Origin of the sequence: Tissierella simiarum (genome assembly GCF_018917865.1) — a bacterium.
Classification (GTDB): domain Bacteria; phylum Bacillota; class Clostridia; order Tissierellales; family Tissierellaceae; genus Tissierella_C; species Tissierella_C simiarum.
The window spans coordinates 57,672-173,014 of the sequence record NZ_JAHLPM010000010.1; the positions used below are offsets into that span (position 1 = coordinate 57,672).

The following is a 115,343-nucleotide window of genomic DNA, read 5'->3' on the forward strand; positions in this document are numbered from 1 at the left end:
ACAATTCTTTTATGAATGGTTTACTGTATATGAGCCACCATATAGACCAATTCATGATAAATATCCGGGCAAAACAACTGCGGAAAAAGAGCTTAATCGTATAATTGATAATTTACAGAATGCAAACAAAAAAGGTATTAGAATTACCGTTGGTTCCGACTCTTTTTGCAGTAGCTTGACTCCATATGGTAAATATGCTATCACAGAAATGTATACACTCCATAAATCAGGACTGACAGAAATGGAAGTAATAATGGCAGCTACTAAAAATGGTGCTGAAATGCTTAGAATAGATGATATCACAGGGACTCTTGAAAAAGGTAAGTTTGCAGACTTATTAGTGCTTAACGGCAATCCCCTTGAGGATATTCATAATATAGCTGTTGAAAATATGGAAGTTATCATGAAAGAAGGAGAGTTTGTAAAAAGGAAATAGTCAAATTTTTATCTGGTGGTGATTAGACATGAGTCTTATTTCCAATTTTAATAATAAGGAAGTAATTTTTCTAATATACCTAATTATAATAAACTTAGCTTCTTTCTTAGTCTTTGGTCTAGATAAAAAGAAGGCACAAGTCGGACATTGGAGAATAAGTGAAAGAGCCTTACTAATTTTAGGATTTTTAGGTGGATCTATAGGAATATTAATAGGGATGGTAGTCTTTAAACATAAGCTTAGTAAAGAAAAATTCTATATAGGTATACCGTTGATCTATATATTGAATAAAATTTTAGGAGTATTTATATTAAACCGTATTAGATGAAAAGTCAAAACCACTCATTAAACGAGTGGTTTTGATGTATTAATATATAAAAATTATATTAAATCCTGTTATCTCATTTAACTAATTAAAAAGGAATTTTTTATTTTGTGTAGAAATACTTTATATAGATGTATTATTAGAGAGGAGGATTTAATATGGTAAAAATAAACAAAGACAAATTAGTTATTCAATCTGTTCATGGAAAGATTCACAGTCCTATGATGGGAAATAGTCCTTATAGAATAAATACTGAAGGAATAGGTGAAATTTTACCTGGTACAGGTGGAATTACCTATAATGTTAAGGTAGGAGATTCTTGTATAGGCTGGGCAGGAGATCATGTAGAGCCAGGAGTAAGCATTAGAAATGAAGATACTGCTGAAAATAAAGCTTTAATGGTTTTATCCTGTGTTGGTAATGAAGCTAGAGTAACATCTGGAGATGCTAAAGGAGCAAAGGGATATGTTACTGGAATGCATGGAGGTATAGAACACGTTTTAATCTACTTTAAAGAAGAAGATTTAGAAAAAATGGCTGTAAACGACAATATCCTTATTAAAGCTTGGGGTCAGGGTATGAAAATTGAAGGACATGAAGATATAGTCTGTATGAATATAGACCCAAACCTATTTGAAAAGCTTGGAATCAAAGAAAACAATAAGGGAGAACTAGAAATCCCAGTAGTTACGGAAATACCTGCTTATTTAATGGGTTCAGGTATTGGTAGTGCTACAGGTTTTTCTGGAGACTATGATATCATGACTGGAGATAAGGATGCTGTTAAAGAGTTTGGTATTGATAAGCTTAGATTTGGGGATATAGTACTTCTTAGAGATTGTGATAATACTTACGGTCGTCAATATCTAAAAGGTTCTGTTACTATTGGTGTAATAGTGCATAGTGATTGTATATTAGCTGGTCACGGTCCAGGAGTCACTACTCTTCTTAGCTGCAAAACTTCAAAAATTAAAGGTATTATTTCAGAAAATGCAAATATAGCTGATTATCTAGAAATATAATAATCCTATTAGATAAAAATAAATGACAGGGAAATATCCCTGTCATAGTTATTATCTTCTAAATCCTCTGTTGTTGTTATTTCTTTGTTGTTTTCTCTTCTTTCTACAATCAGCACATCTTTGTGGTTCGTTATCGAAACCTTTTTCTTTGTAAAATTCTTGCTCTCTCTCTGTGAAAACGAATTCTGATCCACAGTCTTTACAAGTTATAGTTTTATCTGCCATACAACATTCCTCCTTTATATGAGATTAATAAGATTTAAATTTAATACAAGAAATCTTTCTAAAAGAGGCATGTTGTTTACTCTATTAATTAAATTTCAGTGACAGATTTAAATCTTATTCAATAATAATAGTATAAATCTAATGGCAGAATTTTGCAATAGAAAATCACCTTAATTTCAATATTATTATTTTTACTCACGTAGGATGAGCTTAACGTACGTACTTCTCATCTAATAAAATTTTAATTTAGTACTTCCATTATAATAGAATTTTTTTAATAATTTGAATCTTTTTAGTATTTTTTTAATCTATACATAACTTATTTGTTATAGATAGTTTTTATTTCCAATTCATTAAAAATCATGTTACTTTATACTTTGATATAGAAGTTTACTAAATCTTATATAAAGTATAGGAATTGAGGGATTTTATGAAAATTATACTAGAAAATTTGAATAAAGATTTTAATGAGGTTAAGGCTGTTAACAACCTAAATATAGAAATAAAAGATGGAGAACTTGTATCTCTTTTAGGTCCTAGCGGTTGTGGTAAAAGTACCACCTTATTTTTGATTGCAGGTCTCCATAAACCTACTTCAGGAAATATTTATTTTGATGACGAACTTATGAATAATATAGAACCAGAAGATAGAGGTATTGGTATGGTTTTTCAAAATTATGCCCTATACCCTCATATGTCGGTTCTAAAAAACATAATGTTTCCTCTTAAAATGCAAAAGATCAATAAAAAAGAATCAGAGAAATTAGCTATAGAAATGGCAGAATTAACTAAAATTGAAGATCTACTAGATAGAAAACCTTCTCAATTGTCTGGAGGTCAACAACAAAGAGTAGCTATAGCTAGAGCTTTAGTTAAGAAACCAAAACTTCTTTTATTGGACGAGCCTTTATCTAATTTAGATGCTAGATTACGGATAGAGATGAGAGAAGAAATAAAAAGGATTCAAAAAGAAGTAAAGATAACTACTGTGTTTGTAACTCATGATCAAGAAGAAGCTATGAGCATTTCTGATAAGATTCTCTTAATGAAGGATGGCATCTATCAGCAGTATGATACTCCGAAGAATATGTATACAAACCCTAAAAATAAATTTGTTGCAGAATTTTTAGGTAATCCACCAATTAATTTTATTGAAGGAAGATTTAATAAAGATACCAAAGTTATAAGATTAGGTAATACAGGACTTACAATAGATGGAAAGGATGAAGAAATAGATAAAGAGATTTTATCCATTGGAATAAGACCAGAGGACTTAATAATAACTGATAAAGAAAAAGCTAACTTTGAAATTACTATAAAAAGTCTTCAAACCATGGGAAAGGAGATTTATGTAATGGGAGATATTGGTGAAAATAAAGATATTGTTCTAGTAACATCTTGGGATCATAATTTAGTCGTTGGGGAAAAGGTTCCTATACATATTAGAAAATTTCATGTTTTTTAGGTGAAAAAGATGAAGAAATTATCTAAAAATAAAGAGCTAAAGGCATTCTTCTATTTACTGCCTGCTCTTTTAATAATAGTCACTTTTAAAATATATCCTATAATTAAATCTTTTACCATGGCTTTTTACACAGACTTTGATTATTTATCAGGAACTGTTTATGAAAGAGGTTTAAGTAACTTCCAATATGTTCTTACGGATTCAGATTTTTATTTAGCCCTTAAAAATACTTTTTTCTTTGTATTGGGAGTAGTTCCTTTATCAATAATAATATCTTTAGGATTTGCACTATTACTAAATTCTAATATTAAATGCAAAAACTTTTTTAGAAGTATATATTTTCTACCTTTTATCACATCAACAGTAGCTTTATCAACTATATGGAGATGGATATTTAATGGAGAATATGGACTAGCCAACTATCTAATAGGACTTTTTGGTATAGATAAAATCAATTGGTTAACTAATCCTAATTTGACTATTCCTATATTAGTTTTATTTACTGTTTGGAAATACATGGGTTATAAAATAATAATATTTTTAGCTGGACTTCAAAATATTGATGAGAAATACTATCTTTCAGCAAAGATTGATGGAGCTAATAAATGGGAGATATTTAAAAACATTACTTTTCCCTTATTATCTCCTACCCTATCCTTTATTTCTATTACTTCTATAATTGATGCCTTTAAAATATTCGATCAAGTCTTTGTTCTATATAGCGGTAGTACAGGACCTTTAAAAAGTGGATTAACTATTGTTTATTACATTTTTAATAAGTTTTATAGACATTGGCAATTTTCTATTGCAGCAACAGCAGCTTTTATCTTATTTATAATAATCCTTATTTTTACTGTTATACAATTAAAAATAAGTAAGAGAAAAACTAATTATTAAAGGATGTTGTTATGATGAAGAGAATTATTTCAAAGTTTACTACATATACGATCTTAATTATTGGAGCTTTGTTTATACTAGTCCCTTTTATATGGATGTTGTCAACTTCATTAAAACCCTATAATGAAGTTCTAATAATGCCACCAAAGTTTATTCCCTCTAAATTCATGTGGGAAAACTACAGAATTGCTTTAGAAGCTGCTCCCTTTAAAAGATACTTCTTAAATAGTTTATTTGTTACAACTATGATTACTATGGGAGAAATATTAACGGCTATACTAGCAGCCTTTGCTTTTTCAAATCTAAACTTTAAAGGAAAAGATATTCTATTTACAGTTCTTATGGGAACCATGATGGTGCCTAGTGAGGTTTTAACTATACCTAACTTTGTTACTTTAAGTAAATTAAAGTGGATAGATACTTATAAAGCTTTAATTATACCTTGGTGTGCAAGCATTTATTCCATATTTTTATTGAAACAGCATTTTCAATCTATTCCTAAGGAATTATATTATGCTTCAAAAGTGGATGGTTGCAAAGATTTCAAATTTCTATGGACCATGATAGTACCTCTATCTAAACCTGCCATAGTTACTTTAACTTTACTTAAGGTAATAGGTAGTTGGAATTCCTTTATGTGGCCCTTAATTGTTACAAATTCAGATAAGCTTAGAACATTGCCTGTTGCACTATCTGCATTTTCTAATGAAGTTGGAACAGATTATAACATACTTATGGCTGCAACAAATTTAATCATTATTCCAATAATGATACTTTACATTTTCTTACAAAAACACATTATTGTTGGAATATCAAAATCTGGTATAAAAGGTTAATAGTTTTACACATTATTTTATTTTTTGTGTAAACTTTACAATAAAATTATAATAATAGGAGGAATATTTCATGAAACAAAAACTATTAGCATTATTACTTATGGTAGTAATGATTTTTGGATTAGTTGGATGTAACCAAAAACCAGTTACTAAAGAAGAAACAGAAGAAACTAAAGGTAAAGAATTAGCTGAAATAGCCACAGAAATTACTGAACCTACAGAAGTTAATTTTTGGCATTCAATGCAAGGCGATAATGAAGAAGCATTAATAGCCTTAGCTGATAAATTTATGACAGAAAATCCAAAGATTAAGATCAATTTAGTATTCCAAGGAGGATATAGAGAATTATTTGAGAAATTAATGGCATCAGCAAAAGCTAACCAACTACCAACTATGACTCAAATTTATTCCAATAGATTATCTTGGTATGTTAGTAAAGATTTAGTTGAAAACTTAAATCCCTATATAGAAAATGAAGCTATTGGATTAACGGACGAAGAAATAGCTGATTATCCAGCTCTTTTCTTAGATGATGGTATCTGGGATGGAAAGCAGTATGCTATGCCTTTTAACAAAAGTCAGATGGTACTTTATTATAATGTAGATATGTTTAAAAAAGCTGGATTAGAAGTTCCTAAAACATGGGAAGAATGGAAGTCAACAGCTGCTGCATTGACTAAAGGAGACGTTATTGGACTAGTATTTGCCAATAACCTTTCAACAGATATTGCACCGTGGGTAAAACAAAGTGGTGGAGCCACTATGAGTGAAAAAGATAATGTATTGCTATTTGATACTCCTGAAATGAAAGAAGCTGTAGGATTTTTAAATAGTTTAATACAAGATGGCTCTGCTCGTTTAGCTGGAGAAGATAAGAATCCAAACGTTCCTTTCTCCCAAGGTAAAGCTGCTATGTGCGTTGCATCTACATCAGCTATATCAAGAATAGAGAAAGATGCTGTAGAAGGATTAAACTGGTTTGCAGCACCACTTCCAGGAAATAAGACTAACGATCAGCTGTATTATGGTACAAATATAGCAGTATTTAATACTGGAACTCCAGAAGAAAAATTAGGAGCTTGGCTATTTTCTAAATTCTTAACCTCACCAGAAAATACTGCTTATTTCGCTGAAAATACAGGCTATGTTCCAGTAAGAAAATCTGCTAAAGAAACTGAAGATTATAAGAAACACTTAGAAGAAAATCCTGTTAAAGCTGTGGCTTTAGAAAGCTTTGATATTGGATTCCAAGGAACAAGAAATATCGGCGGAATTAATGCCTTAGATATATTAGGAGAAGAATTAGATTTAGTATTTGCTAATGAAAAATCTGTAGATGAAGCTTTAAAAGATGCTCAAGAAAGAGGTACTAGGGCTTTAGAAGAAGCAAAGAAGAACTGATTATAAGGGGACTACTAAAGTAGTCCCCTTTCTTATATTAATTCTTTTATCTTCTCTATAGTTTCATTCATATCTTCTTTATTAAAATCTATCATCTTCAATTCTATATTATTTTCTTCTAATATTTTTTGTATTTCTTCCATGAAAACTCCTGATTCTTCTATTCCAGTTACAGTACTTATGGTACTTTTAATATCTGGATTGCTTCCCAATTCTCCACCCCATTTTCCCGAACATGTTCTGTATATTCCACAAGTAGGACTTCCATATATTCCTACCAAAGCTACAACTTCATAATTATTAGCACTATACTCTATAATCTGATCTAATATAGGAAGAAAAAGTTTCCTACACATTTTTCTATAATGAGGGTGATCATACTGTTCTTTCACATGACCCCACCTATTTAAACCATAGCAAATTAACTCTGGACAAGGCATTTGAACTATTCCAATATCATTTTCTATCAATAATTGTATAAACGATAATACATCTGGATTTGGATCTTTCTCTATTTTCTTTACCTTAGACTTATCATTTAATATGCAGTGAGATAATATTATTATCTTCTCTTTATTCATTGCATTCACCTCTATCTTCATATTCAAGTGTATATAGATAAATATTTATAGTCAAATCATTAGTTTCTATAGTAAGAAGACCCTATATGAGAATCACATAAGATCTTCTTGATTTATTTAAATATTCCGAAAGGTTTTCCTACTGGCAAAAACTCTTTTCCAAAATGTTCATTTAATACGGAGGCAGCTGATCCATAAAATGAAAATATAGAAATCAATAATTCAGAATAAGCTGCTAACTTATGAGAAAATCCACTCATAATATTAAAAGAATCTAATGTTAATCCAAGAAATAAAAAGTTAATTAGAAAAAATATAATAAACAATACTTTATGAGTTTCCATAGCTCCTATTGTCATGTAAATAGTAAATATTAGGTATCCTAAAAAAGCAAAACCTAGTTGTTTTGGATCAATACTTGCCGCCATTGTTTCTCCAAATACACTCATCTTAATCATCCAGGACATAGCAACTCCAAGCCAAAAGAAAGCATATCCACCAAAAGCAGTAGTACCAAATGTATTATTCCTTTTTGAATCATTAATACAAGCAAACAATTGAGCGAAAGCTCCTAGAAAAATAGCCCATGGTATTACAAAGGATACATCTTGAGTAATACCTAACTTTTGTGAAGATGCTACTAAAGTTACCATAGCCAATCCAAATAACCCTAAAGCTGACGGATCTGCATTAGTAATTTTAACATTTTGAGCATGATTTGTGTTCATAAAACCCTCCTATAAAAATATTTTAGCCTTCTTAATGATACCATGTTCTATAAGTTTTACAAGATGTTTTATGGACAAGTTAAATGTGATTTATTTTCTTTTATCATTACATTTTGTAATGAAATATTTAAATAAATTTATAAATTCCATATGCCGAGGAATTAATGCTTCAGGATGAAATTGAACTGCCATAATAAATTTATCATTAGTAGATTCAAAAGCTTCTACTATACCGTCTGTTGAATATGCTGAAATCTTTAAATCTTTGCCCAAGTCTTTTACAGATTGATGGTGAAAAGAATTAATATCTACCATTTCACGTTGAAATACCTCGTATAATTTACTATCCTTTTCAACTTTCATAGAATGGTACAATTCATCTCCTGCCATGTCTACTGAATGACCTAAAGAATCTTTTATCTGACTATTTATATCCTGATAAAGAGTTCCTCCTAAGGCTACATTTATTAATTGTAGTCCTCTACAGACACCAAAAATGGGAATACCTTTTTCATAAGCTCTTTTGAATAAATTTAATTCCATATTATCTCTATCAGAGCATATGAAAGTAACTTCCTTAATAGGATTTTCCCCATATAATAGTGGTGCCACATCTTCGCCACCTGTAAAAATCAAGCCGTCCACTATATCTAAATATCTATCTATATCTTCATTATCTTTTAGTATTGGAATCATTATAGGAATTCCCCCTGCTAGCAATACTGAATTTACATAATTATAACTTACATTATTATAGATCCAAGTATCTTTTACCTCCTTAAATGTTGTAAGTCCAATAATTGGTTTCATAGCCAATCCCCCTTCATATATTAGTGATTTAATTATAACAAGAAAACAGAAAAACCAATAGACAATAGTGTCTATTGGTTTCAATTTATCATAATGTGACTACTTCTTTTAAACTTTCATCCATTAACACAGCACTTTTTGTATCCAATATCAATATTATTATATATATGGTAACTTTCAGTATTTTCTTTAAAGTTAGCATTTCTATTACCTCCTGTAAGCTTGCTATGTAGTCATATTTTACAGGAAAGTAATTTTAAAAATCATTTGATAAAATTGTATTCCAGATAATTATATTATAATTTTGTAATCAATTAAGATTTATTCTTTTATCTGTCCAACCATAGATTCTGCTATCTTTATTAGTTCTTCTATATTTATATTTTCTTTTTTATAAGGTGAATAATCTATGTTAATTATCATTCCCTTATCAGTCATATCTACTTCCAAGTATAATCTATCTACTCCATTATATGAATCAGAGCTCTTAAATATATACCCTTTATATCCTAGTATATTTATTTTCTTTTGTAGCTCAGCTTCTCTACCTTCAGCTGGAATTATAACATTTTCTCTTTCCATTGATATTGTAAGAATATCTTTGTTTTTATTTTCTAGTTGTAGCATATATCTTTTATCAATATATTTTGCTCTTCTATAAGAGTAACCTTTAGGAAAATAAGTAGGCAATACTAATCCATCTTCTTTCAGCGGCTTACTAGAAATCAAGTCCTCCATATTATCAAAGGCTATTAATTTATTATTTTCTTCTATTATTGGCCTCTTCTTCCCACTTTTTTGAATATTGTCAATAATTTTGGCAGCCACCTCTTTCATCTCTTTCAAATCTAGTATACCTTCTTTTTCTCCTGTAGACATAATACTAATAACAGTGGCATAGTCCTCTAACACTACGCATATAGTTTTACTCTCTTTTTCCTCTATTTTTTCAGTTTTATATATTCTCAAAAGATTATTAGAAAGTTTCTCTCTCCTTTCTACTTCTCCAAAAGGAAGCGTAGCAAAATCTGAATCCATTCCTGTATAATCATGATAATTAATTATGATATCTAATCTTGAGTCTTCTTTTTCATAAACAGTTCCAAAAATAGAACTTAATTCTGAAAGTTCTGGTGGTGCATTAGTATTATCTATAAATGTACCCTTTATAAATTCAAAACCTCCTGGTATAAAATCCATTTTTACAATTCTATCATCTAAGTCTATAATTTTATTGTAAAAATCTTCTTCATTTTCACTTTCAGTTACTTCACTAACATTTTTTATCTCTTGGGGTTTAATAGGAGCTTTCGTTTTAATTTCTTCTACTAATGCTATCCCTATGTTTTTTATTTCTTTTTCAATGAAATTATCATCTTCATAACCTTTATACCATATTCTAATATCTGCTGATAAATCTTTTCCTATAACGTTTAATATATAATACTTTAAACCATTTTTCTCTTCAACTACTCTTAAAACCCCATTTTCCCCTTTTAAATCTAACACCTTAGCTTTTTCATCATTAAAAACTAAATAATTATATGTAGCTGAATATACTCCATCTTTCCTATACGTTATCTCTATAGACATATTGTTCTCTTTATTACCCTTAGTTATTTTATTATAGTAAGTTGTAAAGGAAAAATCTGAGGTTTCATCGTTAATATACTCTTTTAAAATTCCTTTTTCAAAATTATATCCTTTTGCCACATAAACAGGAAGAATCGGTTTATTCTTCAACTTTTCTAGATTAATTATTTCTTCTAAGCTATTATAATCTTTAGATTCATATTCTACTGTTTCTCCTTCTATATCTTCTTCTTTAACAAAGGCTTTTTCTCCTCCTTCTTTTATGCTTATTCTAAATCCAGCTTCCCTTATAACTATATCGTTTATCCATTCACCTACATATGCTATAACGTCATTATTAATTAATATAATTAGTAGAAGTCCTGCTGCTAAGCCATGCCAAAATTTAAACTTCCTGTTTTCTCTTTTATTTTTCTTTTCCTCTGTTGTAATTGAATTCATTACTTTTTCTATAAATTCTTCTTTTTCATATTCTACTTCCTTAAAAAGTTCTCTAGTTTTAGAATCAATATCTAGAAATTGATTGAATTCTTTTTTACATTCTTCACAACCCTCTATATGTTCAAATAAAAGTTCTTCTTCTTTCTGATTAATTTCTCTGTCTACATAGCTATTAATTAGATATTTTATTTGGCTGCAATCCAATATTATCCCTCCTCTCTATAGGTTTATTTTTTCCCAATTCTCTTATACACAGCTTTCTAGCTTCATACAATCTCCACTTTACCTTATCAATGGAAATATCTAATTTTAGAGATATATCCTTATATGATAAATCTTCAAAATACTTTAATAATATCAGATCCTTGTACTTATTTGGGAGCTGATGTATTATTTTTTCTAACTCTTCTACTTCTTCTTTTTTTATTAATATTTCTGAAGGATTCATTAAAGTTGTATCCTTTGTATTAGAGTCTAAATTCTCGCTTAATTCATAATGTATGTATTTCTTCTTCATATGATCTAAAGCTGTATTTCTTCCTATTCTCAAAAGCCAAACGCTAAAGCTTTTCTCTTTATCGAACTTATCTAAGTTTTTATAAGCTTTAATAAATACTTCTTGTCCAAAATCTTGTGATAGATGAATATCCCTTGTTATATTGAAAATATATCCAGTCAATTTTGTGCTATACTTTTCTACCAATTTTCTATATAGATTTATATTTCCTTTTAAAACTTCTTCTATTATTTCTAAATCCTCCTTATCCACCATGTTTCACCTCCTCACTTTACATCCTCTATAAGATATACGATTTTAAAAAGTAAATGTTGATTTTTTCTTAGATTTTTTATTATGGCATATAAAATTTCCACTTATACCTATAGACTAGAGACTATAGACATAAAAAAAGAGTAAGATATTTTCATACTTCTTATATTACTCTTTTTAAAATTATATGTTTAGATACTTCTGTAACCAAATAACACCTTCCTCCAACATACCAACACTTATATAATGATTCATATTTGGATACTCTATAAGTTTTATTTCTTCTTTATTTTTATCATACAAAGGAAGTATTTTATTATAAAAAATTCTTTGACTTTCAATAGGTACCAAGGAGTCACTATCTCCATGAAGCATTAGTATTGGTCTATCCTTAAGTAACTCCATATTATTAATAGGATCTAGAGAAGAAATCTTGTCCATATCTATATAATCATAGGAATTCATTTTAAGTTTTTCCTTAAATACTTCATTTGAATGTTCCCAGGCACAGGAACCATTAAACACTACTAAAGCATTAATTAACGGATTATGGGTGAAAACTCCAGCAGCTGTAAAGCCACCCATAGAATGTCCCATTACTGCTATCCTATTTGGATCTGCATTATAGTTTTCTATGGCATGAGATATTATATGCTTTGATTCTTCTATGTTATTTAAAATTACTTTCCAAAAATACTTTTCTGCCACTTGAATTCCATCATAATTAATAGGGTTTCTCTCACCATGATATATAGAATCCGGAATAATTACTTGATAACCTAAAGAACTTAAAATAAATCCTTTAAATCTTTGATTGTCTTTGTTTAAACTCCATCCATGATAATAAATTATCGTTGGCAATAATTCTTCTTTATCCTTAGGTTTAAATATTAAAGAAGGTATTCCATTAAAATCAACTTTTTTTTCTACAATGTTTTTATTGTAAAGAAAATCTGCCACTTATAACACCTACCCCTTATTTAATACGTTATTTAGTACATTATTTTATATATTTTCAATTTGCCAGTCTATAGGTGTCTTCCCTATGGACTTTAAAAAATTATTAGTTTTTGAGAAAGGCTTAGATCCGAAAAATCCTCTGCTAGCTGATAAAGGACTGGGATGAACAGATTTTATTATATAATGCTTTGGATTAGTTATTAAACTTTCTTTACTAATAGCATTATTTCCCCATAATATAAACACTATAGGATCTTCTCTTTGGTTCAAAAGCTTTATTATATTATCCGTGAAAATTTCCCACCCTATTCGTTTATGAGAATTAGCTTCTCCTCTCCTCACAGTTAGGGAAGTATTTAATAAAAGTACTCCTTGATCTGCCCACTTTTTCAAGTATCCATTATTAGGTATGTAGCAACCTAAATCATCTTTTAATTCCTTATATATATTAACTAAAGATGGTGGTGCTTGAACCCCCGGTTGTACAGAAAAACTGAGACCATGAGCTTGGTTAGGACCATGATAAGGGTCTTGACCTAATATAACCACCTTTACATCTTCATAAGAAGTATAATGTAATGCATTAAATATATCGTACATATCTGGATATATAGCTCTTGTCCTGTACTCTTCTACTAAAAATGCCCTTAACTTTTTATAATAGTCCTTTTCAAATTCACTTTTTAATAGTTCTTCCCAATCATTTTTGAATACTACCGCCATTTTCATCACCTCATAAATATTATACCATGATGAGAATATATTATTTATAATAAAACTATTTTTCTATTAAGTATTTCCAATACTTCATAGGCATATTTCTTTTTTGTAGTTTTGGATTAGTTCTTTCTTTTATAGATATATGATTAAAATATTCTTTCCAAAGACATTGATAAGACTTTTCACCTTCTGCTAAATTTAGTATTTCTTTTAATTCTATATCTTTTATTATCCATTCTTCTCTATTATACATAGCTGCAATGTTTCTTCTTATATCATGAATTACCCAATTTTCATTAGACATTCTCCTAGTAAAATAAGGTGCTATTAAGCCAACTATATTATGTTCTGGCTCTATAGGTCCATAAAATACGCCATTATCCAACTGTCTAAATCTTACTAAGCCTAGCATCCAATGTCTTTCTCTAGATACTTTTTGATATATATTATCCATTTCTAATACAAAATTATTGGCTAAATTTAAGTCTACATTTTTACCAATTTTAAATCCTAATCTTAAATAATTGAATATGATTACGCCATGATTCTCAACTTCTGATAAATAAACATAAAATACTTTCCTAAGAGCCTCAGATGAAATCTTACTTTCTATGGCTTTATATACTTTCTCTGCCTTTTCTTTATTGGTATCAATATAAATTTTCTCTATTAAAAAATTTTCTTGAATCAGATCCTCTGATAATATTTTTTCTGGATTTTCCCTTCTATAATAGGCTTCATATATAGAAGTCAATAATCCATCAAAAGTCCCATCATAAATATAGATAACCATTAAAATTGACCTCCTATTTTAATGATATTATCCTCCATAGTTAAGCTAGGATAAAGAGAAAACATAGACAATTGCTCTATATCTGTATTAGGTTCATTTTTATATTTATCTATTACCAATTTATTTCTTATGTACTCACTATTCATGTTCTTCAATCCATAATGCTTTCCTTTACAAGTTATAAAATATCTAGCTCTTTTTAAAACAATACCAAGTTTTTTTAAATCATAAAAATCTAAAGAAGAAAATTTTCTTGAAGAAATTATCCTCATAGCTGACTTTACTCCTATTCCTGGAACTCTTAACAGCATGTCATAATCAGCTCTGTTAATCTCTACTGGAAATAGATGAATATTTCTTAAAGCCCAATCACATTTAGGGTCCAATTCTAAATCAAAATTTGGTTTAGAATTATCTAAAAGTTCATCTGCATTATAACCATAAAATCTTAAAAGCCAGTCAGCTTGATACAATCTATTTTCCCTTACAAGAGGTGGAGATTTCAATACTGGTAATTTAGGGTTTGCAGATACAGGCACATAGGCAGAATAATATACTCTTTTCAAATTATATCCTTTATACAATCCTTCCGATAATTTTAATATTTTTAAGTCATTATCTCCTGTAGCTCCAACAATAAGTTGAGTTGTCTGCCCTGCTGGTACAAATTTGGGACTAGCTCTAAACTTTTTTCTCTCCTCTACTGATTGAATCATTTTAGTTTTTATAAGCCCCATAGGCTTTATAATGCTTTCCTTATTTTTTTGAGGTGCTAATAACTTTAACCCTTCATTACTTGGTAGTTCTATATTGACACTCATTCTATCTACATAAGTTCCTGCTTTTTCAATGATTTCTTTATCTGCACCAGGAATAGCCTTTAAATGAATATATCCATTAAAATTTTCTTCCTCTCTAAGCTTTTTTACAATCTGAAGGAGTTGTTCCATAGTATAGTTAGGGTTTCTATACACAGCAGAACTCAAGAATAAACCCTCAATATAGTTTCTTTTATAAAAATTTATAGTTAAATCTACTACTTCTTCTGGTGTAAACATAGCTCTAGATAAATCGTTAGAATACCTATTAACACAATAAGCACAATCATATATACAATAGTTAGTAAATAGTATTTTAAATAAAGATATACATCTTCCGTCATCAGACCAGCTATGACATATACCACTAACACTGGCTTCACCTAAGCCTCCCTTTTTATTTCTTCTATTACTTCCACTTGAAGAACAAGAAACATCATACTTAGCTGCATCAGACAATATTTTTAACTTTTCTAAAACGTTCATAATATCACTCCATAATTTTCATATATCTTTACTTTATTCTACTATAATTATACCCATTTTTCAAACATATGTTCTCTTTTTCCAAAAAATATATTATATTCTTTATAATTAATTTCTTAAATAAAACTACTGATAAAATAGACTTTATGATAAGATTTATATTAAAAGAATGTATATTATGAATGTATATTATTTAATATATATAATAACTTGGAGTTGATGAAATGAATATAAATAGTTGGGTAAAGATTATTTTAGATTCTCTTTATGATGGAGTTCTCATAGCAGATAGTGACTATATAGTAAGATATATTAATCCTGCTTATACTAGAATAACACAGGTTGAAGCTGAACACATCTTGGAAAAACCTTTAACTGATACTAGACCAGGAGCTAGATTGCCCTACGTTATAAAAAGTGGCAAACAGCTATTAGGTGTTCCAAGAAAGGTTGGAAATGTGGAATACATTGTAAACATGGTTCCTATTATGGAAAACGGAGAAATAATAGGAGGAATCTCTATATTAAATGAAGTAAATGACATATATAAACTTACTGAACAACTAAAGCAGTCTACTATGACTATTAAAAAACTAGAAACTCGTATGAAAAGTATTGAAAAAGCTAAGTATGTTTTTGGTGACATTATATCTGTAGATAAAAAGTCATTAGACACTAAAAACTTAGCTATAAAAATAGCAGAAAAAGGAACCAACGTTCTAATTACAGGAGAAAGTGGAACAGGAAAAGAACTCTATGCCCATTCTATTCATAATGGAAGTAAACGACAAGATGGACCTTTTATTGCAGTTAACTGTGCTACCTTTGATAGCAGTTTACTAGAAAGTGAACTATTTGGCTATGAAGAAGGGGCATTTACAGGAGCTAAGAAGGGAGGAAAAATTGGATTATTTGAATTGGCTAATGGGGGTACTTTATTTTTAGATGAAATTTCTGAAATGAACTATGGACTTCAAGCTAAGTTATTAAGGGTTCTTCAAGAAAACACCATAAGGCGTATTGGAGGTCTTAGCGAAATATCTATAGATGTAAGAATTATTGCAGCTACTAATAGAAATCTAGAGAAAATGATAGAAGAAAACAAATTTAGAAGAGATTTATTTTATAGGATAGCTATTTTCCCTATAAATATTCCTCCACTAAGAGAAAGAAAAGAAGACATTAAGCCTCTTATAGATTATTTTATGAATCAAATTGCAAATGAGTTAAAAAGAAGTATAAATATATCTGAAGATGTATTAAAAATACTTTATAATTATGAATGGCCAGGAAATATTAGAGAACTTAAAAATACTATAGAATTTGCTGCAAATATGACAGACGACTACAATATTAGAGTAGACCACTTACCTAAAATAATTCAGGCAGAAGGAATAAAGAAAAATCTTATAAAGTTAAAGCCTTTAGAAGAAGTAGCTAAAGAAGCTGAAATAGCTGAAATAAAAAAAGCCATATATACTTATGGAGATACTGTAGAAGGCAAGAAAAAAGTTGCAAAGGCTTTAGGTATTTCTCTAGCCACTCTTTATAATAAACTTAAATAAAAGCTTTTTCTAAAATTTTAGAAAAAGCTTTTATTTTTTATAATATTTTAGAAAAATATCTTTATATAGATCTAATCTCAGTATTGATATTTTTTTATCAATATTCTTTTATATCTTTCTAATATTCTAGAAATAATAGATTATATCTTTTATTGTAATTTTAACAATTTATAATTTTATAATGTATTCGTTATCATAGATACTGTGATTTTTACTATGTAGTACTTATGTTAGAAAAATTTTATTTATATAAAATCAATTTTGGCATAACCTTTGCAAAAGTAATCTGTTAAATAAATTATATATTTTTCAGGAGGGATTTTTTAATGTTAGCATTACTGGGTTTTTTAACAATCATTATTTTATTAATTCTTATAATGACAAAAAAAGCTTCCCCCGTTGTAGCACTAATTGCTGTTCCTACTGTGGCTGCAATTATAGGAGGTTTTGGAAATCAATTAAATGATTTTATTATTGATGGAATAAAATCTATTGCACCAACGGGAACCATGTTCATTTTTGCAATTCTATTTTTCGGTATTTTAACAGATGCAGGAACTTTTGAACCTATTATCAATAAAATACTTAAAATTGTAGGAAAAGATCCTATTAAAATTGCTATAGGTACTGCAATCTTAGCTATGCTTGTTCATTTAGACGGTTCAGGCGCTGTAACGTTTTTAGTAACTATTCCAGCCATGCTTCCTTTATATGATGCTCTTGGTATGCAAAGAACTACTTTAGCAACTATTGTAGCTTTATCTGCTGGAACTATGAACGTTTTACCATGGGGAGGTCCTACCATAAGAGCTGCTTCTTCTTTAGAAGTACCTGTAACAGAACTATTTAATCCGCTACTAATACCAGTATTAGTTGGTCTACTATTCGTATTATTTATATCTTACAGATTAGGTAAAAAAGAAAAAACAAGACTTGGCAATCTAGAAATAAGCAATATAAAAATGGATAGAGAAGTGGACAAAGAAAAACAAAAATTAGCTAGGCCTCATTTATTTTGGATAAACATCTTAACTATTATTGTAGCCATAATCGTCCTTATCATGGGAAAATATTCTCCTACAGTAATATTTATGTTAGCTTTTGCTATCTCTTTAGTAATTAATTATCCAAGTGTTGACGATCAAAGAGAAAGAATAGATGCTCATGCAAAAGCAGCACTTATGATGGCAAGTATATTATTCGCTGCTGGTTCCTTTACAGGAATATTGAAAGGTGCAGGAATGTTAGCTGCTATGGCAGATGTTACAGTATCCATTATACCTGCTTCTTTAGGAAAATTTATTCCAATTATTACAGGTATTATAGCTATGCCAGCCAGCTTGTTGTTCGACCCAGACTCCTTTTATTTTGGAGTTCTTCCAGTACTTTCAGAAGCTGCTAGTGCCTTTGGTATCAGTGCTATTAGTGTAGGTAGAGCAGCTATACTAGGTCAAATGACAACAGGTTTCCCTATTAGTCCTCTTACTGGTGCTACTTTCCTATTAGTAGGTCTTACAGGTGTAGACTTAGGAGAGCATCAGAAGAAAACTATACCTTATGCTTTTGCAACTACTATTGTTATGTTAATAGTTTCGATAATTATTGGGGTAATTGCAATATAAGTTAATTATATTTAGAATTTAGATTGGTTAATTAGAGGAGGTTTTACTATGAAAAAGATACGTATTGGTTCTGGTGCTGGATATGGAGGAGATAGACTAGAACCAGCCCTAGAAGTTATGGAAAAAGGTAATATAGATTATATTATATTTGAATGTTTAGCTGAAAGAACTATTGCTATAGCTCAAGAGCAAAAGTTAAAGAATCCAGATAAAGGATATAACAGCCTTTTAGAATATAGAATGGATAAGGTTCTGCCTTTATGTGCTGAAAAAGGAATAAAAGTAATTACTAATATGGGTGCTGCAAATCCTACGGCAGCAGTAAAAGTCATAAAGGAAATGGCAAAATCCAAAGGCATTAAAGGATTAAAAATTGCAGCTGTATTAGGTGATGACATCTATGATTCTATAGATAAATATATGGATTATAATGTGCTAGAACTAGGTACAAAACTAGAATCCATAAAAGAAAAGATTGTTTCTGCCAATGTCTATCTCGGAGTAGATGGTATATTAGAAGCATTAAAAAACGGTGCAGATATTATTGTTACAGGTCGCTGTGCAGATCCTTCCTTAGTTCTTGCACCAGTTATATATGAATTTGGTTGGGATATAGACAATTATGACTTAATAGGAAAAGGTATTATGGCAGGTCATTTATTAGAGTGTGGTGGACAAGTTACAGGAGGCTATTTTTCTGATCCTGGATATAAAGATATTCCAAATCTTTGGAAATTAGGGTTTCCAATAGCTGAAATAAGTGAAAATGGAGATGTTCTCATTACTAAAGTTGATGGTTCTGGTGGAATGGTTACTACGGCAACTTGTAAAGAACAACTACTTTATGAAATCCACGATCCATCAACTTATATTACTCCAGATGGAATAGCTGATTATACCAATGTAACCATGAAAGAAATTGAAAAAGATAAAGTCCTCGTAACAGGAGGTACTGGAAGGAAAAAAACTGATACTCTAAAGGTTAGTATAGGTTATAGGGATAGTTTTATAGGTGAAGGAGAAATAAGCTATGGTGGTACTGGTGCTTATGAAAGAGCTAAGTTAGCTGGTGAAATTGTAGAAAAAAGACTAGAACTTATTGGATGTAAAGTTGAAGAACTTAGAATTGATTATATCGGAGTTAACTCATTATATAAAGATAGTATTAGTAAATATATGTTTAATGATAATTCTTTATGTAAAGAAGTAAGACTTAGAGTATCCGGCAGAACCCTTGATAAAAAAGAAGCAGAAAAAATAGCCAATGAAGTTGAGTCCCTATATACCAATGGACCTTCAGCTGGTGGTGGAGCAACAAAATCTGTAAAAGAAGTAGTAGCTATTGCTTCCATCTTTGTTCCTCGAGATGATATTACTATAAATACTATTTATGAGGAGGTATAGTATAATGAAGTTAAAAGAAATTGCTCATTCAAGAACTGGTGATAAAGGTAATATTTCTAATATATCCTTAATTGTATATAAAGAAGAAGATTATGAAATAATTAAAGAAAAAGTTACAGAAGAAAAGGTTAAGGAATGGTTTAAGGATATTGTCCATGGAGAAGTTATAAGATACGAACTTCCCAAATTAGGGGCTTTAAACTTTGTTATGGATCAAGCTTTAGGTGGAGGAGTTACAAGATCTTTATCTATAGATAAACATGGTAAAAGCCTTAGTTCAGCTTTATTAGAAATGGATATATAAAGTAAAAAGATAGGGTGAAATTACCCTATCTTTTTATTATTTAAAGAATATATTCTTGACCTAAGGAATAATCTTATTTACTCCCTCATTCCTCCAATTTTTTGGTGCAAGTAAAGCAATTATAGTAAATAGTTCTAATCTACCTAATAACATAAATAAAGATAATAAGGCTTTACTCATACCACTAAAATCTCCAAAAGTTCTTGCAGGTCCTACAAATCCAAATCCAGGTCCAATATTACCTAAAGTTGCGGCTACAGAACTAGCAGCACTTTCTAAATCTATTCCTTCTAGGGATATAATGATTGTCCCTAGAACAAAGATAACTACATATAAAGCTAAAAAACTATTTATCCCTGCTATTGTTTCATTGGGTATGACTTTCTCCCCATTTTTTATTGGTATAATTGCTCTAGGATGAAATATCTTAGAGATTTCTCTTTTAATTAATTTAAACAGTACTAATATTCTAATAACCTTCATTCCACCTGCTGTTGAGCCAGCACATCCTCCTATAAACATGAGTAAAAATAGGATAGCTTTACTAAAGGTTGGCCATAAATCAAAATTGGCTGTAGAATAACCTGTAGTAGTAATAATTGAACTTACTTGAAAAAAAGCATCTCTTAGGGATATTCCTAAGTTATCATATAACGTCATATATAAATTAATTGTAATTAGTATAACTGCTGTAAACACTATCCCTAAATATAACTTTAGCTCCTGATCTTTTACTACTTCTCTCCATTTTCCTTTAAATAAGGAATAATATATAGAAAAGTTTACACCTGACAAAACCATAAAAGTACCAATTATAATGTGTATATAAGAACTATTATAAGCACCTACACTTGCATTCATAGTTGAAAATCCACCAGTTCCTACTGTTCCAAAAGTATAAACAGCAGATTCAAACAAAGACATACCGCCAATTTTAAGCAATATTATCTGTAAAACTGTTATAGTAAAATAAGTTGTATATAAAATCTTTGCAGTATCTTTAATCCTAGGTGCTATTTTTCCCGCTATTGGTCCTGGGCTTTCTGCTTTAAATATTTGAAATCCGCCTATACCTAAGGCAGGTAGTAGAGCAATAGTAAAAACTAATATTCCCATTCCTCCGATCCAGTGAGTAAAAGACCTCCAAAACAAAATGCCCTTAGGAAGGATTTCTACATCAGCTATTACTGTTGCTCCTGTAGTAGTCAATCCAGATACAGTTTCAAAAAACGCATCTATAAAAGATGGGGCACTACCAGATAAAAAAAGAGGTAATGCTCCAAACAATGACGCTAAGAACCATCCAAGAGAAACTATAGCTAATCCTTCTTTTGTACTTATATGATTTTTATCGCCTATTTTTCTTAACATTGCTAATCCAATTACACCAGTTATGAATATACTAATTAAAAAAGCTAATTTATCGCCTTGATTATAAAACAACGACACCACTAAAGACGGTACCATAAGCAAGGATTCAAATATTAGTATATTACCTAGTACATTTATTACGATTCCATAGTTCACTAAATATTCCTCCCTTACGTGGCTTAATGAACATTTTTAAAGATGGTAAGTCTGAAGCTAAACTAAATATAATTATTCTGTCATTAGCATGGATAATAGACTTTCCATTTGGTATTATTACTTGCCCTTTATGAACTATTGCTCCAATAATTATGCCCTCTGGTAAATTTAATTCAGCTAAGGGCTTTCCGATATAAGGTAAATCCTCTCCTGCTATTATTTCTGTAACTTCTCCTTCTCCCCCTAACAATAAGGAAACTGACACAACCTTTCCACCACGTATATACTTCAATATATTGCTTGCTGTAATATAAACAGGATTTAAAGCTACATCTATACCTAATTTATCAATAATTTTAATATAATTTGGTCTGCTAATCTTTGCAATAGTCTTTGGAACTCCTGCTTGTTTAGCCATTAAAGCCATTAGAAGGTTCTGCTCATCATAACCTGTTGCTCCAACAAAGGCATCCATAGAAGCCAAATCTTCTTCTTCTAGAAGATGAATATCTGTTCCATCTCCATGAATCACTAAAACATTGTTTAGTTTTTGTGATAACTCTTGGCAGCGATTTTTATCTTGTTCTACAATGGTTACAGTTATATTTGATGCCATTAAACCTTTAGCCAAATAATAGCCTATTTTCCCGCCACCAAATATCATTACCTTTTCAATTTGTCTTCTTATATGACCTTCTTCAAACCTATGGCTTAATCTCTTAATGTCATTGCTTTTTCCTATAACATGAATAACATCATTTTCTATTAATTCTGTTGACCCATTGGGAATAATAATATTCCCATCTCTAGATATAGCTGTTATAAGTAAGCCTTCAAAGCCCTTGAGATCCATAAGTTTTTTTCCAACAAATTCTTCCATATAACCTATATTAAAATCTACCATTGTAACCTTGCCACTAGCAAAGTCATCTGAGTGAAAACTATAACTCTTTAATAGGAATTTTTCAATTGCTTGAGATGTTGCCAATTCTGGATTTATAATATGATCTATTCCCATTTCTGTTTTAACAAAATCCAACTGCTCCATATATTCTGGGTTTCTAATACGAGCTACAGTCTTTTTACAACCAACTTTTTTTGCTAAAGAACAAATAACCGTATTAGTTTCATCACTATTAGTGGCTGCTACAAGTAAATCATAAGTTTTTATATCTAGTTCCTTAAGAACACTTATATCAATACCATTAGCAGTAACCGTTAATACATCTAGGTGTTCATTTATTCTTTCTAGTATTTTTGAATTTGAATCTATCAAGGTTACATCTATATCCTCATAAACCATGGCTTCTGCTAATTTATGACCTAATTTCCCAGCTCCTACTATCATTACTTTCATTTAATTTCACCTCTTCTCCATATTATCAGATCATTTGATATAACATATAAATAAAGTATAAAAACACCTACACATAGTAAGCATTTATTATAATCATAAGACCAATTTCATTAAAAATCAACAATAGCTTATTATATTATTATAATATTTTATGTATATATAATTCTTTAAAACATATAAACTGTAAATAAATACTTTATCTTAAATAAAAGATAGCATATAAGGACAGATCCATTAATGGATCTGTCCTTATATATTAAAGATTCTAATTTTTACTACTTTTCATATCAACTTTTCTAATAATCAGCCATCCTAAGACATAAGTCATTAAGGAAATAATTAAAGCCTTCATAGCATAGGAAGGAAAATTATTAGATAGAAGTAGGGTTTTTCCACCTTCCCAAATTATATTCTTTAAGCCTGCAATATTGAGTATTATAGTTGCTAATATACCAAAAGCTATCCAAAATTTATAACCGAACTTATAAACTAAAGTTCCTAGTAAATTAAAAACTCCACAACAAGTTAAAAAAGCTAGAAACAACGATAATATTATAAATAATATATTATCATTTACTATATGAAAATAGTTAAAGTCTAATAATGGCTCACGTCCTATAGAAGTTATTATAAGTCTATCAGCTTTTAATAGTACAGCTTCTATTACAGCCATAGCCATAGAAAAAATTACATTGCTAAATATTACAGACTTATAAAAATTTCTTCTTGTACTACTAAAACCAATAGCTAAGGGAAAAGACTCCTGATACATCTCTATGCAATAAGCTATAATAAATATTAGTATGGGAATTAAATTTGCACCTGCTACACTTACGCCATTAGATCCCTTGCTCATCATACCAATACGCATATCCACATATCTTCTTCCAAAAGAACTGTTTAAAATGTATCCCCCAATGTTAACACATATTATAACAGCCCAAAAACTTAAAAAATCTTTTTTAAAATCATAATTTTGGTACTTCATTAATCGCTTAACAGCATCCATTTACTTTCCCCTCCTTAATATCTACATTTTCCGTAAGATAGATAAATAATTTTTGAAGGGGCATAGAGCTAACCTCTACATTGTTATCCTTTAACATTTTAACTTCTTCTCTAGTTAAAGAATCAAATATACCTAAAATCGTTGTAGCACCAAATCCTTCTTTATGAATAACTTTCTTTCCTTCTATAACCTTCTTCATATTATCTTCTCTTCCATTTAAGAAATATGCTTTTTCCATTAGAGAATGAACATCTTCTTTTAACATTAGCTTTCCTTCCGTCAATAGAATAATCTCTTCAAACAAGTTGCTTACTTCATCTATTAAATGAGTAGAAAGTATAATAGTTCTAGGGTTTTTCTCATAATCTTCTAACAAAATATTATAAAACTTATATCTTGCTGCTGCATCTAATCCTAAAGAGGGTTCATCAAATATGGTCAATTTTGCCCTTGAAGCAAGACCAATAATAGCTCCTACAATAGATTTATTTCCTCTAGATAAATTCTCATATTTTTTATTTACATCTAAATTAAACTCTTTAATTAGGTAGTCTTTATATTCTTCGTCCCAATTTTTATAAAGAATACTAGCTATTTTAAATATCTTTTTAATTTTATAACCCTCTACAGGCAGATCTTTTTCTTTTATAAAACATATATTTTCCATAGCTTTAGAGTTTTCAAATATCTCCTCATCAAATAGCTTAATTTCTCCGCTATCTCTTGTAACTTGATTACATATTAAATTTAATAAAGTGGTTTTCCCTACTCCATTTCTCCCTAAAAGACCGTATATTTTATTTTCTTCTAAAATAAAACTAATGTCTTTTAGAACATTTGTTTTTCCAAAAGTTTTATTTAGGTTCTTACATTCTAAAATATTAATCATTATTATCCCCCCCTTTATGCTCTTCAATAAACTTTATTATTTTCTCAGTAGGTATTTCTAATCTTTCTACTTCCTTAATTATTTCTGGTAATATCTCCTTAAAGAAAGATTCTTGTCTTTTTTCTAGTATGTTTTTTCTAGCTCCTTCAGATACAAACATTCCCAACCCCCTCTTTTTAAAAAGAATACCGTCTTCTACCAATAAATTTAATCCTTTGCCTGCTGTAGCTGGATTTATTTGATAGACCTTAGCAAATTGATTGGTCGAAGGAGCTTGATCTCCTTCTTTCAAATTTCCTAAAAGTATTTCATTTTCTATAACTTCTGCAATTTGTATATAAATAGACTTATCAGAGTTTAAATCTAGCATAATTTCACCTCCAAAACAAATACTTCTCGGTTAATTGGTTCATTACTTATATAATTAACTATATACTTAATTAATGTTTCTGTAAAGGAATTTTTAAAATTTTATTTAAGCACAAAATATGTAACTTATATGTAACCATTTATTAACTCCTTTGTAACTTCTTACAGGAATAATAGGTGTATTATATATATTAAAGAAGGTTTGTTAAGGGGGACTCTGTATGAGGGGAGGCAAAAGATTTAAAAATCTGTTTATTCTAATTACCATTTTTTTATTAACTTTCAGCTCTATAACCTGTACTGCCCAACCTAAGTCTTTTTCAAATGCTCCAAAAGAAATAAAGACTCCAGATACTATTATAAAATCCTACTTCGACACTTTATATTATGCAAGTAATCTAAATGAAGAAGAAATGGGATACGCTGGTGGTACTGTTGGAATGTCCTTAGATCCTTATGATGATGCATATAAATATTGGAGTGAAGAATGGAGAAATAAAAATTCCTATGAAGATTTTATAAATTCTTGGAAAGGTACTGCAAATGTAGAATTGATCAAATCATTTTCTGTTTCTGAGAAGAATGGTAGCTACAAATTCTTTGTTGAAATAAAGACTGTAGAATCTGTACAAGAAAAGAAAGGCTTTGGAATATTCTACTATTGTGGATACCTAACAGTAGAAAATACAAAAGAAGGATATAAAATAACAAAAGGAAATCTTGAATTAGAAAATATGGCTTGGGCATATGGAGGTCATCAATCTTGGAAAGCTGATCCAGAGTATGTTGCTCAAATGGTTTTAGATAAAAATATAAATGACAAAATAGAAAAAACAGAAATAGAAGAAAAGGACAACGGGATTTCAATAGTTAAATTTATGGATAAAAAAAGTAAAATTATAGCTCAGGTAGGAATAACACAACGTATGGATAGTTTATGTGAAGTATTATGGAAAAAGATTTAAAATGAAAGTGTCCTCTTTAGGTAGGACACTTTCATTCTTCTGATATTATATTTTCATCGATTAACCGTTTTTTATCTAAGTTGGTATTGTATAGCATTCCAAGTATAATTAATACTCCTCCTATTACTTTACCTTTTGAAACATGACTAATCCTGAAATAGTCTATAACTATTCCCATAAAAATTTGTCCTATAAAAATTAACAAAGTAGAGTATATAGTTGGTATCTTAGGAATTATAACGTTTGAAGCAGCTACAACTAAAACTCCAATAGTTCCTCCTAAGTATGCATAAAAAGGTATATTGGCTAAATTATTAATATACGAATAATCTTGTATAAATAATACTATAAGAAAAATAATGAATGATCCTACTACATAATTTATAAATGTTCCCTGAAATACTCCTACCTTTTTTGCTAGATTAGCATTTACAACCATTGATAATATGGTAAGAAATCCTCCCAAAATAGCTAATATTATATATAACATAAAATTCCCCCTTTAATATATTGTCATTACAATAATCCCTGCTAATATTATTGTAAATCCTATAAGTTTCTTTTTTTCAAACTTATAAACGTCCATTCCGATTATCCCAAAATGATCAATAACGCAAGATAACATCAATTGACCAAAAACTCCTAGAGATGATGTTAATGCTACTCCTAAGGAAGAAAAACAAATATTATTAACCAATACTAGTAAAACCCCTATGGCACCTCCACTGTATAAGTAAAAAGGAACTTGTCTGTTAAGTACAATCTTTTGTCTTTTGGATATTAAAATAATAGTTACTGTAATAAGACCGCATAAATGAATTAATAGCACAGATAAATAATTTCCAAGATACCCATCTAATACTCCATTAAATGTTAACATTATAGAAATCAGAATCCCTATAAATACCGCATAAACTCTATACATCTAACCCCTCCATTCCTATTCTTACTCTACTTTATCATAAAAAATTTTTCTTATGTATGCCATATGTCATATAGAAAAAATTTTTAATATAAATTTATAAATAAGAACTATAATATAGTTATGGAGGGGAAATTAATATGAGAAAGATTAACGATCATCAGAAATTAAAATATTATATAGAAAAATATGATATTGATAGTATTTTTGAATCTAATATGAAAGACTATATGGAATTACACCTTTTCAGTAAAGATGAGTATATATGTAAGTCTAATGAAAAGATAACTTATTTTTATTTCTTAGTTGAGGGAAGAGCTAAAGCCTATACACTCTTATCTAATGGTAAATCTCTTCTACTACGATTTTATAATCCTCTACAAGTAATTGGAGATGTTGAGTTTCTTGAATCGAATACTGCTGCTGACTGTAATATGGCAGCTGTAAAGGAATGTCTATGCATTGGGATTTCTTTAGATAATATAAGAAAATACGCTTTAGATGATCCTACATTTTTAAAATATATATGCAAAAGTCTAGGGAAAAAACTTTCTAATCACTCTACATCTAGTTCCATTAACCTTTTATATCCCTTAGAAAATAGATTAGCTAGTTACATTCTAGCTATTACTCCAGAACAAGATGGTTGTCCTTTAGATGGGATAATAACAGATAATCTAATAGAAATTGCTGAATTGTTAGGTACAAGCTATAGACATTTAATTAGAGTTTTAAATAAATTTTATGAAAATAAATTAATAAAAAAAGATAATAATTTGTTAATAATTTTAGACAGAAAATCTCTCCAAGAGCTGGCTGGAGATCTATATGAATAGAAATTGTTTAATTTAAAAATGCTCATTTCTAGATTTGTTTTAATTTTTATAGAAAAGAGCATTTTTTATTTTTTTATAAAATTCTTGTAATCCCTTGTTAGATTATGCCTATGAAGAATTCTGAAAATATCAAAATTACTAAAAGCTAAAAAAAGCAAACTTTAAACTTTTTGATTGAAATTTTACTTTTAATTATTAGTATTTTTTATACTTAATTGGGTAAGTATAGATTATTATAATAGAAGGAGTGGTTTTATGAAAAAAATAATTAGTATTGAGTATTGTACTTCTTGAGGATATTTAGGAAAAGCAGTTGCTTTAGCAAATAGTTTATTAGATGAACATAAGAATTCTTTAGAAATGGTTAATATAATTCCATCTTCTGGAGGAGTTTTTGAAGTGACCTATGATCAGGAATTAATATTTTCTAAGAAAAAATTAGATCGTTTTCCAAATGATAATGAAGTTGAAGAAATCATCCGAACAAAATTAGCTTAATCTTAAAAGCTGCTGAATAATTTACAGCAGCTTTTAAGATTTCTATCTCGTTAGCTTTTAGCCTTGAAGTTATAAGAATATATAATAGTTTCAGATATATTTCATTTTCTCTATATTTTTACTTTGTCACATCTATTCTCTTAAATATTTTATAAATTAAGTGTAGCTCTATTCTTTCCTTTTTTCTTGGATTCATAAAGAGCCATGTCTGCTCGTTTAATTGCAGCCTCAAAATTTTTATCCTCTTTATTAAAGCAAGAGGCACCTATTGAAATGGTAATATGATATTTATCACCTTGAACTTCATGCTCAAATTTTTCTACATTTTTTAATATCTTATTTACAAAGGAGTGCATATTTTCAGCCTTTAATCCTTCACAAATAAGTAGGAATTCTTCCCCTCCCCATCTATAGGTAAAGTCAGTATTTCTAATGCATTTATTTATCATTTCAACCATATTTTTTAGAACTAAATCTCCTACATCATGACCGTAATCATCATTTACTTTTTTAAAATCATCTATATCAAACATAATAATAGCATAACTTTTATTATGTTTTTTAAATGAATTAAATATTTCTTCTAATTTTTTTATGGCAGCACGCCTATTGAACGCCTTTGTTAATACATCTATATTCAATTCTTCTTTTAATTCTCTATTAGAACTGCTGTAATACCAATGTTCTAAAAATAAAATTATTAAAACACCCACGACAATTAGTGTAAATGATACCATACTAACTAACAAAATCATCCTAGAAATAGCTTTATCTCCGTCTTTAGATAGTTCATCTATATATGGCTCAATATCATCAAAATAAATACCCATTGCAATAACCCAATTGTACTTTTCATATAGTTTTGCATATGTTAACTTTTCAGAAATCTCTTCACTGCTTTTTTTCTTAAAAAAATAATTAAAATATATTTCTCCATTTTCATTGATTCCATTAAGTTCTGCTAAATAAGGATAATTGCCTTTAATATCTTGCATTTTTGTAGATAGATATATTCCTTCTGTATCTTCTAGATTTGGATGTATAAGTCGAATAGCATAATTATCTCCACCATTATAATCTAATATCTCATTAACCCAGATATAAGCATCATTTGAAAAATCTTCACCATATATTCTTTTTCTTAGATCTTCTTTGGTAATATATTGAATATAATCCTCCATTACTCCATAAAAAAGATAATAACCTCCAAAGATATTTTCTTTAAATATAAAGGCTCCATCTTTTAAATCTTTAATATATTCATCATAATTCATTGTTTTATCTACATAAGTTGATTTATTTTCATATAAGACTTTATTTGTACCCTGATTTAATATAAATACAGTAAAGACTTCCTTTGTTCCGTCTAGTTCAAAATAATCAATTGCTTTTTCTACAAAATTGTTTTGATTTGATTTATAATATTCTGTTAAAACTTTAGAAGCTCTCTAAACGATTTGTGCATAATGTTTTTGTTTCAGTTTGAGTTTGCTCAATACCATTTATAATATTATTAATAGAATCTTTGAGAAAAGATTTTTTTATATCTATAATTCGATCTTTAGTATATTGAGCATATAATACCTCTACATCTCTTAGAGTAGATATATAAAAATAATTCATCGCGACTAATAAAAAAGCTAAAGAACAAACAAGTAAAATAATATATAATTTTCTTATCCTCTCTAGGCTATCAATCTTATCTCTTATTCTAAAAAATTTTTTTATCAATGAATTCATCCTTCCAATTCAGCAATTGAATTATCCATCTACTGTTTAATTTTATCATAATTACTATAATGTAACTAAGTAATTATAAATTCTTATCATATATTCTAACATAGATATATACTAATAAAATGAGGATGATAATAATTAAAATTTGTTTGTTTAATTATAGTATAATAAATAACCCCCACAACTTTTTTAGTTGTGAGGGTTTATCACTTAATTCTAATATAATCTACATATTTATAAAATAAATCATCTTGACTATATACTTCAGATTCATTCACTATTTTCCAGTCATCGTCTAAATCTAAATTTGGAATTAAAGTATCAGCTACTTCAAAGGTTTTAAATACTTTGGTTATATAAGCTTTATGACAGTAAGAAATAAGCTGCTGAGCAATATTGCCTCCTCCTATTACAAAATTATTCATTTCATTATCATGATTTAGTTTTTCTAGCAAAGGAAATAGCTCTTCTAGAGAATTAATTACAATAACATCACTTGCACTATATTCTTTATCCCTAGTTATTACTATATTTATCCTATTAGGCAATGCCCTTTTATCTGGTAAAGATTCAAAGGTCTTTCTACCCATTATAATTATGTTACCTTCTGTAAGCCTTCTAAATCTTTTTAAGTCTTCAGATATTTTAAATAACATATCTCCATCATATCCAATATTCCAATTATTATCTACTGCAAAAATTAAAATCATATTTCCTCCTAGTTAATTTTTAGCTTTAAAATTATAAATTGGCTTTATTACATCAATAATTTCAACTGTTTCACCAATGTTATTAATTATATCCTCCATTGGCTTATAAGCAAAAGGACTTTCGTCTAGAGTGTATTTATTAATTGAAGTAGAATAAATGCCTTCCATACTCTTTTTAAATTCATCTAAAGTACATACTTCCTTTGCAGTATTTCGACTCATAAGCCTTCCTGCGCCATGAGGAGCAGAGTAATTCCAATCAGGATTTCCCTTTCCAATAGCGACTATGGAACCATCTCTCATATTTATAGGTATTAAAACCTTTTCATCTTTATATGCCGAAATTGCACCTTTTCTAATAATATTATCCTTAAAGTTTATATAGTTGTGAATAGTTTGGAAGTTGTTAAATTCATTTAAATTTCTAGCGAGCAGATTACAAAGTATTATATCTGCCATGACTTCACGATTTAGGCTGGCGTATTCTTGGCAAAGCCTCATATCATGTAGATATTTCTCTCTATATTCTCCAGTTAGATAACATAGTGCCTTAGGGTACTGAGGTTGAAGTTCTGCATATTCCTTCTTTAATTCTTCTAATACTTTCTTAATTTCTTTTCTTCTACCTTCTGCCTTATATTTTGTAATTATCTCTTCCCGTTTTATATAATAATCGCCTTTACCACTACATAAATCTACTGCAAGTCTTTGATAGATATCTGCTACTTGCTTTCCTAGATTTCTACTGCCTGAATGTATTACCAGGTATTTACTACCCCTGCTATCAATATTTAATTCTATGAAGTGATTTCCTCCACCAAGAGTACCAATACTTCTTTCAATCCTCTTTGTATCTTTTAGCTCTCTAAAACAATATAAATCCATAAGTTTATCAAATTTATATCTTCTTTCATTATGGACTGCATAGCCTGAAGGAATCTTTTGATTTATTATTTCATCTAGCTTTGGCAAATCTATATCTATGTTTCCAAGTTCAGCCGTTAGCATGCCACATCCTAAGTCTACACCTACAATATTAGGAATTACTTTATCTCCCATATCTGCTGTGAATCCAATTACACATCCCATTCCCTGATGAACATCAGGCATTATTCGCACTTTAGAATCCTTTATAAAATCTTGATTTAATAGTTGAATTATTTGTTCTTTAGCTCCATCTTCAATATTATGTGTAAAAACCTTAGCTATATTATATTTTCCTATTAGTTCCACCCATTACACCTCTCTTTATATCTAAAAAATTACTTTTAAATTATATATTATCATTACATTAATAGCATTACAATTTAATATGTTTAATCCCTCAGGCATAATAGCTGAGGGATATTATTTACTACTTAATTATTATTTTTAATTTGCTTCTGTCCTGATTTTAATTTTTCTGGAGTAACATCATTACCTTCTTCGTCTACAACCTTTACGTTTAATAAGGTATTTTTCATATTACCCCTAAATATAGAAAGGTATTCTTGACGTAGTTTATTTTGTTCTTCCTTTTCTTCCTCTGTTAATCCAACGGTTTTGGACTTATGGGCAAGCTCATTTATTCTTTTAATTAAATCCTTCAAGTTGATCTCTCCAATCTTTTATCAAGTTGCTTATTAAATTCTAACATTTAATCTATAATTATTCAATTTAGTAAAAACTTTTAGTCGTTAAATTATTTCATAATATTGTTAATAATCTTCATATTTTAAAATAGATATGTTATATAAATTAAATTATATCAAATATAAAAGGAGGTTTTGCATTTGAAAAAATCACTATCTAAAATTTTGATTTTTCTATTAGCTGGTATGCTTATTCTTAGTTCTACGGGTTGTGGTAAAAAGAAGTTTACCATAACAGCAGAGGAGAAAGAACAAGGGTATAGAGCATACAAAGATATGGGATTAAAATTTAAAATGTCAGATGTATGGAAGGAATACGATGATAACCTAGTTGTTGATAGATTAGGAGATGAAGAAGACGAAAGTAATCCAATATATACTGGCCGAAACTATGGGTTTATATCTAATGAATTAATTGAAAAGTACTATGACGTAATCGATAATGTTGAAAATAAAGAAGAAAGAAATAAAAAAATAGATGAAATCTTCTCACAAGTTAAAAATATATTTTCTATCGCCGTATTTAGAAAAGATAAACTACCTGCTGAAGATAAAATAGCTGAATTGACAAAAATGGATCATAATGAAAAAATCTCAACCATTTCAGAATATGTATTTTACTTCTGTAGAAATGATTATGATGACACAGGATTATCAGAAGAAGCTAAAAAGGGATATAAAGCTATGTTTGATGATGTAGAAAATATTAAATCAAGCCTTACAGTTTACAAACCTATGACCCCTCAAGAATCTATAACTGGCATGAAAAAACTCGAGTTTAGTCTTAAAGACCTTGAAGGTAATGATGTAACCGATGCAATATTTAAGGATAATAAATTGACTATGATAAACATTTGGGGCACATTCTGTGGACCTTGTAAGAGAGAAATGCCCGATCTACAAGCCTTATATGAAGAATTAAAGGATGAACAAATAAGCATTATTGGTATCATATCCGATACGCCAAATCCAGAAAATGAAGATGCAGCTAGACAAATAATCGAGAGTTCTGGTGTTAAATTTATAAATCTTATCCCTGACGATAATATAAAAAATAATCTACTAACTAGTATCTCTGGAGTACCTACATCTTTCTTTGTTGATAGTAATGGAAAAATAGTAGGTGAAGTAATAACTGGTTCAATAAGTAAAGAAGAGTACCAAGAAAAAATGCTAGAAGCTCTTCAATTATTGAAATAAAAAATCTTCTTTTAGAAAATAAAATGGGGGAAACCAAATGAAAAATAATTTTATTCGCAATCTTATATTCGTTAGTAGCATTGGATTAATCCTTATAGGCTTTTTCAGAGGAGAGGTAGACACTGTTTTCACCAAAGCTATTAATATATGTCTGGAGTGCATAGGAATTGGCTAATAACAATAAACCAAGACATATAATTCAATTATTTAGTACTATTGCTACCAATGGACATCTAAAGGGATTTTTCAATGGAAAATTGTATAAAGGAAATATTAAAAGATTTTGTGTTCCTGGATTAAATTGTTATTCTTGTCCTGGAGCACTGGGTGCCTGCCCAATAGGATCTATGCAGGCTGTCATTGGAAGTATGAAGTATAACTTTTCATATTATGTACTAGGTATTATATCATTGTTTGGAGTAATATTAGGAAGATTCATATGTGGATGGCTCTGTCCCTTTGGATTTGTACAGGATTTACTACATAAAATACCATCTCCAAAGCTTAAGGTTCCACCTAAAGTTCATAGTATGTTAAAATATCTTAAGTATGTAATTCTCCTTTTATTTGTTATTATACTACCATTCGTTTTTCAAGATGAACTTGGCATTAGTGATCCATATTTTTGTAAATATATTTGTCCATCCGGAACTCTTTTCGGTGGCATACCTCTTTTATCATTAAATCCAAGTCTTAGAAGTGGATTAGGCTTTTTATTTAATCTTAAATTGTCTATACTAATAGCTATTATCCTTTTATCAGTCTTTATCTATAGAGTTTTTTGTAAGTATTTATGTCCTTTAGGAGCATTTTATGCTGTATTTAATCCTATAAGCTTATATAAAATTAATATAGACGAAAAAAAATGCATAAGCTGCGATATATGTACCAAAACTTGCAAAATGAATGTTGAAGTGTATAAAAAACCTAATGATAGAGAGTGTATTAGATGTGGTGATTGTGTTAAAGCATGTCCAAAAAACGCTATAAAAAGTGGTATAAAATAGGCTGTCATATATAATGGCAGCCTTATCCTTTAACCTTTATTTCCTTTTATATATTCCATCTTTTCTTTCCATAAGATTAAACCCTATTAAGTCTCTTCTTATTGTACAAAAATCATCATGGAAATCTGCAATTATTAGATTTACTTCTTTCTCTGTATAATCTTTATCTCTTTCAAAACTTTCTACTATTTTCTCTAGTATAATTTGTTTTTTCTTTTTTTGTACTGGTATTTCCTTTAGTTTATCATATTTAAAGAAGGAATCTATGACCTTTTCTTTATACTGCTCTTCTCTTTGTTTTAATATTTCTTCTTCTTTTCTATTATCTTTTACTAGATCTTTAAGATTCATTGAAAATATTTCTTCATTTAAACTATAAACTGTATAGTACTGCTCTTTTTTAGAAGATACTATATTAGCATCCATCAGTTTTTTAAGATGAAAAGATACAGTTGAAGTGGATAGTCCTAATCTTTCAGCTAGTAATTCCACATACATAGGTTCTATCATTAAACTATTGATAATCTTTAACCTTGAGTTGTCAGATAAACATTTAAAAATCTCTAATGAATTCAATTTCATCCCCCCTAACCAATATCCATCTGGCTATAATAATTTTCAAATTTATTTTTTAACTCTTCTACTTCTTTTATTTTTATATCTTCTATTATCGCTTCTTTTCCTTTTCCAAATTTTAAAGCTTTTTCTCTGCTTATATACCAAGGATTTGCTATTTTATCAAAAAAATTTAAGTATTTTTCCTTTAAAACCATAGGATTATCATTAAGACTAATATTAAACATTTTAGAAAATATTTCAACTATATTTAATCTTACTTTTTCTAAATTAGCTTCATCTATACGTTCTTCCTTTTGTAAATCTTTGATAAGATCCTTTAAATTTTCCTGTTTCTCATCTAAAAATAATAAATAATTTTCTTTTATCCAATTTACATCTTTCATATTGTCTCCCCCTTATATTTTATATAGCTATTTTATACTATCTCGTTTTTTATTTCAATACATATCTAAATATATCATAAAATTTAATTTTATATTTATAAAAACAGATTGCTTTTTTAGAAACTTTGTATTAGAATATGATTTGATGTACATCGAAATAAAATTGATTAGGAGAGATTAATATGGAGTTTATAAGCCTTATTCCAAATATTTGCGAAGGATTTCCTTTCGAAAAAGGAGATTTTGTCTTATTAAACTTTTGGGGTGATAATGAAGATTTAGAGATTTTAGACCTAATTTCAGAGAATTTAAGTAAAAAAGGAATTATTCCTTTTACACATCATTGTTCAAAGAAACATTTTGAAAAAGTAGTCCTTAATCTGCTTAATAATGATGTAGGGTTGCCTCAAAAATACGCTGACTATCTATCTTCTTTTGAATCTGTAATAGACATATTTATGTATAAGCCAAGTTTTCCTAAGGACATTTCCGAAAATAATATACCTAAGTTTAAGAAATATTTATTGGACTTATTTAATTCTTTAACTAATGAAAAAAAATATTATATACAACTCACTGTTCCTACAGAAGAAAATGCTGTTGGTACTGGAATAGAATATGATGTCTATAGTGATTCTTTATGTAATGCTTTATCTGTAGACTTTCAAGATTTAAAAAAATCATGTAAAGATAAAATAGACGAACTTAAAAATAAAAATAGTATAGAAATACTGACTGGTAAAAAACATTCCCTAAAGTTGGATATCAATAATAGACAATGGTATTCAGATGATGGATGTGGAGATTTTCCACCAGGAGAAGTTTATATAGCACCTATAGAAAATAACAGTAATGGAAATTTACTCATTCCTTTAATCAACTTAAACGGACAAAAATACAAAGATGTTCTTATGACTTTTGAAAATGGAAATCTTATAAAATGTTCATCAGAAGACCTTGAAAAGTTTTTCAATTCTCTTCCTGAAAATTTTAGGATTCTATGTGAGTTTGGGATTGGACTCAACCCTAAAGTTAAAGAACTAATAGGATTCGCACCTATTGATGAGAAAGCCTTAGGAACTTATCATATAGCATTAGGAATGAATAACTTATTCGGAGGAGAAAATGATTGTCCATTCCATATGGACTTTGTATTTACTTGTGATAACATAATTTTTAATTAAGTAGAACCCCTCTATTCATAAATGGAGGGGTTTCTTTTAACTTATTTCAACTATAAAAACCAGTTCATCTATTCTGGTGACATCTTATAGGTTGTTGGATAAACCTTAGTCTCAGGCTCAAGTCAAGGGATAACAAAGTAGGGAAGAGAGACTTTGCATAAGTTAAGTTCAACTTAAATTTACTCTACTTCATTTTCTCTTTGTTTTCAAGCATAGTAATAACCTTTGCCACTCTTGCATCTGCTGTTTCTTTTTTCTTAGCTGAAGCAATAAAATTAATAAATTTATTCTTTTGACTAGCAGTAAGATTATCAAAGAATCCTGTCACCTGCTTATTTTCTTTTAAAGCTATGGCAAAACTTTCTGGCATATCATTGACTTTGTTTTCAATATCTCTTTTAATAGTAACTGTTATCTCATCACCTGGCTGTTTACCAATCTTTTTTCTTATAGCCTTTGTTATTCCGATAATATGGCATAGCGTACTCATTTTAACCAATGCACCACGATATTCTACACCATCAAAAGTAGCAATTACTTTAACTATTCCATTGGTACCAAATTCCTCTTTAACATTGTATGGAAATTCTACATATGCCCCATCAAGCCCTTCATGAGCTTTTATAGTCTCTTTAAATTCATATATTTTTAGCATATTTTATTTCCTCCTTCCCCTTTTAATCCTTAAAAGTCTTATCTATATACTCATATATTTCTTACTGAATCTTCAATATTAACTTATGCCTTGCTATGGAGTCAACCTAGTTCTATCTCTAGGAATTAATGAAGCCTCTCTTACATTTTCTAATCCAAGAATCTGCATAGTTATTCTCTCAAGTCCAATAGCAAGACCTCCATGTTTAGGCATTCCATATTTAAATATAGAAGTATAACTATGATATTTTTCTGGGTTTAATCCCTTATATTTTATATTTTCTATTAACATATCATATTCATGGATTCTTTGACCACCGGTAGTTATTTCAATACCTCTAAATAACAAGTCAAAGCTATGAGTTTCATTTTCACCACAAGGCATTGTATACATAGGTCTTTTCTTCCTTGGATAATGAGTTAAAAATATAAATTCACATCCCAATTTTTCTTTTGCATACTTACAAATTAATTTTTCTCCTTCAGGATCTAAATCTCCATCTATGTCAGTTTTATTATATTCTTTTCTTAGAATTTCTAAAGCTTCACTCAACTTAATCCTAGGAATAGTATTTTGCATATTAGGTATAACTGTATCCAATATTTCTAAATACTTTTTCCCTTCTTTTTCTACCTTATTTAATACATATTTTAGAAGACTTTCCTCCATGTCCATTATATCTTCTTCACTTTCAATAAACCCCATCTCAAAATCCATGCTTATATATTCATTTAAATGCCTATTAGTGTTATGCTGTTCTGCTCTATATACATGAGCTATTTCAAAGACCCTTTCATATCCAGCTCCAACCATCATTTGTTTATAAAATTGGGGGCTTTGGGCAAGATACGCTTTATTTTCAAAATACTTTATTTCAAATATTTCCGTACCTCCCTCAGCACCTTCAGCTACAATCTTAGGTGTAAAAATCTCTGTAAATCCTTCTTTTGTCAAAAATTCTCTAAATCCTTGTACTATAAGATTTTGTATTTTAAATATGGAATTTATTTTTTCATGACGTAAACTTAGAACTCTATTATTCAGCATAGTTTCTAAGTTGACTTCCAATTCCTTTTTATTAATCTCAATAGGCAGTTCTTCTTTTACTTCATTTAGTATTTCAAAGTTCTCCACAAGAACTTCAAAAGGATTTAGTGCATTATTACTTTCTTTCACTTCTCCTAAAATTGATACTACAGATTCTAATTTTATATTGCCCACATCTATTGCTTTGTTATCTATAACACATTGTACCAATCCAGTTCTATCCCTCAAAATTATAAAGGTGATTTCTTTAAGCTTTCTTATACGATGAATCCATCCTTGAATTTTGACTTTTTCGTTTATATAGCTATTTAATTCATTTATCATAACTCTTTTCATTATCAACCTCTCCTTTCAAATTTAATAAACAAAAATCCCCTTGAGTATAAAACTCAAGGGGCGAAAATTCGCGGTGCCACCCTAATTAACCTTATATTATTAGTCTAGGAAACAATATAATAGCACTATATTAATTAGAAACCCTGTTCTAATTATAAAAAAGGCTCCTATTGGAGCATTAATATATTAAGGAAGCCTTTTTTTGAAACCCATTACAGAAAGTTTAAATTAAGGAAAATAGGACTTTCCTATGGGTTATAAAAAAAGCTTTCACTACCATATAGGAGTGAAAGCTATAGCTCACGGTGCCATCCTGTTTCGACAAAGCTAATAAATAACTAAGTCATCTCTAATCCCTTTAACGGCGGAATCCGATTTGTCTTACTTTAAATTTCAGACAAACTCCTCTAGGATGTCTTTCAATACTACCTTTCTCATGGAGCTTCCACCAACCTCCACTCGCTTTAGATACTCAGCTAATATTTACTCTTCCCTTCAAAGAATTTAATATATTTTAACAACTATAATATGATTTAATAATCATTTTGTCAAGGGTATATTTAAAAATATATAGCTATAATTTTTACCAATAAAATCCTAATAATTATTTTAACTCAATAATTATATCATCTAGAATCATCTCTTTAGGCATTATTCCTTTTTCTTTTAAGTAATCCAATACTTCTTTCTCTGGGTTATCACTTTTAAGGATTGATGGACCAATCATTCTGTGACCATCTTCTCCTAATACACTAAATTCCACTTTAGGAGTTATTATAAGCTTAGTAGCATTTTTATCTATTTTTTCATAGGTAGACGTCCAATTCATAAGAGCTTTAGTACCAGATCCTCCATTACCTTCACCTACGTAAACATTTCCTAGATCATCCTTAACTTCCACTAATTCTGTATATACACTATGGTATTCTCCTAATGCTTCATCTGAAGCTTGTTGACTATAATGTATAATAGTAGACATTGGAGTAAAAGTTATCTTTTCTATATTTAAGTTTATACCTTCTTTCTCTACACTTTTGTTAGCTATCATAATATCAGTATCTGTCTTTTTAAGGTTAAATTTAAATTTCCAATCACCTTTTATATCTAAATCTTCAAAGTCCTTTACGCTATCAACAGTTAACTCAACATCAAGTTCGTCTTTAACCTGATCTATAGACATTCTAGTGAAACCTATATAGGTGTTGTCTCTTACCTTATAAACTCCACTACTTCCCGCCATTCCGCCTTTATACCCTTTAATACTAAGATAGTCTCTAACAGTTATTTGCTCACCTAAGTCTTCCTTACTTTCCATGGTGTATGTAACCATGACTGTTGTTCCATCATATATGGCATCATTCAAAGTGAATTTAATATCATTACTTTCTTGTACCATGCCTAAGGTTTTAGAATAATCCTTATATCCTGTATAGCTTCCATTTTTATTTTCACTTAAATATTCAAATATGTTCCCAATAATAGGGATATCCTTAGCATAGGTTGGAAATGCTACTCCAAATGCTGTTGTTCCAATTATAATTGTTGCTGCTACTGCTACTCCTCGTTTTTTCCACTTATTTTTCATTTCTGATCTATTCCTCCTTTTATATCCTTCTTCAATAGCATTCTCAATTACATCATCTAAACTTGATGAAATTTTAATTTTATCTATATCCTTCTGTTTCATTCCTATACCTCCTCCATATAAACTCTTAACTTCTTTAATGTCCTGCTAAGCCTACTTTTAATAGTTCCCATCGGAACATCAGTTACTTGAGAAATATCCTTTATACTCATATCACTCATATATCTCATAGCTATTAATTCTTTATCTTCTTCTTTTAAATTATCCAAAGCTTTATATAGATCTATACTTTCTTCTATATTGCCGTCGCTTTGGATAAACTTATTTTCGAAAATGTTTTCAAAAGTAGTTGCATCATATATTTCTACTCTTTTATTTTTTCTTAAGTTATCTTTACAGGTATTTATAAGAATACGAGTAATCCAAGTATTAAAGTATTGTGGTTCCTTTATATTATCTATGGATTGTATAGCCTTTATAATAGAATCTTGCACACAATCTAATGCATTATCTTCATTTTTCATGTAAATAAGAGCTACCCTATATAGTTTATCTTTTATGGGGTCCAACAGTTTACGAAAGCTTTCTCTATCCCCATTTTTAGCTTTATGAAAATTTATTTCATCAGTCAAAGGTCTTCACTCCTTTCCTATTTATTTCATTAGTTGATCCCTCCACCCCTTTCATATATTAGACGTATCATCTATTAAAAACGTTCCATTAATTTATAAAGTAAAAAAACAAACCTTAGCTTATGGCTAAGGTTACAATTATTTAAAAATAATAAAATTAAATATCTAGTTTATTTAAAATCTTCTCTACTGTTTCCCTATTCTCAAAAAGTGCACAACCGCCCTTATGCTCTTTCAGTAATCCATGAATACTTCTTATTTCTCTTAATATAGGGGAGCTTAAAGCCTCTTTAAGAGTCATATCTTTTAAATTAACATCAGAATAAGGTGCAAAAGGACATGCTTCTATTGATCCCATAGAATTAATATGGACAAATCCTCTTCCTGATGCTAAACATCCCCCAAATTTTTCTTCATCCCCAGGAAATGCTATAAATATTCCTTTGTATTTTTTTCTCAATTTATTCAATCTGTTAACAAGCTCTTCTCTTTGAGTCGTAGATATTACAAGGTCTTTTGTAGAACTATCAAATGGAATATATTCAATAAAGAAAAACACTCTACATCCTTTATCAATATAAGCAGTAATAAACTCATCATTTAAAACACTTTCAAAATTCTCTATTGTAATAGTTATGGATACTCCGTAAAATATATTTTTTTCTTGAAGTAGATTAAGACTTAAAGAAGCTCTTTCAAATACACCTCTACCCCTTCTTTTATCTGTTTGATATCTATCTCCTTCAATGCTTATAACTGGTATTATATTTCTAGATGAAGAAAAAAATTCTACCCATTCTTTATTAATTAACATTCCATTTGTAAATATAGGAAAAATAATTTCTGGAAACTTTATACACTCTTTAATGACTTTCTCTTTAGTGAGAGGTTCTCCTCCTGCTAATAATATAAATGATATACCTAGATCTCTTACTTGGGTAAAAATATCTGACCATTGGTTCTCATTAAGCTCTAATGAACAATTATGAATTTTTACTTTATCATAACAGCCTTTACATTTTAGATTACATACACTTGTAATAGAAGCTATCATAAAAGGCGGTACATGAAGTCCATTTTCTTCATGCTCCATTCTAATATTTTGCGAACTCTTTTGTTTCAATGCAATCTTTATAATATTCTTTGCTGAAGGAAAATCACTAATAGCTATTTTTATGAAATCCTCCATAAGTAATCTTATGGATTCACTAAGGAGTTTTGTCAATATTACATTGGATTCTTCACTATAATTTACACTTTCCATCCTTGTCCCCCTTAAACCATTATTTTCTAATACTCTTCCATAAGCTTTATCACAGACTGTTTCATATCTTTCCGTAGATCTCATGAATAAATTCGTCTAAAAAGTTCTTAATTTTTGGTTCTTAAATTGTTCTTTGTTGACAATATAATAAATTATACCACTTTAATATAGATTATAACTACAAAATCTTACTATAGCCTTAATAATATAATTAATATAAAAAAATAGCCTTAAAAGGCTATTTTTTTATTAGCTAACTGGATGTTCTCCAAAATTAGTATTTACAATATCTTTAATTTCTTTTAATTGCAGATGTAATTCTACAGGAGATGTATAAGAATCATCTAAAGGATAATAATAAACTACTACATTTGAGCCTTTAAAGTAAATACTTACTCCTTCGGCTTCAAATTCTGTTAGACCATTTTCTTTTGCCTTCTTATCTAGCAATTCCTTTAACTTTTCTTTTGAATCTTTATCAGATTTAAAATAGTTATCAAAGGTTATTTCATTAGTTGAGCTTAAATCAAAATTTAAACTCTTTATAATATTCTTCCCTTTACCGTCTAGTCCATCAAAAGAACCTTTGAAAAGAATACTAATCTTTTCATCACTTAGTAAACTAATTTCATAGTCTAATTCTAAATTTTTATATAAATCATTTCCTTTAATTGAATTAATAAAACTTTCAATTCCTTGATTCAAATAATCTTCTGTTAGTTCACCTTTCATACCTTGGATTTGTGGATATCTAATAACCATTTTCTTCTTATCGTCTTTAAACTCTTTTTTAACTATTTGAAAGCTTTCTTCTTCTTTTACTACGATCTTAATAGCTGCTCCTTGAGGAGGAAGACTCATTGTCATTATTTCAGGTAATGTTACTTCAACCTTTGTACCAACTTTTAAATCATCAACTGAAATTGCCTTTCCTTCTTTATCAACTATTTGTGTATCTTCATTTACGTGTAGTAAAATTTCATCTATTCCTGTAGTAGATTCATCTCCTCCTACTAAAATAGCTTTCCTACCTCCTGTTTCTACTATTCTCTTTACAAAACCATGAAGAATTTGTTCTTTGCTACTAGAATCTTCTTTATCTGTATTGTCATTTTTAATAATTAAATTTCCATCTTCTATTGAAACTTCATATTTTAATACTTGACTAAAGAATTCTACTGGAACAAAAGTTATACTATGATTAAGTTCTGGTGCTTCTGATAGTTTAAAAGGTGCTACTCTTGCAAAGAAATAAGAGTTTTCTCCTAGTTTCACTTTAGTCCATTGAGCACCATTTTTAAGCTCTACACTTCTTTCTTCATTATTCCAAGTAACTTCAAACCCTAATGCATCTTTAGCTATAGTTCTTAGAGGAACCATTAGTGTATCCCCTTTATAATAAGGATTGAAACCTTTTAAATCTATCGTCTTATTACCTATTACCATTCTAGGAATCACTTGTTCTTCCTTAATTGGTTTAATATCATTATTTTCCTTTACAGAAATCTTTTCCTGTGTAATATTCTTTTCTATTGGAATATTTGACGTTTCAGTATCTGCAAAAACAGTAGTCCCACTAATAGTAATAGATAAAGCTAAAGCACCTGTCAAAATTTGCTTTTTCAATATTACCATCTCCTTTTCCGTTTACAAAAGTTAGATATCTTCTTAATTGTTTTATAATATATTTATATACTACCATATCTTTTATAGCAGCAGGTTACAATAACATTACAAACTATTTACAAATTAGTATGAAGTTAAAAACAAATAGTTATTTTAAAATTTTTTTATAAATCACTTGTTTGTGACGTTACGTCATACTATATACTATAAATATGGAGGGATTCTAAATGGAAGGACAACATTTACTTACAATAGGAGAACTCGCTAAAAAGATGGACACTACAGTGCGAACTCTGCAATACTACGATAAAGAAGGTCTGCTGAAACCTTCAGCAAAAAGCCAAGGAGGTAGACGGCTTTATACAGAGAAAGATATAATTAGACTACATCAAATCCTGTCTATGAAATATTTAGGATTTACACTCGATGAAATCAAAAATCACCTAATCTCTCTTGATACACCCCAACAAGTTATAGAGGTTTTGGAACAGCAAAAAGAAGCTGTCCAGAAACAAATCGACAATCTGACAAATGCACTTTCAGCTATCATAGCCTTGCAAAATGAAGTACGTCAAATGCAGCAAGTGGATTTTGGGAAATATGCTGATATTATATCTCTACTTCGCCTAAAAAATGAGGGATATTGGATTGTCAAACATTTTGATAATCGGCTAATGACTCACCTGAAAGAACGATTTTCAAATTATCCCGATTTGGCACATTCACTCTTTGAGGAATGGAAAAATCTATGTGATGAAACAATTCACTTGAAAAATCAAGGTGAGATACCAGAAGGAGAAAAGGGACAAGAACTTGCTAGAAAGTGGTGGACTATGGTAATGGAGTTCACTGGTGGTGATATGAGCCTGATACCTGCCTTATTGCAGTTTAACCAAAGTAAACAGAACTGGGATAAAGAAATGCGAGAAAAACAATCTATTGTCGATGAGTTTATTGAACCAGCCATAAATTTTTACTTTCAAAATCAAGGTATTAAAATATCAGAAATGGAGGAAAATTTATGAATGTAACCATTCCAGTAGAGGAAAAATTTAAATTTATTATTCGAGTATCAATTACTCATGTGGCTACCTATATCCTTTGCGGAATATTGTTTTCAGTCTTATTTGATTATCAATCATCATTGACTTTAAATGCTGCAAACTATATGCGGGACATGAATAGCATAATTGTACAAATGGCACCTTTGTTTCAAGTTATTCGAGGGACTTTATTTGGAGTTGTATTTTTAATATTCAAGGATAGCTTTCTCGATAAAAAGCTGGGATGGCTTAGATTATGGATAATACTTCTTGTAATTGGAATTGTAAATACGCCATCAACCTCTCCGTTTTCTATCGAAGAATTTATTTATTATGTTCCTTCCCAATTATCGTGGAACTTAAAATTTGGTGGACTTGCAGAAATATTAACTCAAACACTTTTGTTTTCTTATTTGGTAACAATAAAAACGTCTCATGGATTGATGAAATCTATAGGGAAAAATAAAAAGGCAATAATCTCTGCTGTAATTACTGGCGTTGGTTTTTCTCTTTCAGGAATTGTCCTTGCGTGGATAATCAATGTTGATTATATGAAAGGATCAACGGATATATTTGCCTTTGTAATCATGTTCTTTGCCATAGTTACAGTATTTTTTATAACAAAATGGTACTTAACACATAGAACCAAAACAGCAACTATTATTTATCTTTCTATCTGTTATGTTGTTATCGCTATTATTCCTACAATCTATAACTTCTCCACGAATTCACCTTTTAAGTCTTACCTATCATTGATAATTAGCGGAATACCTGTTTTTCTGATTGCATTTTATCATAGTAAGTCAATATCTAAAATGAAAAAACAATCCTTTTCTGATCCTAATCATTAGGCTGCTCCAATCACAAATCAATAGACAAATTATAAACATTAAACTAGTTAACATTTTTTATTCCATATTCCCAAGATAAAAAAGATATCACATGTAAAGCAAAACCGCCTAGCTTCTACTATTTATCTGCATTAATCCAGGCGGTTTCTCTATTTTAATTATAAGTAGATTTCACACTATAAGTATCTTTATTTCATCTTTTTTAATTAAGATCTTATTCCTAAATATAACGATTAATAAGTCATATTTTTACTCTCCTAGTTCCTCTAAAGCTATATTAAAAGAATTTTTCCATATTACAATATTAACAATTATTAAAGCTGCTATATATATATAAGACCCATAGTTAGTCCTTATAGCTAAATAGTGAATGAGCCCCAATAGCCCTAAAGTAAAAAATGTTATTATCATAACTAAAAATCCTTGGCTTTGCTCAGCTAATTCAAAGGGCTTTGAAAAAGGCAGAGATTTATCTGTCGTTCTAAAACAGATTACCATAAACAATAATATGTTTAAAAATACTATTATTAAATCTACAATTATTTTACCTTTAAATATAATCATGAAAATTATACTTATCAAAATATACAAGGGTAATATAAGGTTCATTAGAGCAGCTTTTAAAGTTCCCTTAAATATAGATTTAGCATCAGTAAAGGGTACTACTCTATATATCCAAGCCCCTTTGTAGTTACCTGAATGTCCTAGGTTCATAACTATAGTTGGAATCAACAAGGCAGTAAAATATATACTAAAGTACATTTTACTAGATACTAAGCCTTCTAATCCACCATTTCTTAATCCATTAAATAAAAATATAAATGGAAATACAATTGAAAATCCTAAAGATGGATATACCTTTAGCTTAAAAACTCTTTCATTTTTCATCATATTGGTTGCAAACCTGTAGAATACTATTTCTTCTTCACTTCTGCAAACTAACTTTGACGTAAAATCTGTTATTCTATTATTTCTACTGCCAGTTTTTCCACCACTACTATTCAGCTTTTGTAAATTTCTTTCAAAAGAAGGGGTTAATTTTACATATATTATTATTGAAATTATTGGAACTAGAAGAGCTAATATTGAAAAAGTTATTAGATAGGTTTCACGATTATTATTTAGGATTAGCTCAAAAGGTGCTCCAAACCATATAGGAGGTATAAAGTACTGCCACCATTTTGGATTAAATACTACATTCTTAAAGTCAACAAAATCGAATAGTCTTCCTAAAAGTTGATACCCTACTGATAATGCTATGGTTAAAGCTATCTGAACATAATTTATTATATCTTTTAACTTTTCCCCATCGAAAAACTTTAGTACCAAGAGATACAATAAAGCTGTCAATACCACAATAAGTAAATCCATTAGAATTATTTCTGCCAAAAATATTAAAAAGAATATACCACCTTGTTTAAATAAGGATACTATAAGGGCTGGTCCTGAAAAAGAAATGGTTATAAAGAACATGTAAAATAGTATATGTAGTACTTTTGCCATATTTAATGTTTTGCTATCTACAGGTTTAGATAATATAATATTTTTATCTCTTATATCCAATAGTACTGATGAAAAATCGGATATTAGAGAAGTCATCATCATAAACATTAGTATCCCAAAGACAAAACTCATTTGATATAAATAATTATCTGCTTTTGTAACAAAGAAAACTAATATAATCCCTAACAGTAAATAAACGCCTAAAGATTTAATAAAACTATTGCTATCTTCATCTTTCTTCTTAGAAGATGAATTTCCTACTATCGTTGGAACTCTTCTTCCATCTAAAGTAAATTTAATTTCAAGTATTCTCCTCATTACGTCATAATCTATACCTGCTTTTTCAAAGATGAATTTAAATATATCCAAAATTTTTAATACTTTAAAATCTTTCATGTTAATCCACCTCTTGAACTATGGATACTATTTCTTCGGCTATTTTTCTATGTTCTTTAAATCCTGTTAATTCATTAAATATTGCCTCTAAAGATCCTTCCATAGACTTATCTTTTAATTCTTCAAAGCTGCCATCTGCCACAATCATTCCATTATTTATAAGTATTATTCTACTGCTTATTTTTTCAACAACCTCCATAATATGAGAAGAATAAAATATAGTCTTACCTTTCCTAACCAGCTCAGATAAAACTTCTTTAAAAATCATTACGCTATTGGCATCGATACCACTTAAAGGTTCATCTAGAAATAAAACATCTGGATCATTAAGTAAGCTTGATATTATAAGTACTTTTTGTTTCATTCCCTTTGAGTAGGAGCTTATTCTTGAATCGTAGACATTGCCTATACCAAAAAGATCCATTAGCTTTTCAGCCTTTTTATCAGCTTTTTTATAATTAAGTCCATATAATTCTCCGATAAAAGTCAAATATTCTCTTGCCGATAAGTTATCATATATTTCTGCTGTTTCAGGAACATATCCTATCTTTCTCTTATATTCTACATTTCCTTTAGATATATCCTGCCCTAGAATCTTGATCTCTCCATGGTATCCTCCAATTAATCCTAGCATTATCTTAACTGTAGTACTCTTTCCGGCACCATTAGGTCCTATATATCCTATTATTTGCCCCTCATATACATCTAAATTTATTCCTTTTAAAACCTCCTTGGTGCCAAAGCTCTTCCTTAAGTCCCTTATAGTTATTATTGGATCTCTAGATTCCATACAATTTATCACCCCTTGCTTACATTTTTACTACATTATACCATATTTATTTTCTATAGAGTTTTATAATAAATTAACTTTTTAAATTTTCTAATGAAATTTTAATGTTTAACTAATAGTTCTTTAATTCTAATGTCCTATTATATAAATATAGAAAATAATAAATAGGAGGTATTGAAATGGAAATTACTCTTGAACAAATTGATTTACTACGAAAAAGAGCCAATGTAAGTTATAAAGAAGCTAAAGAAGCTTTAGAAAAATATAATGGTAATATAGTTGAAGCTCTTTCCTATCTAGAAGAGCAAGATAGAATAAAACCTGAGGGAGGACAAATTAAAAATTCCCCTTTTGTTAATAGTATTAAGGATATAATATCGAAACTAAATAATATTAACTTTGTTGTATATAAAAATGAAAAAACTGTATTAAACATTTCTTCTTTAATTGCATTAATAATTGGAGTATTCACTTTACCTTTTTCTATAGCTGCATTACTTTTACTTGTATTAACACATCATAGAATAAGACTTGAAAAAAGTAATGGAGAAGAATGTAGTATAAATGATAAAATTGATAAAATATCTAACGATTTAACTTCTGTTACAGATAAAGTTGTAAAGGAATTTAGAGAATAATAAGAAAAGCAACCATTGAAACATTATTAAGGTAGCTTTTCTTAAAACTCATTTAGGTCAGAACGAGTTCCTTCATTAAAAAAGAAAAAGTAGAACTTTTCTATTCGTTATAAATAAAGCCTGCTGAATAACCAGTAGGCTTTATTTATACTGTTTGTAACCTCCTAAAAAGAGTATAATCATATTAAAGGAGGGTTTTCAGTGAATAAGAAAAAAATTTTAATTATAGAAGATGAAATTAAAATAGGTCGATTTCTACAGCTAGAGCTTCAACATGAAGGATATATAGTAGATATTGAACAAGATGGAAGACAAGGATTAGAAAAAGCTTTAAATGAAGAATATGACCTTATTCTATTAGATGTAATGCTTCCATCTTTAAATGGCATGGAGATATTAAGAAGATTAAGATTAGCTTCTCAAGTACCAGTTATTATGCTTACAGCCAAAGACGATGTAATGGATAAAGTAATGGGGTTAGATAGAGGAGCAGATGACTACATCACAAAACCTTTTGCAATAGAAGAACTATTGGCTAGAATAAGAGTAGTTTTTAAGCATAAGAGGATTGATTCTTTCAAGCCAAATATTATTCAGGTTGGGAATTTAATTCTTGATATGGATCAATACTCTTTGACCTATGATAAAAACCCTATTGATTTAACTAAAAAAGAATTTGATTTATTAAAGTATCTTATGTTAAATAAAGGTCTGGTTCTAACAAGAGATAATATCCTTGAAAAAGTTTGGGGATATGATTATATAGGAGACACAAATATAGTAGATGTATATATACGTTATCTTAGGAGTAAAATTGATGATAAGTATAATAAAAAGTTCATCCATACTGTCCGAGGAGTGGGGTATCAACTGAAAGATGAATAGATCAAACTTAAAATTAGTATTTAACCTTTTATATAAATTATTTAAAGGTATCTTGTCTATTGTAGTATATGTAATGGAATTTTTATTTAATTTATTGAAACAAGGAATAGAAAAAATAAGTAACAGACTTAGATTTTCTATAACATTTAAGTTAACCCTTAGTTATGTATTTATTTTTATATTAATATCTCTTATAACCAGCACCCTTGCTTTAGTAGGTTTTAGCTATTATATAGCCGATAGCTCTTACCATAATTATGTATGGGTTTTAGGTATAATTTTATTGATTTCTAATGTATTAGGTCTATTTTTAATCGTATTTATTGGGTCAAAAACTAGTAAAAAACTTCTTTCTCCAATAGATACAATGACAAAAATGGTAAAAGAAATATCCATAAATGCCCTTGATAAAAGACTAGATGTAAGAGGATCAAAGGATGAATTAAAAGACCTTGCTATAACCTTTAATGAAACCCTTAACAGACTTCAAGAGTCTGTTGAAAAACAAAATCAATTTGTTTCCGATGCTTCTCATGAACTTAGAACTCCTATCTCAGTAATACAAGGCTATGCAAATCTTCTGGATAGATGGGGAAAAGAAGATAAAGAAGTTCTTGAAGAATCTCTTGAAGCCATTAAAAGTGAATCTGAAAATATGAAAAACCTCGTCGAAAATCTTCTTTTCCTTGCTAGAGGTGATAAGCATACTCAGAAAATAAACAAAGAAGAATTTCCTCTTAATAAACTTATAGAAGAAATTCTAACAGAAACTAAATTAATCGATGATAGTCATATAATAAGAAATGAGCAAAACGAAAATATCATTGTAAATGCAGATAAAAACCTTATAAAAGAAGCTTTAAGAATATTTTTAGATAATAGTATAAAGTATACTCCTTCTGGCGGGACTATAAGATTAAACTCTTATAAGAAAAATAATAAAGCTATTATAACTATAGAAGATACGGGCATGGGAATTTCTCAAGAACACCTTCCTCATATCTTTGATAGATTTTATAGAACTGATAAGTCAAGAACTAGAGAAAGCGGTGGAACAGGTCTTGGATTATCTATTGCAAAATGGATTATAGATAATCACATGGGTACTATTACTGTTAATAGTAAAGTTAATATAGGAACTAAGGTCACAGTGGAGCTTCCTTTGATATAAATCTGTTCTCTTATGTCGCTGGAAGTTCCTTGTTATTTCTTCATATGTCTATGCAAGAAATATTCTATTATCATGCTTATCTATTATCAACTTTCCCATTAACTCATATCCATTGAATAAATTATATTTTTAAAATTTCTGTAACTAAAAGCTAGTATCTTCAAGTCCATTTTAATTGATACAGATTTAAGATATCCTTAATTTATATATTTAACTCTAACTTCTAACATGTTCAATACTACTATATATAGATAGTCTTTTACAAAAAGAAATATATATATGACCTTTGGCACCAATACACCTATGGGAAGAGCAGGTTAGCATGTAGGGTTAGCTCCTACCTATATTTATTTAGTCTAGTAATTTATTTCTTTCTTACAGTATAAATATAAAAAGCACGATATCCCAATATATAAAGATTTCATGCTTTCTAAGGGAAATGTCATTAATACTAAACTCTTCCATAAATGTCCATGCTTAGGCATTGCTTTATTCGATATTAAAAGTTACATTATCAAACATTCTATATTGTGGAGTTTAATAATAAGGAAGTATCCAGAATATAGCTTATAGATTCTTTTTATAGAAATTTTTGAGTGGATAAATTTCATATTCTCCGTTTATTGGATTGAATATATAACAGTCTATCTCTTTATTCCCTTCTGATATATAAATCAAGTATTCTTTATCTATTAACTTATTTTTTTCATATGGATTATATATTGCAAAAGCTGGACCTATATTCTTAGGGGGGTATGCTATAACATTTTCTAATAAAATATTTTTTTCTTTAGAAATATTAGCTTTTAGAGCTTTTTGAGCATCTTGATAAGTGTATGTGGGTAATTTAATATAAATGTTTATTATAAAAACTAATATTACAATAAAATTTATTCCTGTATATATTTTAAATCCTCTATCCTTGAAATTTTTAATATAAAACGCAGCTATTACTAATAGTATCAATGGTACCAAATATATATCACTCAATAATACTCCTTTATAAATTTTAGTATTTACATAATCAAGTGCTAAGACAATTATAAAATTTAATATTATCAATATATATTTTTTCATTAAATAAAACGTCTTCATTTAATGTATCTCCTTTATATTTTCTTAACATTATTAATACTTTTTAGTTAATCTTTAATAACAACAACTTCATTATACAATACTTTCTCTGCAATACAAGTAGTATGGTATTAAAAAGCATGATATCTCCATATATGAAGTTATCATGCTTTTTAAGGGGAATGTCATATTCTCTATTCTAAATATTCTGGTAATAATATTATTTAGCCTTTTTACCACAAAAAATAATAATTTTTCTATTTTAAATCAAGGTATTATTGCAATCTGTAATTTTTAATCTACTTTAAAATATTTTAAAGTCTCTATAGTTAACTTTCTATATCTTCATTATTGACTTCAAAATGGTCTCTAAAAGTTTTAGATAATACCAGGAATAAAACACCTATAATTAGATATATTAAAAATGTTTCCTTTAATGATCCTACTTTTGGGATATATATAAATTGTATGTTGCTTGGTGTCTTCATTTTTAATACTGCATCAAATCCTGCAAGTATAACTACATAATATCCAAGTTTTTTAAATATATTTGAACTCTCTATGTCAAACAGATTTAATTTCATTTTATCTGATAACTTAAACATCTCATGTATTATCAATATATATACTATACAATTTAATATTTTTAAAAAATACACCATATTACTTAAGATGGATGTCCCTCTTAATGTCATAAATATACCAATGATATAAGAAAACAATATAATTATACAAGAAATCATACTTATGGTTAGAATCACTTTTAAAAGAGTAATAAGAAAATTTTTATTTATCATTTCACATTCCTCCTCATATAAATTAAATTTATCTTTATGGTTAAAGATTCCAACAAGCGAGATAAAGTTAATCACCATAAGCATACAAAGGAATATCTTAAATTTATTTACCTCAAATATTATCATCAAAAATCTAATTTTTCAATCAATTTGGACGAACGACACTTTTATCGGGATAAACAACATATTTTTTAAAAAAATTGTTGTTCATCCTCGTAAACATGTCGTTCGTCCATTTTGTATTTACAAATTTACAACTTATGATATATTATTAATAAAATAGAAGAATTATAGGTGATTAAAATGATTCTCACTGATAGACTACATAAATATTTCGAAAATGAATTTAATCTTTCTGAAGTTGATAGTGCTAAATTAAAATACTCATTAGAAATCATTATAGGCGATTTTTCAAAACTTCTTATATTATTTATTCTGTTTTCAATATTAGGTAGTAGAACTGACTTCATTTACTCATCTTTAGCTTTATTAATGATTAGATTGTTTACGGGAGGTTTGCATTTTAAAACATATGCTGGGTGTATAATATTTAGTGGAATTTTCTTTTATACATCTATATTTTTAAAAACTCATATTCCTCTTAATTTTAAAATTGCAATTATCTTATTTATATTTTCATTACTTACAGTTGTTTTATTTGCTCCAATATGTGGGAAATCTAGACCCACTTACTCTCACAGGAAGAGGCAGCAGTTTAAATTGGCGAGTACAATATTAATGTTTATCCATTTTTCACTGTACTTTTTTACAAACAAAAACCCATACTTTACTAGCTCTGTATGGGTCATAACATTACAAGCTTTTCAGATATTAATAGCAAAGGGGGTTATGCTTTATGAAAATCATAAATTCAGTTTTAAGAAAACCATTTAGCATCATATGTCACCTTCTAGTTTCAGCAGCACCTTTGGCAGTTGCTAACACGGCTTGTTATTTGTTCTGGGGAGAACCAGAATGTCCTGATTGTTTAAAATAATCAATTTATAGCAAATAATATTCTAAATACTATATGATTCTCTCCGTAATACAATTCGTTTAATATTTCAATTTTCCCATTATATTTTTTGACTATTTCTTTTATATTGTACAAGCCATAACCTCTTCCAGCATGGGATTTAGTAGAAAACCCCATGCTGAAGATATTATCGATGCTTTCCCTTTTTAGATATGGATGTTTATTCCTTAGCTCTATAACATTCATATCTTTTTCTTTTGATAATATAAGTATGACAGAATTATCCTCTACTTTTGTCTCAAATGCATTATTTATTAGATTTCCCATAATCTCTATTAACTCATAATCCATTAAATCTAACTTGAATTGATAATCCTCTATTATAATCCGAAATTTGATGCCTAATTTCTTTGCGTTACTTATTTTACTGTATAAAAATCCAGCCAATATTTTATTATCAAGTTTAACCAAATCTCTCAAATCATTGCTTATCTCTAAATCATTTATGTAACTTTTCATAGAACTAATAATACTTTCATAGTCTGTACTCGTTATGGTAAGCATCTTTAGTGCTTGAATATGATTGTCAAATTCATGCTGTCTAGTCCTCAATTCATTGATTAACTCATCAATAACTGGTAAATACTTCTCATAGATTTGTAATTGCTGTTCTTCAAATTCATTTCTAAGCCCATTTTTTAATAAAACAAAATTAACAAGAATAACTCCTATCGAAAGAACTGCCATACTGATTATATTTTCTAGAATACCATCAATGTCCATATACCAATATGATAATATAGATACCAGCAAAACTAATAAATTTAGTATCAGTAACTTAAATACTTTGTTATTTTTAGAAATAAACCGGAACATTAAATGAATTGGAATATATTCACTTATAAAAGTAATTATAATCAATGATATAATCTGTGAAACCATTCCATAAGTAAAGGTATATTCTACCTTTCCTATAAGAAATTCTAATAAAACTATACTTAATAATTGCGTAGATATTACAATGATTGTACTTAAAATGTAAACATATATAATCTCTATAATTTCTATCTTATACAACAAATAGTTTATACAGCAAATTAATATTCCTCCAATAAAGAAATTACGCCATGCAGATATATATCCCCCATTTATTCCAATAATTATTGAAAATACTAAAATACATATTCCACATAGCAGCTTATTTAATTTATTATGATTTATTAATCTTTTTGATATGATAATATAACCTACTACATCAAACATTGCCATTATAATTAATTCAATTAATCTCATGAATCTTACCTCGCAAACATTCTCTATATTTCCTTCCTATGGGAATAAGAGAGTCTATATACTTGAGTTTAATGAGATTATTCACTTTATCAACTTTTTCAATATAGCTTATATTAATTATGTATCCTCTATGACATTGCACAAAGTCTTCTGACAGCTCATCTAAAAGCTTGTACAATGTATAAGTAGATAAGTCAATGGTCTCATTGGTAGTTATCATAAATACTTTTTTATTTTTCGCTTCAATATAAATAATTTCGTCTTGTCTTATGAGATAAGAATATTCTTTCTGATTCAATTTTATGTATTTCTTTTTATCATCTTTTTTAATTCCATGATGAATTATTGTTTCCAAGGCCTTTCTTACCTCTTCTTCCCTAAAAGGCTTAACTATATAGTCATAACAATGTATCTCTCTAAAAGCCATTAACTCTCGTGTAGGAATAGCAGTAATAAATATAATTGGAGTTAGTTTATAATTATTCATCTTTCTTATTTCTTTAGCCAATTCAAGTCCCGAATAATCTTTAAGCTGAATATCCAATAAGAATGCATCATAATGACTATTTTTTGCATACCTTAATGCTTCTTCAGCGTAACCAGTTATTATTACATCTAATTCGTCATCTATAGACTTTATAATAGCTGCTAGTCCATTAGCAATTAATAATTCGTCTTCAACAATTAATATTTTAGCCATTTAAATCACCCCTATATTATTGATGATTATATAATTTTATTATATTTGAAAAATATGGAAAGTTCAACCAGCCTATGTTAAAAGTAGCAGTTTTAGAGGACAATATGTATATCAAAATATTTTAAATTAATAAAGGCCTAATTTAACGTTAGATACTAATTAAAACTATACCCAATTATTACGTTGCGAAAAATGAAATTTAAAAGAGTTCGCCTTTTTCGTATATAATTTATTCATATACAAAATAATATGAGGATAAACAGTTTATTGCAAATTTTTACACTTATGCTTTTGCCAACTTAGTTATTATATGGATGAAAGACGGTATGAAAGAGCCTCCTGAAATTATTATCGAAAAACTCAATAAATTAATAGAAGGAGAAATGGAAAAAGCTCTCAAGAAGTATGAACAAGGATATTAAATCTTTATTATAAAATACTATTTTGAAAAGATATATCAAAAATAAAAAACTTTAAACTAAGATTTCTAGTTTAAAGTTTTTTTATTTAAACACATGAGCCCTTTTAATGTTTTACAACTCGTATTGGCAAGTTGAATTTTTTAAGAAATTCTTCTATTTCTTCTAACTGTTTTCGAGTATAGCCAAAGTCTTCATCTATTGAATACTTAAGTCCTAGCTGCTTGTATTTACTAACTCCAAGCTTATGATAAGGCAATACTTCAATGCCTTGTAAATTCCCATCTTTACTAACTATTTCTATAAACTTCATAGCTTTTTCAAGAGCTTCACGTGAATCATTCATATTAGTAATAAGAGGCATACGAACAGTTACATTGGCCCCTATCTGAAAAAGACCTATCATATTTTTAAGAATTCTTTCATTATTAACTCCTGTTAGTCGTTTATGTTCCTCAGAATCAATATGCTTTAAATCATATAAAAATAAATCTACATGTTTAGCTAGTTCTTTCATAACATCCCATTCTGCATATCCACAGGTTTCAATGGCTGTATGTATCCCTTGTTTTTTACATTCCTCTAGAATGGCTGCTGCAAAGTCAGGTTGTCTAGTAACTTCGCCGCCGCCAAGGGTTACACCACCTCCCGAACTCCAATAAAAAGCACTATCCTGCATAATAACGTCCATAACTTCTTTAACCGTTGCTTCTCTCCCAGCTATACGAACAGCCTCCTGTGGACAATTAGCTTCACATTGACCACATCCAATACATATAGCTTCTCTATTTACTCGATGCTCAACAGATCCGTCACTTAATAATTGTAGGCTGTGGACCCCCTGTGGACAGGCTTCTACACACTTACCACAGGAAATGCATCTGTCTTCTAAGGTCATAACTTGATACTTTGATGAAATACCCTCTGGGTTTGAACACCATCTACATCGTAATGGACAGCCTTTAAAAAAAACTATAGTTCTAACTCCAGGTCCATCATGGATAGAGTATTTCTGAATATTAAAAATTACACCTCGTTTTTCAAGATTTGAATCCATCGCCTTCAGCTCCTAAGCCTTCCAAGATTTAGGAAGATATTTTTTTAACAAACTTCTGCCCTCGTCATTGATAGCATAATATATACACAAATCACCGCTATTGTCTAATTCTACTTTTGTTTCATCAATTATTCCATTTTCCTTCATAGTTAATAAATGTTCAATAAAGTTTTTCTTACTGAATTGTCTTTCACTACCATATTCAGATTTTAAGCCTTCCAATAAATCATTTGCTGAAGCTTCACTAACAGTAGAAAAAAAATGTAACATTCTAAAACGTAAAGGTAACAATGATGCCATTTTTATTCCCCCTTGCTAAACATTTCTAGTGGATTAATTACAACTAATAGTGCACCAATGAAAACAGCTATAGCACCAATTACTAGGTTTTTTGTTAACACTACTCCACCTAGGAAAAAGGAAAAAACAATTCCCCAAAGAGAATAAGTGATGTTTAATGCCATTCCACGAGCTACACCAATACTACTATTAGCCTTATACCAAGATAAGAAAGATATAGCTGCCGCTAAAGCCGCCATAGCAACAACCACCAAAGTACTAGGAGTTGCTAAAAGTTCACCATACATTCTAAATCCTGCTACTAAAGGTAAAACAACTAAAGTAAATATAATACCAGATGTTGCTTGACGAATATTAATAGCTACATTTGGATCTACCATAGACATTCCAAAAGCAGATAATACCCCTTCAGCTCCCCAACCAAAAGCTGCAATAATAGCACATATTATACCAAGATAAAAATTAGGTGAGTTACCTTCAGGTGGCACATAACCAATAAGAATAGCACCAGCAACACATATAAGCATTCCAAAAGCTACACGTGGGCTAATTTTTTGTTTTAAGAATATACGACCTAAAATAGCACCAACTACTGGACATAAAGCTGAAATAGGAATAGCATAAGCAGGACCTGCAAATTGTATAGCTAATAAATATGCTCCATTAGCAATAGGTCCACCAAGTACAGCTGCCATACATACCATAAATCCTGGGAAAGTTTTAAAACTACGTCCTATTTCCCTAAAGTTTCCTTTGAATATATTATAGATTAATAGCCATATAGCTGCCATACCATCATTCATAGCTGCACCTACTAATGGAGCTACAAATACACTAGCACCTGATGTAAAAGGAGCCATAGTTAAAGCCAAGCCTATTATAACACCATTAATTGCGAAAGTAATACCAGAAAGTAAGCCTTGGGCTACACCTTGTCTAGAAAACTTTGCATCCATTTGCTTTTTAATTTCAAGGGCTGAGGCATTGTTCATCTCTGCCATATCATTTCCTCCTTAATATATATTTACAAAGTTCAACCTGTGTCATAAAATTTGAAGAATACTTAAAATTAGACTTATATTCTATAATTTCCTTTTGAAATAAATATTCTTTATCATAGCACAGGTAAAATATTAATTTTATCTAGAAGGTTTCACTTTTAAAATGAAACCTTCTAGAACTTTATTTTTATTTATTAGAAACTATCAATCATTGTACGACTGATAATTTCATCTTGAACTTCTTTACAAAGCTCTACAAAGTAAGCACTATATCCTGCAACACGAATAATAAGATCACGATATTTTTCTGGTTCTCTTTGAGCCGCTCTAAGAGTTTCATCATCCACATAGCTAAATTGCATTTGTCCATTTCCAAGAAGGGAAGCAGTACGTAATAATGTAATTAATCCTTGTTCTCCTTCTGGTGTTTCAAGAATACCTTCTAATAGCTTAAAGTTGTGAACCATTCCAATATTCATAGCTTCAACATTCATCTTGCTAACAGACTTAATAATAGCCGTAGGTCCAAACTTGTCCGCACCTTGGGTTGGACTTATACCATCTGAAAGTGGAGTCCATGCTAAACGACCATTTGGTGTTGCACCAGTTAATTCTCCAATTGGAGTATTGTTGGAAATTGATAAAGTTCCATGACTGAAAGTAGAATATAGCATATTGTAGTTTCTATGAAGTTTTTCTGTCCAATCTACTATATCAGCTGCTATAAGATCTGCGTAATCGTCATCATTTCCATATTTAGGAGCATTTAGACAATCACGTCTTATATGTTCATATCCTTCAAAGTTAGCATCTAACGCTCTTCTGATTTCTTCTAAAGTATATTTCTTATCATCATAAACTAGTTTTTTGATAGCAGCCATAGAGTCAGCATAAGTAGCTAATCCTGACCAAATTAAACCAGGACCATGGTTAACCATAGCTCCTCCATGAGTAACATCAGTACCAGATTCCATACATCCTTCTACTAAAAGGGACATTAATGGCTTTGGTGCATAATCTCTGTGTACTCTTTGGCTGATAACTGTACCAACAGCTGATAATTCAGTAATATGCTTTATTTGTTCCTTAACTGCTGCTTCAAACTCTTCATAAGTTCTAAATTCTCTTAAATCCCCTGTATCTAAACCTTGTTTAGTTCCATGCCATTTCATAACACCACGGTTTAATACGAATTCTATAGCAATTGGCCATTGAGTATAACCAGTAGAAGTCCATTGATAAATACGTCCTGATTTTTGTGGCTCAACACAACCCATCATACAGTAATCTCTTGCATCCTCTATATCAAACCCTTTTCTTAACATCATCTTGATATGAGAATCATCAAAGTGACAAGCAGGGAAACCTAATCCTGCCTTTACAACATCTACAATCTTCTTCAAGTATTTTTGAGGTGATTGGTTATGAATACGACAAGCTAATGAAGGTTGATAAACTTTTACACGTCTTACTGCATCCATGATTAAATAAGTTAAATCATTTGTTGCATCGCCGCCTGAACGTTTTTGTCCACCTATTGTTAAGTTTACAAATGGTTGATAACCAGCAAAGAATTTAGCTCCACCTTCGCTTGATAACCACATCATTTCTGAACATTTGATTAAGAAACATCCCATTAATTCAAAAGCTTCTTCTTCAGTAATATCTCCAGATCTCATGCTAGCTTCATAGAACGGATATATATATTGATCAAAACGTCCAAGGGAAAGACCTGTTTGGTTTTCTTCAATTACAAATAAGGATTCAAGAGTCCATACAGATTGTAAAGCTTCTTGGAAAGTCCTTGGTGGATTAGCTGGAACGTATGCATTAACTTCTGCAATTTTCTTTAATTCAGCTTTTCTCCTTGGATCATATTCCTTCATGGACAATTCTAATGCATAATTAGATAATCTCTTAGCATAAGTTAATACTCCTTCACAAGTCTCAATAGCAGCTTTGTAGAAATAAATTTTATCTATATCTTCTGGATTTTCCATAGATAGTTTAGATAAATTTTCTTCTGCTTCAGCTTTAATACCATTGATTCCTTTAGTAACCAAGATAACATCATATCCTGGACAAGTATCTCCGCCACCATTAATTTGATGGTAGGAAAGATCACTTACAAATGCTTCACCAGAAAATTCCCAAAGTCCAGCTTGACGATATTGCGTTTCACAAATCTCATCTATTGAACGTCCTTCCCAGAATGGGAATATTTCTTCTCTCATAACTCTTTTATCTTCTTCACTTATTATGAAAGGATCTTGAGGACGAGTGGCTATAGTGTCTAATTCATCTTTAACCCAACGCCAAGCAATATCTGGAGAAAATGCACCAGCTCTCGGTTTTCCACAAGGATGTCCAACAATTAACTCATCGTCTTGGATCAACAATGGTGCTTCTTCACAAGCTTTTCTAAAAGCCATAGCTCTTAATAAAATAGGTGGCATTCCTGGATTATTCTTTGTAACTTCAGTAAACGCCTTGGCTCTTCCAATATAAAAACTTGGTTTTGCTTTTAAATATTCATCTTTTAGTTTTTGGAGTCTTGGTGGAAGATCGGATCTATCTTTCTTGCTGTCATTACCATGGCTTAAGAATTCTCCAACTCCGTATTCTTTTTGAATACCATTAAATAATTTAATGGAAATTGATGGTGCATCTGCCCCAAGATTCTTTGATGTTTCTAAACATATATTTGATAGATCATTTATAGCAACTTTTCCATCTCCTATTTGTCCTCCCATACAAAGATGTTGGAACATAGGATATCCTGCAAAACTTCCTATTAAACTTGCTTCACTAATTTCTACAAGTTTAATCCAAAGACATTCTACGATTTCATAAACTTCTGCCTTTGTAATTCTACCTGATCTTAAATCAGATTCATAATAAGGATATAGATATTTATCAAATCCTCCTGGTGAAACAGAACAATTTCCGGACTCTATTTGTAAAATTAATTGGAAGAAATAAAAAGCTTGACATGCTTCTTTAAAAGTTTCTGCTGGATATGCAGGAACCTTTTCACAGATTTGTGCAATTTCAAAAAGCTCTTTTCTTCTATAAGGATTTTCTTCATTAACTGCTAAACTATAAGCCTTATCTGCAAATCTTTTAGCAAACCCAATAGTAGCATCACATGCAATTATAGCTGATTCCCAGAAACTTGCTTTTTCTGCATCATCTCTATTTTTAGGAACTCCAATTTCTTCTAGCTTTTTAAGTACCTCTTTTTTAATGTTTACAAATCCTCTAGTTAAAACTATATTGTAGTTTGGTGAATAACATTTTGTTTCTGAGCTTATTGCTTCATCTAAGATAAAGGAATATATAGATGAACTATTTTGTTTCCCATCATAAGAAGACTCAGGAAACATAAGAGAATATCTAGGTTTTTTAGCTTGATTTCCTACAATCAATTCATCTTTTCCTATACAAACTGTCATTTCTTCTAATAATTTCTTTAACACCTTAGCTCTTTTTAATACTGCAGGGTCAGCTGCAAAATCTTCATACGCCTTTGTAACAATTTCTGCTCTCTCAGTACAGATTCCAGTGTCATTTGCGAAAAATCTTTGTTTTAAAACATTTCCTCTAGGTGAAATCCTTGTGTCAAACATCTATCTATCCTCTCCTTCTCATTTCCCTTGAAAAGTATCCCTATAAATTCTCTTAACTTCTTCTCTTGACGGTTGCCTTGGGTTTGTTATTGTACAACTATCATTAAGAGCCAATGTTGTCAAATTGTCTATTTGTCTTTCAAATGCCTCATTCTCTATGTTTACATCACATATCCCATTTGGCATATTCATTTTTTCTTTCAGCACTCTAATTGCTGCAATTAAATTTCTAGTTCCTTCAGCCGGTGTACTGCTTGGAAGGTGTAATAGCTCTGCTAAATATGCATACTTCTTAGCAGCTACATTTTTTGCACCACCTTCTAAGTCTGCATTATAAGCTACAACATAAGGAAGTAATAATGCGTTAGCCCTTCCATGAGGAATGTGGAAAATTCCACCTAATGCATGGGCAAGGCTATGATTAATCCCAAGTGATGCATTTGTGAAAGCCATTCCCGCCATACATGAAGCATTGTGCATCTTTTCTCTAGCTTCTTTATTTGAGCCATCTCTATATGCATCTAGCAGATAATCAAAAACAATTTTTATCGTTTTTTCAGCCAATGCATCAGTAAAATCGCTTGCATCAGTTGAAACATAAGCCTCTAATGCATGGCATAATACATCTATTCCTGTATCTGCTGTAATCTTTGAAGGTACAGATTCAACAAAAATTGGATCTAGAATTGCTATATCAGGAATCATCCATTCGTCTACAAGAGCAAGTTTTTCTTCTCCTATCTTAATGACTGAAAAAGAAGTTACTTCAGATCCAGTTCCACTAGTTGATGGAATAGCTATAAAAGTCGGTTTTTTAAACTCTTCTCCTTTAGAACTTTTCATCTTCCAGAAAGCATATAGTATTCCTTTAGTTGTATCTATAACCGATCCTCCACCTAAAGCTATAACAATATCCGGGAAGTCTTCTGACATTTTTCTCATACCATCTACTATCATCTTAATATTAGGATCTGGTTGTATATCTGAAAAGACTTGACTCCTAATTCCCTTTTCTCCTAGGATTTTAATTACGCTATCAGAAAATCCTAGTTGCTCCATTACTCCGTCTGTCACAATTAGGGCTCTATTTCCTTCTATTTCTTTCAAATAATCTATCGAATCTCTGTTAAAATAAATCGTTGGTTTTATTGAAAATTGTTGCATTTGCTGTTTTCACCGCCCTTAATTATCAACTTGTATTTGCTCAACAATAGCTATAATTGACATATTATCCTGATATATATCCTTTTTTTCATTGTTAGAGCATTCACCTACTAAAACAATATCACCTTGACCAGCACCTACTCTGTCAACTGCAACATATGTGACGCCTTCTTTTACATTTTTATATTCATCTATTTCTGTAACTAAAAGAAGTTTTGCTCCCATTAATTCAACGGTTTTTTGGTTGGAAATAATCCTTCCTGTCACTTTTGCTAAAATCATTTTATTCCTCCTAAAATCACTTTAAACATTAGTTGTTTAATTGAGCAATTACTTCCTTTAATAAACGTGCTATTTGTTCTTCGCTTATTTCTTCTTTCTTTTCATTACAAGTATTATTATCTGCACATGGTCTAGTAAATCTTGTATCTGGTTCTGTAAACCTTGTATCTCCTATTGTGAACCTTGTATCTGGCTCTGAGAATCTCGTATCTGCTATTGAAAATCTTGTATCAATCGTATTGTCTGATGGTCTTAAATCTTCCAATTCTTTTACTCCATATACAGTTCTTCTTATATTTATAAGATTCATAGGTCCAATATTATCTGAAGTTGAACTTCCTCCAATGGCTCCACAACCTAATGTAAGTGCTGGAACTAAGCCTGTAGTTGCACCTATACCACCTAAAGCTCCTGGAGTATTAACTAACAATCTTGATACAGGTTTCTTTAATGCAAATTCTCTTATTATTTCTTCATTATTAGAATGGATTATGAGAGTATGTCCCGCACCTTCGTTATTTAATATTTCTATACATCTTTCACAAGCTTTTTCCCAAGTAGATTCACAGTAAAAAGCTAATATTGGTGCAAGTTTTTCTCTTGAATATGGATATTGATATCCTACTCTTGTTTCTTCTGCTATTAACACTCTAGTACCTTGTGGTACATTTAAGTTTGCTAATTCTGCTATAGCTTCAACACTTTTACCTACGATTTGCGGATTCATAGTTCCATTAGCTCTCATAATAAACTTTTCAAGTTTTGCTGCTTCTTCTCTACTTAAGAAATAAGCTCCCTGTCTTCTAAGCTCTTCTACTGCTCTATCTCTCATACACTCTTCCACTACTATAGATTGTTCTGAAGCACATATAGTACCGTTATCAAAAGTTTTACTATCAAGTATTCTCTTAACCGCTAGCTTTATATCTGCTGATTTTTCTATAAAAGCTGGTCCATTTCCTGGTCCAACACCTATGGCTGGAGTTCCTGAACTGTAAGCTGCCTTAACCATAGCTGAACCACCAGTAGCTAATATAAGAGAAACATCATTATGTTTCATAAGTTCATTAGTTCCTTCCATAGTAAGAAGTGTCATACTTCCTATAACACCTTCTGGTGCACCAGCTGAAACAGCAGCTGAAGATATAATTTTAACTGTTTCTAATATACAGTTCTTAGCACTTGGATGTGGTGAAAATATTATGGCATTTCCTGATTTTATAGCAATCATAGCCTTATATATAGCTGTAGAAGTAGGATTAGTCGAAGGAATAAGTCCTGCTATAACCCCTACAGGTACTGCTACTTCTATAACTTTTCTTTCTTTATCTTCATTTATTATTCCTACAGTTTTCATATCCTTTATATGGTCATATACAACTTGACTAGCAAAAGTATTTTTTACAATCTTATCTTGCCATCTTCCAAATCCTGTTTCTTCTTGAGCCATTCTAGCTAATCTTTCTGCATGCTGAACTCCTGCATCCGCTATAGCCTTAACTATTCTATCTATTTCAACTTGACTCATTCCAGCCAATTTTTTTTGTGCTTCTTTTGCTTTTCTTATTAGTTCTCTAACTTCTTGAATTGACTGTAGATCAATATCTAAATTTCCCATTAGCCTAACCTCTTTTCTATTCGTAAATGATATATTTAAAACGTTGGAACTCCTAATGATATTGGCTTCTGTCCCATAGATTTCAGTACATTCAATCCAACTTCTTTGGCCGCTATTACAGATTGTCTAACAGCTCCTGAATCTCCAATTACGGTAACAGCTATCTGATTTGAGTATCCTGATGAATTTACATCTAAATAACTAACAACATCAACACTTGCAGTCTTAAGAGCTGTATCAGCCATAACAAGTCCTACTGCTGCTGGTGCTCCAATTACAATACCAAAGGATTTCCCAACACTTGCACCATATGCTGCTTCTAAAGCTAAACTTGCTCTTGCAGTATAGTGTAATTCAATATGCCCAGCATCACATGTAAAAATATCTCCCATATGATTTTCAACTGACTTCAACATAACTTCTACTGCACGACGTGCATCAGATACATCATGAGATGCAAAAATAACAGTTGCTCCTCTTCCTGCTCCGCCTTTCATATCACGTGGAAATTGGATGGATGCAATTTCTGTATTTGTAGCTTTTACTGCATCATCCGCTGCCCAAATATGAGAAGCTCCACCTATTCTTGAGCTTACAAATCCAACTGAACGATATTTTGGATCAAGTCCTATCTGCTTTCTTAATTGTGAATCCAGATTAGCAATTACTAGACCAACCGTATCACCTACTGTACTTCCTACAAACTCTGTAATAGGGGTGATTTTTTCTTGGCTTCCTCCATTAATAACCTTTTCTAAAATTTCTGGGTTCATCTTTTATTACACACCTTTCTTATTTCTTAATTATTCAGCACTTGGTTGTCCTAAATTATGTTGAGCTAATATCTTTTCAATGTCAGTGTGAGGACGTGCTATTACATGCGCTGTTATAATTTCTCCTACATTTCTACCAGCTGAGACACCTGCATCTACAGCAGCTTTAACTGCTCCTACGTCTCCACGAACCATTACTGTAACCATTCCAGATCCAATGTTTTCATATCCTATTAATAAAACGTTTGCTGCTTTAACCATAGCGTCTGCTGCCTCTATTGATGTTACTAAACCTTTTGTCTCAATCATTCCTAATGCTTCTTGTCCCATTATAATAACCTCCCTAGTTTTATTCATTATTTGTGATGCACTAATATTGATTTCATACATAAAACCTTGTTTTGTTTTTCTTTTATTACTAAACATTGTACTGAGTTAATATATTGTCTATATCGGTATGAGGACGTGCTATTACTTGTGTTGATACTATTTGTCCTATTTTTTGAGCCGCTGCAATACCTGCATCTACAGCAGCTTTAACTGCTCCTACATCTCCACGAACCAACACTGTAATTAGTCCAGAACCAACATTTTCATAGCCTATTAACAAAACATTTGCCGCTTTAGCCATAGCATCTGCTGCTTCTATTGCTGTTACTAAGCCAACGGTTTCAATCATTCCTAATGCTTCTTGCCTCACAATAGTACCTCCTTGAGTTTTTATTGATTTTATAATAAGTGTGTTTCTATTGCGGATATTCTTTCTTGCATTTTCTCAACTTCAGTATGAGGACGTGCTATTACATGTGTTGATACTACTTCTCCTACATTTCTGGCAGCTGAAACACCCGCATCTACAGCAGCTTTAACTGCACCTACATCACCACGAACCATTACTGTAACTAATCCAGAACCTATTTTTTCATAGCCTACCAATAAAACATTAGCTGCTTTAACCATAGCATCCGCTGCCTCTATTGCCGCTATCAAGCCTCTCGTTTCTATCATTCCTAATGCTTCACCCACAGTAACTACCTCCTTTAATTTTGTCAATTAATTACTATGTTTTACTATTAATTTTATAGTAATTGTTATTGCTCATCTTTTACTTTAAATATTAGTTCTTGTAAAATAATGATTCTTTCTTCACAAAATCCTGTATTTTTTTTGACATTTTAGTACTATTGAGAGTATTTTAAAAATTTTTAAGTGCAAAAAACGACATAAAATGAATATAGTTGACATAATTTTAGTCATATATTATACTGAAATTGTCGAAATTCTAGAATAAGAAATAGAAATCATCATAGAAATATATTTGTTTCTATAAGGAGGTACCTAACATGTTAAAAAAAATATCCTTAGGTCAAAAATTAGCTCTCTGTGCATGTATAGTCCTTTTGTTGGCTTTTGTCCTCCTTAACACGAGTACATTAAGAAAAACTTATACGTATAGTCGTGAACAGGCTAAAACCATAGCATCCTTCACTTCGAGATATAATGCAGAAAAAATTGAGAGAAACTTTGAGAAAGTTGCAACTATAGCAAAAGATTTTGCTATTCAAATGGAAACCATGGTTGAAGAAGGTAATCCTTCTAGAGAAATGGTAATGGCTACTATGAAAAATTCTTTGGAATTGCATAAGGACCTTTTTGGAATCGCTATAACCTATGAACCAAATGAATTTGATGGAAAAGATATAGAGTACATTAATAAGGAAGGCAATGATTCTAAGGGTCAATTCATGCCCTATATAAATCGTGGAAATAAGGACAGTTTTGTTACAGAACTTTGTATTTATGATTATTATACAGAGGAACAAATGGAATGGTATAATATCCCAAAAAATACAAAAAAAACATTTTTAACTGAGCCTACAGCTTATCTTGTTCAAGGAAAAAATACTACTATGGCTTCTGTAGCTGTACCTATTATTAGAGATGAAAAATTTGTTGGAGTTGTAAGTATAGATACTTCTTTAGATTATTTACAAACTGAAGTTGAGAAAGTAAAGCCTATGGGTGGATTTGCAGAAATAGTATCTACGGAAGGAACCTATGTTGCAAATGGGCTAGATCCTACAAAAGTTATGAAAGATGTTTCAAAAGAAGAAGAGTGGAATTCCTTATTAAAAAGAACTTCTGTTGGAGAAGAATTTACTGAATTTGGATTTTCCTCTATTACAGGAGAAAAAGTACTAAGAGTTTTCAGCACTATAAACATTAAAGGTACAGATCAATATTGGACTTATGTAAGCGTCATACCTTTTAGCAACATTTTCGCAGAGTATAATTTTTCATATAAAAGAATGTTAGTCATTGGCTTAGCACTTTTTTTATTTATCATATATATTAATTATTCCATTATCTCAAAAGATTTATAGATTTTTATAATCTATTTCTTTTATGTTGAAAAGGGGTTGTATGATATATGCCATATATTGAAGAGCTAAAAAATATATCATCTATTGGTATCATTAAGTTAAATAACGAGGAAGAGGTCTTATGTATGAATAGTCTTGCAGAAGAAATACTAAGGCTTAATTCCCATGTAAACAACAGGAATCTTAAGGAGTTAGCTCCTTTATTATATGAAGGAAGTGAACTGAAAACAGAAATAAAAGTAGGTGGAAAACATTTAATTTTAGAAAGACATAATTGTTACAAATACTCATTAATACTTATCTTTAACATAACCAGTGTGAAAACATGTTCTTCAACAAATATAGATAGAATTATGAAAACAAATGGCACTTATTATAGTTTTAAAAGTATCATTGGCAATAATAAGGATTTTAGAAGATCTATTGATTTTGCACGTAAAATAGCACGTAATAATTCTTCAGTCCTAATTTTAGGGGAAACAGGAACTGGAAAGGAGCTTTTTGCTCAAAGTATTCATAACGCAAGTAATTTTTCAGATGGTCCTTTTATAGCAGTTAATTGTGCTGCTATTCCAGATACATTATTAGAAAGTGTTCTCTTTGGTACTGTAAAAGGAGCATTTACTGGAGCAAAAGACAATGAAGGGTTAATTAGCCAAGCAGATAATGGCACTATATTTCTAGATGAAATCAACTCAATGAATTTAAATGCTCAGGCTAAATTGCTACGCTTCCTTCAGGATAGAAACATTAGAAGTGTGGGAGACAATAAACAGCGGAAAATATCTTGTAGAGTTATTAGTGCTGTAAATAGAGATATTGAACAGGAGATTAAATCGAATAAGTTACGAGAAGATTTATACTATCGGTTGGCAACAGTAACATTGCATATTCCCCCACTTACACAACGTAAAGATGATATTCCTTTGTTAGTAAAATCTTTTATTAAAAAATATAGAGATCAATTTAATACTAATATTGAGAAATTAGATGATGATCTTTTAAATTTATTTATGGAGTATAATTGGCCTGGCAATGTTAGGGAGCTGGAACATGTCATCGAAAGTGCTATGAACATGGTAGAACCAAGTGAGAAAACATTAAAACGAATACACCTATCCACACATTTGCTTCAAAAGTTCTTAACGATAAACACTTCTGATAATAGGGAAGAATCTCCAGAAAGTTACTCTTCACAAAAACATTTAAATGAAATTTTAGACGAAGTGGAAAGACAGGTAATTATTGAACGGCTAGAAAAATATGAAGGTAACATTACTCAAGCAGCTAAAGACCTTGGAATATTTAGACAAGCCCTTCAATACAGGATAAAAAAACATGAAATTGAATATCAAGAGCCATAAGCAAGCTATTCCTTTGTGAATATTATTATGTTCTAGTAAAAACTAATAATAAAAGATGATAGCTTGTTTATTTTTTATTTAAGAGGCAATTTAAAAATGCATGCAATATATAATTGCATAAATGAAATATACGTAAGTAAAATGGGGCTTTAACAGATAACGACACATATTGATAAAATAATAGCAATATCTTTTTAAAAATATTAAGTGCAACAATATTTTGCATTTAATATTTTTAATTATTTCTATAAATAAGAAACATCTGAATCCCAGCCATTTCAATGCTTATAAATAATTGTTTAAATAATAACACTTGGCACAGAATTTGCAATACATAATAATTGAAATATAGTAATCACTATGAAATGAAATACGTTTAAGGAGTAGATGTCATGATTAATCAAGAGAATTTAACTCTATGGGACTTAATTGATTTAGAAGTATTGGCAAATTCACAAAAAAAGATAGCAAACTTATCAAGCTTTCCCATATTCACTGCTGCTCCTGATGGAAATGCTTTTGGAGAAATGATGAATTGTACGCCTTTTTGTCAATTAATTCGTTCTTCTGCTAAAGGTGCATTTCTATGTCAAAAATCAGAATCTATGATTAGTAAAGTTTCTTTTAAGAAGGGACAATGTCAAGTTCACGATTGTCATATGGGCTTAAAAAATTGTGCAGTTCCCATTGTCATTGATGGACTTTTCTTAGGTTCTGTTCTTGGAGGGCAATTTTTTGTTGAAGGAGAAGAATATAAAAAATATCAATTTAACATAGAAAAACTTTCTAAAGAATTTAATATATCAAAGGATGAACTAAAAGATGCTATTTCAAAGATTCCTGTAGTGCCAGAAAAATATGTTTTTGATTGTTTAGAGTACTGCGAATTTCTAGCCGATTATATTACTGAAATTGGTATGAGAAATGTTACAAAGAAAAAGTTATTGAATCAAATTGAGAAAAATCTAGAATTTCAAAAAAAAGCTAAAATGGCTGAATTAAAAACTCTTGAGGCTCAAATTAATCCACATTTTCTTTTTAATACTTTAAATTCTATTGCTAGAATGGCTTTTTTTGAAGATTCGCCTAATACCGAAGAAATGATTTACTGTTTATCCGATCTACTAAGATATAATCTAAAGGAAATTGAAGAATTTCCTACTATAAATAGTGAACTGCAAAATATTGAAAGATATTTATTTATTCAAAATATACGATATAAGGATCGACTAAAATATTATATTGATGTTCCCGAAGAACTTTTAAGTTATAGAATTCCATCAATGATTTTACAACCTATTGTAGAGAATGCCATTGTCCATGGTCTTGAACCAAAGGCTGAGGGAGGAATCATATATATTTCATCTGAAATCAAAAAGGAAAAAATAATTATTATGATTAAGGATACAGGTGTAGGCATTCCTTCAAAAAAACTTAATTATCTTTTAACTAATCCTGAAGAATCTATGGGACTGGGCGTTAAAAATTCCCATAACCGTTTAAATACCTACTTTGGTCCCGATTATGGTTTAAGAATTTCTAGTGTGGAAAATGTAGAAACAATAGTGGAAATTCATTTTCCCTGTTTTAAAGAATTATCACCGATACCAAAGTTTATAAATTAAATTATCAATTATTTAAAAGAAAGGACTGAATTCAATATGTATAGTCTTATGATTGTTGAAGATGAACCTATGGAAAGACAAGCCTTACGTAAGATTATCTCTAAAGAATTTAAAGATGAAATCAAGATACTTGATGATGCAAAAAATGGTGCTGAAGCAATCATAAAAGCTCAGCACAATAAACCAGACATTATATTGATGGACATTGGGCTTCCAGAAGTAAACGGTATTGAAGCCCAATCTGAAATTATTTCGTTTTTACCAACAGTACAAACAATAATTATTACCGCTTACTCAGATTTTTCCTATGCCCAAAAGGCACTAAAGTTTAAAGCAAAAGATTATCTATTAAAGCCTGCAAAAACCATAAATTTAAAAACATCTATTAATAGAATTATTAAAGATCTAAATAATACATCACCGATTGAGCATTCTTTTACTTTAAAGGAAGCAGAATCGGATACAATAAAAAAGGCTCTTTCTTATATGAATGTTAATTTTAGGGATAAAATTGATCTTCAATCTATTTCTAACCATATACACTTAAATGCTCAGTATTTTAGCCGTGTATTTAAAAAAGAAACTGGTATTAGCTATATAGATTATTTAAATTCATTAAGAGTCAATTATGCCTGTAAAATGTTATCTTCTACCTCTTATCCAGTTTATCGAGTAGCTGTAGAGGCAGGGTTTACAGATCCATCTTATTTCAGTAGAGTATTTACAAAATATATTCAACATACTCCAACTGAATACCGTAGAAAATACTCTAGTAGTTCTAAATATAAATAATATTTTATCTTAAAAAAGTTAACAAGTTTATATTTTGTTAACTTTTTTTATATTAGTTTATACACTCTACTGTTTGTTTTTCTATACCTCTATTACCTTTACCCTATTTTGACTTATATATTCTTTAGCTAAATCCGTTAGTCTAGAATTTTTAGAAAGATATATTGTACCTTTCCCTGATATATCCCCATATGTGATGAAACTATCTATATTCTTTTCATCAATTATATTTACATCTGTATGCTCCTTTGAACACTCAGTACTCTTAATATCCTTTTCTTGTATTTCCTTGTTCTTAATACCTTTATATAGGTATTTATTTACTTCTATTTCAAAATCATATACTGAAACAAAACTCATTCCTAACTTTTCTGCCTTGGATTTGTGATCAAATAGCATTTTATTATATGCTTCGTTAGTATTTAACCTCATTAATTTAGCAAATTCAGTTTCAGGATTCCAACTAGCATCTATAGCAATTGCAGGTTTTCCCATCATCAGGGCTAATTGAATAGCTGTAGTCGTTTCATTATCAGCAATACCGACAGATATTTTAGCTAATGTATTTCGTGTTAATAAAGGTATAATCACACATTCTGCCTTTTTTATTGATTCATATATTTGTTTATCCCCTTCTATCTTTTCTCCAATTTTTCTCCATTCTTTTATTTCTTCTATTTTCAAGGCATTTTCAGAAATTATATATTCATATTTAACATTATCATATTGCATAAGTATTTCGAGAATTTCATTAGAATATGATGTACCTCCTGTTAATATAACCAAAGCTTTTTTCTCATAATAATCACATAACAGTTTCTCTATTATTTGTTTTAGCTTATGCTCATCCACTGAAACATCCCCTTTTTACTACAGATTCAAAGTGCTTATCATGACAGTATCTTTTGATGATAAATCTGCTGCATTTGCTTCATCGGTATCTACATGAAATTCTAGGCTGTACTTAGGACTTACTCGTACAATTACATCTCCAAATATAGTCTTTCTCTCTCCAGAAGTAATCACATTGACGTTTTGACCATTGATTACATTAAATGCTTTTGCATCTTCTGGGGTCATGTGTATATGCCTCTTCGCAACTATTACTTTTTCTTTTAGAAAAACACTTCCTTTAGGACCAATAACACAAATATCTCCTGATCCTTTTAGATCACCAGATTCTCTCACTGGAGATTTAACTCCCAATGTAAAACTATCTGTTTTGGAGATTTCAAGCTGACTTTCTTCACGAACTGGACCTAAAACACGAACATTAGATAAACTTCCTTTAGGTCCTGCAATGCAAACTACTTCCTTTGCAGCAAACTGTCCTGGTTGTTTTAGCTCTTTTAATTCATTTAATTGATAATTTTCTCCAAAAAGTATCTCTAAATCTTTTTTACTTAAATGAATATGACGATTTGAAACACCTACAGGTATCTCCTTTTTTTCTGGATTAACTTCTAGATGTTCTCTAATAAGATTTGCTATCTTTATTGCTAATTCTTGATTGTTTATTTCCATATATTCCTATCCTTTCAAAAACTTACTAACTAAATTATAAAAATTTATGATATTCTATTTATCTGATTTCTTTTTGTTCTTAGAATTATCTTCTTGTTTTTCTGATTTCTTCTCAGTTTCATCTTCGGAAATAGAAGCCGCTTTTTCTTCAGTAGTTTTTTCTACTTTTGCCGATTTTTCCTGTTTTTCAGACTTTTCTTCTTTCACTTCTTTTACTGCTTTTTTCTCTTTCGTTGGCTTTTCTTCTTTTACTTCTTTTGCTACTTCTTTTAGCTTTTCTTCCTTTTTCACTTCTTGTGCTTTTTCTACTTCTTCTTTTTGAAATGTTTTTGGTATAGAATTATCTGGACGTGCTATTACGTGTACAGATACTACTTCACCTATATTCTTCGCAGCAGCAGCACCTGAATCCACGGCGGCTTTAACTGCACCTACATCTCCACGAACCATTACAGTAACCAATCCATGACCAATCTTTTCATAGCCCATCAACGAAACATTTGCAGATTTAAGCATAGCATCTGCTGCTTCAATTGCCGCTACTAAGCCTTTTGTTTCAATCATCCCTAATGCATCTTGACTCAACAATATTACCTCCTTCTACAAATTGTTTTATTGTACGATTAATACACTTTTATTTTATCCTAAAACCGCCCTATAATCTGACAAAAATACAGAGTACTTCTTGTATAAAATATATTTGTTTCATAAAATTAATGGTATTTTCTTGACATTTATGGACTATTCGTATTGTTAGTTAAAATAAAGAGAAAATATATAAACATAAAATATCCCTCATATAAAAATTGAGGGATATTTTATGACTGTTTAAATTCTAGTTTTCCAAGTTAAAAGCATTGTTTTCCTGATTATCAGCTTCTACATTCATTAAAATATTTTTCTTCACTTTCTTGTATATAATAAACCCTATAGTATCAGCAAGACCCCATCCTATAGGAATAGACCACCATATTCCTCGTTGAGCTATCTGCGGGATACTTGAAAGTATATATGCCATTAATACTCTAGTACCTAAAGAAATTATTGTAAGAATTAGGGATACATTTAATTCTCCAATCCCTCTAAAAAATCCATAGAACATAAATAAAAATCCTATTAATATATAAAATATAGATATTATAGATAGATATTCTACTCCTAGTTTTATTACATTTATTTCATCTGCATTTACAAATATTCTCATTAGATTATTTGAATTTATAAAAATCAATACTGATAATATTATGCAAAATATTATTATAGTTCGAGAAGCAGATTTTACTCCTTCCAATATTCTGTCCTTCTTCTTAGCTCCTTTATTCTGAGCAACATAAGTAGAAAATGCGTTTCCGAAGTCTTGAACAGGTAAATATGCTATAGAATCTATCTTACCAGCAGCAGTAAATGCCGCAATAGTATCTGGTCCAAAGGTATTCACAATACCTTGAACACATACCATGCCGAATGTCATTATAGACTGCTGAATAGATGTAAGAAAACTAAACTTACCTACGGTAAACGCTATTTCTCTATCAAAAATCATATCTTCACGAGTTAACCTGATAAATGGTATCTTTACAAATGCATAGATTAAGCATAAAATCGAAGAAACAGCTTGAGCTATAATTGTAGCAAGAGCTACTCCAAATACACCCATTTTATATACTATAACAAAAACTAAGTCCAGCACAATATTAATAGTAGCAGCAAGTATTAGGAAATACAAAGGTGTTTTTGAATCACCTATAGACCTTAATAAAGCTGAGCAAACATTATAAAGATAAACAAATATAAGTCCTGCAAAGATAACCTGTAAATATATTTGAGAATCTTTAAATATGCTTTTAGGTGTATTTATAAGTAGTAACATTCTTTCAGTATTTAATACTAAAACAATTGATAATAAAACTGTAAAAACACCTATTGATAAAAATGAAAAAAATATTGTCCTTCTAAGATTAGAGTAGTTTTTCTCACCAAAATAATATGAATATACTACTGAAGCTCCCATACATAATCCAATTATTACAAAAGAAAAAAAGTTCATAAGCATAAATGATGATCCCACTGCTGCCAATGCATCTTTACCTATAAACCTTCCAACTACAACAGAATCTACAATATTATATAATTGTTGAAATAAGTTTCCAATCAACATGGGAAATGTAAACTTTAATATAGTCTTAGATGGATTTCCCTTTGTCATATCAGTTACCATAAATATTCCTCCTCTATGCCTATCTATTGTAGTCTAACATGAATAAATGTATAATTAAAATATCAATATATTATAGAATGTATATAATATTTTATATAGGAGAATGAGCTATGGATATGAAACAGCTTTTATATTTTGTTACTGTAGTAAATGAAGGAAATATTACGGCTGCAGCAAAAAAACTACATATTGCACAACCTGCCCTTAGTAATCACATTAAAAATCTTGAAGAAGATTTAAATGTCAAATTATTTCATAGAGGTCCAAGAAAAATAACTCTTACGGATGCAGGAGAAATTCTTTTTACTAAAGCAAATAATATTCTTGAATTAAAACATTCTATTAGAAAAGAATTAGAAGATAATAAAAGTGGTTTTAAGGGAACGTTAAAGATTGGTACCATATCAGCAATAGACGCCGATCTATTGGAAAACAACTTTTTAAAGTTTCATAAGAAATATAATAAAATTAAATATGAACTCTACGAAGGTATTACTCCTGAAATTATAGATCTATTATTTTCAAGAGTAATTGAAATTGGAATAGTAAGAACACCTTTTGATAAATCAGGTCTTAACACTACTTATCTAAAAATTGAACCAATGATAGCAGCATATCAAAATGATGATACTTTAGATAAGTTAGGAGATAGTATTTCAATAAAGGATCTTAATAAGAAACCCCTTATTATTTATCGCAGATTCGAGCATATAATAATTTCAGCATTTCAAAAATCTGAAGTAAATCCCTATATTTTCTGTATAAATGATGACTCTAGAACTTCTCTTCTATGGGCAAATGCTGGTTTAGGTGTTGCTATTGTTCCAATATCTTCTAAAAATCTTGTACTTGCAAATAATTTAAAATTTAAAATTATTGATGACGAGTCTTTGTTTACTCAAGTTGCAATAATAACTCTTGAAAATAGTAATCTATCTACTGTAGCAGTCAATTTTTTAAGAGAAGTTACTGAAGAATAAATAATATGGCAGTTAGTAAAATCTAACTGCCATATTATTTATTTTAATTATGCTCCTAAGAACATTTTCATATCATCTTCAACGTTTGAGATTGTTCCAATTCCAAAGGTCTCTACTAATACCTTAGCTACATTTGGTGATAGGAATGCTGGTAGTGTAGGTCCTAAGTGAATATTTTTTACTCCAAGGTGTAAAAGTGCCAACAATACTATTACAGCTTTTTGTTCGTACCATGCAATATTGTATGCAATTGGTAATTCGTTTATATCATTTAATTCAAAGATTTCTTTTAACTTAAGTGCTATTACTGCCAATGAGTAGGAATCATTACATTGTCCTGCATCTAATACTCTTGGAATTCCACCTATATCTCCAAGACTTAATTTATTGTATTTATATTTTGCACATCCTGCTGTTAATATAACTGTATCTTTAGGAAGTTTTGAAGCGAATTCTGTATAGTAATCTCTACTCTTCATTCTTCCATCACAGCCAGCCATTACAAAGAATTTCTTTATAGCTCCTGTTTTAACTGCTTCTACAACCTTGTCTGCTAAAGCAAATACTTGAGCATGAGCAAATCCACCAACGATTTTTCCTGTTTCAATTTCTATAGGTCCTGGTAATTTCTTCGCATGTTCTATTATTTGTGAGAAATCTTTAGATTGTCCATTTACTCTATCAGGGATATGCTTAAATCCTGGATATCCAGAAGAACCTGTAGTATATACTCTATCAGAGTAGGATGCACTTGGAGGAACTATACAGTTAGTAGTAAATAGTATTGGTCCGTTGAATTTTTCGAATTCTTCTCTTTGTTTCCACCATGCATTTCCATAATTTCCTACAAAGTTATCATATTTTTTAAATGCTGGATAATAGTGAGCTGGTAGCATCTCTCCATGAGTATAAACATCTACACCAGTTCCCTTTGTTTGCTCTAGTAATTCTTCTAAGTCTTTTAAATCATGGCCTGAAATTAATATAGCTGGATTATTTCTAACGCCTATATTTACTTCTGTTATTTCTGGGTTTCCATAAGCAGATGTATTAGCCTTATCAAGTAATGCCATAGTATCTACACCATATTTACCAGTTTCTAAAGTTAATGCTACTAGTTCATCAGCAGTCAAACTATTATCTAATGTAGCCGCCAGTGCTTTTCTTATAAATTTAGAAATTTCTTCATCTTCATATCCTAAATTCATAGCGTGTTCCGCATAAGCTGCCATTCCTTTAACGCCATAAGTAATCAGTTCTCTCAAGGAACGAACATCTTCATTTTCTGTTGCCAATACTCCTACTAATGGACTGTTTGCCTTTAATTCTATGTCATCATCTGAATTAATATTCCATGTAGCAGCATCGTGTAGATCATCTAAAGAAACTCCTTTTTCTCTTAAATTTCCTTTTAATTCTTCTCTTAATTTAAGGGCTTCTTTAATCTTTTCAATAAATCTATCCTTATCAAAATTTGCATTTGTTATTGTCATAAATAGTCCTTCAATTAAAAACCTATCTAAATTCGGCATCTTTAAACCTATTTCATCAGCTTTTAATCCTAAAATTGATATTCCTTTTAAAGTATATATCATTAAATCTTGTAAGTGGGCAACATCTGATGTCTTTCCGCAAACTCCCATCTTAGTACAGCCTTTACCTTGTGCTGTTTCTTGACATTGATAACAAAACATACTCATTTCCATACCTCCTATTTATTTACTCTTTGTAAATACAATATTACTATATCTTCTATAGAGTTTCGGTAACATAGGTTACCGATATAATATTTTTTAATAATCTTTTCCTGCTGCCATTACATTATTAGGATCAAAAGCATGACAAGGAGTTACTCCGTATACCATACTACATTTTGGACATTTTCCTTCATGATTTTCCATTTCAAATTCTTCACCACATTCAACACATTTAATAATTAAAGGCAGTATCATTGGCTGGGTGTCAAATCCCATCATCCTTATTTTATCTACTACCTGTTTTCCATTTTCAAAGACTCCTGAACATCCTTCATGCATAATTATTCCTCCTTAACTTAAAATGTCTTTCTTAGGGTTTCTCCTGCTCTTAAACTATTTCTCATACCTTGCACAAGGTTGTCTATCTTTTCTAGTTCAATTAAAAGTTCTTTTTCCTCCTCATTGGTTTCTAAAACTTTACTAATGCCACCATTCTTAATTACCATTCTTTTGTCTGCAATTAATGCTAAAGTAGGATCGTGAGTAGCCATTAAAACAATTTTCTCCTTACTTACTAATAGTTCCAACGCTTTTTTTCTATCTATCCCTGCATTTTCTATTTCATCTATCAGCACTATAGGAGACGAACTTAAGATAGCAGTATCTGCAATCATTAAAGCCCTAGATTGTCCACCACTTAAGCTAGTAATAGGCGTGTTTAAGTCAAATTTTTCTCCTGCTAGATTATTGGAAGCTTCTATTATTTTTTCTATTACTCCTTCTACATCTTCTACTAATCTACTAGCTGCATGAAGTTCTAAAAATTCTCTAACGGTTAAATCCATTACAAAGTTCATATTCTGTGAAAGCTGTGCCACTAACTTATTATTTGATGAAAACCTCCATTTTTTATCAGGAACTTCTCCATTTATTAAAATACTTCTTCCTGTCGGTGTATCCCCTTGAGCCGCCCATTCTATGTCTGCTAAAAGTCTAGATTTCCCTGATCCTGTAGGTCCAACTATAGAAATGATTTCAGATCTATTTATAGTTATTTCTTTAAACCCTTCTTTATTTCCACTTTTATCAGTACCAGCTATTATAGTTAAGGATTCTATACCACTTTCTTCTTTGATTCCTAAAAAGGCTGCCATTTGAGTAATATACTCAATAAGACCTTCCATTAACTTCTCCTTATCAATAGCCCAGTCTTCAATATCTTCTTCAGAAAAATGATTCAAATATTCTGTGAAAGTATATTCTTTAAAATTATCTATATCCAATTTATTTTCTATAAAATAATTAATTACAAAGGGATACTTTTCTTCTAATTCTCTTATGGTTAATTTATTTAATATATCTTTATTGTTCATCTTCATCACCTAATTTCATTTTTCTTACATTTCCCATTTGATAAGCTTCTCCTATTCTAGTTTCTCCTAGGCAATAGGAACATAATGCTGAAGGCATTGGGAATTTTAATTCCATCCCTTGAACAGTTTCAACGTTTAAGTTCTCATCATATAAAATAGTGCTTAGTTCATAAGCTCCCTGTCCTGTAAGTCCATTTATATGCATTGTCATTGCCTTGGGATTTACAGAGTTTACTTTAGAAGCAAAGACCTCTCTTTCTGCTTGAGAAACTATATCTCCTTTAGTAATCACTACAATATCTGCTGATTTTAACATAGGTCCAATCTTCTTAGGCGTATTTATACCACTTAAATTGTCTATAACGCAAACTCCTGTTATGTTTTTAATATAAGGTGAACATCTATTACAAAGACCTGCACTTTCCGTTATCAATATATCTAAACCTATTTTCCTTCCCCATTGTACTACCTCTTCTATATTACTTACAAAAAAGTGATCGGGACATAATGCTCCTGATAAACCTTTTTTTACAGGTATTCCTGCTTTTTCATATAAAATATCATCATCTGTATGAAGGCAGTCAAATTTAACTACTCCCACAGAAATCTTTCTTTGCTTTAATGCCTCTATAGTTTTAAGTATAATTGAGGTCTTCCCCGAAGAAGGAGGACCAGAAAAAGTTATTAAGTTCATTTATTAACCCTCCTAAATAGACTCATTAAACAATCGTTCACATTCTTTAATTAAATTACCTATATCATTACTATTTATATAATCCCAACCTAACCACATAAATTTTTTCTCTTTATCAAGATTATTATTTACATCTGGATTAGTACTTGGAAATCGTCCATTATGAGATAGGATCTCTCCTACTTCTTTAGAAGCAAAAAAGTCTACAAAAGGTTTTGTCTTATCCTTCTTACTCTTTTTAGTTAGCAGGAATATAGGACTTATAATTGCTCCATCTGAAGGCCAGACTGCTGTCATTGGTCCATTTTCTTTTACCATTTTAGTAAAGAAATAAGGCATTATTGTTATAGCTGGTCTATCCACTCTCTTCATATGAGATTTCACCATTTCAGAAGGATGCATACTTTTAAGTAAGCTTTTACCTAGTCTTTTAATGCCATCTTCTCCATGGTTCTTATATATATTTAATAAAATAGCATTGAATAAATCAAAATCACTAATAGGCAAACTTACTCTATTTTCAAACTCAGGTTTTAAAATATCCTCCCAACTTCTTGGCATCTCACTATCCTTTAATTCTTCTTTATTTATAAGAAATACTGCTGGTACTACTCCTATAATAGAATATTGACTGTCTGGATCCCTAAGGTTTATTTCTTTATTCTGAAAATCTCTATTTAGTTCTTGAAAGTTTGTTATATCCTCAAAAACACCTTTAGATTTAAACTTTCCCATCAACTTTTTATCAAAAAATAGATCAAAACCAGCAGATATAAATATATCTGATAAGCAGTCTTCATTTTCTGCCTTTTCTACAGCATTTTTAATCCAGTCAATTCCGCTAGAAGCAGCCTTTAATTCATAATCTACAGTAAAATCAAATTTATCTTGTTCTTCTTCCATCCATTTGTTAAAGTTCTCCATTAAAGGGATTCTAACAGGACAAGGTAGTACTCCGTCTATTCTAATATCTGCAGCTTTACTCCTTTTTAATGTTGAAAGAGACTCATCAGTTAAACTTCTATTTTCTTTTATTACTTCTATTAGTTTATTTATAAATAAATCTGTATTTATTTTTTTACTCATTAAGGCCATTTCTAAAGAAAGTGTCTTTCCTAAAGTTCTTCTCATTTCTTCATTTTTCATTTGTTCAAATCCGCTGGAAACAAATATATCTAAAGTCTCTGGATATTTTTTAGTTATATCATATAGGGAATCCTTTATATTAAAATATGTGTTCACTCTTATTCCTCCTTAAATACCATATCTTCAATTGATATTTTAGTACTTTTGAATTAAAATTTCCGTAACAATGGTTACCAAATGTCTAATAATTTTTTCAATTAAAAAACACCTAAAAATTGTATTAGGTGTTTTTTAATCTATAAACTATATATTTTTATTAAACTCTATGCTGCAAACTGGCTATTATAAAGATCTGCATAAAAACCACCTTGTCTCATAAGTTCGTCATGATTTCCTTTTTCTATAATACTTCCCTCATTCATAACCAATATTAAATCGGCATTACGAATAGTTGACAATCTATGGGCAATGACAAAGCTGGTTCTTCCTTTCATAAGTTCATTCATAGCTCTTTGAATAAGAAGTTCTGTTCTAGTATCTACACTACTGGTTGCCTCATCAAGAATCAAAATTTTAGGATCAGCAAGTAATGCACGAGCAATGGTTAAAAGTTGTTTTTGTCCTTGAGAAATATTAGAAGCTTCTTCATTTAAGATTGTATTATATCCATCTGGAAGAGTTCTAATAAAGTGATCTGCTTGAGCAGCCTTTGCTGCCTGAACAATTTCTTCATCAGTAGCTCCTTTTCTACCATAAGCAATATTATCTTTTATAGTTCCATTGAATAACCAAGTATCTTGAAGAACCATACCGAAGATGTTTCTCAAATCTCCTCGCCTTAGTTCTCTAATATCAACGCCATCAATTGTAATTGCTCCATCATCTATTTCATAAAATCTCATTAATAAGTTAACAAGAGTAGTCTTACCTGCTCCTGTTGGTCCTACAATAGCTATAGTTTCTCCTGGTTTTACATCTATATTCATATCCTTAATTAAAGTAACGTCTTTCTTATAACCAAAATCAACTTTATCAAATTTTACTCTACCTTTAGGTTCCTCTATTACTTTGGCATTATGAGGGTCAGGAATCTCTTCTGTTTCATCTAAAAGCTCGAATACTCTTTCTGCTGAAGCAATGGTAGATTGAATAACATTAGCAATGTCTGCTGTCTGCACTATTGGCTGAGTAAACTGCCTTGAATATTGAATAAAAGCTTGAACATCTCCTATAGTTATTCTTCTTTTAGTAACAAATATTCCTCCAACAACACATACAAATATATAGCCAATGTTGTTGATAAAACTCATTAATGGCATTATAACACCAGAAATAAATTGAGCCTTCCAGCTTGAATCATATAGCTGCTCATTTATCTTATTAAATTTATCTATAGATCTATTTTCATGCCCAAAAGCTTTTACTATTTCATGCCCTGTGTACATTTCTTCTATATGACCATTAAGTTCTCCTAAAGAAGATTGCTGACCTTTAAAATATTTCTGTGAGCGGGAAGCTACTGATTTTGTTACAAGAACACTAAGAGGTATTGTAACAAAACATATTAAAGTCATTACTGGACTAATAGATAACATCATAATAATTATACCAACTAAAGTTACTACCGCCGAGATAAGCTGAGTAATGCTTTGTTGTAAAGTCGAACTAATATTATCAACATCATTAGTAACGCGGCTTAAAATCTCTCCAGTAGTATGGGAATCAAAGAATTTAAGGGGTAGCCTAGAAAGCTTGTCGTTTACGTCTTTTCTTAAAACATAAACTATTTTCTGGGAAATACCTGCCATAATAAATTGCTGTATATATGCAAATATAGCACTAATAACATAAAGTCCAGCCAAAATAATTAGTATATAACCTATATATTCAAAATCAACTTTTGCTCCAGGTACACCTTGAAATTTCATCATCATACCTTCTAAAAGTTTTGTAGTTGCCTTTCCCATAACCCTAGGACTAAGGATACTAAAGATTGTACTAAGAACAGCAGTTAGAAATACAGTAAATATTTTAAACTTATGTGGTGCTAAATATTTAAGAAGCCTTCTTAAGGTTCCCTTAAAATCCTTTGCTTTTTCTACAGGCATAGACATACGGGGACCTCCATGTCTTGGTCCTCCTGATCTATTTTTAGTTCTCCGTTCTTCACTCATGCTATTTCCTCCTCTGACAGCTGTGAAGATACTATTTCACTATATACTTCACAGGTATTTAAAAGGTCTTCATGTTTCCCAATACCTACAATTTTTCCTTCATCTAAAACTATAATCCTATCTGCATCCATAACTGTACTAACTCTTTGTGCAACTATTATTACTGTGGAACTTATAGTTTCATCTTTAAGGGCTTCTCTAAGTTTAGCATCTGTTTTAAAATCAAGAGCTGAAAAACTATCATCAAATATATAAATTTCTGGTTTTCTAACTAAAGCACGAGCAATGGAAAGTCTCTGTTTCTGTCCTCCTGAAACATTAGTACCTCCTTGGGCTATATAGGAATCAAAACCATCCTTCATATTGGAAATAAATTCTGTAGCTTGAGCTACTTCAGCTGCATGTTTAACTTCCTCATCTGTAGCATCTTCTTTACCATATCTAATATTTTCCGAAATAGTTCCTGTAAATAAAACTGCCTTTTGAGGAACAAATCCAATTTTTGCTCTTAAAGTTTTCTGACTAATTTCACGAATATCAGTATTGTTTACTAATATACTACCACTGTCAATATCATAGAATCTAGGGATAAGACTTATTAATGAAGTTTTACCAGATCCTGTACCGCCAATTATTGCAGTAGTTTCGCCTGGCCCTGCACTAAAAGAAATATTACTTAAAGCTGGTTTTTCTGCACCAGGATAACTAAAAGTAACATCCTTAAATTCTATAAATCCTCTCTTTTCACTAGCTTCCTTTGTTTTTTCTTTATCATTAATTTCTGGAATAATTTCCAGTACTTCATTAACTCTTGTTGCAGAAGCTGAAGCTCGAGGTATCATAATAAACATCATAGAAACCATAATTAGAGAAAACATTATTTGCATAACGTATTGAATAAATGCCATTAAATCTCCTACCTGCATAGTCCCCATATCAATTTGTTTACTGCCATACCAAACAACAGCAATAGTTGTAAAGTTAAGAACAATATTCATAAGGGGCATTAATATAGCCATTATCCGGCCTACTTTAATTGCTGTATCTGTAAGATCCTTATTTGATTCATTAAATCGTTTCTTTTCATGATCAATACGGTCAAAAGCACGTATTACTCTAATTCCTGTAAGTTCTTCACGTAAAACGAGGTTTACTCTATCTATTTTCTCTTGAATTAGTTTAAATAAAGGAAATCCTTTTTTAGCAACAATAGATATAGCTAATATTAATATAGGTATTACGAATACAATTATCATTGATAATTGTCTATTCTTTGATACCGCCATGATAATACCACCAATACACATCATCGGTGCTCTAACCATCATCCTAAGCATCATTACCATTACTTGCTGGACTTGAGTAATATCATTAGTAGTTCTAGTAATTAGTGAAGAAGTACCTATTTTATCAAATTCATTAAGAGAAAAACCTTCAACATGAGAAAATATCTTTTGACGAAGATCTTTACCAAAACCCATAGCTGTTTTGGATGATAAAAGACTAGCAAATACTATACTGATAGCGGAAAAAGCTGCAACTATAAGCATGATCCCGCCTATTTTCAGAATATAATTTGTATCACCTTTAACAATTCCATTGTTAACAATATCTGACATTAAATTAGGTAAATACAACTCGGATAAAGCGTTAAAAAAGGTAAGTATTAAAACACCAGCAACATATTTTTTATAGGGTTTTAAATACTTAAAAAGTTTAATCATAAATTATCATCTCCAATTCCTTAAATATACTATTTATTTTTCACCATTTAAATACTTGGTTGTTTATCATTTGCTGTAAGGAGATTATTTTTCATTTGCATTAACAATCTTCTAAGAATTACCTTTTCTTCTACTGTAAAGTTTCCAAAACACTCTTCTTCAACGTTCTTCATTATTTTATTTACTTTCTCATATACTTCCTTTCCCTGTTCAGTAATATAAACTCTAGATACTCTTTGATCTTCTGCATCCTGTCTACGTTCTACTAAATTTGCTTTCTCCATTCTTTTTAGCATTACGGTTATAGTGGCAGGTTTTAAATTCAATTTATTAGCCAGCTCCTTTTGGCTCTGACCATCTTCCTTACTTAAAACAAAAAGCATGGGTGGCTGTCCTGGATAAACTCCTACTTCATCAAGAAGTACATGAGTGCAATAATAATGAAGCCTCAGTATTTCTAAAAATATATGATATAAAGAATCTTTGTCTACACAATCCATATTTATCCTCCTATTTAGTTAGTCGTCTAAACATATAGACTATTTTAACATCAAGATATACCATAGTCAATATTTAATTATCTATATAATAAATTTATTTTACTTAAGTTAGCCTACTAACTACTATTATAAAAAAGGCTTCTATTGAAACATTGGTACATTGAAGAAGCCTTTTTTGAAACCCATTACGTAAAGTTTAAATTAAGGAAAAACAGGACTTTCCTATGGGTTATAAAAAAATCAATAGAAATATATTTCTATTGATTTTTTACTCACTTTTATTCTTGTAAATCTTCTGCATAATAAGAGCTTCTAACTAATGGTGCTGAAGCTACTCTCTTAAAGCCCATGGCTAGGGCAACATCCTTATAATAATCAAACTTCTCTGGTGTTATGTATTCTACTACCTTTATATGCTTTGTAGTAGGTTGAAGATATTGACCTAAAGTTAGCATATCACAGTTTACTTCCAAAAGTCTCTTCATTACATTGATTACTTGTTCTTCTGTTTCTCCCAATCCAAGCATAATTCCCGATTTAGTTTTCATATTTGGTTTTCTTATCTTTACGTACTCTAATAGCTCAATAGACCTTTCAAAGACTGCCATAGGCCTAACCTTCTTGTAGAGTTCAGGTACAGTTTCTACATTATGATTTAATATGTTTGGTTCTGAATCTATTATTAGATCTAAAAGTTTTTTATTTCCTTGCATATCAGGTATAAGAAGTTCTATGGATACCTTCGGTGCAGCTTTTCTTATTTCTTCTACTACTTTTACAAACTGCATTGCCCCTTGGTCAGGAAGATCATCCCTTGTTACAGAGGTTATTACAGCATGTCTTAATCCCAGTTTTGCTACGGCCTTTGCAACATTTTCAGGTTCTTTAGGATTTACTTCGTCAGGTACACCTCTTATCACATTACAAAATGTACAGTTTCTTGTACAATTTCTACCAAGTATCATAAAAGTTGCCGTTCCCCTTTTATAACATTCCATTCTATTTGGACAATTTGCTTCATCACACACAGTATTTAACGAAAGATCAGAAATCAATGATTCTACTTTATTTGTCTGGATTCCACTTTGCATTCTTATCTTTATCCAATCTGGTTTTTTCATTTATATTCTCCCCCTATAAATTTGTATTATATATGTCCATCAAGCCTTGCATAAACTCAGTTTTTGAAAGGCCCTTAATATATCTATCTATATTTATTTCTTTAATGGCAAATTCAATATCCTCAATATTATGTTTTATTCCTATTAGTTTAAGCTCTAAATCGTTGATATTCTTCTCTCCAAAGAAATCTCCATAAATAGATATATCCTTAATTACACCATTTTCTATATTTAAACTATACTCCACTACACCACAAGGATATTTAACAATGTTTTCACAAGTATATACCGGAGATTCTCCATAATTCCATTCCCAGGCTTCAAATCTTTCCTTCATTATTTTCTCGATTTTCTCAATATCCCTACGATTAAATGTATATATTTTTTCAATGTTATTTGATTTAATTATATAGTTCTTCAAATACTCTCTAAATTCTAGCAAGTCCATCTTTGTCTCCATATATGGAAGAATATTTGTAACTCTTGAACTTACAGACTTGACACTCTTGTCCTTAAATTTCACAGCTTTACTCTTTAATGCTTGGGAAAGCTTTGTCATATCGCAATCATACAGGATGGTTCCATGATGAAGCAGCTTATTCTTTTGAAAATATTGAGCATTTCCTGAAAACTTCTTACCATCTATTGTAATATCATTTCTTCCATTAAATGTTGCATCTATACCTAAGGATTTAAGCGCATGTATAACTGGTAAAGCAAATTTCTCAAAACCATTTTTAATACATTGATTAGAAGTATTTCTAAAAGTTATAAATGTAAAATTCATATTACCTAAGTCGTTGAATACTGTCCCCCCACCTGAAAGTCTTCTTACCACATCTATATTATTAGCTTTTACGTAATCCAAGTTTATTTCTGATATTGTGTTTTGATTTCTTCCTATTAATATGGATGGTCTATTAATCCAAAGCATGGATATTTCTTCATTAAATTCATTAATTAAATATTCTTCTGCAGCATGATTGAAAAATGGATTGTTGCTATTATTAATTACATATATCATTTCTTTTACCTCCCGTGATATATCGTTTTATCCTGTTATATCTTTATTTACTTTTACTTAGTATAGTGCAAATGTTTATAATATCCTCTGATGAAAAAGTTTTTTGGAACTTCTTTTTTACCTTTTTAAAATAGGAGAATCTGACCATAGAATGACTTTCTATCTCTTTTATATACCCTCTGCTGAATCTCTTCTTATTCTTAGATACAGCCTCAAATATCATAATAATAGAACAAGCATGTATAACTTTTTTTAACTTAAGAGCGTCTTCCAATAAAAAAGTGGTTTCATTATGAAAAAAATTATCAATAAAGTTCATTAACTTACTTACAATTTTATCTAAGAAATACTTATCTCCTAACTGAGAAAATAAAGTCATATGACTATTTTTTAAATCTTCCTCTATATCCTGTAAATCATCTATTATTTGAAGAAACACACCATATCCAAACATAAAATCAGCTTCTTCTTCTTCCAAATCACCTCTAACAAGATAAGCATCCGCTAAAACAGAAGTACCACCTTTCTCAAAAGTAATCCCTATAATATCTTTTTCATAGGGAATGGTTTTTTCTTTTTGCTGTATAAGACTTTGCTCTTGGGCTTTATGAATAGCTAAAAGACTATAAAATACCTTTGGATAGATGACTCTTGAAAATTCCCCTTCTATTTTTTTAACAAGACTGTATATATGTTCTTCGTTAATATTTGAAGGATTTTTTTCTTCCCCTAACAACCACTTTCTAAATTTATTGTTAAATTCCACCTTTTCTTTCAATGAAATATTAGGGTCATCTAAATAATTATCACTATATGGGTATAGCATGCTATACGAAAATATTGAAGGCGTTAATTGAACTTTCATGTTATACAATATTTGTATACTATTCATAATCCACACATTTCTAATAGCTTGAAATGTATCATATATATCCATTTTAGGGTCAAATTCTTTTACTTCTTTTATAAATTCTTCGGTAATTTTTGCATATCCATTTTCAATAAAAAAGTCGATAATACTGTCTTCATAGCCTGAAATATTAAACTCTAGATCCTTTATTAAACTAAATACTTCTTTTCTCCAATTCTCTTCTTTCTCTTTACCTTTAGGTATTTGCTGTAAAGTTTTAAAAAGACCTTTTCTAAATCTTTCTATTTTCTTTTCATTTCTTAGTTTATCAGAAAAACTAACTTTTTCTTGTAACTTAGGAAATTCGGGTTTTGTATTCCACCAGAAAGATAAGTGTTTAACCTTTAAATCTTCAAACAATTTATCTATACCTTCCATTAATATATCACCAGCCATTAATATATTTCTACTAATTTTCTATAATAACATTCATAAACTGGCTTTTATACAAACGATAATAAGCTCCTCTTTTGATCATCAGTTCATTATGACTGCCGCTTTCCACTATCTTACCTCCATCAATTACCATAATTATATCTGCATCTTTAATAGTACTAAGTCTATGGGCAATTATAAAAGTCGTTCGATTTTTCATAAGTTTAACCATAGCCTCTTGTATTTTAAATTCTGTTCTTGTATCAACACTAGATGTAGCTTCATCCAATATGAGTATAGATGGATTAGCTAAAATAGCTCTAGAAATAGCTAAAAGTTGTCTTTCACCTTGACTTAAATTTAATCCCCCTTCTCCAAGTACAGTATCATATCCTTTTGGCATCTTTTTAATAAATTCATCTGCTCTAGCCATTGTTGCAGCCCTTTCTATCTCTTCATCAGAGGCTTCTAATCTGCCATACCTAATGTTTTCTTTTACAGTACCAGAAAAAAGATAAGTATCTTGTAAAACCATTCCAAAACACTTTCTTAAACTGTCTCTCGAATATTCTCTTATATCTTTTCCGTCTATTAGGATTTCTCCTTCTGTTATTTCGTAAAATCTTGTAAGTAAATTGACAATAGTCGTTTTCCCTGCTCCTGTTGGTCCTACTAAGGCAATATTGCTTCCTGCTTCTACCTTAAAACTTATATGTTCCAAAATAGGAAAATCAGGATTATAGCCAAAAGTAACTTTATTAAAGACAACTTCTCCTTTTACATTTTCTAATTCTCTAGCATCTTTTAAATCTTCTATTTCTTCCTCTTCGTCCAAGATTTCAAATACCCTTTCCGCTCCTGCTAATCCTGATTGGATGGTATTAAAAGTATTAGCTAACTCATTTAATGGTCTTGAAAATTGTCTTGAATAACTTAAAAAACTGGCTATTACTCCTACAGTAATCATATCCTTTACAGCCAAAATTCCACCTAACACTGCAACTACTCCAAACCCTATATTGTTAATTACATTCATTAAAGGCATTATATATCCAGACCATATTTGTGCCTTTATACCAACCTCGCATAAACCTGAATTTATATCATGGAATTTTTCAATTACCTTATCTTCATTATTAAAAGCTTTCACTACTTGAATACCCGATATGGATTCTTCAATATGACCATTTAGATTACCAAGAATACTTTGTTGTTCCTTAAATAATACCTTAGTTCTTTTAGCTACGTTCCTTGTCATTAATAAAACCATAGGTATAGTTACCATACTAGCAATGGTAAGTATTCTACTTAATATAAGCATCATAATAAAGGAACCTAAAATATTAATGGCACTCGACATAAGCTGTACAGTAGATTGAGATATGGTAGTGCTTACATTATCTATATCATTGGACAATCTACTCATTATTTCCCCATGGGTATGAACATCGAAAAAAGATATAGGTAAATTTTGAAGCTTAGCAAAAAGAGTTTCTCGTAAATTAAAGACTATTCTTTGGGATATTCCAGCCATAATCCAGTCTTGTAAAAAGCTCATAAGACTATCCATTATATAAACAACAGTAAGAATTCCAATAATTATTCCCAATCCTTTAAAATTCACAGCCATTTTACCAAGATACATAGTATCAATGGCTTTTCCAATAAAATAGGGTACCAATAACCCCAACCCAGAACTTATTAATATTAATAAAAAAACTATGAATAATAATTTCTTCTCACTTCTAAAGTAAGACCATAATCTATTTAGAGTTTCTTTAAGATTTTTTGGTTTTATAACAGGCATTACACTTCTAGGGCCTCTTAAACCACTAATGCCAGTTACTCCTTTATTGCCAGATTGTCTGGGTTCCATTTTTAAGCTCCTCCCTTCCTATCTGAGAATAAAATATATCTTGATAGATTTCACATTCTTTCATAAGTTCTTTATGATTTCCCATGCCTACTATAGATCCTTTATCCAATACCAATATCTTATCTGCCTCCATGACAGATGTAATACGTTGAGCAATCAATATAAATGTAGTATCTTTTAAATATTCTTTTAACCCTTTCCTTATTTTTCCTTCTGTAACTACGTCTACAGCACTGGTGCTATCATCAAATATAAGTATTTTAGGTTTCCTTATCAAAGCTCTGGCAATAGAAATTCTCTGTTTTTGTCCTCCAGATAAGTTTACTCCACCTTGCCCTAATTCGGTATTATATCCTTCTTGAAAAGACAATATAAAATCATGGGCTTGAGATATTTTTGCGACTCTTTCTACATCGTCTAAACTAGCCTCGTCATTTCCCCATTTTATATTTTCTAGAATTGTACCTGTAAATAAAAGGACTTTCTGAGGAACCATAGCTATTATCTCTCTCAATTTTTTTGAATCTAAATCTTTTATATTAATTCCATCAATTTTTATAGAACCTTCCGTTACATCGTAAAAACGTGGTATTAAGTTGATAAGAGTCGTCTTTCCAGCTCCTGTGGAACCAATGATAGCCAAAGTTTCTCCTGGTTTACATGAAAAACTTATATCTTTAAGAATTGGTTTATCTTTATTAAAATAAGAAAAAGATACATTTTCAAAATCTATTCTTCCCTCAACGTTTTCTAATTTTATAGGAAATTCTTTTAGTTGTAAATTATTTTCTTCTAAGAAAACTTCTCCTATACGCTCTGCAGAAGCTCTTGCTCTAATAAACATTGTGAATACCCTGGATAATATCATTAAAGAAAAAAGAATCTGAGTCATATAATTGGTAAAAGCAATAACTTGACCAACTTGTATATCTCCACTATTTACCTTATATCCGCCAAACCATAAAATCAATACTATACCTATATTTACTATAAAAGATATCCCAGGATTAAAAATTGCCATAGTTCTCGCACCTTTAATGGATACTTCGGTTAATTCATTATTTACTTTTTCAAAGCGATCTATCTCATAATCAAATCGATTAAAAGCCTTCACAACCCTTATGCCCGCTAAATACTCTCTAATTACACCATTTACTTCATCCAATGCTCTTTGTATTTTAGTAAAAATAGGGTAGCTTACTTTCATGTTTATAAATATTAAAATTCCGATTATAGGGATTACCCCTATGAGTATTAAGGCCATCCTCGGATTAATAATAGTAGCCATGATAATACTTCCAATACATAGAATTGGAGCTTTAACAAAAATTCTCATCATCCCATGGGCAAAGTTTTGTACTTGGTTTACATCATTAGTTAATCTAGTTATGAGAGAAGCATCCTGAAATAAGTTAATATTGTCAAAAGAAAGGCTTTGTATCTTTTTATAAAGATCTTCTCGAAGTTCACTACCAAACTTTTGAGAAACCCTACTTGATACTATATTCCTTGCTATAGCGAAAGTAGCCCCTATTGCTGTAATTAAAAGCATCATACTGCCTAGACGTAGAACATAGTCTATGTCTCTTCCTTTTACTCCTTTATCTACTATACGTGACATTATAGTTGGCTGTAGAAGATCACATGTAGCTTCAACCGTTAAAAATACAAAAGCCAATATATATTGTTTCCAGTATTTTTTCATATACTTTTTTAAATAGCCCATATAAATTCAACTCCTACTCCAAATAATTACAAGAACTTTATGTTTCTTTATATATTTACTTTATGTCTTAGTTCTCCAATTATATTATTTTCCCCTTTATAAATTTTCAATTTAATATCCTAGTTGCTTTCCAACTATAATTATCTTTATCCTTCCTTTAATAAACTGTCCTTTAATTACAACAAAGTCATTACATATTCGATTTGGACTACTACAGTCTACACAATAGCCTACTTTAGTACAGGGTGTATCTTTATTTAATCTTTTGGCATCAATAGGTGCAGCATAGCTTCTTACTCTTCTTTCTGCTTCTTCTATATCTTTTACAACTTTATTTATTCCAGCTACTATAATAACTTGTTTAGGACCATATATCATAGGGGCTACTCTGCTTCCATTTCCATCTATATTATATAATTCACCTTTTTCTGTTATTGCATTGGTACTAGAAATAAAAGTATCAGCAGAGAAGTTTTTAATATATATCTCTCTTTTCTCTTCTTTTGTGATTCCTTCTTCATATTTATCTAAAAAAACAAACTCGCCTTCCCTAAGAAAATCAATAACCCCCGTTTCAAAAAGAGTCATGGAATCTCCTACTCCTACTATGGAATTTGCAGGGATAAATTCCTTTAATTTTTCCATTAACTCCTCTTCATCCTTAACATAATAACCTTCCATATTACCATTATTTAAATTATTAATAGTTCTCTGAACTTGCTTTTCAATATACCATGAAACATTTTTATCCACTTTCATTCCTCCATTCAAATAAGAAAATCTCCTTATAAACCATTATATTATTATAATCCCATATATACAAAGATAAAATCACACATCATTATTATTCTCCTTTTTTTAAGATAATTTGACGAATTTTGTATTTTGGTGTATTAATATTATATAATGGACAAGTATGGATATCTCCATAAATAATTTTAAGGGATGTGAAAACATGAATAAAAAGCTTATTAGAATTATGGCCTTAGGAGTAATAGCAATAGGTATTTTTTGGTCAATTAAAAATATTGCTGTAAATTTATTAAATGGAACTATATGGGCTGAATCTGTGAAAAAAGTAGAGGATACTCCTGTAAATAATGTAGAAAATGTAAAAACAGATGTAAAAGTTGATTATTTAAAAGATACTACATATACAGACAAAGATGGAAAAGTTGTAATAAAAAATACAGATGATATCTTGGTTTTAGTAAATAAAGAAAGAAATCTTCCTTCCGATTATAAACCAAAAGATTTAGTAGTTCCTAATGTAAGATTTTCTTTTGACGAAAAAATAGAAAAAAGACATATGAGAGAAGAAGCTGCAAAGGCATTGGAAGAATTATTTAATCATGCAGAAGAAGATGGAATTATGTTATATGCTGTATCGGGATATAGATCCTATAAAACACAAAAGATGTTGTTTGACAATAAAGTAAAAAAAGTAGGAATTGAAGAAGCTAATAAATTAGTAGCAGCCCCAGGTCAAAGTGAACATCAGACAGGTCTTGCTATAGATGTATCTTGTAAGGAAACGAATTTTGCTTTAGAGGAAAACTTTGGACAAACTGTTGAAGGAAAATGGTTAAAGAATAATGCTCATAAATTTGGATTTATAATACGTTATCCAAAAGAATACGTAAGCATAACAGGCTACAGTTATGAACCTTGGCATATTAGATATGTGGGAAAAGAAGTAGCAACAGAAATCTTTGAAAAAAATATTACTTTAGAAGAATTTCTAGGAGATAAATAATATATTATTTTATGAGTGTTTATATGATTTAACTTGTCCTATAAAATAATATAAATCTTTAAATAATTATAAAAATTTATATTGACACATTATATTAACCCTGATACAATTAAAACAATTTAATAAATGTCTTATCAAGAGCGGTGGAGGGAAAGGCCCTATGAAACCCAGCAACCAGCATACTTTTTATATATGCCCGGTGCTAAATCCTGCAGCATATGCTGAAAGATAAGGAAAAGATTACAAAACCTCTTTCAGCAAGAGGTTTTTTTATTTAATAAATATCTTATCAAGAGAGGCGGAGGGAAAGGCCCTATGAAACCTCGGCAACCTTCAAATTAAATGAATTTGAAAAGGTGCCAATTCCTACCTATGGTTGAACCGACCTAAGGGCAGATGAGAGAATACGTATGTATTACATGAATACAACCTTCTTTCATCATAACTATATGGAGAAAGGAGGTTGTATTTTTTTATAAGCTGATTTCCATACATGATTTTAAAAAATAAAAATGAAAGGAAGATGTTTATATGACTATAGAAAATTTAAAGTTTGATACATTACAAGTACATGCAGGTCAAGAACCTGATATTAACACAGGAGCAAGGGCAGTTCCTATATACCAAACTACATCATACGTTTTTAATAGTGTTGAACATGGTGCAAACCTATTTTCTTTAAAAGAGGAAGGAAATATTTATACTAGAATTATGAACCCTACTTCAGATGTCTTTGAACAAAGAGTAGCAGCCCTCGAAGGAGGTATTGGAGCTCTTGCCGTAGCTTCAGGATCAGCTGCTATTACTTATTCAATAATAAATATAGCAGGAACAGGAGATGAGATTGTTTCATCAAGTACATTATATGGAGGTACTTATAATCTTTTCTCCAATACACTTCCTAAACTAGGCATAAGGACTATTTTTGTAGACTCTGATGATCCAGAGAACTTTAGAGAAGCTATAAGTGATAAAACCAAAGCTATTTATATTGAAACTATAGGTAATCCAGGAATAAATTTGATTGATATTGAAGCCGTAGCTAATATTGCCCACGAAAATGGAATTCCATTAATTGTAGATAATACTTTTGGAACACCATACCTTATTAAACCCATAGAATTTGGTGCAGATATAGTAGTCCATTCTGCTACAAAGTTTATAGGTGGTCATGGGACTTCAATAGGAGGGGTAATAGTAGATTCGGGTAAGTTTAATTGGGAAGGAAACAATAGGTTTCCGGACTTTAATAAATCAGACCCTAGCTATCATGGTCTTATTTATTCTAGAGATATAGGAGCCGCAGCTTATATTACAAAAATGAGAGTGCAGCTTTTAAGAGATACCGGTGCTGCTCTTAGCCCCTTTAATTCATTTCTATTTCTTCAAGGACTTGAAACTCTTTCTCTAAGAATAGAAAAACATGTATCAAATGCAAAAAAAATCTCTGAATTCCTTCAAAGACACCCTTTTGTATCTTGGGTAAACTATCCAAGCTTAAAGGGAAATAAATATTATGATTTAGCACAAAAATATTTTCCCAAAGGGGCAGGTTCTATATTTACCTTTGGAATAAAAGGTGGAATAGAAGAAGGTAAAAAATTTATTGAGAATCTAGAAATCTTCTCTCACCTTGCTAATGTTGCAGATGCTAAGTCTTTAGTTATACATCCAGCTAGTACCACGCATGCTCAATTAACAGAAGAAGAGCAGAAATTAGCAGGAGTCACTCCTGACATGATAAGACTATCTATTGGAATTGAAGATGTTGATGATTTAATCTATGATATTGAACAGGCAATCACAAAGGCAGTATCCAAAGTTTCAGTTTAGTAAAATACTTTTATTTTTATTAAATATAGGAAGTTCATATATTAGTAATTTATTAAGGAGGTAAGAGATGCATATTAAAGAACTGTTTGAAGAGAAAGAAGTAGTTTTTTCTTTCGAAATCTTTCCTCCAAAGGTTACTTCATCAATAGAAACTATTTATGATACTTTGGAGTCCTTGAAAGATTTAAAACCAGATTATATTAGTGTAACATATGGAGCAGGAGGAAATATTAGTGACAATAGAACCTGTGAAATATCCTCCCTTATTAAAAATAAATATAATATTGAACCATTAGCTCATTTAACTTGTATAAATTCTAATAAAAAAACTATTAATAATATTTTAGAAAGGCTAAATGAACAGGGTATAGAAAACATATTGGCTCTTAGAGGAGACATACCAAGAAAAAGTTCTACTATAGGAGACTTTAACAATGCCCATGAACTTATCGAACATATAAATAAAAAAGACAATTTTGGAATAGCAGCTGCTTGCTATCCAGAAGGACATATTGATAGCAGCAGTTTAAAACAAGATATTGAAGCTTTAAAAATGAAGATAGAAGCAGGGGCAGACTATTTAATTTCACAATTATTTTTTGATAACAATTATTTTTACAACCTTCTAAATCTTATGGAACAAAAAGGGTTAAACATACCTATTCAAGCTGGTATAATGCCTGTAACAAATAAGAAACAGATTGAAAGGATAGTTTCTCTTTGTGGAGCTACTGTTCCACCAAAATTTATAAAGATAATGAATAAATATGAACATGATAAAGAAGCACTAAGGGAAGCAGGCATAGCTTATGCATTAGAGCAAATAATAGACTTAGTATCTTCAGAAGTAAAGGGAATTCATCTTTATACTATGAATAATCCTTATATAGCCAGGAAGATAAGTAACAATATAAGCTACGTATTAAGCTCTGTAAATAGAAAAAAGTCAATTTAATATGTTAAAGATTCAATATTAATTAGTTAAAGTAGGTTAAATCTACTGTATAAATATTTCAGGTTTAGTCTTAATATTACGAGGTGAATAATGAACTATGTTATATATTAATAAAAAAGAAGTATTAAGATATTTAGGCTATAAAAATCAAATATTAGATCAAACTACGAAAATTTTAATAGAAGAATGTATAGATGAAATTAGACATTTGGTTTCAAAAAGATATATCTATAGGATTCTTGATATATCCAGGAAAGAAAGTAAAATAATCCTAAGCCAATACATTTTAGAATTGGAAGGGAAAGATATTAATAGGCATTTAGAAGGAGCAGAAAGTTGTGTTTTAATGGCAGTAACTCTAGGAAATTATGTAGATACTAGAATAAGATATTATGAAAAATTTGATATGACTAAGGCATTAATACTAGATGCTTGCGCTACTACAGCTGTAGAACAAGTCTGTGATGAAGCTTGTGAGGAAATAGAATCTAAAGTGAATCAGCAGGGTAAAAAACTAACACCTAGATATAGTCCTGGCTATGGAGATCTACCTATAGAAATACAACAGAAATTTATATCTATTCTAGAAGCAGATAAAACTATAGGACTTACTACTTCATCTCATAATATTTTAATACCAAGAAAATCTGTTACAGCAATAATGGGAATTGTAGATGAAAATCAAAAAATAGAAAAAAGAACTTGTTTAAATTGTAATAAATTTTCTGATTGCATTGCTAGGAAAGAAGGTGTTTCATGTGGAAATTAAAACCTACTTAGAAAGAAATGTCCTAATTTTTGATGGTGCTATGGGGACTATGCTTCAAAATATGGGATTAAAATTAGGTGAACTTCCTGAAATTTTAAATATAATATCACCAGAAAAAATAATAGAAATTCATAAAAAATACATTGATGCAGGTGCAAAAGTTATTACTACAAATACTTTTGGTGCTAATGAAATAAAACTTAAAAACAGTAATTTCACTGTAGAGGAAATCATTGATGCAGGATTAAAAAATGCCAAGGAAGCTATTAAAGATAAAAATTGTTTTATAGCTTTAGATATAGGACCTATTGGTGAATTATTAGAACCTATGGGAACTTTATCCTTTGAAAAAGCCTATGAGATTTTTAAAAGACAAATCATTCAAGGAGTAAAAAGTGAAGCTGATTTAATATTAATAGAAACAATGACAGATTTATATGAAGCAAAAGCTGCTGTACTTGCAGCTAAGGAAAATTCAAATCTACCTGTATTTTGCACCATGAGCTTTGAGGAAAATAAAAGAACATTTACAGGCTGTAGTGCTGCTTCTATGGTTATGGTTTTGCAAGGATTAGGAGTAGATGCTCTTGGAGTAAATTGTTCACTAGGACCTAAAGAGCTAGAGTCTATTATAGATGAAGTATTAGAAATAGCTAAAATTCCAGTAATGGTACAGCCAAATGCAGGATTGCCTAGACTCTGTAATGGAAATACTATATTTGATTTTTCTCCTGAAGAATTTGGAGATTATGGACAAAAATTTGTAAAGAAGGGAATTAAAATAATTGGAGGATGTTGTGGCACTACTGATGCTCATATAAAAAGCTTAGTTAAAAATCTAGAAAACATACAGGTAAAGAATTTAAATTATAAATCTATACGCGGCATTTGTACTCCTACTAGAACAGTATTTATTGATGAAGTAAAAGTAATAGGTGAGAGAATCAATCCAACAGGTAAAAAATTATTTAAAGAGGCTTTAAAAAATGGAAATATGGATTATATATTAAGAGAAGCCATAGCTCAAGTAGAAGCTGGAGCAGATATATTAGATATAAATGTAGGTTTACCAGAAATAAACGAAGAAGAAATGATGATTAAAGTTATAAAGGAAATTCAATCCATATTAGATGTCCCTCTTCAAATAGATTCTAATGATCCTAAAGTTATAGAAAGTGGTTTGAGAGTTTATAACGGCAAGGCTATAGTAAACTCAGTAAATGGAGAGGATAAGCATCTAGAACAGATTTTACCCCTAGTAAAAAAATACGGAGGGGCAATTGTAGGCTTAACTTTAGATGATAAAGGTATACCTTCCAATGCAGAAGAAAGATTTAAAATAGCAGAAAAAATAGTTAATACGGCACAACAATATGGCATAGATAAATCGGATATTTATATAGATTGTTTAACATTAACAGCAGCTGCTCAACAAGAAAATGTGAAAGAAACTTTAAAAGCCATCTTAATGGTAAAGGAAAATTTAAATGTAAAAACTGTACTAGGCGTATCTAATGTATCTTTTGGGTTGCCAAATAGAGGTTTATTAAATAGAACTTTTCTAGCTGCTAGTCTTGCTGCGGGACTTGATTTACCTATAATCAACCCTATTGATCAGGATATGATGGATACAATAAAAGCATCTAAGGTTTTATTAAACACAGATAAAGGAGCTACAGACTACTTAAAGTCTTATAATAATAAAGACTATAAAATCCCTAAAGTTGAAGAATTTAAAAAAGAAAGTTTATCCAATATAATAGAAAAGGGATTAAGAGAAGAAGCTAAAGATGCTACTATAAAATTGTTAGAACAAAAAGACCCTTTACTCATTGTTAATCAAGATATAGTATCTGCTTTAGACTTAGTAGGAGAAAAATATGAGAAAGGATATATATTTCTTCCTCAACTAATACAATCAGCAGAAACAGTAAAGGAATCCTTAGAAGTTATAAAAAATAGATTAAGTAAAGATTCATTCTCCCAAATTTCTAAAGGCAAAATAATACTAGCTACAGTAAAAGGAGATATTCATGATATTGGTAAGAATATAGTTAAAGTGTTACTTGAGAACTATGGATTTCAAGTCATTGACTTGGGAAAAGATGTTCCAAAAGAAAAAATAGTAGAAGAAGCTATTAAACATAATGTTAAGTTAATAGGACTTAGTTCCTTGATGACTACTACAGTAAAAAATATGGAGGAAACAATAAAAGCCTTGAAAGAAGTTAATTCCAACTTTGAAGTTATGGTAGGGGGAGCTGTATTAAACAAAGATTATGCTGATATGATTTGTGCAGACTATTATGCTAGAGATGCAAAAGAGGCAGTTACCATTGCAAAAAAAATCTTTGGATAAGTTTTTCAAAAAATTAAAATTATTGCCAAGGTTATTCTAATATATTAGAATAACCTTGGCAAATTTAAAGTCTATTAGATTCTTTATTCTTCGTTAACCTCTATAGAAAGTCCTTTAATATGGGCTTTATTCATCATTTTATCCTTTTTTCTATCTTCTTTATTTTTAAAGATAACATTTAAATCATAATCTTCAGGATAAAGTTCATCTTTCTTAATATGAAGAGATAAGCGTTTCCTATTTACTTTAATCTTCTTTTTCATAACCATTACACCATATTCACCTTTAGAGTTTTCTTCTTCACAAATTATTCCAGTTCTATTCATAAAGCTTACAAATACACTATCTCCTATATTGAAATTATCCTTATGCTCTGCTTTTTTATTAGCCTTCTTTTTATTTTCAGCTATTTCTACTTTCTTAATTTGCTCTTTATGGTTTTCAATTTCCTCTTGATTTTCGACTATAGTTTCATATTGTTTTTCATATTCTGAATAATCCTTTTCTTCCTTATAAGTTACTGTATGCGCTCTTTTGATTAACCTTTTATCCATACCAAGTCTTAAGGCAATAAAGAATGCATTACTGTCTCCAGCTTTCCCTATATTAAGCTTATATAAGGGCTTCAAAGTATTGATATCAAATTCCATAGAGCCATTTATAAAGCCTTCCCTGTTTTGAGCAAATTCCTTTATTTCACTATAATGAGTTGTAGCACATATTGTTGCACCTTTATTATATAATTCTTCCAAAACTGCCACAGCTATACCCATGCCTTCTCCAGGATCAGTGCCTGAACCTAACTCATCTACAATAACTAGAGTATGTTTGTCTGCACAATTTAAGATATTGATTATATTTTTAATATGGGATGAAAAGGTACTCAAACTTTGTTCTATACTCTGACCATCACCAATATCTACTAATATATCTGCAAATATGCCTATTTCACTTCCTTTATCCACAGGTATATGAAGTCCAGACTGAGCCATCATAGTTAGTAGACCTACTGTTTTTAAGGCAACAGTTTTTCCTCCTGTATTTGGTCCAGTTATAACTACCCCTCTATACTCTTTGCCAATTTCAAAATTCAAAGGCACTGCTGATTTTCCAATTAGAGGGTGCCTTCCATTTTTTATATTGGTGTAATTCTCTGTGTTAAGGCTTACTTCTCTACCTTCTATAGCCTTACTGTACTTTCCTTTAGCGAAGATAAAATCATAGTTGCTCATTACTTCAATATTGATACTTAATTCTTTTTCCTTATCATATATTAAATTTGTCAAGGAAGATAAAATTCTATATACTTCCTTCTCTTCCTCAAACTTATTAATCTCTAGCTCATCTTGTAATTTTTTAACCTCTGCTGGTTCAATAAAAACTGTTGATCCACTCTGAGATTTATCATGGATACTTCCATCTATGTTCCTTCTATGCTCACTTTTAATAGGAATTACATATCTGCCATTTCTCTGACTTACTAAAGAATCTTGAATATATGATGAATATTTTCCATTTTTCAATATATTGTCTAATTTATTTCTTATTTTATCTTCTAAGATCAAGATTTTTCTCCTAGTTTTATAAAGACTAGAACTGGCCCTATCGTCTACTCTTCCTCTTACAATACATTTATCAATTTCCTCTACTACTTCATTTAATTCAAAACAAGAAAATGCATATAAGCTTACAGTCGGTGCAATATACTCTTTATCCTTCATAAACCTTTTTAATCTTCTTATATCTTTTAACAATCCTGAGATTAATTCTAAATCCTCTGGAGAAAAAATCATACCTTTCTTAATTTTTTCCGTTATAGATTTCATTCCTAATAAACCATGAATAGGAATACTTGCACTTTTATCTACAATAGCTCTAGCTTCAGTGGTTTCCTTTATAGATATTTCAATGCTTTCTTTATCTACTAAAGGTTCTAATCTATCTATACGTTCTTTAGCTATATCTGATAAAGCATATTCTTTTAATATTTCTTTGATTTTATTATATCCTAATAGTTCTACAGTTTTATTATTCAATTTTATTTCCTCCATCTTTTTATTTTTAAAAACTGTAGAGGGCTTTAAGGCTAATAACTTAGCAAAAATACAATTTTAATATATAGTTTTAATTTATTCAAAAAATAAAAAGCCATAAGGAAACAAAGCTCACTTATGGCTTAAAAGTCAATTAAATAATCCCATCATATATCTATCCTAATATATAGTATTAGCATATATTATCTTTATAGGCTTTTCTATAAATAGGCATAAAAATACTGTGCTAAAGCACAGCTTACTATTTCTCTATATAAGGGAATGTGAACCGTGTTTTTACTAAGTATATAAGCCCTAAAAAACCCACTACAAATAAACCTATATAATAGGCGTGAAATTTTTAAGACTCATTTATTAAATTACTTAGTTAAAAACGGACTCTATCACAAAAGCACTCCCCTTCATTGTATGTCTACTTATTATTATACTACTTTTCATATATTATACAATAGTATTTTATAAAATATAGTTTTCAATCATAAACTTAAAAAATCCTGCATAAGATGGATAGTGAAATCTCAAAAATTATAAAAATTATAATTAGAAATTTAAGACAAGCTCTATAACAATTTTAACAATGGAAGAGGGTGATTATTGACAAACAATTTTATGGTTAATTAATATTCTAAATATTAATTTACTGCTTGGAGGTAGGATAATGTATTTTAATGAACATAAGTTAGAAGTTATAAAAGAACTCATGACTGACGAAAATCAAGGATTAAGTCAGAAGGAAGTAAAAATAAGACAGGAAAAGTATGGTCCAAATGAATTTTCAAAAGGTAAAACGGGCTCTCCATGGGAAGGTCTATTTGATCCTATGATGATTATTCTCTTAGTTTCAGCTACTATCAGCCTATTGATCGGTGAATATGGAGATGCAATTGGTATAATATTAGCTATAATATTGGGTACCACTATAGGACTTGTAACTGAAGATCGATCTAAGAAAGCTGCCGAAGCATTGTCTAAAATGGCAGAAAATATTTCTGTTAAGTGTATACGAGATGGTGAAATAACTCTTGTACCCAAAAACGATCTAGTTCCTGGGGACATTGTTTTACTTGAAACAGGTGACATGGTTCCAGCAGACGGCAGGTTATTAGAATCTATAGAATTAAAAGTACGAGAAGATATATTGACTGGGGAATCAGATGATGTAGATAAATGTGCAGATAAGATAGTTCCAATAAAAACAATTGATTCAAATGGAAATATAATAATTCAAGAACCTATACCAGCAAAACAAATTAATATGGTTTTTGGAGGTACTTTTATAGCTTATGGTAGAGGTAAAATAGTAGTAACATCTATTGGGGATTCTACTCAAATGGGTAAAATTTCTCAAAGTCTATATGATAGTGACAACAATCAAACACCATTACAAATTAAGCTGGCCCACTTAGGACAGAATATAGCTAAAATATCTAGTTCTGTAGCAGGTCTATTGTTGATATTTATGATTATTAAAATGATATTACAAAAATCTCTGCATATAGATACTTCGGGTATAATCCCATTCTTAAATTCAATTGAACCAATTAAAAGTGCTTTCGTTGTTTGTGTAGCTCTTATGGTAGCAGCAGTCCCAGAAGGACTTCCAACAATGGTAAACATGACTCTTGGAATTACAATGCAGAAAATGGCGAAAATAAATGCATTGGTTACAAAGAAAGAGGCTTGTGAGACTATAGGTTCAGTTTCAGTTATTTGCTCTGATAAAACAGGAACTTTAACTGAAAACAAAATGACTGTAGAAACTGTATTTATGAATGGAGAATTTATGAAGAAATATGATTCAAACGAAAGTTATTTCATAGATAACTGTATTATAAATTCAACAGCAGATATAGCTTATGAAAATGACCAATGGCATTATATGGGCAGTGCTACTGAATGTGCTTTATTGGTCTACTTAAAAGACAAAGAATACTACAAGTATCGTCAGAGTAAAAATATAATGCACCAGATTCCCTTTACTTCAAAAACAAAGAGAATGGATACAGTTATTAAAGACGGCGAGGACTATATCCTTTTATCCAAAGGAGCACCGGAAATTATCTTAAATTCTTGTGGTTACGAATATATTAATGGGCAGGTTATGAAACTTACCTATGAAAGAAAAGAATTTATTATTGAACAAATAAAGAATCTTCAAATTCACGCTATGAGAGTATTAGGATTTGCTTATAAGAAAATAAATGCGATTTCTAAAGAAGCAGCTATAACTGTTGATGATAGTATAAAAACGACAGCCACAAATAATAGTGATCTTGAAAAGAACTTAGTATTTACAGGCTTTGTAGGCATTAAAGATCCTCTAAGACCCGATGTAAAGTCTTCTATTGATACTGCTAAAAAAGCTGGCGTTACTACTAAGATGCTAACTGGTGATAATATTAATACTGCTGTAGCTATAGGAAATGAACTGGGATTATTAGATAATAACAGCAGAGCTGTAGAATCAAGCTATATAGATACTCTTTCTTTTAAGGCATTAAAAGAGGAAATAAACACTATATCTATTGTAGCTAGATCAACACCAGAAACTAAAATGCGAATAGTCCAAGCTCTTCAAGATAATGGAGAAGTTGTTGCTGTTACTGGTGATGGTATAAATGATGCTCCTGCATTAGCAAAAGCTGATGTTGGAATAGCCATGGGAATAGCTGGTACAGAAGTGGCTAAAAAGGCTGCCAGTATAATCTTAACAGACGATAGTTTTAGCACTATAGTAAAAGGAATTCAATGGGGTAGAGGAATATATGAAAACTTTCAAAGGTTTGTTCAGTTTCAAATTACCGTTAATGTTGTGGCTTTTTTTATAGCAATATTATCGCAAATAACGGGACACGAAATGCCTTTTACTACTATACAGCTGTTATGGGTGAATATAATAATGGATGGTCCACCAGCATTATCTCTGGGTTTAGAACCTGTTAGAGAAAATGTATTGAAAAGAAAACCTATTAAGAAAGATGATAGCATAATAACAAAAACAATGTTTAAATCAATAATTTTTAACGCCACCTTTATTACCTTATTGTTGGTAGTACAAATGTTTTTTAATCCATTAGGAGTAGCTCTTCCTACTGCTAATAGAGGTCCTAGGTTTATACCCAATGAGATGGAAACATCATTATTTGCTTTATTTGCCTTTAGCTCATTATTTAATGCCTTTAACTGTAGAGAATTCGGATTAAAAAGTATAATTCCTAATTTTACAAAGAATAGTATTGCTTTAAAAGTTATATTAGCCACTGGATGTGCTCAAATAATTTTAATGGAATTATACAATAATTTCTTCAATACAGTACATTTAAGCTTTATCCTCTGGATAAAAATTATATTTATGGCTTCTTCTGTTATTTGGGTTAATGAAATTATAAAATTCATAGGAAGATTTATTGTATCGGAAAAATCTATGAAGGAAAAAAATCCCACATATTAAAAATATGTGGGATTCTCTCTAATCTTCTAGCATTAATCTTTCCAGTTCTAATGGTTCTATATATTTACCGTCCTTATAAGCTCTCATGTTACCACCAGAAATTTCATCTATTAAGGCTATATGTTTATCTTCTCCTATTCTTCCAAATTCAAATTTAATATCATACAGCTCCATACCTTTTTTAGCTAATTCCTCTTTTACTACATTTCCAATTTTTTTAGTAAGATCCTTTAATATTCTATATTCATCCTTTGAGAGTATCCCTAACATATCTAAAGCATCTTCTGTTATAGGCGGATCTTGGCGTTCATCATCTTTTAAAGTAATTTCTACAAAAGCATCCAAAGGTTGCCCTTCCTCTGCATACATTCCATATCTACGTAAAAAACTTCCTACTGCTCTATAACGGCAAATTACTTCTACTCCATTACCAAACATTGTAGCTGGTTTTACTATCATAGTAGCATCATTTATATTGGCGCTTACATAGTGAGTAGGTATACCCATACTGTTTAATTTTTCAAAAAAGAATTTAGTTAAAGAAAGACCTGCCTTTCCTACACCTTCTATAGTTAATCCTACAGTATTTGCTCCTGGATCAAATACACCATTTTCTCCTGTTACATCATCTTTAAATTTAAGTAAATAGTTGCCGTTCTCCATAGCATAAACATCTTTTGTTTTACCTTTATAGACTAGATTCATAATATTAGCTCCTTTGTATAAAGTTTTTTCTATCTAATAATATATATTTTCCAAAGAAAATTATCAAGAAATTCTTTTTTAATAAATTATTTCATCTACTATGTTCAATAGTGTTTAATAATGGTTTACCTATGATTATATCTACTCCCGCCATCTTAACTAATTCTACTGGAATTTTATACCACCTGCCTTTAAAACTTCTTTCCAATCGTCTAATATATGCTGTCCCTCTGTCAACACTCTCTTACTTACCTCTGTAGGTAATTTATATTTCTAACAATTTATTAACTTCTGATTCTAGCAATTTTTGCTCTTTTTGCATTTGACTCAAGTTTCTCTTTAAATCAGATAATATAAGCTCTACTTTATTATATGCATTATTTACATTTGATATAGATTCATTTATTTTGGATTGAATAAACCAATCAGCAAAAAGTCCATCAAAGAAAAAATCAGCAAACTTCGCAAAAGAACCAATATTGACTTTTATTTCAGTAAACTCGTTTACATCTAATAATTCTTTTTCGAATGTCTTTAAATAATGTTGAACATCGTACGAAAGCCTGTTTGCATCATTTATTTTTGAATGCTTCATAATATCTGAGAAAAAGTCTCCTCCAAGCATATCCCATACGCCCCAATTTTTTGCTGAATTAAGTGGCTTCTTCATCTCCATTAATGCATCAGTTACATTATTACCAGCATTTATGGCCTCTCTAACTTCTTTAATATCTAGTTTTAATTCATTTATCTTATCTAAGGAATCACGAAGTTTTCTACCTATTTCAGTATCTTCATTGATCATTGTTTCTTGCTTTGTCTTTATAACTTTTTGGTATTCTTCCTTTACTCCTGAGTAATTCATTAATTCTTTGTCACAAATTCCAATTTGATTTTCTAGCTCTTTTATAGCTAAAACACATTCATCATATTGCATTTTAGCAGCTAAGTACTCTTTTCTTTCTTTATCTAACTTATCTTCTTTCTTGCCAATAATATTTAGAAAAAAGGAACTCAAACTCATACTTTCAAGCTTTAGTACATCCTTTTCTTCTTTTTGCAATATCTTTCTTAGAGATTCTAAATTCTGTTTTTTCTTATTTAGCTCTTCAGTAGCAATAGACCTTAATGACTCTAGTTTTTCCTTAGATCTAAGGCTTTCTTTAAGATAATAAATTTCTTCATTAATTTCTCTATACACTTTGTACATCACCCCTAGTTATTATTACTTTATTTGATTATACCATAAACAGCAGTCCTAAATCTGATGGTCTAGGACTAGATTTATAGGCTATTCAACTTATTTATTATTATCTCTATGTTCTTTTCATCTAATAAATCAATCTTTTCATCTAAATATAAAATTTCATTATTTTAGAAAAAATTACCATATCGTTGGCAAAATTATAACATTTTGATTTCCTATAATACTTATGATATAATAACTGGATGTTTTATAAATTTTAAGTAAGGGATGGAAGGTAAATTGATTAGTGTAAATAATGTAAGTTTAAGGTATGGATCTCAAAAATTATTTGATGATGTAAACTTAATGTTTACCCCTGGTAATTGTTATGGTGTAATTGGAGCTAATGGTGCTGGGAAGAGTACCTTCTTAAAGATTTTATCTGGTGAAATCGAGCCAAATACTGGGGATGTTTCTATTGATAAAAAAATTCGTATGTCAGTCTTGAAACAAGATCACTATGAATACGATGAGTACCAAGTAATTCAAACTGTTATTATGGGCAATAAAAGACTATACGAAATAATGATAGAAAAAGATCTAATATATGCGAAAGAAGATTTTTCTGATGAAGATGGAATAAAAGCCTCGGAATTAGAAGCAGAGTTTGCAGAAATGGACGGATGGAGTGCTGAGTCAGAAGCTTCTTCTTTATTACAAGGCTTAGGTATAGGTACTGAACTTCATGATAAGAAGGTAGCTGATTTAACTGGTAATGAAAAGGTAAAAGTACTGCTAGCTCAAGCTTTATTTGGTAAACCTGGCATACTTATACTCGATGAGCCTACTAACCATCTTGATGTAAAAGCTGTTAGGTGGTTACAGGAATTTTTAGGAGATTTTGAGGGTACTGTTATAGTAGTATCCCATGATAGACATTTTCTAAATGAAGTATGTACTCATATGGTAGATATTGACTTTGGTAAAATTAAAATGGTTGTTGGAAACTATGATTTCTGGTACGAATCAAGCCAATTAGCTCTTCAAATGATGAAAGACCAAAACAAGAAAAAGGAAGATAAGATTAAAGAATTACAAGACTTTATAGCTAAGTTTAGTGCCAATGCATCCAAGTCTAAACAAGCAACTTCTCGTAAAAAGTTACTGGATAAAATAACTTTAGATGATATTATACCTTCTACAAGGAGATATCCTTTTGTTAGCTTCAATATAGAAAGAGAAGTTGGTAATGAAATTCTAACAGTAGAGGATATTTCTAAGACAGTAGATGGTGTAAAGGTATTAGATAATGTAAGTTTTAGAGTTAATAAAGGGGACAAGATTGCTTTTATTGGAGAAGAAACAGGAATTACCACTTTATTTAAAATTTTAACAGGTGAAATGGAACCTGATAACGGCAGCTATAAATGGGGTCTTACAATCACTAAGTCATATTTTCCAAAAGACAATTCTGAGTTTTTCAATGATGTAGATTTAAGTCTTATAGATTGGCTACGTCAATTTTCAGTAGAACAGTCTGAAATATATTTACGTGGATTTTTAGGTAGAATGTTATTCTCTGGAGATGAGGCTTTGAAAAAAGCTAAAGTTTTATCTGGTGGAGAAAAAGTTCGTTGTATGCTATCTAAGATGATGTTGAATAATTCTAACGTTCTTATACTGGACCAGCCTACCAACCATTTAGACCTTGAGTCTATAACTTCCGTGAATAATGGTCTAAGAGATTTTAAGGGCAATGTTTTATTCACTTCTCACGATCATCAATTTATTCAAACTATAGCAAATAGAATTATCGAAATAAAACCAGATGGCTACAATGATAGAGTCATGACATATGAAGAGTATATAGAAAAGTTTTATTAAAAAAATACCATGAAACAAATGTAATAGGTCATAAGAAATACAATTAACAACAAAAGGGTATAGCATTAATGCTATACCCTTTTGTCAACAATCTGAGGGGTTACCATTCTGGTAACCGCTATCTGTTTACACTTTATTGAGCAAGATTATTTTGAACTAAATCACTGAAATATAAAGCATTGTTATTATCTACTTTAGGCATATTAACAATTATATCTTTGTTAATATTATAAATCTTTGTATTGAAGTTTATTTCTATATTTAATACAGGAGTTTCTTGTTCTACTGCATCACTTTCTACTATATCACTATTTTTAAAAGCTTTTTCTATAGCTCCTAAATCAATACTTAAATCCATTTTACCAGCTTCATGAGCAATGTATCCGTCACTATTAATACCATACTCAATAACTAATCCCTTATCTCCTAGAATCTTCACATCCTCAAATTTATCCATAAATTCATTAAATTGTTTTTTAATTTGTGGAAGATCTTGTTGGAATTTATCTAGGTTTTGACTCAATTCTTGTTTCTCCTCATCTGTTCCATCTATAGCACCCATTACTCCATTAAAATACTCTTTAATAAAGTTTATAGTATTTTCATCTTCCAGATAACTATTTCCTGCATATCTAACAAGCTTTTTAAAGGATGCATCATCTAATTTAACTTCATAAATAGATAAGGATCTTCCATTAACAGTTCTTGTACCTTTGAAAGCACCTACTTCAAATCCAGGATCAAATTTTGTATAGTAATCTTTTAATAAATTCATTAGCTTAGGTTGAATTTCTTTACTAAAATCAGTTAATTTATCAAGATTAACTCCTTCTTTTCCTGTATTCATCATTTCCGCGAAGTCATAAACTATGAACTCTTTGTTTTCACCTTCTGGAGCCATTGTACTCATCATAGCAGATGGTAATTTTATGATTTCTACTAGCTTAGGTGTATCGGTAGACATATCTGCCTCAACCCAAACTTGCATATCCATCTTCATGTCACCTAAATTAAAATCTGTATTTACATAAGATTTAGCTATTGTTTTTTCTTCATTTTGCACTGTTCTTTGATACATCTTAAACTCTGAATTATTTAGCATCTTGCTTATTTCCTCAATAGTTTGTTGCTGTTCTGCTGGGAAATTCTTAGCCTCTACCTTAAATGTAAGATTTGTATCACTTTCCATTGACATTATGTCTTGAGATTTTTTAAAAGCATTATAAAGCTTTATCTCACTGTTAGTACAACCAGTAAAGGCCATTGATAATGCTAGTATTAATGCTAAAATCGATACTTTTTTCATATTCCTACCTCCTAATTCGTTTATTATTACCATTGTACTTTATATATTATATACCATAAATAGACTAGAAACAAATTAGAAATAAAAATTATTTTTGGGACTTTTTCCCTATTTCTGCATTATCTTAAATTACTAAATTCTACTTCTATTTTCTTTTCTTCTCCATCCCTTATAATTTCTAATGTAGCTTTATCTCCTTGACTATATTTATAAAGGGTTTTCTTTAATTGATTCATATTTTCAACCTTTTGGTCATCAATTTTTACTATTACATCTCCACTTCTTAAACCAGCCTTACTAGCAGGTGAATCAGCAGCTACTTCAATAACTATTACTCCATTGTCTATACTTAAATCAATTCCTAATTGTCTTTCATAAACATTTACTTCAACTCCTGTTATTCCTATAAATACTGTCTTATAAGTACCTTCTTTAATTACCTGCTGAATAATAGGTTTTACTATATTTATAGGTATAGAGAATCCTAATCCTTCACCTGTCTTTATTTTAGCTGTATTTATACCAATTACGTCTCCTTTGCTATTTAGAAGGGGTCCCCCACTATTTCCAGGATTTATAGAAGCATCTGTTTGAATTAAGTCTTCAATTATATTATTTTCATCTACTCTAATAGACCTATGAAGCCCACTAATAATCCCTGAAGTTACTGTTCTCTGAAATTCTAAACCTAATGGATTTCCTATGGCTACTGCAATTTCTCCTACTTCTAGTTTATCAGAATCTCCTAATGTGGCTACAGGTAATCCTGTTTCTTCTACTTTCACTATTGCTAAGTCTAAAGCCGCATCGTTCCATAACACTTTTCCTGGCTTTTTATCTCCATTTTCAAACAACACTGTTATTTCTTTTGCATTTCCATCTCCAACAACATGAGAGTTTGTTAGTATATATCCATTACTATCTACTATTACTCCAGATCCTACTCCTTCTACTTCTCTTTCAGCAAAAGCATATCTTTGAATTTCTATTGTAGTTATTCCTACTACACTACTCATAGCTTTTTTAGCTACTGCTGATACAGTATTTATATCATCTCCTGTTGTAATATTCATGGTTTGAGAAGTTTGATACTGCTGTTCATTAGGTGAAGGTAATATGCTGCCATACAGATACTTTGGTCCTACGTAAGCTGATATTAAACCACCAATAATAGAAGCTATTAAAGCTACTGCAAGATAGGACATTAAATTCCCTTTCTTTAAAAACTTCTTTTTCTTTGGTTTATCCTTTTTAATAGCCTCCTCCTTAATCGTGTCTTCTTTACTGGTATCTTCATCACTTTCATAAATCGTATACTCTAAGGTTTCTATTATATTATCTTTTTCAATATTATTTCTTTCTTCATCCATGTTCAAAACCTCCTTTAATTATTTTCTATACCTATACTTTAATAAACAATTGTAAAAAGAGTATGGATAGATTGTGTTTTTGTTGTGAAATTATGTTTTCTAAATTTCACAATTTCCCATAAAGTTTTCATCATAATGCCATAATTTTATTGCATACTAGTAATGGGTAGATATTTTTTTAAAGCTAATAAGCTTTAAAGGACGTGATGAAACATCACGTCCATTTTGTTATAATATAAATAGTATTTATTATAATAGAGGAGGTTTAAGCATGTCCTTTCAAATTTATTTAGTGGAAGATGACAGTAATTTAAATTTAGTTTTAACTTCCTATTTACAAAAAGAAGGATGGAAAGTTTCCTCTTTCTTAAGAGGAGAAGAGGCAAAAAAAGCAATTAATAATCCTCCCGATTTATGGATATTGGATATTATGCTTCCAGATATAGATGGATATCATCTTCTTCAAGAAATAAAATTAACTTCTCCAAAGGTTCCTGTAATTTTTATTTCTGCTAGAGATGCTGATATAGATAGAGTTGTTGGATTAGAACTAGGTGGAGATGATTATTTACCTAAACCTTTCCTTCCTAGAGAATTAGTTATTAGAACTCGTAATCTTTTAGAACGTATTTATGGAACGGACTTAGAGATTCAGACTATTCCACCTTACAATATCAACGAAAAAAGCAGAATAGTTAAACTAGAAAATGAAATTATTGATCTTACATCAAAAGAATTCGATCTTTTAATTCATTTTGCAAAAAATCAAGGAATCGCTCTTTCAAGAGAGCAAATCCTTACTTGTATTTGGGGAGATGATTACTTTGGATCTGATCGTGTAGTTGATGATTTAGTGAGACGTTTACGAAAAAAAATGCCCCTTCTAAATCTTGAAACCATTTATGGGTATGGATACAGGATGATAGAATCATGAAAAATTCTCCATTATCAGTCCAAATTTGGTCAGTATTTGCTGTAATTACCTTATGTATATCTATATTATTGTCAATTATACTTCCATTGACTTTAAGAGACTTTTTTACTAATGAAATCTATGCTACTATTGAAAATTCTCAAAACCTGATATTTAACCAATTTGATAGCGAAATATATAGAGATTTTATTGAGTCAGAAATATTTGGTAAGAAAAGTCAAAAACTTGAAAACGCCCGTACAGTTAATCATTTTCTAATATATGACCAAAATCAAGTAATACTTTCTTCACCTCTTTCTATGGAGTTTCTGAATAAAGTAAAAAGTGAAATAGGAGAACAAAAAAAGATTAGCCAACAGTATAGTGGTGAAATAGATAATGAAAAAATATTTTATGTTATAACAAAAGGAAGGGCACTAGGAAAAGATGTTTTTCTAGTTTCTTATATGGGCGATTCTTATAGAGAAGACTTAGTTCAAACCTTATTTAGGAAATTAGCACTAATTATGACTTTAGTTTTCCTCTTTAGTTGGATACCTGCTATAGGGCTAGCGAAATATTTATCTAATCCATTGGTCAGTTTAGAAAAGCGTGTTAAAAAACTTGCTGATCATGAATGGAATGAGCCTGTACAGCTTGATAGAAAAGATGAAATAGGAAAACTAGGTCAATCAATAGAACAGTTGAGAAATCAACTAATTCATCAAGATGAGATTCAGCAGTCTTTCTTACAACATGTATCTCATGAGTTAAAAACTCCCGTTATGGTTATTCGTAGTTATGCACAAGCAATTATAGATGGAATATATCCAAAAGGAAATTTAGATTGTTCTGTACAGGTAATAGATGAAGAAGCTGAAAGATTAGAAAAACAGATACGAAACTTACTTTATCTAACCAAACTCGACTATTTATCTAACCATGAGCTTTCTAGAGAAAATTTTTCTATAGATGATCTAATTAGAAATGTAGTCGAAAGACTGTCTTGGCAAAAAAGCCAATTAAAATGGTCTTTAGATTTATCTCCTGTAAATGTTAATGGTGATATGGAACAATGGAGAGTAGTTTTAGAAAATCTATTAGATAACCAAATCCGCTATGCCA

The 115,343-nt window shown here is 30.0% G+C and carries 107 protein-coding genes, 3 pseudogenes, 2 riboswitches and 1 other annotated feature (2 of these 113 cut by a window edge); of the genes and pseudogenes, 40 read left to right on the top strand and 70 right to left on the bottom strand.

The annotated features are described in order from the left end of the window. From KQI42_RS12355 to KQI42_RS12365, 3 genes are all read left to right on the top strand, one after another. On the top strand, positions 1 to 436 hold the 3' portion of the coding sequence (locus tag KQI42_RS12355; RefSeq protein WP_216520205.1) for a metal-dependent hydrolase family protein. It extends 803 nt beyond the left edge of the window; the window shows 436 of its 1,239 coding nt (coding positions 804-1,239); the start codon falls outside the window, past its left edge; it ends in the stop codon at positions 434 to 436. A gap of 28 nt (positions 437 to 464) precedes the next feature. Next, on the top strand, positions 465 to 764 hold the full coding sequence (locus tag KQI42_RS12360) for a DUF1294 domain-containing protein (RefSeq protein WP_216520207.1): 300 nt from the start codon (positions 465 to 467) through the stop codon (positions 762 to 764). A 155-nt stretch (positions 765 to 919) separates the two neighbouring features. Then, complete coding sequence (locus KQI42_RS12365) at positions 920 to 1,783, top strand: DUF4438 domain-containing protein (RefSeq protein ID WP_216520208.1); 864 nt, start codon at positions 920 to 922, stop codon at positions 1,781 to 1,783. 51 nt (positions 1,784 to 1,834) lie between these two features. Here the strand turns inward: KQI42_RS12365 and KQI42_RS12370 are convergent, their stop codons facing one another. Continuing rightward, the gene (locus tag KQI42_RS12370) at positions 1,835 to 2,008 is read right to left on the bottom strand and encodes a zinc-ribbon domain-containing protein (RefSeq protein ID WP_216520210.1); all 174 of its coding nucleotides are present in this window, start codon (positions 2,006 to 2,008) and stop codon (positions 1,835 to 1,837) included. A 430-nt stretch (positions 2,009 to 2,438) separates the two neighbouring features. On the opposite strand from KQI42_RS12370, the gene KQI42_RS12375 reads away from it, so the two are divergent. From KQI42_RS12375 to KQI42_RS12390, 4 genes are all read left to right on the top strand, one after another. Continuing rightward, positions 2,439 to 3,473 carry an ABC transporter ATP-binding protein gene (locus KQI42_RS12375; protein WP_216520213.1) on the top strand — a complete coding sequence of 345 codons (1,035 nt, stop codon included), beginning with the start codon at positions 2,439 to 2,441 and terminating at the stop codon, positions 3,471 to 3,473. Between the two features lie 9 nt (positions 3,474 to 3,482). Beyond that, positions 3,483 to 4,370 carry a carbohydrate ABC transporter permease gene (locus KQI42_RS12380; RefSeq protein WP_216520216.1) on the top strand — a complete coding sequence of 296 codons (888 nt, stop codon included), beginning with the start codon at positions 3,483 to 3,485 and terminating at the stop codon, positions 4,368 to 4,370. Between the two features lie 14 nt (positions 4,371 to 4,384). Continuing rightward, positions 4,385 to 5,206 (top strand): carbohydrate ABC transporter permease, encoded by an 822-nt coding sequence (locus tag KQI42_RS12385; RefSeq protein WP_246566474.1) that lies wholly within the window; start codon positions 4,385 to 4,387, stop codon positions 5,204 to 5,206. A 70-nt stretch (positions 5,207 to 5,276) separates the two neighbouring features. Continuing rightward, entirely contained in the window at positions 5,277 to 6,608 is a 1,332-nt protein-coding gene (locus KQI42_RS12390) for an ABC transporter substrate-binding protein (RefSeq protein WP_216520219.1), read from the top strand. 32 nt (positions 6,609 to 6,640) lie between these two features. On the opposite strand, the gene KQI42_RS12395 is transcribed toward KQI42_RS12390, so the two are convergent. The 9 genes from KQI42_RS12395 to KQI42_RS12435 form a co-directional block, all read right to left on the bottom strand. Beyond that, positions 6,641 to 7,189 carry a CD3072 family TudS-related putative desulfidase gene (locus KQI42_RS12395; protein ID WP_216520220.1) on the bottom strand — a complete coding sequence of 183 codons (549 nt, stop codon included), beginning with the start codon at positions 7,187 to 7,189 and terminating at the stop codon, positions 6,641 to 6,643. Between the two features lie 113 nt (positions 7,190 to 7,302). Next, a complete protein-coding gene (locus KQI42_RS12400; protein ID WP_216520222.1) occupies positions 7,303 to 7,917 on the bottom strand; it encodes an acetate uptake transporter in 615 nt (204 codons plus the stop codon). Between the two features lie 90 nt (positions 7,918 to 8,007). Continuing rightward, positions 8,008 to 8,727: a gamma-glutamyl-gamma-aminobutyrate hydrolase family protein gene (locus KQI42_RS12405; RefSeq protein ID WP_216520224.1), complete on the bottom strand. Its 720-nt coding sequence runs from the start codon at positions 8,725 to 8,727 to the stop codon at positions 8,008 to 8,010. A gap of 321 nt (positions 8,728 to 9,048) precedes the next feature. Further along, positions 9,049 to 10,965: an anti-sigma factor family protein gene (locus KQI42_RS12410; protein ID WP_216520226.1), complete on the bottom strand. Its 1,917-nt coding sequence runs from the start codon at positions 10,963 to 10,965 to the stop codon at positions 9,049 to 9,051. Beyond that, on the bottom strand, positions 10,934 to 11,533 hold the full coding sequence (locus KQI42_RS12415) for an RNA polymerase sigma factor (RefSeq protein ID WP_216520227.1): 600 nt from the start codon (positions 11,531 to 11,533) through the stop codon (positions 10,934 to 10,936). Before KQI42_RS12415 ends, KQI42_RS12410 begins: the two co-directional genes overlap by 32 nt. A 180-nt stretch (positions 11,534 to 11,713) precedes the next feature. Continuing rightward, positions 11,714 to 12,490, bottom strand: coding sequence for an alpha/beta hydrolase family protein (locus KQI42_RS12420; protein ID WP_216520228.1), 777 nt, complete (start codon positions 12,488 to 12,490; stop codon positions 11,714 to 11,716). Between the two features lie 45 nt (positions 12,491 to 12,535). Continuing rightward, positions 12,536 to 13,213 carry a uracil-DNA glycosylase gene (locus tag KQI42_RS12425; RefSeq protein WP_216520229.1) on the bottom strand — a complete coding sequence of 226 codons (678 nt, stop codon included), beginning with the start codon at positions 13,211 to 13,213 and terminating at the stop codon, positions 12,536 to 12,538. 55 nt (positions 13,214 to 13,268) lie between these two features. Further along, complete coding sequence (locus KQI42_RS12430) at positions 13,269 to 14,003, bottom strand: TIGR03915 family putative DNA repair protein (RefSeq protein ID WP_216520231.1); 735 nt, start codon at positions 14,001 to 14,003, stop codon at positions 13,269 to 13,271. Beyond that, complete coding sequence (locus KQI42_RS12435) at positions 14,003 to 15,307, bottom strand: putative DNA modification/repair radical SAM protein (RefSeq protein WP_216520233.1); 1,305 nt, start codon at positions 15,305 to 15,307, stop codon at positions 14,003 to 14,005. The genes KQI42_RS12430 and KQI42_RS12435 overlap by 1 nt, the downstream gene beginning before the upstream one ends. Before the next feature lie 224 nt (positions 15,308 to 15,531). Here KQI42_RS12435 and KQI42_RS12440 point away from each other — a divergent pair, with 224 nt between their 5' ends. The 4 genes from KQI42_RS12440 (at position 15,532) to KQI42_RS12455 (ending at position 20,202) form a co-directional block, all read left to right on the top strand. Further along, positions 15,532 to 16,872: a sigma-54 interaction domain-containing protein gene (locus KQI42_RS12440; protein ID WP_216520235.1), complete on the top strand. Its 1,341-nt coding sequence runs from the start codon at positions 15,532 to 15,534 to the stop codon at positions 16,870 to 16,872. 326 nt (positions 16,873 to 17,198) lie between these two features. Then, positions 17,199 to 18,494 carry a CitMHS family transporter gene (locus tag KQI42_RS12445; protein ID WP_216520237.1) on the top strand — a complete coding sequence of 432 codons (1,296 nt, stop codon included), beginning with the start codon at positions 17,199 to 17,201 and terminating at the stop codon, positions 18,492 to 18,494. 48 nt (positions 18,495 to 18,542) lie between these two features. Beyond that, positions 18,543 to 19,898, top strand: a complete 1,356-nt coding sequence (locus KQI42_RS12450; protein WP_216520239.1) for an acyclic terpene utilization AtuA family protein — start codon at positions 18,543 to 18,545, stop codon at positions 19,896 to 19,898. Between the two features lie 4 nt (positions 19,899 to 19,902). Then, positions 19,903 to 20,202, top strand: a complete 300-nt coding sequence (locus KQI42_RS12455; RefSeq protein WP_216520241.1) for an AtuA-related protein — start codon at positions 19,903 to 19,905, stop codon at positions 20,200 to 20,202. A 60-nt stretch (positions 20,203 to 20,262) separates the two neighbouring features. Here KQI42_RS12455 and KQI42_RS12460 read toward each other — a convergent pair whose 3' ends face one another. The 5 genes from KQI42_RS12460 to KQI42_RS12480 all read right to left on the bottom strand — a co-directional run bounded on the left by KQI42_RS12460 (position 20,263) and on the right by KQI42_RS12480 (position 25,354). Continuing rightward, positions 20,263 to 21,729 (bottom strand): TrkH family potassium uptake protein, encoded by a 1,467-nt coding sequence (locus KQI42_RS12460; RefSeq protein WP_343231687.1) that lies wholly within the window; start codon positions 21,727 to 21,729, stop codon positions 20,263 to 20,265. Then, the gene (gene trkA / locus KQI42_RS12465; RefSeq protein ID WP_216520243.1) at positions 21,695 to 23,086 is read right to left on the bottom strand and encodes a Trk system potassium transporter TrkA; all 1,392 of its coding nucleotides are present in this window, start codon (positions 23,084 to 23,086) and stop codon (positions 21,695 to 21,697) included. Before trkA ends, KQI42_RS12460 begins: the two co-directional genes overlap by 35 nt. A gap of 265 nt (positions 23,087 to 23,351) precedes the next feature. Continuing rightward, positions 23,352 to 24,095, bottom strand: a complete 744-nt coding sequence (locus KQI42_RS12470; RefSeq protein ID WP_216520245.1) for a hypothetical protein — start codon at positions 24,093 to 24,095, stop codon at positions 23,352 to 23,354. Next, complete coding sequence (locus KQI42_RS12475; protein WP_216520247.1) at positions 24,082 to 24,984, bottom strand: ATP-binding cassette domain-containing protein; 903 nt, start codon at positions 24,982 to 24,984, stop codon at positions 24,082 to 24,084. Before KQI42_RS12475 ends, KQI42_RS12470 begins: the two co-directional genes overlap by 14 nt. Further along, positions 24,977 to 25,354 carry a GntR family transcriptional regulator gene (locus KQI42_RS12480; protein WP_216520249.1) on the bottom strand — a complete coding sequence of 126 codons (378 nt, stop codon included), beginning with the start codon at positions 25,352 to 25,354 and terminating at the stop codon, positions 24,977 to 24,979. Before KQI42_RS12480 ends, KQI42_RS12475 begins: the two co-directional genes overlap by 8 nt. A 220-nt stretch (positions 25,355 to 25,574) precedes the next feature. Between KQI42_RS12480 and KQI42_RS12485 the strand changes: the two genes are divergently transcribed. Then, positions 25,575 to 26,318, top strand: a complete 744-nt coding sequence (locus KQI42_RS12485; RefSeq protein WP_216520250.1) for a hypothetical protein — start codon at positions 25,575 to 25,577, stop codon at positions 26,316 to 26,318. A 31-nt stretch (positions 26,319 to 26,349) separates the two neighbouring features. On the opposite strand, the gene KQI42_RS12490 is transcribed toward KQI42_RS12485, so the two are convergent. After that, complete coding sequence (locus tag KQI42_RS12490) at positions 26,350 to 26,808, bottom strand: DMT family transporter (protein ID WP_216520251.1); 459 nt, start codon at positions 26,806 to 26,808, stop codon at positions 26,350 to 26,352. Positions 26,809 to 26,820: 12 nt separating this feature from the next. Then, positions 26,821 to 27,243 (bottom strand): DMT family transporter, encoded by a 423-nt coding sequence (locus KQI42_RS12495; protein WP_216520252.1) that lies wholly within the window; start codon positions 27,241 to 27,243, stop codon positions 26,821 to 26,823. Between the two features lie 137 nt (positions 27,244 to 27,380). On the opposite strand from KQI42_RS12495, the gene KQI42_RS12500 reads away from it, so the two are divergent. Then, positions 27,381 to 28,076 (top strand): cyclic nucleotide-binding domain-containing protein, encoded by a 696-nt coding sequence (locus tag KQI42_RS12500; protein WP_216520254.1) that lies wholly within the window; start codon positions 27,381 to 27,383, stop codon positions 28,074 to 28,076. A 306-nt stretch (positions 28,077 to 28,382) separates the two neighbouring features. Next, positions 28,383 to 28,574, top strand: a pseudogene (locus tag KQI42_RS12505) (Rdx family protein); the annotation flags it as partial. 149 nt (positions 28,575 to 28,723) lie between these two features. Here the strand turns inward: KQI42_RS12505 and KQI42_RS12510 are convergent. From KQI42_RS12510 to KQI42_RS12530, 5 genes are all read right to left on the bottom strand, one after another. After that, entirely contained in the window at positions 28,724 to 29,848 is a 1,125-nt protein-coding gene (locus tag KQI42_RS12510) for a sensor domain-containing diguanylate cyclase (RefSeq protein WP_216520256.1), read from the bottom strand. Positions 29,849 to 30,011: 163 nt separating this feature from the next. Then, positions 30,012 to 30,305: a hypothetical protein gene (locus KQI42_RS12515; protein WP_216520257.1), complete on the bottom strand. Its 294-nt coding sequence runs from the start codon at positions 30,303 to 30,305 to the stop codon at positions 30,012 to 30,014. A 212-nt stretch (positions 30,306 to 30,517) separates the two neighbouring features. Next, entirely contained in the window at positions 30,518 to 31,021 is a 504-nt protein-coding gene (locus tag KQI42_RS12520) for a dihydrofolate reductase (RefSeq protein ID WP_216520258.1), read from the bottom strand. A 12-nt stretch (positions 31,022 to 31,033) separates the two neighbouring features. Next, on the bottom strand, positions 31,034 to 32,254 hold the full coding sequence (locus KQI42_RS12525) for an RtcB family protein (RefSeq protein ID WP_216520260.1): 1,221 nt from the start codon (positions 32,252 to 32,254) through the stop codon (positions 31,034 to 31,036). A gap of 125 nt (positions 32,255 to 32,379) precedes the next feature. Next, on the bottom strand, positions 32,380 to 32,610 hold the full coding sequence (locus tag KQI42_RS12530; RefSeq protein WP_246566475.1) for a DUF896 domain-containing protein: 231 nt from the start codon (positions 32,608 to 32,610) through the stop codon (positions 32,380 to 32,382). Positions 32,611 to 32,793: 183 nt separating this feature from the next. On the opposite strand from KQI42_RS12530, the gene KQI42_RS12535 reads away from it, so the two are divergent. Genes KQI42_RS12535 through KQI42_RS12540 form a run of 3 tightly spaced genes read left to right on the top strand, consistent with a single transcriptional unit; the run spans position 32,794 to position 34,859 of the window. Beyond that, on the top strand, positions 32,794 to 33,852 hold the full coding sequence (locus KQI42_RS12535; RefSeq protein ID WP_216520262.1) for a TlpA family protein disulfide reductase: 1,059 nt from the start codon (positions 32,794 to 32,796) through the stop codon (positions 33,850 to 33,852). A gap of 37 nt (positions 33,853 to 33,889) precedes the next feature. Further along, entirely contained in the window at positions 33,890 to 34,027 is a 138-nt protein-coding gene (locus KQI42_RS20995) for a CD1871A family CXXC motif-containing protein (protein ID WP_246566476.1), read from the top strand. Beyond that, positions 34,020 to 34,859, top strand: coding sequence for a 4Fe-4S binding protein (locus tag KQI42_RS12540; protein ID WP_216520264.1), 840 nt, complete (start codon positions 34,020 to 34,022; stop codon positions 34,857 to 34,859). The genes KQI42_RS20995 and KQI42_RS12540 overlap by 8 nt, the downstream gene beginning before the upstream one ends. A 36-nt stretch (positions 34,860 to 34,895) precedes the next feature. Here the strand turns inward: KQI42_RS12540 and KQI42_RS12545 are convergent, their stop codons facing one another. Next, positions 34,896 to 35,435, bottom strand: a complete 540-nt coding sequence (locus tag KQI42_RS12545) for a DUF2087 domain-containing protein (protein WP_216520266.1) — start codon at positions 35,433 to 35,435, stop codon at positions 34,896 to 34,898. An 11-nt stretch (positions 35,436 to 35,446) separates the two neighbouring features. Continuing rightward, complete coding sequence (locus KQI42_RS12550; protein ID WP_216520268.1) at positions 35,447 to 35,821, bottom strand: hypothetical protein; 375 nt, start codon at positions 35,819 to 35,821, stop codon at positions 35,447 to 35,449. 182 nt (positions 35,822 to 36,003) lie between these two features. On the opposite strand from KQI42_RS12550, the gene KQI42_RS12555 reads away from it, so the two are divergent. After that, a complete protein-coding gene (locus KQI42_RS12555) occupies positions 36,004 to 37,005 on the top strand; it encodes an aminopeptidase (protein ID WP_216520270.1) in 1,002 nt (333 codons plus the stop codon). A gap of 184 nt (positions 37,006 to 37,189) precedes the next feature. On the opposite strand, the gene KQI42_RS12560 is transcribed toward KQI42_RS12555, so the two are convergent. The 6 genes from KQI42_RS12560 to KQI42_RS12585 all read right to left on the bottom strand — a co-directional run bounded on the left by KQI42_RS12560 (position 37,190) and on the right by KQI42_RS12585 (position 44,150). Beyond that, positions 37,190 to 37,660, bottom strand: coding sequence for a YdeI/OmpD-associated family protein (locus KQI42_RS12560; RefSeq protein ID WP_216520272.1), 471 nt, complete (start codon positions 37,658 to 37,660; stop codon positions 37,190 to 37,192). A gap of 93 nt (positions 37,661 to 37,753) precedes the next feature. After that, positions 37,754 to 39,043, bottom strand: a complete 1,290-nt coding sequence (gene aspS, locus KQI42_RS12565; protein ID WP_216520273.1) for an aspartate--tRNA(Asn) ligase — start codon at positions 39,041 to 39,043, stop codon at positions 37,754 to 37,756. A 279-nt stretch (positions 39,044 to 39,322) separates the two neighbouring features. Continuing rightward, positions 39,323 to 39,551: a binding site (T-box leader), on the bottom strand. A 96-nt stretch (positions 39,552 to 39,647) separates the two neighbouring features. After that, positions 39,648 to 40,730: a DUF4179 domain-containing protein gene (locus tag KQI42_RS12570; protein ID WP_216520274.1), complete on the bottom strand. Its 1,083-nt coding sequence runs from the start codon at positions 40,728 to 40,730 to the stop codon at positions 39,648 to 39,650. A 2-nt stretch (positions 40,731 to 40,732) separates the two neighbouring features. After that, on the bottom strand, positions 40,733 to 41,260 hold the full coding sequence (locus KQI42_RS12575; RefSeq protein WP_216520275.1) for a sigma-70 family RNA polymerase sigma factor: 528 nt from the start codon (positions 41,258 to 41,260) through the stop codon (positions 40,733 to 40,735). Between the two features lie 157 nt (positions 41,261 to 41,417). Further along, positions 41,418 to 42,608, bottom strand: a complete 1,191-nt coding sequence (locus KQI42_RS12580; RefSeq protein WP_216520277.1) for a radical SAM protein — start codon at positions 42,606 to 42,608, stop codon at positions 41,418 to 41,420. Between the two features lie 165 nt (positions 42,609 to 42,773). Beyond that, positions 42,774 to 44,150, bottom strand: coding sequence for a copper amine oxidase N-terminal domain-containing protein (locus KQI42_RS12585; protein ID WP_216520279.1), 1,377 nt, complete (start codon positions 44,148 to 44,150; stop codon positions 42,774 to 42,776). Positions 44,151 to 44,377: 227 nt separating this feature from the next. Between KQI42_RS12585 and KQI42_RS12590 the strand changes: the two genes are divergently transcribed. Beyond that, positions 44,378 to 45,175 carry a MerR family transcriptional regulator gene (locus tag KQI42_RS12590; protein ID WP_216520281.1) on the top strand — a complete coding sequence of 266 codons (798 nt, stop codon included), beginning with the start codon at positions 44,378 to 44,380 and terminating at the stop codon, positions 45,173 to 45,175. Next, on the top strand, positions 45,172 to 46,044 hold the full coding sequence (locus KQI42_RS12595; protein WP_216520285.1) for a hypothetical protein: 873 nt from the start codon (positions 45,172 to 45,174) through the stop codon (positions 46,042 to 46,044). Before KQI42_RS12590 ends, KQI42_RS12595 begins: the two co-directional genes overlap by 4 nt. A gap of 249 nt (positions 46,045 to 46,293) precedes the next feature. On the opposite strand, the gene KQI42_RS12600 is transcribed toward KQI42_RS12595, so the two are convergent. Next, positions 46,294 to 47,943, bottom strand: a complete 1,650-nt coding sequence (locus KQI42_RS12600) for an ABC-2 family transporter permease (protein ID WP_216520287.1) — start codon at positions 47,941 to 47,943, stop codon at positions 46,294 to 46,296. A 1-nt stretch (position 47,944) separates the two neighbouring features. Next, positions 47,945 to 48,733, bottom strand: coding sequence for an ABC transporter ATP-binding protein (locus KQI42_RS12605; protein WP_216520289.1), 789 nt, complete (start codon positions 48,731 to 48,733; stop codon positions 47,945 to 47,947). Positions 48,734 to 48,912: 179 nt separating this feature from the next. Here KQI42_RS12605 and KQI42_RS12610 point away from each other — a divergent pair, with 179 nt between their 5' ends. From KQI42_RS12610 to KQI42_RS12620, 3 genes are all read left to right on the top strand, one after another. Beyond that, entirely contained in the window at positions 48,913 to 49,371 is a 459-nt protein-coding gene (locus KQI42_RS12610) for a DUF4342 domain-containing protein (protein ID WP_216520291.1), read from the top strand. Positions 49,372 to 49,572: 201 nt separating this feature from the next. Then, a complete protein-coding gene (locus tag KQI42_RS21690; protein ID WP_216520293.1) occupies positions 49,573 to 50,256 on the top strand; it encodes a response regulator transcription factor in 684 nt (227 codons plus the stop codon). Continuing rightward, a complete protein-coding gene (locus KQI42_RS12620) occupies positions 50,249 to 51,427 on the top strand; it encodes a sensor histidine kinase (RefSeq protein ID WP_216520295.1) in 1,179 nt (392 codons plus the stop codon). The genes KQI42_RS21690 and KQI42_RS12620 overlap by 8 nt, the downstream gene beginning before the upstream one ends. Before the next feature lie 567 nt (positions 51,428 to 51,994). Here KQI42_RS12620 and KQI42_RS12625 read toward each other — a convergent pair. Both KQI42_RS12625 and KQI42_RS12630 read right to left on the bottom strand, forming a co-directional pair. Beyond that, positions 51,995 to 52,522, bottom strand: a complete 528-nt coding sequence (locus tag KQI42_RS12625) for a hypothetical protein (RefSeq protein ID WP_216520297.1) — start codon at positions 52,520 to 52,522, stop codon at positions 51,995 to 51,997. Between the two features lie 308 nt (positions 52,523 to 52,830). Next, complete coding sequence (locus tag KQI42_RS12630; RefSeq protein WP_216520299.1) at positions 52,831 to 53,298, bottom strand: hypothetical protein; 468 nt, start codon at positions 53,296 to 53,298, stop codon at positions 52,831 to 52,833. A 303-nt stretch (positions 53,299 to 53,601) separates the two neighbouring features. Here KQI42_RS12630 and KQI42_RS12635 point away from each other — a divergent pair, with 303 nt between their 5' ends. Both KQI42_RS12635 and KQI42_RS21825 read left to right on the top strand, forming a co-directional pair. Next, the gene (locus KQI42_RS12635) at positions 53,602 to 54,192 is read left to right on the top strand and encodes an accessory gene regulator ArgB-like protein (RefSeq protein WP_246566505.1); all 591 of its coding nucleotides are present in this window, start codon (positions 53,602 to 53,604) and stop codon (positions 54,190 to 54,192) included. Further along, the gene (locus KQI42_RS21825) at positions 54,155 to 54,295 is read left to right on the top strand and encodes a cyclic lactone autoinducer peptide (protein WP_216520303.1); all 141 of its coding nucleotides are present in this window, start codon (positions 54,155 to 54,157) and stop codon (positions 54,293 to 54,295) included. Before KQI42_RS12635 ends, KQI42_RS21825 begins: the two co-directional genes overlap by 38 nt. Here the strand turns inward: KQI42_RS21825 and KQI42_RS12645 are convergent, their stop codons facing one another. Together KQI42_RS12645 and KQI42_RS12650 are read right to left on the bottom strand one after the other, a co-directional pair. Further along, positions 54,296 to 55,567: a sensor histidine kinase gene (locus tag KQI42_RS12645; RefSeq protein ID WP_216520305.1), complete on the bottom strand. Its 1,272-nt coding sequence runs from the start codon at positions 55,565 to 55,567 to the stop codon at positions 54,296 to 54,298. Then, positions 55,554 to 56,267 (bottom strand): LytR/AlgR family response regulator transcription factor, encoded by a 714-nt coding sequence (locus KQI42_RS12650; protein ID WP_216520308.1) that lies wholly within the window; start codon positions 56,265 to 56,267, stop codon positions 55,554 to 55,556. The genes KQI42_RS12645 and KQI42_RS12650 overlap by 14 nt, the downstream gene beginning before the upstream one ends. Positions 56,268 to 56,530: 263 nt before the next feature. On the opposite strand from KQI42_RS12650, the pseudogene KQI42_RS12655 reads away from it, so the two are divergent. Further along, positions 56,531 to 56,689, top strand: a pseudogene (locus KQI42_RS12655) (TetR-like C-terminal domain-containing protein); the annotation flags it as partial. Between the two features lie 103 nt (positions 56,690 to 56,792). On the opposite strand, the gene cutD reads toward KQI42_RS12655, so the two are convergent. The 11 genes from cutD to KQI42_RS12710 all read right to left on the bottom strand — a co-directional run bounded on the left by cutD (position 56,793) and on the right by KQI42_RS12710 (position 67,518). Then, a complete protein-coding gene (gene cutD / locus KQI42_RS12660; protein ID WP_216520310.1) occupies positions 56,793 to 57,743 on the bottom strand; it encodes a choline TMA-lyase-activating enzyme in 951 nt (316 codons plus the stop codon). A gap of 12 nt (positions 57,744 to 57,755) precedes the next feature. After that, complete coding sequence (locus tag KQI42_RS12665; protein WP_216520312.1) at positions 57,756 to 58,043, bottom strand: hypothetical protein; 288 nt, start codon at positions 58,041 to 58,043, stop codon at positions 57,756 to 57,758. Between the two features lie 2 nt (positions 58,044 to 58,045). Beyond that, positions 58,046 to 59,044, bottom strand: a complete 999-nt coding sequence (locus KQI42_RS12670) for a DMT family transporter (protein WP_216520314.1) — start codon at positions 59,042 to 59,044, stop codon at positions 58,046 to 58,048. Between the two features lie 194 nt (positions 59,045 to 59,238). Next, on the bottom strand, positions 59,239 to 62,673 hold the full coding sequence (cutC, locus tag KQI42_RS12675; RefSeq protein WP_216520316.1) for a choline trimethylamine-lyase: 3,435 nt from the start codon (positions 62,671 to 62,673) through the stop codon (positions 59,239 to 59,241). Positions 62,674 to 62,691: 18 nt separating this feature from the next. Beyond that, complete coding sequence (locus tag KQI42_RS12680) at positions 62,692 to 63,837, bottom strand: 1-propanol dehydrogenase PduQ (RefSeq protein WP_216520318.1); 1,146 nt, start codon at positions 63,835 to 63,837, stop codon at positions 62,692 to 62,694. A gap of 18 nt (positions 63,838 to 63,855) precedes the next feature. Then, positions 63,856 to 64,119, bottom strand: coding sequence for a EutN/CcmL family microcompartment protein (locus KQI42_RS12685; protein ID WP_216520320.1), 264 nt, complete (start codon positions 64,117 to 64,119; stop codon positions 63,856 to 63,858). Positions 64,120 to 64,147: 28 nt separating this feature from the next. Further along, positions 64,148 to 65,737: an acetaldehyde dehydrogenase (acetylating) gene (locus KQI42_RS12690; RefSeq protein ID WP_216520322.1), complete on the bottom strand. Its 1,590-nt coding sequence runs from the start codon at positions 65,735 to 65,737 to the stop codon at positions 64,148 to 64,150. A gap of 35 nt (positions 65,738 to 65,772) precedes the next feature. Continuing rightward, the gene (gene pduB, locus KQI42_RS12695; RefSeq protein ID WP_216520324.1) at positions 65,773 to 66,510 is read right to left on the bottom strand and encodes a propanediol utilization microcompartment protein PduB; all 738 of its coding nucleotides are present in this window, start codon (positions 66,508 to 66,510) and stop codon (positions 65,773 to 65,775) included. Positions 66,511 to 66,540: 30 nt separating this feature from the next. After that, the gene (locus KQI42_RS12700; protein WP_216520326.1) at positions 66,541 to 66,840 is read right to left on the bottom strand and encodes a BMC domain-containing protein; all 300 of its coding nucleotides are present in this window, start codon (positions 66,838 to 66,840) and stop codon (positions 66,541 to 66,543) included. Between the two features lie 88 nt (positions 66,841 to 66,928). Next, complete coding sequence (locus KQI42_RS12705; RefSeq protein WP_216520412.1) at positions 66,929 to 67,189, bottom strand: BMC domain-containing protein; 261 nt, start codon at positions 67,187 to 67,189, stop codon at positions 66,929 to 66,931. 50 nt (positions 67,190 to 67,239) lie between these two features. Then, complete coding sequence (locus KQI42_RS12710; RefSeq protein WP_216520414.1) at positions 67,240 to 67,518, bottom strand: BMC domain-containing protein; 279 nt, start codon at positions 67,516 to 67,518, stop codon at positions 67,240 to 67,242. A gap of 335 nt (positions 67,519 to 67,853) precedes the next feature. Between KQI42_RS12710 and KQI42_RS12715 the strand changes: the two genes are divergently transcribed. The 4 genes from KQI42_RS12715 to KQI42_RS12730 all read left to right on the top strand — a co-directional run bounded on the left by KQI42_RS12715 (position 67,854) and on the right by KQI42_RS12730 (position 72,675). Further along, the gene (locus KQI42_RS12715; protein WP_216520328.1) at positions 67,854 to 68,894 is read left to right on the top strand and encodes a PDC sensor domain-containing protein; all 1,041 of its coding nucleotides are present in this window, start codon (positions 67,854 to 67,856) and stop codon (positions 68,892 to 68,894) included. A gap of 47 nt (positions 68,895 to 68,941) precedes the next feature. Then, a complete protein-coding gene (locus KQI42_RS12720; protein WP_216520330.1) occupies positions 68,942 to 70,258 on the top strand; it encodes a sigma-54 interaction domain-containing protein in 1,317 nt (438 codons plus the stop codon). A gap of 392 nt (positions 70,259 to 70,650) precedes the next feature. Beyond that, entirely contained in the window at positions 70,651 to 71,883 is a 1,233-nt protein-coding gene (locus KQI42_RS12725; protein WP_216520332.1) for a sensor histidine kinase, read from the top strand. A 36-nt stretch (positions 71,884 to 71,919) separates the two neighbouring features. Continuing rightward, positions 71,920 to 72,675: a response regulator transcription factor gene (locus tag KQI42_RS12730; RefSeq protein ID WP_216520334.1), complete on the top strand. Its 756-nt coding sequence runs from the start codon at positions 71,920 to 71,922 to the stop codon at positions 72,673 to 72,675. A gap of 81 nt (positions 72,676 to 72,756) precedes the next feature. On the opposite strand, the gene KQI42_RS12735 is transcribed toward KQI42_RS12730, so the two are convergent. From KQI42_RS12735 to KQI42_RS12750, 4 genes and pseudogenes are all read right to left on the bottom strand, one after another. Then, positions 72,757 to 73,527: a flavoprotein gene (locus KQI42_RS12735; RefSeq protein WP_216520336.1), complete on the bottom strand. Its 771-nt coding sequence runs from the start codon at positions 73,525 to 73,527 to the stop codon at positions 72,757 to 72,759. A gap of 18 nt (positions 73,528 to 73,545) precedes the next feature. Beyond that, complete coding sequence (locus KQI42_RS12740) at positions 73,546 to 74,199, bottom strand: phosphate propanoyltransferase (RefSeq protein WP_216520338.1); 654 nt, start codon at positions 74,197 to 74,199, stop codon at positions 73,546 to 73,548. Between the two features lie 315 nt (positions 74,200 to 74,514). Next, positions 74,515 to 74,784 (bottom strand): annotated as a pseudogene (locus KQI42_RS12745) (BMC domain-containing protein); the annotation flags it as partial. 250 nt (positions 74,785 to 75,034) lie between these two features. Next, positions 75,035 to 76,417 (bottom strand): MATE family efflux transporter, encoded by a 1,383-nt coding sequence (locus KQI42_RS12750; RefSeq protein ID WP_216520340.1) that lies wholly within the window; start codon positions 76,415 to 76,417, stop codon positions 75,035 to 75,037. 110 nt (positions 76,418 to 76,527) lie between these two features. Between KQI42_RS12750 and KQI42_RS12755 the strand changes: the two genes are divergently transcribed. Then, positions 76,528 to 77,397, top strand: coding sequence for a LysR family transcriptional regulator (locus KQI42_RS12755; protein ID WP_216520342.1), 870 nt, complete (start codon positions 76,528 to 76,530; stop codon positions 77,395 to 77,397). Positions 77,398 to 77,444: 47 nt separating this feature from the next. Here KQI42_RS12755 and hcp read toward each other — a convergent pair whose 3' ends face one another. The 14 genes from hcp to KQI42_RS12825 all read right to left on the bottom strand — a co-directional run bounded on the left by hcp (position 77,445) and on the right by KQI42_RS12825 (position 94,430). After that, positions 77,445 to 79,097 (bottom strand): hydroxylamine reductase, encoded by a 1,653-nt coding sequence (gene hcp / locus KQI42_RS12760; RefSeq protein WP_281420429.1) that lies wholly within the window; start codon positions 79,095 to 79,097, stop codon positions 77,445 to 77,447. Positions 79,098 to 79,190: 93 nt separating this feature from the next. Continuing rightward, on the bottom strand, positions 79,191 to 79,433 hold the full coding sequence (locus KQI42_RS12765; protein WP_216520344.1) for a hydrogenase maturation nickel metallochaperone HypA: 243 nt from the start codon (positions 79,431 to 79,433) through the stop codon (positions 79,191 to 79,193). Between the two features lie 17 nt (positions 79,434 to 79,450). Beyond that, positions 79,451 to 80,467, bottom strand: coding sequence for an ATP-binding cassette domain-containing protein (locus KQI42_RS12770; RefSeq protein WP_216520346.1), 1,017 nt, complete (start codon positions 80,465 to 80,467; stop codon positions 79,451 to 79,453). After that, a complete protein-coding gene (locus KQI42_RS12775) occupies positions 80,457 to 81,161 on the bottom strand; it encodes a GTP-binding protein (RefSeq protein ID WP_216520348.1) in 705 nt (234 codons plus the stop codon). The genes KQI42_RS12770 and KQI42_RS12775 overlap by 11 nt, the downstream gene beginning before the upstream one ends. Before the next feature lie 12 nt (positions 81,162 to 81,173). Further along, on the bottom strand, positions 81,174 to 82,403 hold the full coding sequence (locus tag KQI42_RS21000) for an ABC transporter substrate-binding protein (protein WP_216520351.1): 1,230 nt from the start codon (positions 82,401 to 82,403) through the stop codon (positions 81,174 to 81,176). A gap of 167 nt (positions 82,404 to 82,570) precedes the next feature. Continuing rightward, positions 82,571 to 84,421, bottom strand: a complete 1,851-nt coding sequence (locus KQI42_RS12785) for an ABC transporter ATP-binding protein (RefSeq protein WP_216520353.1) — start codon at positions 84,419 to 84,421, stop codon at positions 82,571 to 82,573. Beyond that, the gene (locus KQI42_RS12790) at positions 84,418 to 86,145 is read right to left on the bottom strand and encodes an ABC transporter ATP-binding protein (protein WP_216520355.1); all 1,728 of its coding nucleotides are present in this window, start codon (positions 86,143 to 86,145) and stop codon (positions 84,418 to 84,420) included. Before KQI42_RS12790 ends, KQI42_RS12785 begins: the two co-directional genes overlap by 4 nt. Positions 86,146 to 86,192: 47 nt before the next feature. After that, positions 86,193 to 86,645, bottom strand: coding sequence for a MarR family winged helix-turn-helix transcriptional regulator (locus tag KQI42_RS12795; protein WP_216520357.1), 453 nt, complete (start codon positions 86,643 to 86,645; stop codon positions 86,193 to 86,195). Positions 86,646 to 86,923: 278 nt separating this feature from the next. Further along, a complete protein-coding gene (lipA, locus tag KQI42_RS12800; RefSeq protein ID WP_216520359.1) occupies positions 86,924 to 87,766 on the bottom strand; it encodes a lipoyl synthase in 843 nt (280 codons plus the stop codon). 13 nt (positions 87,767 to 87,779) lie between these two features. Continuing rightward, positions 87,780 to 88,790, bottom strand: a complete 1,011-nt coding sequence (gene lplA / locus KQI42_RS12805; RefSeq protein WP_216520361.1) for a lipoate--protein ligase — start codon at positions 88,788 to 88,790, stop codon at positions 87,780 to 87,782. Between the two features lie 43 nt (positions 88,791 to 88,833). Further along, the gene (locus KQI42_RS12810) at positions 88,834 to 90,096 is read right to left on the bottom strand and encodes a hypothetical protein (protein WP_216520363.1); all 1,263 of its coding nucleotides are present in this window, start codon (positions 90,094 to 90,096) and stop codon (positions 88,834 to 88,836) included. Positions 90,097 to 90,109: 13 nt separating this feature from the next. After that, positions 90,110 to 91,951 (bottom strand): ABC transporter ATP-binding protein, encoded by a 1,842-nt coding sequence (locus KQI42_RS12815; protein WP_216520365.1) that lies wholly within the window; start codon positions 91,949 to 91,951, stop codon positions 90,110 to 90,112. Continuing rightward, positions 91,926 to 93,677 carry an ABC transporter ATP-binding protein gene (locus KQI42_RS12820; RefSeq protein ID WP_246566477.1) on the bottom strand — a complete coding sequence of 584 codons (1,752 nt, stop codon included), beginning with the start codon at positions 93,675 to 93,677 and terminating at the stop codon, positions 91,926 to 91,928. Before KQI42_RS12820 ends, KQI42_RS12815 begins: the two co-directional genes overlap by 26 nt. A gap of 111 nt (positions 93,678 to 93,788) precedes the next feature. Then, entirely contained in the window at positions 93,789 to 94,430 is a 642-nt protein-coding gene (locus KQI42_RS12825; protein WP_216520367.1) for an LUD domain-containing protein, read from the bottom strand. A 202-nt stretch (positions 94,431 to 94,632) separates the two neighbouring features. Here KQI42_RS12825 and KQI42_RS12830 point away from each other — a divergent pair, with 202 nt between their 5' ends. The 5 genes from KQI42_RS12830 (at position 94,633) to KQI42_RS12850 (ending at position 101,349) form a co-directional block, all read left to right on the top strand. Continuing rightward, the gene (locus KQI42_RS12830; RefSeq protein WP_216520369.1) at positions 94,633 to 95,433 is read left to right on the top strand and encodes a M15 family metallopeptidase; all 801 of its coding nucleotides are present in this window, start codon (positions 94,633 to 94,635) and stop codon (positions 95,431 to 95,433) included. A gap of 128 nt (positions 95,434 to 95,561) precedes the next feature. Then, a riboswitch (SAM riboswitch) is annotated at positions 95,562 to 95,668 on the top strand. A 48-nt stretch (positions 95,669 to 95,716) separates the two neighbouring features. Further along, positions 95,717 to 95,836: riboswitch (SAM riboswitch) on the top strand. Between the two features lie 128 nt (positions 95,837 to 95,964). Further along, complete coding sequence (locus KQI42_RS12835) at positions 95,965 to 97,266, top strand: homocysteine synthase (protein WP_216520371.1); 1,302 nt, start codon at positions 95,965 to 95,967, stop codon at positions 97,264 to 97,266. A gap of 67 nt (positions 97,267 to 97,333) precedes the next feature. Then, entirely contained in the window at positions 97,334 to 98,221 is an 888-nt protein-coding gene (gene metF, locus KQI42_RS12840) for a methylenetetrahydrofolate reductase [NAD(P)H] (RefSeq protein ID WP_216520373.1), read from the top strand. A gap of 97 nt (positions 98,222 to 98,318) precedes the next feature. Continuing rightward, positions 98,319 to 98,990, top strand: coding sequence for a methionine synthase (locus KQI42_RS12845; protein WP_216520375.1), 672 nt, complete (start codon positions 98,319 to 98,321; stop codon positions 98,988 to 98,990). Further along, a complete protein-coding gene (locus tag KQI42_RS12850) occupies positions 98,980 to 101,349 on the top strand; it encodes a homocysteine S-methyltransferase family protein (protein WP_343231689.1) in 2,370 nt (789 codons plus the stop codon). The genes KQI42_RS12845 and KQI42_RS12850 overlap by 11 nt, the downstream gene beginning before the upstream one ends. A gap of 83 nt (positions 101,350 to 101,432) precedes the next feature. Here KQI42_RS12850 and KQI42_RS12855 read toward each other — a convergent pair whose 3' ends face one another. Further along, a complete protein-coding gene (locus tag KQI42_RS12855) occupies positions 101,433 to 103,385 on the bottom strand; it encodes an endonuclease MutS2 (protein WP_216520376.1) in 1,953 nt (650 codons plus the stop codon). Positions 103,386 to 104,061: 676 nt separating this feature from the next. On the opposite strand from KQI42_RS12855, the gene KQI42_RS12860 reads away from it, so the two are divergent. Then, the gene (locus tag KQI42_RS12860; RefSeq protein WP_216520377.1) at positions 104,062 to 106,854 is read left to right on the top strand and encodes a calcium-translocating P-type ATPase, PMCA-type; all 2,793 of its coding nucleotides are present in this window, start codon (positions 104,062 to 104,064) and stop codon (positions 106,852 to 106,854) included. Positions 106,855 to 106,872: 18 nt separating this feature from the next. On the opposite strand, the gene KQI42_RS12865 is transcribed toward KQI42_RS12860, so the two are convergent. Together KQI42_RS12865 and KQI42_RS12870 are read right to left on the bottom strand one after the other, a co-directional pair. Next, the gene (locus KQI42_RS12865) at positions 106,873 to 107,559 is read right to left on the bottom strand and encodes a phosphoribosylaminoimidazolesuccinocarboxamide synthase (RefSeq protein WP_216520379.1); all 687 of its coding nucleotides are present in this window, start codon (positions 107,557 to 107,559) and stop codon (positions 106,873 to 106,875) included. Positions 107,560 to 107,824: 265 nt separating this feature from the next. Then, on the bottom strand, positions 107,825 to 108,760 hold the full coding sequence (locus KQI42_RS12870; protein WP_216520380.1) for a hypothetical protein: 936 nt from the start codon (positions 108,758 to 108,760) through the stop codon (positions 107,825 to 107,827). 285 nt (positions 108,761 to 109,045) lie between these two features. Here KQI42_RS12870 and KQI42_RS12875 point away from each other — a divergent pair, with 285 nt between their 5' ends. Beyond that, on the top strand, positions 109,046 to 110,629 hold the full coding sequence (locus KQI42_RS12875) for an ABC-F family ATP-binding cassette domain-containing protein (protein ID WP_216520383.1): 1,584 nt from the start codon (positions 109,046 to 109,048) through the stop codon (positions 110,627 to 110,629). A 133-nt stretch (positions 110,630 to 110,762) separates the two neighbouring features. On the opposite strand, the gene KQI42_RS12880 is transcribed toward KQI42_RS12875, so the two are convergent. Both KQI42_RS12880 and htrA read right to left on the bottom strand, forming a co-directional pair. Beyond that, entirely contained in the window at positions 110,763 to 111,935 is a 1,173-nt protein-coding gene (locus KQI42_RS12880) for a hypothetical protein (protein ID WP_216520385.1), read from the bottom strand. 119 nt (positions 111,936 to 112,054) lie between these two features. Continuing rightward, positions 112,055 to 113,305 (bottom strand): serine protease HtrA, encoded by a 1,251-nt coding sequence (htrA, locus tag KQI42_RS12885; protein ID WP_216520395.1) that lies wholly within the window; start codon positions 113,303 to 113,305, stop codon positions 112,055 to 112,057. Between the two features lie 271 nt (positions 113,306 to 113,576). Here htrA and KQI42_RS12890 point away from each other — a divergent pair, with 271 nt between their 5' ends. Together KQI42_RS12890 and KQI42_RS12895 are read left to right on the top strand one after the other, a co-directional pair. Beyond that, positions 113,577 to 114,239 carry a response regulator transcription factor gene (locus tag KQI42_RS12890; RefSeq protein WP_216520397.1) on the top strand — a complete coding sequence of 221 codons (663 nt, stop codon included), beginning with the start codon at positions 113,577 to 113,579 and terminating at the stop codon, positions 114,237 to 114,239. Next, positions 114,236 to 115,343, top strand: the 5' portion of a protein-coding gene (locus KQI42_RS12895) for a sensor histidine kinase (protein WP_216520399.1). Its footprint extends 248 nt past the window's final position; only the first 1,108 of its 1,356 coding nucleotides appear in the window; its start codon is at positions 114,236 to 114,238; the stop codon falls past the right edge of the window. The genes KQI42_RS12890 and KQI42_RS12895 overlap by 4 nt, the downstream gene beginning before the upstream one ends.

Bases quoted from the DNA above. Each gene is read 5' to 3' on its own strand.
- KQI42_RS12360 (WP_216520207.1), top strand. From the start codon at position 465: ATGAGTCTTATTTCCAATTTTAATAATAAGGAAGTAATTTTTCTAATA.
- KQI42_RS12365 (WP_216520208.1), top strand. From the start codon at position 920: ATGGTAAAAATAAACAAAGACAAATTAGTTATTCAATCTGTTCATGGA.
- KQI42_RS12370 (WP_216520210.1), bottom strand. From the start codon at position 2,008: ATGGCAGATAAAACTATAACTTGTAAAGACTGTGGATCAGAATTCGTT.
- KQI42_RS12375 (WP_216520213.1), top strand. From the start codon at position 2,439: ATGAAAATTATACTAGAAAATTTGAATAAAGATTTTAATGAGGTTAAG.
- KQI42_RS12380 (WP_216520216.1), top strand. From the start codon at position 3,483: ATGAAGAAATTATCTAAAAATAAAGAGCTAAAGGCATTCTTCTATTTA.
- KQI42_RS12385 (WP_246566474.1), top strand. From the start codon at position 4,385: ATGAAGAGAATTATTTCAAAGTTTACTACATATACGATCTTAATTATT.
- KQI42_RS12390 (WP_216520219.1), top strand. From the start codon at position 5,277: ATGAAACAAAAACTATTAGCATTATTACTTATGGTAGTAATGATTTTT.
- KQI42_RS12395 (WP_216520220.1), bottom strand. From the start codon at position 7,189: ATGAATAAAGAGAAGATAATAATATTATCTCACTGCATATTAAATGAT.
- KQI42_RS12400 (WP_216520222.1), bottom strand. From the start codon at position 7,917: ATGAACACAAATCATGCTCAAAATGTTAAAATTACTAATGCAGATCCG.
- KQI42_RS12405 (WP_216520224.1), bottom strand. From the start codon at position 8,727: ATGAAACCAATTATTGGACTTACAACATTTAAGGAGGTAAAAGATACT.
- KQI42_RS12415 (WP_216520227.1), bottom strand. From the start codon at position 11,533: ATGGTGGATAAGGAGGATTTAGAAATAATAGAAGAAGTTTTAAAAGGA.
- KQI42_RS12425 (WP_216520229.1), bottom strand. From the start codon at position 13,213: ATGGCGGTAGTATTCAAAAATGATTGGGAAGAACTATTAAAAAGTGAA.
- KQI42_RS12430 (WP_216520231.1), bottom strand. From the start codon at position 14,003: ATGGTTATCTATATTTATGATGGGACTTTTGATGGATTATTGACTTCT.
- KQI42_RS12435 (WP_216520233.1), bottom strand. From the start codon at position 15,307: ATGAACGTTTTAGAAAAGTTAAAAATATTGTCTGATGCAGCTAAGTAT.
- KQI42_RS12440 (WP_216520235.1), top strand. From the start codon at position 15,532: ATGAATATAAATAGTTGGGTAAAGATTATTTTAGATTCTCTTTATGAT.
- KQI42_RS12445 (WP_216520237.1), top strand. From the start codon at position 17,199: ATGTTAGCATTACTGGGTTTTTTAACAATCATTATTTTATTAATTCTT.
- KQI42_RS12450 (WP_216520239.1), top strand. From the start codon at position 18,543: ATGAAAAAGATACGTATTGGTTCTGGTGCTGGATATGGAGGAGATAGA.
- KQI42_RS12455 (WP_216520241.1), top strand. From the start codon at position 19,903: ATGAAGTTAAAAGAAATTGCTCATTCAAGAACTGGTGATAAAGGTAAT.
- trkA (WP_216520243.1), bottom strand. From the start codon at position 23,086: ATGAAAGTAATGATAGTAGGAGCTGGGAAATTAGGTCATAAATTAGCA.
- KQI42_RS12470 (WP_216520245.1), bottom strand. From the start codon at position 24,095: ATGGATGCTGTTAAGCGATTAATGAAGTACCAAAATTATGATTTTAAA.
- KQI42_RS12475 (WP_216520247.1), bottom strand. From the start codon at position 24,984: ATGATTAATATTTTAGAATGTAAGAACCTAAATAAAACTTTTGGAAAA.
- KQI42_RS12480 (WP_216520249.1), bottom strand. From the start codon at position 25,354: ATGCTAGATTTAAACTCTGATAAGTCTATTTATATACAAATTGCAGAA.
- KQI42_RS12485 (WP_216520250.1), top strand. From the start codon at position 25,575: ATGAGGGGAGGCAAAAGATTTAAAAATCTGTTTATTCTAATTACCATT.
- KQI42_RS12490 (WP_216520251.1), bottom strand. From the start codon at position 26,808: ATGTTATATATAATATTAGCTATTTTGGGAGGATTTCTTACCATATTA.
- KQI42_RS12495 (WP_216520252.1), bottom strand. From the start codon at position 27,243: ATGTATAGAGTTTATGCGGTATTTATAGGGATTCTGATTTCTATAATG.
- KQI42_RS12500 (WP_216520254.1), top strand. From the start codon at position 27,381: ATGAGAAAGATTAACGATCATCAGAAATTAAAATATTATATAGAAAAA.
- KQI42_RS12510 (WP_216520256.1), bottom strand. From the start codon at position 29,848: ATGAATTATGATGAATATATTAAAGATTTAAAAGATGGAGCCTTTATA.
- KQI42_RS12520 (WP_216520258.1), bottom strand. From the start codon at position 31,021: ATGATTTTAATTTTTGCAGTAGATAATAATTGGAATATTGGATATGAT.
- KQI42_RS20995 (WP_246566476.1), top strand. From the start codon at position 33,890: ATGAAAAATAATTTTATTCGCAATCTTATATTCGTTAGTAGCATTGGA.
- KQI42_RS12550 (WP_216520268.1), bottom strand. From the start codon at position 35,821: ATGAAAGATGTAAATTGGATAAAAGAAAATTATTTATTATTTTTAGAT.
- KQI42_RS12555 (WP_216520270.1), top strand. From the start codon at position 36,004: ATGGAGTTTATAAGCCTTATTCCAAATATTTGCGAAGGATTTCCTTTC.
- KQI42_RS12560 (WP_216520272.1), bottom strand. From the start codon at position 37,660: ATGCTAAAAATATATGAATTTAAAGAGACTATAAAAGCTCATGAAGGG.
- aspS (WP_216520273.1), bottom strand. From the start codon at position 39,043: ATGAAAAGAGTTATGATAAATGAATTAAATAGCTATATAAACGAAAAA.
- KQI42_RS12570 (WP_216520274.1), bottom strand. From the start codon at position 40,730: ATGAAACAGAAGGATATAGATAAAATTAAAATTTCATCAAGTTTAGAT.
- KQI42_RS12580 (WP_216520277.1), bottom strand. From the start codon at position 42,608: ATGAGATCTACGGAAAGATATGAAACAGTCTGTGATAAAGCTTATGGA.
- KQI42_RS12590 (WP_216520281.1), top strand. From the start codon at position 44,378: ATGGAAGGACAACATTTACTTACAATAGGAGAACTCGCTAAAAAGATG.
- KQI42_RS12595 (WP_216520285.1), top strand. From the start codon at position 45,172: ATGAATGTAACCATTCCAGTAGAGGAAAAATTTAAATTTATTATTCGA.
- KQI42_RS12600 (WP_216520287.1), bottom strand. From the start codon at position 47,943: ATGAAAGATTTTAAAGTATTAAAAATTTTGGATATATTTAAATTCATC.
- KQI42_RS12605 (WP_216520289.1), bottom strand. From the start codon at position 48,733: ATGGAATCTAGAGATCCAATAATAACTATAAGGGACTTAAGGAAGAGC.
- KQI42_RS12610 (WP_216520291.1), top strand. From the start codon at position 48,913: ATGGAAATTACTCTTGAACAAATTGATTTACTACGAAAAAGAGCCAAT.
- KQI42_RS12620 (WP_216520295.1), top strand. From the start codon at position 50,249: ATGAATAGATCAAACTTAAAATTAGTATTTAACCTTTTATATAAATTA.
- KQI42_RS12625 (WP_216520297.1), bottom strand. From the start codon at position 52,522: ATGAAGACGTTTTATTTAATGAAAAAATATATATTGATAATATTAAAT.
- KQI42_RS12630 (WP_216520299.1), bottom strand. From the start codon at position 53,298: ATGATAAATAAAAATTTTCTTATTACTCTTTTAAAAGTGATTCTAACC.
- KQI42_RS12635 (WP_246566505.1), top strand. From the start codon at position 53,602: ATGATTCTCACTGATAGACTACATAAATATTTCGAAAATGAATTTAAT.
- KQI42_RS21825 (WP_216520303.1), top strand. From the start codon at position 54,155: ATGAAAATCATAAATTCAGTTTTAAGAAAACCATTTAGCATCATATGT.
- KQI42_RS12645 (WP_216520305.1), bottom strand. From the start codon at position 55,567: ATGAGATTAATTGAATTAATTATAATGGCAATGTTTGATGTAGTAGGT.
- KQI42_RS12650 (WP_216520308.1), bottom strand. From the start codon at position 56,267: ATGGCTAAAATATTAATTGTTGAAGACGAATTATTAATTGCTAATGGA.
- cutD (WP_216520310.1), bottom strand. From the start codon at position 57,743: ATGGATTCAAATCTTGAAAAACGAGGTGTAATTTTTAATATTCAGAAA.
- KQI42_RS12665 (WP_216520312.1), bottom strand. From the start codon at position 58,043: ATGGCATCATTGTTACCTTTACGTTTTAGAATGTTACATTTTTTTTCT.
- KQI42_RS12670 (WP_216520314.1), bottom strand. From the start codon at position 59,044: ATGGCAGAGATGAACAATGCCTCAGCCCTTGAAATTAAAAAGCAAATG.
- cutC (WP_216520316.1), bottom strand. From the start codon at position 62,673: ATGTTTGACACAAGGATTTCACCTAGAGGAAATGTTTTAAAACAAAGA.
- KQI42_RS12680 (WP_216520318.1), bottom strand. From the start codon at position 63,837: ATGCAACAATTTTCAATAAAACCAACGATTTATTTTAACAGAGATTCG.
- KQI42_RS12685 (WP_216520320.1), bottom strand. From the start codon at position 64,119: ATGATTTTAGCAAAAGTGACAGGAAGGATTATTTCCAACCAAAAAACC.
- KQI42_RS12690 (WP_216520322.1), bottom strand. From the start codon at position 65,737: ATGGGAAATTTAGATATTGATCTACAGTCAATTCAAGAAGTTAGAGAA.
- pduB (WP_216520324.1), bottom strand. From the start codon at position 66,510: ATGAACCCAGAAATTTTAGAAAAGGTTATTAATGGAGGAAGCCAAGAA.
- KQI42_RS12700 (WP_216520326.1), bottom strand. From the start codon at position 66,840: ATGGGACAAGAAGCATTAGGAATGATTGAGACAAAAGGTTTAGTAACA.
- KQI42_RS12705 (WP_216520412.1), bottom strand. From the start codon at position 67,189: ATGATTGAAACCGTTGGCTTAGTAACAGCAATAGAAGCAGCAGATGCT.
- KQI42_RS12710 (WP_216520414.1), bottom strand. From the start codon at position 67,518: ATGATAGAAACGAGAGGCTTGATAGCGGCAATAGAGGCAGCGGATGCT.
- KQI42_RS12715 (WP_216520328.1), top strand. From the start codon at position 67,854: ATGTTAAAAAAAATATCCTTAGGTCAAAAATTAGCTCTCTGTGCATGT.
- KQI42_RS12720 (WP_216520330.1), top strand. From the start codon at position 68,942: ATGCCATATATTGAAGAGCTAAAAAATATATCATCTATTGGTATCATT.
- KQI42_RS12725 (WP_216520332.1), top strand. From the start codon at position 70,651: ATGATTAATCAAGAGAATTTAACTCTATGGGACTTAATTGATTTAGAA.
- KQI42_RS12730 (WP_216520334.1), top strand. From the start codon at position 71,920: ATGTATAGTCTTATGATTGTTGAAGATGAACCTATGGAAAGACAAGCC.
- KQI42_RS12740 (WP_216520338.1), bottom strand. From the start codon at position 74,199: ATGGAAATAAACAATCAAGAATTAGCAATAAAGATAGCAAATCTTATT.
- KQI42_RS12750 (WP_216520340.1), bottom strand. From the start codon at position 76,417: ATGGTAACTGATATGACAAAGGGAAATCCATCTAAGACTATATTAAAG.
- KQI42_RS12755 (WP_216520342.1), top strand. From the start codon at position 76,528: ATGGATATGAAACAGCTTTTATATTTTGTTACTGTAGTAAATGAAGGA.
- hcp (WP_281420429.1), bottom strand. From the start codon at position 79,097: ATGAGTATGTTTTGTTATCAATGTCAAGAAACAGCACAAGGTAAAGGC.
- KQI42_RS12765 (WP_216520344.1), bottom strand. From the start codon at position 79,433: ATGCATGAAGGATGTTCAGGAGTCTTTGAAAATGGAAAACAGGTAGTA.
- KQI42_RS12770 (WP_216520346.1), bottom strand. From the start codon at position 80,467: ATGAACAATAAAGATATATTAAATAAATTAACCATAAGAGAATTAGAA.
- KQI42_RS12775 (WP_216520348.1), bottom strand. From the start codon at position 81,161: ATGAACTTAATAACTTTTTCTGGTCCTCCTTCTTCGGGGAAGACCTCA.
- KQI42_RS12785 (WP_216520353.1), bottom strand. From the start codon at position 84,421: ATGAGTGAAGAACGGAGAACTAAAAATAGATCAGGAGGACCAAGACAT.
- KQI42_RS12790 (WP_216520355.1), bottom strand. From the start codon at position 86,145: ATGATTAAACTTTTTAAGTATTTAAAACCCTATAAAAAATATGTTGCT.
- KQI42_RS12795 (WP_216520357.1), bottom strand. From the start codon at position 86,645: ATGGATTGTGTAGACAAAGATTCTTTATATCATATATTTTTAGAAATA.
- lipA (WP_216520359.1), bottom strand. From the start codon at position 87,766: ATGAAAAAACCAGATTGGATAAAGATAAGAATGCAAAGTGGAATCCAG.
- lplA (WP_216520361.1), bottom strand. From the start codon at position 88,790: ATGATATATGTAATTAATAATAGCAACAATCCATTTTTCAATCATGCT.
- KQI42_RS12810 (WP_216520363.1), bottom strand. From the start codon at position 90,096: ATGGCTGGTGATATATTAATGGAAGGTATAGATAAATTGTTTGAAGAT.
- KQI42_RS12815 (WP_216520365.1), bottom strand. From the start codon at position 91,951: ATGGAACCCAGACAATCTGGCAATAAAGGAGTAACTGGCATTAGTGGT.
- KQI42_RS12820 (WP_246566477.1), bottom strand. From the start codon at position 93,677: ATGGGCTATTTAAAAAAGTATATGAAAAAATACTGGAAACAATATATA.
- KQI42_RS12830 (WP_216520369.1), top strand. From the start codon at position 94,633: ATGAATAAAAAGCTTATTAGAATTATGGCCTTAGGAGTAATAGCAATA.
- KQI42_RS12835 (WP_216520371.1), top strand. From the start codon at position 95,965: ATGACTATAGAAAATTTAAAGTTTGATACATTACAAGTACATGCAGGT.
- metF (WP_216520373.1), top strand. From the start codon at position 97,334: ATGCATATTAAAGAACTGTTTGAAGAGAAAGAAGTAGTTTTTTCTTTC.
- KQI42_RS12845 (WP_216520375.1), top strand. From the start codon at position 98,319: ATGTTATATATTAATAAAAAAGAAGTATTAAGATATTTAGGCTATAAA.
- KQI42_RS12860 (WP_216520377.1), top strand. From the start codon at position 104,062: ATGTATTTTAATGAACATAAGTTAGAAGTTATAAAAGAACTCATGACT.
- KQI42_RS12865 (WP_216520379.1), bottom strand. From the start codon at position 107,559: ATGAATCTAGTCTATAAAGGTAAAACAAAAGATGTTTATGCTATGGAG.
- KQI42_RS12880 (WP_216520385.1), bottom strand. From the start codon at position 111,935: ATGAAAAAAGTATCGATTTTAGCATTAATACTAGCATTATCAATGGCC.
- htrA (WP_216520395.1), bottom strand. From the start codon at position 113,305: ATGGATGAAGAAAGAAATAATATTGAAAAAGATAATATAATAGAAACC.
- KQI42_RS12890 (WP_216520397.1), top strand. From the start codon at position 113,577: ATGTCCTTTCAAATTTATTTAGTGGAAGATGACAGTAATTTAAATTTA.